At 65.8% G+C, this 112,307-nt stretch carries 105 protein-coding genes, 1 tRNA gene and 2 riboswitches (2 of these 108 running past the window's edge); of the genes, 40 read left to right on the top strand and 66 right to left on the bottom strand.

The genetic code is table 11. The features are described 5' to 3' along the window. Positions 1 to 205: the end of an FAD-dependent monooxygenase gene (locus QNO10_RS13460; protein WP_229946338.1), read on the top strand. 836 nt of this gene lie to the left of the window's left edge; 205 of the gene's 1,041 nt are visible here — the last part of the coding sequence; the start codon falls outside the window, past its left edge; it ends in the stop codon at positions 203 to 205. A 30-nt stretch (positions 206 to 235) separates the two neighbouring features. Here QNO10_RS13460 and QNO10_RS13465 read toward each other — a convergent pair whose 3' ends face one another. Then, positions 236 to 1,216 carry a hypothetical protein gene (locus tag QNO10_RS13465; protein ID WP_229946336.1) on the bottom strand — a complete coding sequence of 327 codons (981 nt, stop codon included), beginning with the start codon at positions 1,214 to 1,216 and terminating at the stop codon, positions 236 to 238. A gap of 346 nt (positions 1,217 to 1,562) precedes the next feature. Here QNO10_RS13465 and QNO10_RS13470 point away from each other — a divergent pair, with 346 nt between their 5' ends. Beyond that, positions 1,563 to 2,285 carry an NADPH-dependent F420 reductase gene (locus QNO10_RS13470; RefSeq protein WP_229946333.1) on the top strand — a complete coding sequence of 241 codons (723 nt, stop codon included), beginning with the start codon at positions 1,563 to 1,565 and terminating at the stop codon, positions 2,283 to 2,285. A 103-nt stretch (positions 2,286 to 2,388) separates the two neighbouring features. Here QNO10_RS13470 and QNO10_RS13475 read toward each other — a convergent pair whose 3' ends face one another. The 4 genes from QNO10_RS13475 to QNO10_RS13490 form a co-directional block, all read right to left on the bottom strand. Next, positions 2,389 to 2,940, bottom strand: coding sequence for a dihydrofolate reductase family protein (locus QNO10_RS13475; protein ID WP_229946330.1), 552 nt, complete (start codon positions 2,938 to 2,940; stop codon positions 2,389 to 2,391). 68 nt (positions 2,941 to 3,008) lie between these two features. After that, positions 3,009 to 4,559: a DUF6297 family protein gene (locus QNO10_RS13480; protein ID WP_229946327.1), complete on the bottom strand. Its 1,551-nt coding sequence runs from the start codon at positions 4,557 to 4,559 to the stop codon at positions 3,009 to 3,011. A gap of 3 nt (positions 4,560 to 4,562) precedes the next feature. Then, positions 4,563 to 5,249, bottom strand: coding sequence for an ABC transporter ATP-binding protein (locus QNO10_RS13485; protein ID WP_229946324.1), 687 nt, complete (start codon positions 5,247 to 5,249; stop codon positions 4,563 to 4,565). Positions 5,250 to 5,298: 49 nt separating this feature from the next. Next, complete coding sequence (locus QNO10_RS13490) at positions 5,299 to 5,613, bottom strand: DMT family transporter (RefSeq protein WP_229946320.1); 315 nt, start codon at positions 5,611 to 5,613, stop codon at positions 5,299 to 5,301. Positions 5,614 to 5,623: 10 nt separating this feature from the next. Further along, a riboswitch (guanidine-III (ykkC-III) riboswitch) is annotated at positions 5,624 to 5,690 on the bottom strand. A 242-nt stretch (positions 5,691 to 5,932) separates the two neighbouring features. Here QNO10_RS13490 and QNO10_RS13495 point away from each other — a divergent pair. Further along, positions 5,933 to 6,073 carry a hypothetical protein gene (locus tag QNO10_RS13495; protein WP_229946318.1) on the top strand — a complete coding sequence of 47 codons (141 nt, stop codon included), beginning with the start codon at positions 5,933 to 5,935 and terminating at the stop codon, positions 6,071 to 6,073. 84 nt (positions 6,074 to 6,157) lie between these two features. On the opposite strand, the gene QNO10_RS13500 is transcribed toward QNO10_RS13495, so the two are convergent. Together QNO10_RS13500 and QNO10_RS13505 are read right to left on the bottom strand one after the other, a co-directional pair. Beyond that, positions 6,158 to 6,691 (bottom strand): VanZ family protein, encoded by a 534-nt coding sequence (locus QNO10_RS13500; protein ID WP_229946315.1) that lies wholly within the window; start codon positions 6,689 to 6,691, stop codon positions 6,158 to 6,160. A 145-nt stretch (positions 6,692 to 6,836) separates the two neighbouring features. Then, positions 6,837 to 8,735, bottom strand: a complete 1,899-nt coding sequence (locus QNO10_RS13505; RefSeq protein ID WP_229946662.1) for an FAD-binding monooxygenase — start codon at positions 8,733 to 8,735, stop codon at positions 6,837 to 6,839. A gap of 328 nt (positions 8,736 to 9,063) precedes the next feature. Between QNO10_RS13505 and QNO10_RS13510 the strand changes: the two genes are divergently transcribed. From QNO10_RS13510 to QNO10_RS13520, 3 genes are all read left to right on the top strand, one after another. After that, positions 9,064 to 10,269 (top strand): low temperature requirement protein A, encoded by a 1,206-nt coding sequence (locus QNO10_RS13510; protein ID WP_229946312.1) that lies wholly within the window; start codon positions 9,064 to 9,066, stop codon positions 10,267 to 10,269. A 165-nt stretch (positions 10,270 to 10,434) separates the two neighbouring features. Continuing rightward, a complete protein-coding gene (locus QNO10_RS13515; protein WP_229946309.1) occupies positions 10,435 to 10,776 on the top strand; it encodes a YnfA family protein in 342 nt (113 codons plus the stop codon). 181 nt (positions 10,777 to 10,957) lie between these two features. Then, a complete protein-coding gene (locus tag QNO10_RS13520) occupies positions 10,958 to 12,394 on the top strand; it encodes a DUF2252 domain-containing protein (RefSeq protein WP_229946306.1) in 1,437 nt (478 codons plus the stop codon). A 15-nt stretch (positions 12,395 to 12,409) separates the two neighbouring features. On the opposite strand, the gene QNO10_RS13525 is transcribed toward QNO10_RS13520, so the two are convergent. Further along, the gene (locus tag QNO10_RS13525; protein WP_229946305.1) at positions 12,410 to 14,812 is read right to left on the bottom strand and encodes an ATP-binding cassette domain-containing protein; all 2,403 of its coding nucleotides are present in this window, start codon (positions 14,810 to 14,812) and stop codon (positions 12,410 to 12,412) included. A gap of 173 nt (positions 14,813 to 14,985) precedes the next feature. Between QNO10_RS13525 and QNO10_RS13530 the strand changes: the two genes are divergently transcribed. The 5 genes from QNO10_RS13530 to QNO10_RS13550 all read left to right on the top strand — a co-directional run bounded on the left by QNO10_RS13530 (position 14,986) and on the right by QNO10_RS13550 (position 17,814). Continuing rightward, positions 14,986 to 15,948 (top strand): alpha/beta hydrolase, encoded by a 963-nt coding sequence (locus tag QNO10_RS13530; RefSeq protein ID WP_229946304.1) that lies wholly within the window; start codon positions 14,986 to 14,988, stop codon positions 15,946 to 15,948. Between the two features lie 56 nt (positions 15,949 to 16,004). After that, on the top strand, positions 16,005 to 16,622 hold the full coding sequence (locus QNO10_RS13535) for a hypothetical protein (RefSeq protein WP_229946302.1): 618 nt from the start codon (positions 16,005 to 16,007) through the stop codon (positions 16,620 to 16,622). 42 nt (positions 16,623 to 16,664) lie between these two features. Further along, positions 16,665 to 16,949, top strand: a complete 285-nt coding sequence (locus QNO10_RS13540; RefSeq protein WP_229946300.1) for a hypothetical protein — start codon at positions 16,665 to 16,667, stop codon at positions 16,947 to 16,949. A 62-nt stretch (positions 16,950 to 17,011) separates the two neighbouring features. Further along, positions 17,012 to 17,257 carry a hypothetical protein gene (locus QNO10_RS13545; protein WP_229946298.1) on the top strand — a complete coding sequence of 82 codons (246 nt, stop codon included), beginning with the start codon at positions 17,012 to 17,014 and terminating at the stop codon, positions 17,255 to 17,257. Then, positions 17,257 to 17,814: a hypothetical protein gene (locus QNO10_RS13550; RefSeq protein WP_284162246.1), complete on the top strand. Its 558-nt coding sequence runs from the start codon at positions 17,257 to 17,259 to the stop codon at positions 17,812 to 17,814. Before QNO10_RS13545 ends, QNO10_RS13550 begins: the two co-directional genes overlap by 1 nt. A 25-nt stretch (positions 17,815 to 17,839) precedes the next feature. Here QNO10_RS13550 and QNO10_RS13555 read toward each other — a convergent pair whose 3' ends face one another. Both QNO10_RS13555 and QNO10_RS13560 read right to left on the bottom strand, forming a co-directional pair. Then, positions 17,840 to 18,685 carry an aldo/keto reductase gene (locus QNO10_RS13555; RefSeq protein ID WP_229946294.1) on the bottom strand — a complete coding sequence of 282 codons (846 nt, stop codon included), beginning with the start codon at positions 18,683 to 18,685 and terminating at the stop codon, positions 17,840 to 17,842. Between the two features lie 31 nt (positions 18,686 to 18,716). Further along, positions 18,717 to 19,118 (bottom strand): (R)-mandelonitrile lyase, encoded by a 402-nt coding sequence (locus QNO10_RS13560; RefSeq protein ID WP_229946291.1) that lies wholly within the window; start codon positions 19,116 to 19,118, stop codon positions 18,717 to 18,719. Positions 19,119 to 19,432: 314 nt separating this feature from the next. Between QNO10_RS13560 and QNO10_RS13565 the strand changes: the two genes are divergently transcribed. Further along, on the top strand, positions 19,433 to 20,185 hold the full coding sequence (locus QNO10_RS13565; RefSeq protein WP_229946289.1) for a glucose 1-dehydrogenase: 753 nt from the start codon (positions 19,433 to 19,435) through the stop codon (positions 20,183 to 20,185). A gap of 80 nt (positions 20,186 to 20,265) precedes the next feature. Here QNO10_RS13565 and QNO10_RS13570 read toward each other — a convergent pair whose 3' ends face one another. Then, positions 20,266 to 21,408: a serine hydrolase domain-containing protein gene (locus tag QNO10_RS13570; RefSeq protein ID WP_229946286.1), complete on the bottom strand. Its 1,143-nt coding sequence runs from the start codon at positions 21,406 to 21,408 to the stop codon at positions 20,266 to 20,268. Between the two features lie 398 nt (positions 21,409 to 21,806). Here QNO10_RS13570 and QNO10_RS13575 point away from each other — a divergent pair, with 398 nt between their 5' ends. Continuing rightward, positions 21,807 to 22,619: a GNAT family N-acetyltransferase gene (locus QNO10_RS13575; protein ID WP_229946284.1), complete on the top strand. Its 813-nt coding sequence runs from the start codon at positions 21,807 to 21,809 to the stop codon at positions 22,617 to 22,619. A 33-nt stretch (positions 22,620 to 22,652) separates the two neighbouring features. Here QNO10_RS13575 and QNO10_RS13580 read toward each other — a convergent pair whose 3' ends face one another. Both QNO10_RS13580 and QNO10_RS13585 read right to left on the bottom strand, forming a co-directional pair. Continuing rightward, entirely contained in the window at positions 22,653 to 23,219 is a 567-nt protein-coding gene (locus tag QNO10_RS13580; protein WP_229946282.1) for a GNAT family N-acetyltransferase, read from the bottom strand. 133 nt (positions 23,220 to 23,352) lie between these two features. Beyond that, entirely contained in the window at positions 23,353 to 24,735 is a 1,383-nt protein-coding gene (locus tag QNO10_RS13585; RefSeq protein WP_229946280.1) for a DUF2254 domain-containing protein, read from the bottom strand. A gap of 208 nt (positions 24,736 to 24,943) precedes the next feature. Here QNO10_RS13585 and QNO10_RS13590 point away from each other — a divergent pair, with 208 nt between their 5' ends. After that, on the top strand, positions 24,944 to 26,869 hold the full coding sequence (locus tag QNO10_RS13590) for an MDR family MFS transporter (protein WP_229946279.1): 1,926 nt from the start codon (positions 24,944 to 24,946) through the stop codon (positions 26,867 to 26,869). A 2-nt stretch (positions 26,870 to 26,871) separates the two neighbouring features. Continuing rightward, positions 26,872 to 27,336, top strand: coding sequence for a MarR family winged helix-turn-helix transcriptional regulator (locus tag QNO10_RS13595; RefSeq protein WP_229946277.1), 465 nt, complete (start codon positions 26,872 to 26,874; stop codon positions 27,334 to 27,336). On the opposite strand, the gene QNO10_RS13600 is transcribed toward QNO10_RS13595, so the two are convergent. The 3 genes from QNO10_RS13600 to QNO10_RS13610 all read right to left on the bottom strand — a co-directional run bounded on the left by QNO10_RS13600 (position 27,320) and on the right by QNO10_RS13610 (position 30,791). Then, complete coding sequence (locus QNO10_RS13600; protein WP_229946275.1) at positions 27,320 to 28,942, bottom strand: ATP-binding protein; 1,623 nt, start codon at positions 28,940 to 28,942, stop codon at positions 27,320 to 27,322. The genes QNO10_RS13595 and QNO10_RS13600 overlap by 17 nt on opposite strands. Next, entirely contained in the window at positions 28,935 to 29,750 is an 816-nt protein-coding gene (locus QNO10_RS13605) for an alpha/beta fold hydrolase (protein ID WP_229946273.1), read from the bottom strand. The genes QNO10_RS13600 and QNO10_RS13605 overlap by 8 nt, the downstream gene beginning before the upstream one ends. 543 nt (positions 29,751 to 30,293) lie before the next feature. Then, entirely contained in the window at positions 30,294 to 30,791 is a 498-nt protein-coding gene (locus QNO10_RS13610) for a MarR family winged helix-turn-helix transcriptional regulator (RefSeq protein WP_229946272.1), read from the bottom strand. Positions 30,792 to 30,886: 95 nt separating this feature from the next. Between QNO10_RS13610 and QNO10_RS13615 the strand changes: the two genes are divergently transcribed. Beyond that, positions 30,887 to 32,749 (top strand): ABC transporter ATP-binding protein, encoded by a 1,863-nt coding sequence (locus tag QNO10_RS13615; protein ID WP_229946270.1) that lies wholly within the window; start codon positions 30,887 to 30,889, stop codon positions 32,747 to 32,749. Positions 32,750 to 32,771: 22 nt separating this feature from the next. Here QNO10_RS13615 and QNO10_RS13620 read toward each other — a convergent pair whose 3' ends face one another. Further along, entirely contained in the window at positions 32,772 to 33,149 is a 378-nt protein-coding gene (locus QNO10_RS13620) for a VOC family protein (protein ID WP_229946267.1), read from the bottom strand. A 120-nt stretch (positions 33,150 to 33,269) separates the two neighbouring features. Continuing rightward, positions 33,270 to 33,725, bottom strand: coding sequence for a MarR family winged helix-turn-helix transcriptional regulator (locus tag QNO10_RS13625; protein ID WP_229946265.1), 456 nt, complete (start codon positions 33,723 to 33,725; stop codon positions 33,270 to 33,272). Between the two features lie 92 nt (positions 33,726 to 33,817). Here QNO10_RS13625 and QNO10_RS13630 point away from each other — a divergent pair, with 92 nt between their 5' ends. Next, a complete protein-coding gene (locus tag QNO10_RS13630) occupies positions 33,818 to 35,062 on the top strand; it encodes a multidrug effflux MFS transporter (RefSeq protein ID WP_229946263.1) in 1,245 nt (414 codons plus the stop codon). 104 nt (positions 35,063 to 35,166) lie between these two features. Here the strand turns inward: QNO10_RS13630 and QNO10_RS13635 are convergent, their stop codons facing one another. From QNO10_RS13635 to ctaD, 8 genes are all read right to left on the bottom strand, one after another. Further along, complete coding sequence (locus QNO10_RS13635) at positions 35,167 to 37,686, bottom strand: MMPL family transporter (protein ID WP_229946260.1); 2,520 nt, start codon at positions 37,684 to 37,686, stop codon at positions 35,167 to 35,169. 37 nt (positions 37,687 to 37,723) lie between these two features. Beyond that, positions 37,724 to 38,389: a TetR/AcrR family transcriptional regulator gene (locus QNO10_RS13640; protein WP_229946257.1), complete on the bottom strand. Its 666-nt coding sequence runs from the start codon at positions 38,387 to 38,389 to the stop codon at positions 37,724 to 37,726. Positions 38,390 to 38,448: 59 nt separating this feature from the next. After that, a complete protein-coding gene (locus tag QNO10_RS13645) occupies positions 38,449 to 39,426 on the bottom strand; it encodes an aldo/keto reductase (protein ID WP_229946254.1) in 978 nt (325 codons plus the stop codon). Between the two features lie 27 nt (positions 39,427 to 39,453). Next, the gene (locus QNO10_RS13650; protein WP_229946251.1) at positions 39,454 to 40,338 is read right to left on the bottom strand and encodes a Rieske (2Fe-2S) protein; all 885 of its coding nucleotides are present in this window, start codon (positions 40,336 to 40,338) and stop codon (positions 39,454 to 39,456) included. A 136-nt stretch (positions 40,339 to 40,474) separates the two neighbouring features. Beyond that, positions 40,475 to 41,845, bottom strand: a complete 1,371-nt coding sequence (locus QNO10_RS13655) for an FAD-binding oxidoreductase (RefSeq protein WP_229946250.1) — start codon at positions 41,843 to 41,845, stop codon at positions 40,475 to 40,477. A gap of 85 nt (positions 41,846 to 41,930) precedes the next feature. Beyond that, positions 41,931 to 43,769 carry an L-lactate permease gene (locus QNO10_RS13660; protein WP_229946247.1) on the bottom strand — a complete coding sequence of 613 codons (1,839 nt, stop codon included), beginning with the start codon at positions 43,767 to 43,769 and terminating at the stop codon, positions 41,931 to 41,933. A 287-nt stretch (positions 43,770 to 44,056) separates the two neighbouring features. Beyond that, positions 44,057 to 44,521: a DUF4383 domain-containing protein gene (locus QNO10_RS13665; protein ID WP_229946243.1), complete on the bottom strand. Its 465-nt coding sequence runs from the start codon at positions 44,519 to 44,521 to the stop codon at positions 44,057 to 44,059. 112 nt (positions 44,522 to 44,633) lie between these two features. Next, positions 44,634 to 46,388 (bottom strand): aa3-type cytochrome oxidase subunit I, encoded by a 1,755-nt coding sequence (gene ctaD / locus QNO10_RS13670; protein WP_229946241.1) that lies wholly within the window; start codon positions 46,386 to 46,388, stop codon positions 44,634 to 44,636. A gap of 196 nt (positions 46,389 to 46,584) precedes the next feature. Between ctaD and QNO10_RS13675 the strand changes: the two genes are divergently transcribed. Beyond that, positions 46,585 to 47,364: an SDR family oxidoreductase gene (locus tag QNO10_RS13675; RefSeq protein ID WP_229946238.1), complete on the top strand. Its 780-nt coding sequence runs from the start codon at positions 46,585 to 46,587 to the stop codon at positions 47,362 to 47,364. Positions 47,365 to 47,379: 15 nt separating this feature from the next. On the opposite strand, the gene QNO10_RS13680 is transcribed toward QNO10_RS13675, so the two are convergent. From QNO10_RS13680 to gcvP, 6 genes are all read right to left on the bottom strand, one after another. Beyond that, a complete protein-coding gene (locus tag QNO10_RS13680) occupies positions 47,380 to 48,954 on the bottom strand; it encodes an alanine/glycine:cation symporter family protein (RefSeq protein WP_229946236.1) in 1,575 nt (524 codons plus the stop codon). A 106-nt stretch (positions 48,955 to 49,060) separates the two neighbouring features. Next, positions 49,061 to 50,476, bottom strand: coding sequence for an L-serine ammonia-lyase (locus tag QNO10_RS13685; protein ID WP_229946234.1), 1,416 nt, complete (start codon positions 50,474 to 50,476; stop codon positions 49,061 to 49,063). 11 nt (positions 50,477 to 50,487) lie between these two features. After that, the gene (glyA, locus tag QNO10_RS13690) at positions 50,488 to 51,795 is read right to left on the bottom strand and encodes a serine hydroxymethyltransferase (RefSeq protein ID WP_229946232.1); all 1,308 of its coding nucleotides are present in this window, start codon (positions 51,793 to 51,795) and stop codon (positions 50,488 to 50,490) included. Beyond that, positions 51,792 to 52,169 carry a glycine cleavage system protein GcvH gene (gcvH, locus tag QNO10_RS13695; RefSeq protein ID WP_229946230.1) on the bottom strand — a complete coding sequence of 126 codons (378 nt, stop codon included), beginning with the start codon at positions 52,167 to 52,169 and terminating at the stop codon, positions 51,792 to 51,794. Before gcvH ends, glyA begins: the two co-directional genes overlap by 4 nt. Before the next feature lie 264 nt (positions 52,170 to 52,433). After that, positions 52,434 to 53,561, bottom strand: coding sequence for a glycine cleavage system aminomethyltransferase GcvT (gcvT, locus tag QNO10_RS13700; protein ID WP_229946228.1), 1,128 nt, complete (start codon positions 53,559 to 53,561; stop codon positions 52,434 to 52,436). Positions 53,562 to 53,574: 13 nt separating this feature from the next. Then, entirely contained in the window at positions 53,575 to 56,427 is a 2,853-nt protein-coding gene (gene gcvP, locus QNO10_RS13705; protein WP_229946226.1) for an aminomethyl-transferring glycine dehydrogenase, read from the bottom strand. A gap of 150 nt (positions 56,428 to 56,577) precedes the next feature. Then, a riboswitch (glycine riboswitch) is annotated at positions 56,578 to 56,684 on the bottom strand. A gap of 286 nt (positions 56,685 to 56,970) precedes the next feature. Between gcvP and cycA the strand changes: the two genes are divergently transcribed. Next, positions 56,971 to 58,458 carry a D-serine/D-alanine/glycine transporter gene (gene cycA, locus QNO10_RS13710; RefSeq protein ID WP_229946224.1) on the top strand — a complete coding sequence of 496 codons (1,488 nt, stop codon included), beginning with the start codon at positions 56,971 to 56,973 and terminating at the stop codon, positions 58,456 to 58,458. Between the two features lie 22 nt (positions 58,459 to 58,480). Here the strand turns inward: cycA and QNO10_RS13715 are convergent, their stop codons facing one another. From QNO10_RS13715 to QNO10_RS13735, 5 genes are read right to left on the bottom strand one after another with little or no spacing between them, the layout of a single operon-like run. Further along, entirely contained in the window at positions 58,481 to 59,104 is a 624-nt protein-coding gene (locus QNO10_RS13715; protein WP_229946222.1) for an Asp23/Gls24 family envelope stress response protein, read from the bottom strand. 48 nt (positions 59,105 to 59,152) lie between these two features. Further along, complete coding sequence (locus QNO10_RS13720; RefSeq protein ID WP_229946220.1) at positions 59,153 to 59,767, bottom strand: DUF6286 domain-containing protein; 615 nt, start codon at positions 59,765 to 59,767, stop codon at positions 59,153 to 59,155. Continuing rightward, a complete protein-coding gene (locus tag QNO10_RS13725; protein ID WP_229946218.1) occupies positions 59,764 to 60,165 on the bottom strand; it encodes an Asp23/Gls24 family envelope stress response protein in 402 nt (133 codons plus the stop codon). The genes QNO10_RS13720 and QNO10_RS13725 overlap by 4 nt, the downstream gene beginning before the upstream one ends. Beyond that, entirely contained in the window at positions 60,162 to 60,341 is a 180-nt protein-coding gene (locus tag QNO10_RS13730) for a hypothetical protein (protein ID WP_229946216.1), read from the bottom strand. The genes QNO10_RS13725 and QNO10_RS13730 overlap by 4 nt, the downstream gene beginning before the upstream one ends. A 30-nt stretch (positions 60,342 to 60,371) precedes the next feature. After that, positions 60,372 to 60,950 (bottom strand): Asp23/Gls24 family envelope stress response protein, encoded by a 579-nt coding sequence (locus QNO10_RS13735; protein ID WP_229946214.1) that lies wholly within the window; start codon positions 60,948 to 60,950, stop codon positions 60,372 to 60,374. Between the two features lie 229 nt (positions 60,951 to 61,179). Between QNO10_RS13735 and QNO10_RS13740 the strand changes: the two genes are divergently transcribed. After that, positions 61,180 to 61,821, top strand: a complete 642-nt coding sequence (locus QNO10_RS13740) for an RNA polymerase sigma factor (protein ID WP_229946211.1) — start codon at positions 61,180 to 61,182, stop codon at positions 61,819 to 61,821. A gap of 117 nt (positions 61,822 to 61,938) precedes the next feature. Further along, entirely contained in the window at positions 61,939 to 63,537 is a 1,599-nt protein-coding gene (aceB, locus tag QNO10_RS13745) for a malate synthase A (protein ID WP_229946209.1), read from the top strand. Here the strand turns inward: aceB and QNO10_RS13750 are convergent. Beyond that, entirely contained in the window at positions 63,527 to 64,669 is a 1,143-nt protein-coding gene (locus QNO10_RS13750) for an alcohol dehydrogenase catalytic domain-containing protein (protein ID WP_229946207.1), read from the bottom strand. The genes aceB and QNO10_RS13750 overlap by 11 nt on opposite strands. A 173-nt stretch (positions 64,670 to 64,842) precedes the next feature. On the opposite strand from QNO10_RS13750, the gene QNO10_RS13755 reads away from it, so the two are divergent. Together QNO10_RS13755 and ald are read left to right on the top strand one after the other, a co-directional pair. Continuing rightward, complete coding sequence (locus tag QNO10_RS13755; RefSeq protein ID WP_229946204.1) at positions 64,843 to 65,301, top strand: helix-turn-helix domain-containing protein; 459 nt, start codon at positions 64,843 to 64,845, stop codon at positions 65,299 to 65,301. A gap of 121 nt (positions 65,302 to 65,422) precedes the next feature. Further along, a complete protein-coding gene (gene ald / locus QNO10_RS13760) occupies positions 65,423 to 66,541 on the top strand; it encodes an alanine dehydrogenase (RefSeq protein WP_229946202.1) in 1,119 nt (372 codons plus the stop codon). Between the two features lie 68 nt (positions 66,542 to 66,609). Here ald and QNO10_RS13765 read toward each other — a convergent pair whose 3' ends face one another. Then, complete coding sequence (locus tag QNO10_RS13765) at positions 66,610 to 67,206, bottom strand: TetR/AcrR family transcriptional regulator (RefSeq protein WP_229946200.1); 597 nt, start codon at positions 67,204 to 67,206, stop codon at positions 66,610 to 66,612. 111 nt (positions 67,207 to 67,317) lie between these two features. On the opposite strand from QNO10_RS13765, the gene QNO10_RS13770 reads away from it, so the two are divergent. After that, positions 67,318 to 67,878 (top strand): NADPH-dependent FMN reductase, encoded by a 561-nt coding sequence (locus QNO10_RS13770; RefSeq protein ID WP_229946660.1) that lies wholly within the window; start codon positions 67,318 to 67,320, stop codon positions 67,876 to 67,878. Positions 67,879 to 68,023: 145 nt separating this feature from the next. Here QNO10_RS13770 and QNO10_RS13775 read toward each other — a convergent pair whose 3' ends face one another. Further along, positions 68,024 to 68,212 (bottom strand): hypothetical protein, encoded by a 189-nt coding sequence (locus tag QNO10_RS13775; protein WP_229946194.1) that lies wholly within the window; start codon positions 68,210 to 68,212, stop codon positions 68,024 to 68,026. Between the two features lie 30 nt (positions 68,213 to 68,242). Further along, positions 68,243 to 69,202, bottom strand: a complete 960-nt coding sequence (locus tag QNO10_RS13780; RefSeq protein ID WP_229946193.1) for a lantibiotic dehydratase C-terminal domain-containing protein — start codon at positions 69,200 to 69,202, stop codon at positions 68,243 to 68,245. 470 nt (positions 69,203 to 69,672) lie between these two features. On the opposite strand from QNO10_RS13780, the gene QNO10_RS13785 reads away from it, so the two are divergent. Then, complete coding sequence (locus QNO10_RS13785) at positions 69,673 to 70,641, top strand: helix-turn-helix transcriptional regulator (RefSeq protein ID WP_229946192.1); 969 nt, start codon at positions 69,673 to 69,675, stop codon at positions 70,639 to 70,641. Positions 70,642 to 70,704: 63 nt separating this feature from the next. Further along, positions 70,705 to 72,003, top strand: a complete 1,299-nt coding sequence (locus tag QNO10_RS13790) for an aminotransferase-like domain-containing protein (protein WP_229946190.1) — start codon at positions 70,705 to 70,707, stop codon at positions 72,001 to 72,003. Between the two features lie 7 nt (positions 72,004 to 72,010). Here the strand turns inward: QNO10_RS13790 and QNO10_RS13795 are convergent, their stop codons facing one another. The 4 genes from QNO10_RS13795 to QNO10_RS13810 form a co-directional block, all read right to left on the bottom strand. Further along, on the bottom strand, positions 72,011 to 73,462 hold the full coding sequence (locus tag QNO10_RS13795; protein WP_229946189.1) for a dihydrolipoamide acetyltransferase family protein: 1,452 nt from the start codon (positions 73,460 to 73,462) through the stop codon (positions 72,011 to 72,013). Positions 73,463 to 73,532: 70 nt separating this feature from the next. Continuing rightward, positions 73,533 to 74,510: an alpha-ketoacid dehydrogenase subunit beta gene (locus tag QNO10_RS13800; protein WP_229946187.1), complete on the bottom strand. Its 978-nt coding sequence runs from the start codon at positions 74,508 to 74,510 to the stop codon at positions 73,533 to 73,535. Next, a complete protein-coding gene (pdhA, locus tag QNO10_RS13805; protein WP_229946185.1) occupies positions 74,507 to 75,757 on the bottom strand; it encodes a pyruvate dehydrogenase (acetyl-transferring) E1 component subunit alpha in 1,251 nt (416 codons plus the stop codon). Before pdhA ends, QNO10_RS13800 begins: the two co-directional genes overlap by 4 nt. Positions 75,758 to 75,900: 143 nt before the next feature. Continuing rightward, positions 75,901 to 77,040: a histidinol-phosphate transaminase gene (locus QNO10_RS13810; protein ID WP_229946183.1), complete on the bottom strand. Its 1,140-nt coding sequence runs from the start codon at positions 77,038 to 77,040 to the stop codon at positions 75,901 to 75,903. Positions 77,041 to 77,081: 41 nt separating this feature from the next. Here QNO10_RS13810 and QNO10_RS13815 point away from each other — a divergent pair, with 41 nt between their 5' ends. Then, the gene (locus QNO10_RS13815) at positions 77,082 to 77,501 is read left to right on the top strand and encodes a phage holin family protein (protein ID WP_229946181.1); all 420 of its coding nucleotides are present in this window, start codon (positions 77,082 to 77,084) and stop codon (positions 77,499 to 77,501) included. A 108-nt stretch (positions 77,502 to 77,609) separates the two neighbouring features. On the opposite strand, the gene QNO10_RS13820 is transcribed toward QNO10_RS13815, so the two are convergent. From QNO10_RS13820 to QNO10_RS13830, 3 genes are all read right to left on the bottom strand, one after another. Next, complete coding sequence (locus QNO10_RS13820; RefSeq protein ID WP_229946178.1) at positions 77,610 to 79,196, bottom strand: HNH endonuclease signature motif containing protein; 1,587 nt, start codon at positions 79,194 to 79,196, stop codon at positions 77,610 to 77,612. 510 nt (positions 79,197 to 79,706) lie between these two features. Continuing rightward, positions 79,707 to 81,140 (bottom strand): WXG100 family type VII secretion target, encoded by a 1,434-nt coding sequence (locus QNO10_RS13825; protein ID WP_229946176.1) that lies wholly within the window; start codon positions 81,138 to 81,140, stop codon positions 79,707 to 79,709. A 6-nt stretch (positions 81,141 to 81,146) separates the two neighbouring features. Beyond that, a complete protein-coding gene (locus QNO10_RS13830; protein WP_229946174.1) occupies positions 81,147 to 81,398 on the bottom strand; it encodes a hypothetical protein in 252 nt (83 codons plus the stop codon). Positions 81,399 to 81,643: 245 nt separating this feature from the next. On the opposite strand from QNO10_RS13830, the gene purB reads away from it, so the two are divergent. Continuing rightward, positions 81,644 to 83,059: an adenylosuccinate lyase gene (purB, locus tag QNO10_RS13835; RefSeq protein WP_229946172.1), complete on the top strand. Its 1,416-nt coding sequence runs from the start codon at positions 81,644 to 81,646 to the stop codon at positions 83,057 to 83,059. A 107-nt stretch (positions 83,060 to 83,166) separates the two neighbouring features. Here the strand turns inward: purB and rlmN are convergent, their stop codons facing one another. Continuing rightward, positions 83,167 to 84,429: a dual-specificity RNA methyltransferase RlmN gene (gene rlmN, locus QNO10_RS13840; protein ID WP_229946170.1), complete on the bottom strand. Its 1,263-nt coding sequence runs from the start codon at positions 84,427 to 84,429 to the stop codon at positions 83,167 to 83,169. A gap of 126 nt (positions 84,430 to 84,555) precedes the next feature. On the opposite strand from rlmN, the gene QNO10_RS13845 reads away from it, so the two are divergent. Further along, the gene (locus QNO10_RS13845; protein ID WP_229946168.1) at positions 84,556 to 85,080 is read left to right on the top strand and encodes a GNAT family N-acetyltransferase; all 525 of its coding nucleotides are present in this window, start codon (positions 84,556 to 84,558) and stop codon (positions 85,078 to 85,080) included. A gap of 25 nt (positions 85,081 to 85,105) precedes the next feature. Here the strand turns inward: QNO10_RS13845 and QNO10_RS13850 are convergent, their stop codons facing one another. Further along, positions 85,106 to 85,588: a nucleoside deaminase gene (locus QNO10_RS13850; RefSeq protein WP_229946166.1), complete on the bottom strand. Its 483-nt coding sequence runs from the start codon at positions 85,586 to 85,588 to the stop codon at positions 85,106 to 85,108. Positions 85,589 to 85,823: 235 nt separating this feature from the next. On the opposite strand from QNO10_RS13850, the gene QNO10_RS13855 reads away from it, so the two are divergent. Further along, positions 85,824 to 86,297: a VOC family protein gene (locus QNO10_RS13855; RefSeq protein ID WP_229946164.1), complete on the top strand. Its 474-nt coding sequence runs from the start codon at positions 85,824 to 85,826 to the stop codon at positions 86,295 to 86,297. A 33-nt stretch (positions 86,298 to 86,330) separates the two neighbouring features. On the opposite strand, the gene QNO10_RS13860 is transcribed toward QNO10_RS13855, so the two are convergent. The 4 genes from QNO10_RS13860 to QNO10_RS13875 all read right to left on the bottom strand — a co-directional run bounded on the left by QNO10_RS13860 (position 86,331) and on the right by QNO10_RS13875 (position 90,642). Then, positions 86,331 to 87,224 carry a carbohydrate ABC transporter permease gene (locus QNO10_RS13860; RefSeq protein ID WP_229946162.1) on the bottom strand — a complete coding sequence of 298 codons (894 nt, stop codon included), beginning with the start codon at positions 87,222 to 87,224 and terminating at the stop codon, positions 86,331 to 86,333. Positions 87,225 to 87,228: 4 nt separating this feature from the next. Beyond that, complete coding sequence (locus tag QNO10_RS13865) at positions 87,229 to 88,173, bottom strand: carbohydrate ABC transporter permease (protein WP_229946160.1); 945 nt, start codon at positions 88,171 to 88,173, stop codon at positions 87,229 to 87,231. Continuing rightward, positions 88,173 to 89,393 (bottom strand): ABC transporter substrate-binding protein, encoded by a 1,221-nt coding sequence (locus tag QNO10_RS13870; protein ID WP_229946158.1) that lies wholly within the window; start codon positions 89,391 to 89,393, stop codon positions 88,173 to 88,175. Before QNO10_RS13870 ends, QNO10_RS13865 begins: the two co-directional genes overlap by 1 nt. A 361-nt stretch (positions 89,394 to 89,754) precedes the next feature. Next, positions 89,755 to 90,642, bottom strand: a complete 888-nt coding sequence (locus QNO10_RS13875; RefSeq protein ID WP_229946156.1) for an alanyl-tRNA editing protein — start codon at positions 90,640 to 90,642, stop codon at positions 89,755 to 89,757. Positions 90,643 to 90,735: 93 nt separating this feature from the next. Here QNO10_RS13875 and QNO10_RS13880 point away from each other — a divergent pair. The 3 genes from QNO10_RS13880 (at position 90,736) to QNO10_RS13890 (ending at position 92,745) form a co-directional block, all read left to right on the top strand. Beyond that, positions 90,736 to 90,812, top strand: a tRNA-Met gene (locus QNO10_RS13880). A gap of 76 nt (positions 90,813 to 90,888) precedes the next feature. After that, entirely contained in the window at positions 90,889 to 91,530 is a 642-nt protein-coding gene (locus QNO10_RS13885) for a GNAT family N-acetyltransferase (protein ID WP_229946154.1), read from the top strand. A gap of 57 nt (positions 91,531 to 91,587) precedes the next feature. Beyond that, positions 91,588 to 92,745, top strand: coding sequence for an alpha-hydroxy-acid oxidizing protein (locus tag QNO10_RS13890; RefSeq protein WP_229946151.1), 1,158 nt, complete (start codon positions 91,588 to 91,590; stop codon positions 92,743 to 92,745). 42 nt (positions 92,746 to 92,787) lie between these two features. Here QNO10_RS13890 and QNO10_RS13895 read toward each other — a convergent pair whose 3' ends face one another. The 4 genes from QNO10_RS13895 to QNO10_RS13910 form a co-directional block, all read right to left on the bottom strand. Continuing rightward, positions 92,788 to 93,414 (bottom strand): TetR/AcrR family transcriptional regulator, encoded by a 627-nt coding sequence (locus QNO10_RS13895; protein WP_229946149.1) that lies wholly within the window; start codon positions 93,412 to 93,414, stop codon positions 92,788 to 92,790. A gap of 231 nt (positions 93,415 to 93,645) precedes the next feature. Then, positions 93,646 to 94,461, bottom strand: coding sequence for a DUF1295 domain-containing protein (locus tag QNO10_RS13900; RefSeq protein WP_229946147.1), 816 nt, complete (start codon positions 94,459 to 94,461; stop codon positions 93,646 to 93,648). Positions 94,462 to 94,501: 40 nt separating this feature from the next. Further along, positions 94,502 to 95,191: a response regulator gene (locus QNO10_RS13905; RefSeq protein WP_229946139.1), complete on the bottom strand. Its 690-nt coding sequence runs from the start codon at positions 95,189 to 95,191 to the stop codon at positions 94,502 to 94,504. Next, positions 95,184 to 96,452, bottom strand: a complete 1,269-nt coding sequence (locus tag QNO10_RS13910) for a sensor histidine kinase (protein WP_229946137.1) — start codon at positions 96,450 to 96,452, stop codon at positions 95,184 to 95,186. Before QNO10_RS13910 ends, QNO10_RS13905 begins: the two co-directional genes overlap by 8 nt. 143 nt (positions 96,453 to 96,595) lie before the next feature. Here QNO10_RS13910 and QNO10_RS13915 point away from each other — a divergent pair, with 143 nt between their 5' ends. Next, a complete protein-coding gene (locus tag QNO10_RS13915; RefSeq protein WP_229946135.1) occupies positions 96,596 to 97,129 on the top strand; it encodes a GNAT family N-acetyltransferase in 534 nt (177 codons plus the stop codon). A 1-nt stretch (position 97,130) separates the two neighbouring features. On the opposite strand, the gene QNO10_RS13920 is transcribed toward QNO10_RS13915, so the two are convergent. Both QNO10_RS13920 and QNO10_RS13925 read right to left on the bottom strand, forming a co-directional pair. Beyond that, positions 97,131 to 98,666 (bottom strand): HAMP domain-containing sensor histidine kinase, encoded by a 1,536-nt coding sequence (locus tag QNO10_RS13920; RefSeq protein WP_229946133.1) that lies wholly within the window; start codon positions 98,664 to 98,666, stop codon positions 97,131 to 97,133. Continuing rightward, entirely contained in the window at positions 98,663 to 99,412 is a 750-nt protein-coding gene (locus QNO10_RS13925) for a response regulator transcription factor (RefSeq protein WP_229946130.1), read from the bottom strand. The genes QNO10_RS13920 and QNO10_RS13925 overlap by 4 nt, the downstream gene beginning before the upstream one ends. A gap of 192 nt (positions 99,413 to 99,604) precedes the next feature. On the opposite strand from QNO10_RS13925, the gene QNO10_RS13930 reads away from it, so the two are divergent. Beyond that, complete coding sequence (locus tag QNO10_RS13930) at positions 99,605 to 100,444, top strand: formate/nitrite transporter family protein (protein WP_229946128.1); 840 nt, start codon at positions 99,605 to 99,607, stop codon at positions 100,442 to 100,444. A gap of 18 nt (positions 100,445 to 100,462) precedes the next feature. Here QNO10_RS13930 and QNO10_RS13935 read toward each other — a convergent pair whose 3' ends face one another. Continuing rightward, entirely contained in the window at positions 100,463 to 100,957 is a 495-nt protein-coding gene (locus QNO10_RS13935; protein ID WP_229946126.1) for an FBP domain-containing protein, read from the bottom strand. Positions 100,958 to 101,456: 499 nt separating this feature from the next. Between QNO10_RS13935 and QNO10_RS13940 the strand changes: the two genes are divergently transcribed. The 3 genes from QNO10_RS13940 to QNO10_RS13950 all read left to right on the top strand — a co-directional run bounded on the left by QNO10_RS13940 (position 101,457) and on the right by QNO10_RS13950 (position 104,908). Then, entirely contained in the window at positions 101,457 to 101,975 is a 519-nt protein-coding gene (locus QNO10_RS13940; protein ID WP_229946124.1) for a CarD family transcriptional regulator, read from the top strand. Positions 101,976 to 102,513: 538 nt separating this feature from the next. After that, complete coding sequence (locus QNO10_RS13945; RefSeq protein ID WP_229946122.1) at positions 102,514 to 103,875, top strand: hemolysin family protein; 1,362 nt, start codon at positions 102,514 to 102,516, stop codon at positions 103,873 to 103,875. Next, entirely contained in the window at positions 103,868 to 104,908 is a 1,041-nt protein-coding gene (locus tag QNO10_RS13950) for a hemolysin family protein (protein WP_229946120.1), read from the top strand. Before QNO10_RS13945 ends, QNO10_RS13950 begins: the two co-directional genes overlap by 8 nt. Before the next feature lie 3 nt (positions 104,909 to 104,911). Here QNO10_RS13950 and QNO10_RS13955 read toward each other — a convergent pair whose 3' ends face one another. From QNO10_RS13955 to QNO10_RS13970, 4 genes are all read right to left on the bottom strand, one after another. Next, positions 104,912 to 105,505, bottom strand: coding sequence for a DnaJ family domain-containing protein (locus QNO10_RS13955; RefSeq protein ID WP_229946117.1), 594 nt, complete (start codon positions 105,503 to 105,505; stop codon positions 104,912 to 104,914). Positions 105,506 to 105,620: 115 nt separating this feature from the next. Further along, positions 105,621 to 106,196, bottom strand: coding sequence for a hypothetical protein (locus QNO10_RS13960; protein ID WP_229946115.1), 576 nt, complete (start codon positions 106,194 to 106,196; stop codon positions 105,621 to 105,623). A gap of 16 nt (positions 106,197 to 106,212) precedes the next feature. Continuing rightward, entirely contained in the window at positions 106,213 to 107,358 is a 1,146-nt protein-coding gene (locus QNO10_RS13965; protein WP_229946113.1) for a zinc-dependent alcohol dehydrogenase, read from the bottom strand. Between the two features lie 51 nt (positions 107,359 to 107,409). Beyond that, the gene (locus tag QNO10_RS13970) at positions 107,410 to 109,032 is read right to left on the bottom strand and encodes an ATP-binding protein (protein WP_349665745.1); all 1,623 of its coding nucleotides are present in this window, start codon (positions 109,030 to 109,032) and stop codon (positions 107,410 to 107,412) included. A gap of 315 nt (positions 109,033 to 109,347) precedes the next feature. Between QNO10_RS13970 and QNO10_RS13975 the strand changes: the two genes are divergently transcribed. Beyond that, the gene (locus tag QNO10_RS13975) at positions 109,348 to 110,298 is read left to right on the top strand and encodes a lantibiotic dehydratase C-terminal domain-containing protein (RefSeq protein WP_229946108.1); all 951 of its coding nucleotides are present in this window, start codon (positions 109,348 to 109,350) and stop codon (positions 110,296 to 110,298) included. A gap of 57 nt (positions 110,299 to 110,355) precedes the next feature. Beyond that, positions 110,356 to 111,087, top strand: coding sequence for a GAF and ANTAR domain-containing protein (locus QNO10_RS13980; RefSeq protein ID WP_229946106.1), 732 nt, complete (start codon positions 110,356 to 110,358; stop codon positions 111,085 to 111,087). 30 nt (positions 111,088 to 111,117) lie between these two features. Here the strand turns inward: QNO10_RS13980 and QNO10_RS13985 are convergent, their stop codons facing one another. Next, positions 111,118 to 112,307 carry the 3' portion of a mannitol dehydrogenase family protein gene (locus QNO10_RS13985; protein WP_229946103.1) on the bottom strand. It continues 283 nt past the right edge of the window, so only the last 1,190 of its 1,473 coding nucleotides appear in the window; its start codon lies beyond the right edge, outside the window; its stop codon occupies positions 111,118 to 111,120.

Here is a 112,307-nt window from a genome sequence, read left to right on the forward strand (position 1 = left end):
GGCACTCCTGGACGCGGTTGCCCTGGTCGACGCCCTAAGCGTGGCTCCCGACGTTCCCGCAGCTCTGCAGCGCTACGACGCCGGCCGGCGTCGGCGGGGAAACGGAATGGTCCGCGCGGCACGGCTGCTGAACGGTATCGGCACGGCCAAGCGTTTCACCGGCATCCGGAACCTCGCGGTGTCCGCCGCGGCACGGTTCAGCTAGTCCTGCGCCGTCATTTCTGACTCGACTGATTCACCGGGTGCGAGCGAGCTCCTCACTGGAGTACTGCGCTTCAATCTCTTTACTCCAAGCACGCGCATATAGGCCAAGGGCCCCCTGTTCCCGCAGCGGAAAACCCAGCCCGTTGAGTGCGTGCTGGGTAGCCCCCATAGCCAGCTGGTGTGCACTGCGACTGATGCGTTGTTTGTCTGCCCGGTACAAATACTCATCCATAGACCTTGCCCAGCGCTTCCGCCAGATATCCACTGCCGGCTCTGAGGCAAGGGCGGCCATCATCCTGTGTGCGGGTGCAATCCGGGGTGCAATCCGGGCCCTCATTGCCCTCCGCGCCTGCGAAGCGTGCGATCCAAAAGAACCTGTACACGCGTGCAGATGAGCGTTCCAGTAGTAGTCCCAGCTGGTGGTTCTGCGGTCGGGCCACACAGCGGACCGGGGCCCGTGCATCATGGCGTGGCCGGTGTCGAAGAGAAGCAGGGCAGCCAGCATCGAGCGTGTGTTGAGGCTGGGAAAGCGATTGACCGCCCACAAGGTCAAATCCAAGGAGATCTCGCCAATCTCAGCTACCAGTTCCAAGCCCTTTGGCCCACCGAACCGTGCAAGTGCCGCTTCCACCACCTCAGGTACCGGCCCACCCGGCGCTGGCGGATAAACGAGCCCCGGCGAGTGGGAGGTCTTCACGGTACCCAGCGTGGCAACGTTTTCGTCCGCCAGCGCGTCCGCAAACTTCCATAAGCGCTTAGCGACGTCGTCGGGGGCAAGCAAATGCAGGAGCACGGCCTGATGGTCGGATTCCAGAATGCGTGACAACCGAAACCGGTTCCCCTGCTGAGCCCTCAGTTGGGAAGACAGTGGGGCCACAATGCGGCGGATTATTTCATCACCTGCTTCCTTACGCTCCGGCTCTATGGTCAGGATGGACCACAGGGTGGTTGTGCTGGCGTGCTGCTGCACCGGACGGGTAGCTGCTTCTCGATGAACAATGTTCGATTGCATTAGGCCGCTCTTTTCATCCCCAAAAATGATTTTTTCTTGGCGTCGCTAGGTGTGTTCCCAACACTGTGTTCCCAACACTGTAAATGTCCATACGGGCTCTCAGAAATTGCCAATTTGTGTCAGAGACTCTTTTCCTGCGCAGGCGGAGCGACTATGGGTTTTGCGAACCAGCGACGCACAGTACCAGACCTTTCTGTTACCAAGGCCTAGGCGTTCGTGACCGAAGCGGCTTGAAGCCGCTGCTGTTCCAGGGGGAATTCCTGTGCAGCAGGGGCGGTTTCCTCCCATAGGGACAGACGCGGGACACCGCGGCCGGCCCAGCTGAACACTATCGAAGGAATATGCAATGCCAACATTGGGAATTATCGGCAGCGGGAACATCGGATCGGCCGTCGCGCGGCTCGCGGTTGCCGCGGGCATGAACGTCGTTATCGCCAACTCGCGGGGACCTGAAACACTCTCGGACCTGGTCGCCGAGCTCGGGCCGCTGGCCCAGGCCGGGACGGTGGAAGACGCCGCGAAACTCGGCGACGCCGTCGTGCTTTCCATTCCGCTGAACGCGGTTTCCGCTCTTCCGGACGGACTTCTGGCCGGCAAAATCGTCCTGGACACCAGCAATTACTACCCGTCCCGGGACGGGCGCATCGCCGCACTCGATGACAGCACCGTGACCACCAGTGAACTGGTGCAGAGTTGGCTTCCCGGAGCGCAGTACGTCAAGGCGTTCAATAACATCCTGGCGCACCACATTCCGCTTCTCGCCCGCCCCAGCGGTGCCGCGGACCGCTCCGCGCTGCCCATCGCCGCCGACGACGAGTCGGCCAAGGCTGAGGCGGCGGCACTCCTCGACGGGCTGGGCTACGACGCCGTCGACGCCGGCGCCGTCGCCGTCGCCGAGAGCTGGACGTTTGAGCCGGACTCCGTGGGCTACACCCGTCTGTACCTCGCGGACGAGAGCACACCCGATGACCAGCTGATGAGCTCGGTTCCCGGCACAACGCCTAAGGCGAAGGTCGAGTCCGCCCTGGCCTCGGCCACCCGCGTGAACGTGGCGGAACGGCTCTTCTAATCCTTCGCCATCGAGTCTGCACAATTTACCGATTTCGGGCTGATAAACGGTAAATCGTGCAGACTCGATCCGGGGGCGGGCCGCGTATCCAGGAAGCCCAGCCTCACTTCACGGCGTAGGTCACCCGGACTCCCCCGTTGTCGAGGCGTTGTTCCCGCAGGAGGCGAAGTTTCAGCGACAGTCCGTCGGGCAGCGCCCGCGTGCCGCCGCCGGCAATTACCGGGCAGATCACCAGTGACACGACGTCGACCAGCCCCATCCGCATAGCGCTCTTGGCCAGCTCCGGACCCCCGATCATGACGTTTCCCGCAGCTTTGGCCCGTTCCACGGCTTCCGGGGTCAGGGCGGGTTCCAGGGTCGTCCGCCCGGTGAACACCTCCGGGAGCGTGGAGGAAAACACCACCTTAGGCACCGCCGTCCAGGCCGCCGCAAACCGGTTCGCCCCCGGCGGTCCCACGGCCAGGGCTGGATCGGTTTCCCACACGGCCATGGTTTCGTACATACCCCGCCCGTAGAGCACGGCGGCCGCGTCCTCCAGGTCCTCTGAATGTGAGGCAAGAAAATCCTCGGTCGGCTCCAACCAGGCGAAGTTGCCGTCAGCGTCGGCGCTGTAGCCGTCCAGTGAGCAGTTCATGGAGTAGGTAAGCAATCCCATCCGCACACTCAACCCTCCGGACTTCACCCAGCACAAGGGTGCTGGCACGCGTCGCCGAGCCGTCGACCCTACTTCGGACGGGAGTACATCACCAGCAGAACGCAGACCACAGAAAAGCCCGCCTGCGCCAGCAGCAGAACCGCCGGTACGTATCCGAGAAACAGGCCCAGCAGCAACGGCACCGCTGCCAGCAGGATGGTGTCCAGCCCCTGCGCCAGCGATCCGGTCTGGGCCGTGGGCACCGGACCGAAGACGGTCTCTACAGGCGGTGCGCTCCAGTCGGGCAGCGGCCGATAGGCGCCCCGAACCGCCGCCGCACCAAACCCCACCCCGGCGAGCGCGCCAAGCCCGATCAGCTCCGGGGTGCCTGCACCCAGCAGCACCAGGGCGGCGCAGAACACCGCGGACCAGAGTGCCAGGGCGGCGGCCGGCAGGGCCGTCCGGCTCAGCCGGACCAGTGCCGGGGACAGCGGCAGCAAGGCGTCCAGCCCCGGCGTGATCGCGGTCTGACGGGCGAGCGTTCCCAAAGCCGGAACCGCCGCGAAGATGCTGAGCAGGATGATGCCCAGCTGCAGCAGCGCCGGCTGCTGCCCGGCGGACAGCAGAACCGTGGCACACAGCAGCAGCACCAGCACCGGCCTCCCCCAGATCCCCGGGGTGCGCAGGAACGCGGTGGTATCCGCCCTCAGCAGCGCGCCGAACGGAGTGCGGGCGCCCCTGGCGTACCAGCGCCGGGCGTGGGAGGTCTTCCCGCGGCGCGGAGTGCCGGCGAACGCCCGGCCCAGCTCATTGGTGTCCATTAAGTACAGTGCGGCACCGGCATGGCCCGACACTCCACCGCCGCGGATCAGTTCCCGGCCCGGGACTGCGCCCATCCGCGCAAACACCACGAGCCAGAGCCCGACGGCGGCGGCCAGCGCCACGGGGCCGGGCCAGAGTTCCCCGGCGGCGGCCAGCCGGGGGAGGAGACTCAGCAGGGCCAGCAGCACCAATCCGCCGGCAACACCCAACGCTTCGTCCGGAAAGCCGTTTCCCGCCGACTGCCGCAGGGCGGCCATGAGCAGTGCGCAGACCGCGGCCAGCCCGAAGACGACGGCACCGGCGAGCTGGCCCTCAAACGTTGCCTGCAGGTCGGTGATGAATCCGACCGGGAGGTACAGGACCGCACCCGCTGCCCAGACGAGGCCCACCCGGCGGAGCAGCCCTCCGGCCAGGAACTGGCGCCGGTCCACAGGCAGGCTCAGCCACCAGTACCCCTCGGCCGAGGACACGGCCACCGGCCCGAGCTTCCGGGCCCCAGCCATCACCGAGGCCAAAGCGGCGAAGAGCAGAACGGTCACCGCCACGCCGTCGGGCAGGGCGGTCAAGTCCGCGGTGATAACGGTGCGGCGGCCCCCGGTTCCGGACCCCAGAGCCCTCGCCACCTCATTCCGCATTGCCAGCACCAATCCTCCGGCCAGGGCTCCGATGGTTCCGACTCCCAGCACAGTGGCATAGGCATCCAGCAGCACATCCCGGACCCGGACACTGCCGCGGCGGTGTTCCCGCGAGACTGCATGGGTGTAGCGGGCCGGGTTGAATTCCGTGGGCAGCGGGTCGGCTGCTTCGGTACGGGGCACGGGTTACCGGCCCGCGATCTCGGCGGCGGCCCGGGCTGGTTCGATCTCCCGCACTTGGTCATCGATCAGCAGGCAGCGTCCGGCCGTCGCGAGGAGCAGCGCGGGATCGTGGGTCACGAGCAGCACCGTGCCGCCGTCGTCGGCGTATTGGCGGATCCGCTCCCCCACCCGTTCGCGCATCACCGGGTCCAGCCGCTGCTCGGGTTCGTCGAGGATGAGCAGCGAGGACGGCCGGATCAGGGCCGAGGCGAGCAGCAGCCGCCGGCGCTGGCCGGAGGAAACGGACTCTGGGACGGCGTCGGCGCGGTCCTGCAGACCAAAGAAATCCAGTTCCGCGTCGACGGCTGAGTCCGGGTCGGCGACACCGTGGCCGCGGGCGACGAGCTGCAGATGTTCCCGCAGCGACAGGGAAGGGAAGAACGCGTCCTCGTCGAAGAGTGCGGCCACCTGCCGGCGGAACGGGATCGCATCCTCGTTGGCAGGCAGTCCGTGGACCCGCACCTCGCCGTCAAGCATCAGCTGCTTACCGGCGATGGTGCGGGCGGCGGTGGATTTGCCCGCGCCGTTGAAACCCACGACGCCGAGAATCTCCCCTCGGTTTGCACGGGCAGTGATGGCGCCGCAGACCGGCGCACCGGCGTAGCCCACCAGTAGGTTGGAAATCTCGAGCACGGCCCCCGCAGCAGTCATGCCGTCCAATCTAGCGGGTGGGACCCTGCGGCGGCGGCCAGGAACATGCCTAGTGCAGCGTCTTTAGCCCGATCACGCCGCCAACGATCATGGCCAGGAACAGGATCTTCAGCAGGGACACCGATTCGGCACCGGTGGCCATGGCGTAGATGACGGTCAGGGTGGCGCCGATCCCCACCCAGACGGCATACGACGTGCCCAGCGGCAACTCCCGCATCGCATACGCAAGCCCGGCCATGCTGGCCAGCAGTGCGGTAACGAAGATGGCCGACGGCCAGAACCGGCTGAATCCCTGCGACTTATCCAGGGCGGTGGCCCACACCGCTTCCAGGACGCCGGACAGCACCAAAACAATCCATGACATTTGAGTCTCCCTCGGGCCGTCTTGTCGCACACCGGGTACGGCACCCCTCGTCCGGGAGACCGTGTCGCGGCCTCCCGTCCACGGTCGCACGTCCGGTTATCCGGGGCAACTCCGCTTCGCGGCGGGTGAACTCGGCGGGTGAACCGGCGGGGAAGCCAGTGCCAAGTCTGCGCAGACCGTCGACCGGCGCGCACGAAAGTGCCAGAGTTTAGCCATGACCGATGAACAGTTTGAACGCGATGACCTGGGCATCGCCGGGTGGTGGCCGAAGCTCACGTCCGAGTCCCGCTAGTGGCTGACCGCCAACAACGGCGACGCGGTGGAGCCGTGGGTCGTGGAGGACATCTCCCGCACCCGCGACATGGCTTCCGACGGCAGCGGCTCCTATTTCCTGCCGGACGCCGCCGTGGACTGGATTGAGGAAGCAGCCAACGGGGAGCAGCCGGGGCCGTTCGCCTGAAATCCGGAGACACATCCCTGCCCGCCATGATTCGCTAGGGCTGCGGATCGATCCAGCTGACGGGCTGCTTACATAACAAACCGGTCAGGCAGCGGCCCTAACGGCCCGGCGAAGGGAAGGCAGGAGCAGCGCTGCCCGGAAAAGGCCGTATCCAAGCGGAGCTCCGGCGGTGTTGGCGAGTAGGTCGTTGATGTCCGCGATATGCCCGCCGTTGGCCAGGACGGCGTTGACGAGCTGAAGCACCTCCATCGCAAGGCTGACGAGTAACCCCACGAGGAGGACCCGCCCCACCGAACGGATGCGGGAGATGAGCGGCAGCAGGATGCCCAGAGGAATAAAGACCAGCACATTCATCAACAGGTCCCCCGGTTCCGCGTGCACCAGGGGTACCAGGTTGAGGCGGATCCACCATGGCTCGTTGTAACGGGGCCCGCCGATATGGATCGGCAGGACGGTGTTCCCAACAACGCCGGCGCCGTACACGCACATCACCGCACTGACGACGACCCGCGGGAGGGTCTGCTCCCCTCGGCGGTGCAGCCGCCACAGCAGAATTGCGAAGACCACCACCGCCAGCGGCACGACGACGGGCAGCGCGGTGATCTCGTAGCGTGGCACTGGGGCTCCTGCCAGACGGGGGATGTGGTTTGACCTTACTGTCCTGCGGGCCAAACCACCTCGAAGCGGGCTCTGCCCGCCCCCGCCGTTAAAGCGGGACGACGGCGGCACCCGGGTGCCGCCGTCGTCGTACGTTGAGAACCCGTTAGACCTGCGGCAGACGGGCCGGCAGCAGCGGTGCGAAGAACGCCGCGAGGTCCGCGGTGGCCGTCAGCGGGAGCACATTGGCCACGTACTGGTCCGGGCGGACCACCACCACGGCGCCGTTCCGTGAAATCCCGCGCTGCTCGAAGATGTCCGCGGACGGGTCCGCGCCGTAAACCTTGGCCAGGTCGTTGAGCTGGAACGGGCCGATCTGCGGCTTGAACACCGGCGGGACGGCGATGAGGTCAATGCCGGTGTGGTCCTGCTGGTAAATGACTTTCACGTCGAACCAGGCGTCGCGGTCGGCGCCCTCCGGCGTGGCCGCCAGCGGAGAATCCGGCGCGGTGTCCAGCCATTCGGCCAGGTCGGCCACCCGTGAAGGGGTGCCGGCCGCCGCGGCGTCGGCGAAGACGTAGATCCGCCATTTGCCGTCCGCCCGCGCCTGGTGGCCGAGGTGCACCGGGTTGGTGTCGCAGACGCGCTGCACGGGCGCCGACTTGAAGCGCTTACCGAGGGGGAACCCGGCGGCCAGGTCCTGGTGCTTGGGCTCGGCAATGAGCATAGAGGGGGTGTACTCGGTCATAAACCCGGCCGGGAATTCGGCGGTCCGGACGTAGAAGTCCTCCAGGTCCGAGGGGTTCTCGAACTCCTCCGGCCGCTTCGCCATGAGCGATGACCACTCCTTGTCGAAGTCAATGAGGTTCTTCGCCACCACCTGGCGTTCGGCCGAATACGTGGAGAGCAGGCTTTCCGGGCTGCGGCCGTCCAGCACGTGGCCGAGCTTCCAGCCCAGGTTGAAGCCGTCCTGCATGGAGACGTTCATCCCCTGGCCGGCCTTGGCGCTGTGCGTGTGGCAGGCATCGCCGGTGATGAAGACGCGCGGGGTGCGGGCGCCGAGGTCCTCGGGCACGACGTCGTCGAACCGGTCGGTGAGCCGGTGGCCCACCTCGTAGACGCTGTGCCAGGCGACGTTGCGGACATCCAGGGTGTAGGGGCTCAGGATGGCGTTGGCCTTGCCGATGATTTCCTCGATGGTGGTCCTGCGGACGGCACCGTTGTCGTCGTCGGGCACGACGCCGAGGTCCACGTACATACGGAACAGGTGCCCGCCCTCGCGCGGGATAAGCAGGATGCTGCCGCCGTTGGAGGACTGGATGGCGCATTTGGTGCGGATGTCGGGGAAGTCGGTGTTGGCGAGGACGTCCATCACGCCCCAGGCGTGGTTGGCCTTGTCGCCGGCCATGGTGCAGCCGATGGCGTCGCGGACCTTGCTGCGTGCACCGTCGGAGCCCACCACGTACTTGGCTTTTACGGTGCGCTCGGTGCCCTCGAGCGGGCCGGCGGTGTGCAGGAGGGTGACGGTGACCGGGTACTCGGCGTCGTCGTCGACCTCAAGGCTGCGGAACTCGAACCCGTAGTCGGGGGTCATGCGGGTGGGCGAGTTGGCCATGAACCGGGCGAAGTAATCCAGCACGCGGGCCTGGTTGACGATCAGGTGCGGGAATTCGCTGATCCCGGCGGGGTCATCCAGCGCGCGGCCGGAGCGGACAATGTTCTGCGGGTTTTCCGGGTCCGGGCGCCAGAAGCACATTTCCGTGATGCGGTAGGCCTCGGCGGTGATTTCCTCCGCGAAGCCGAACGCCTGGAAGGCTTCCACGCTGCGGGCCTGGATGCCGTCCGCCTGGCCGATGACCAGACGGCTGTCCCGGCGCTCCACGATCCGGGTGGTGACACCGGGGAACTGCGACAGCTGCGCGGCGGTGAGCATCCCGGCGGGCCCCGACCCCACGATCAGTACGTCGACTTTGTCGGGCAGATCGGCGGGACGGTCGACGCCGGTGCCGGCCGCCGGCTGGACGCGGGGGTCGCCGGATACGTAGCCGTGGTGGTGGAACTGCACGGGGGTCCTCACTTCGTTGTGCTGTTTATGCCCGCCGCGGTGGCCTGAACACGGGGTCCGGTACTCGAAGCGCAGAGGGTCCAGCCACCGTACCGGAGGTATGACAGGCGTCACAAGCTGGGCTGTTCCCCGTGGCTATCCCGCAATCCCGGCCCAGCCAACAAATCGCGCGGTTTGCGATTCTGCTGCCGTTTCCGGGTTTTACTGCCGGTTTAAACCGGCAGCAGCTGGGCAAAGTGGCAGTAGATTCCCAAACGGGCAGCAGATGCTGAGGGCGATGCAGCGGCCAACCTTCAGACTCGGGCAGCGGCCTCCTATTCTTTGTGCCATGCCGCATCTGCCGCGCCCGCCCCTTCCCGCTGCCCGCATCTCGGACGAAACCCACCGGGTCACCACCTTTGAGCTGTTCTTCGACCTCGTGTTCGTGTTCGCCTTCACGCAGGTCACGGGATTCATGGTGCATGAGTATTCATTCCTGGGGGTCCTGCAGGGGATGGTCGTCCTGGTCCTGCTCTGGTGGTCCTGGGCGCCCTTCTCCTGGCTCGCCAACCAGGCCCACGCCGACGAAGGACTCATGCGGTTCGGCCTGTCCGCCGTCATGGTGGCGATTTTCATTGCCGCACTCGCCATCCCGGAAGCCTTCGAAGACCTCGACGGCGGCCTCCACGGCCCGCTGGTACTTGCCTTTGCATACACGGCGGTCCGGGTCCTGCACCTGGGCCTGTACGTATATGCGGCCGGGAACGATCAGCCGCTGCGGCGCCAGATAGCCAAGCTGACCTTCACCGCTGTTCTGGGAGCCGCGCTGGTCATCACCGGGGCGTTGCTGGGCGGAACCGCGCAGACCTGGTTCTGGCTGGCCGGCATGGCGCTGGACACCGGCATCACCTTCCTCATCTCGTGGCACGGGAACTGGCGGGTCCACTCGGCGGTGCACTGGACCGAGAGGTACGGGCTCGTGATCATCCTCGCGCTCGGCGAATCCATCGTGTCTATCGGTGTGGGGGCATCCGAGGTGCCCGTGAGCGTGCCGGTGCTTGTTGGTGCGGCGGCCGGCATCTGCCTGTCCATCGGACTCTGGTGGCTCTACTTCGACGTGACGGCAGTGGCCGCCGAACACCGCTTCGCCGCACTGCGCGGGTCCACCCGGTCTTCTGCCGCCGTCGTCGCGTACACCTACCTGCACCTGCCCCTCGTTGCCGGCGTTATCCTGACCGCTTTGGGCGTGGAGGACGCGCTGGCGCATCTCGAGGAGGGGAAGGGCCTGGGCCGCGTCGGTGCTTTCGCGTTGTTCGTCGGCCCGGCGATGTATCTCCTGGCCAGTGCCGCCTTCGCGTGGAGGATGGGCAGCGGCTGGAAGAAGTGGCGGCTGGGAACGGCTGCACTGCTGCTGGTTCTGATGGTGATTGGCCTGCCGTTGACCTCTTTGGCGGCACTTCTCCTCGTTACCGCACTGATCGTGGGGCTGGTTGCCGTGGAGAGCCTGCTTCACCGCGAGGCCCGGGGGCGGATACGGGGTTCACAAGCGGCGTGACTTGCGGGCTGGCATAGGTCCCTCCGCACTTGCACTTCTGCTGCCACTTTGAGGTTTTGCTGCCGCTTTGAACCGGCAGCAGCTTCCCAAAGTGGCAGCAGATTCCCAAAACGGCAGCAGAAAACCGGGCCAGGCATGCCCCGAACCTGCGGCAGGATGGATGCCATGACCATTGCAAAAACCATCCTGCTCTTCCTGCTCGCAGCCGCTGCGGAAATCGGCGGCGCCTGGCTGGTGTGGCAGTCCGTGCGGGAGGACCGGGCGTGGTGGTGGGCCGGCCTGGGCGTGATGGCCCTGGGCGTCTATGGGTTTGTGGCCACGCTCCAGCCGGATGCGCATTTCGGCCGGATCCTGGCCGCCTACGGTGGAGTGTTCGTGGCCGGATCCCTGGTGTGGGGCATGGTGTTCGACGGCTTCCGGCCCGACCGCTGGGACATCCTCGGCTCGCTGATCTGCCTCGTGGGGGTCGCCGTGATCATGTTCGCTCCCCGCAGCCCGGTGTCGTAATTGATTCCGGGAGCCGGAGGTTTGGCCCGGGAAGACGGCGGAGTCCAATGTTCCGGACTCCGGACCCATCCCCTCTCGGAGGCCAATCCGCTATTCTTTGGACGTCGGCCGCCGTACAGAGTCTGACCCCCGCGAGGCCTGCCGGACGGCGCAACAAGCCGCTGCAGAGAGGTCGCCGATCATGGCCAGTATCCAGGTCAAGCACCCGAGCGTTACAGAACGCGTGGCAGCAGGCAAGGACTGCCGAGAGACAACACCCGTCTCCGCCCATCAGGGCTGGGTTCCCAACCCCGATCGCCCGGACCCCGTCGCGCTCATCGAAGAACAGAACCTCACACGGGATCCGGACCTCGTGCCGGTGCGTCACGGCCGGATGCTTGACTCGCCGTTGACGTTCTACCGCGGTGCAGCCAAGATCATGGCCGCCGACCTCAAGGACACACCTAGGTCCGGCCTGACCACCCAGCTTTGCGGCGACGCTCATTTGTCGAACTTCGGGGTTTTCGCCTCACCCGAACGGACCCTGCTGTTCGACCTGAATGACTTCGATGAAACACTTCCGGGACCATTCGAGTACGACGTACTGCGGATGTCCGCCAGTTTCACCATTGCGGCCAGGAACAACTCCTTCACCAGCGAAGAAGCGCGCTCGACAACCCTTGCCGCGGTCCGGGCGTACCGCGAAGCAATGCGCGAGTTCGCACAAATGGGAACCATGGACATCTGGTACGCACGCCTGACGGAGCAGGATATTTTGTCAGCGGTCCAGCTGGGGGCGGACACCAGCAAGGGTAAGGGGAAGAAAAAGGCAGCGAAACGGATCGAAAAGAGGGCAGAAAAGACCGCCAGGAAGGCGCGTTCCCGGGACAGCCTACAAGCACTCTCCAAGCTGGCTGAGCGCGTGGACGGGGAGTACCGAATCGTCAGCCAGCCGCCGATTGTCATCCCCCTCAGGGAGTTCGGTGATTCGTTCGGCTTATCCGCGGACCAGATCTGGGAGGAATCCCGCGAACAGCTCCGGTCCTACCGGGCCACGCTGCAGGACGACAGACGCTATCTCCTCGAGCGCTTCGAAATCGTCGACATCGCCCGCAAGGTGGTGGGTGTGGGCAGCGTCGGCACCCGGGGCTTTATCGCGTTGCTTCAGGGCCGCGATTCAGACGACCCCCTGTTCCTGCAGGTCAAGGAGGCAACCCGGTCAGTCCTTGAGGACCACCTGCCCAAAAGCAGATACCGGCAGCCGGGCCAGCGCGTGGTGCAGGGCCAGCGAAGGATGCAGGCCGCCAGCGACATTTTCCTTGGCTGGACAAAGGGAGTGCAGGAAAACCGGTACCTGTACTGGCGCCAGCTGCGGGATATGAAAGGCTCAGCGGTCGTGGAAACGATGAAACCCCTCGGGATGCAGTTTTACGCCCGCACCTGCGGCTGGACACTGGCCCGGGCGCACGCCAGATCAGGAGACCCGGTCGCGATCGCCGCCTATCTTGGCAAAAGCGAGAAATTCGATAACTCGGTCACCGACTTCTGCGAGCGCTACGCAGATCAAAACGAGCAGGACTATCAAGCCTTCGCCGACGCGGTACGTTCCGGGCGCCTGCCCGCGGTCGAAGGGGTCTAGCCCCGGCAGCGCGCCTCACCCCGCCACGTACGCCGCCAGATGCTCCCCGGTCAGTGTCGACTCCCCCGCCACCAGCTCCGCCGGCGTCCCCTCGAACACGATGGTCCCGCCGTCGCGCCCGGCACCCGGCCCCAGGTCGATGATCCAGTCCGCATGCGCCATCACCGCCTGGTGGTGCTCAATGACGATGACCGACTTCCCCGAGTCGACCAGCCGGTCCAGCAGGGCCAGCAGCTGTTCGACGTCAGCCAGGTGCAGCCCGGTGGTGGGTTCGTCCAGCACGTAGATCCCGTCCTTGCCGCCCATTTTCGTAGCCAGCTTCAGCCGCTGCCGCTCCCCGCCGGACAGGGTGGTCAGCGGCTGGCCCAGATGCAGGTACCCCAGCCCGACGTCGGCCAGCTGGCCCAGGATCTTGTGCGCGGCCGGGGTGCGGGCCTCCCCCTCGGAGAAGAAGGTTTCGGCATCGGTGACGGACAGCGCCAGAACCTCGGCAATGTCCTTCCCACCCAGCGTGTACTCCAGCACCGAGGCCTGGAACCGGCGTCCCCCGCAGTCCTCGCAGACGGATTCCACCGTGGCCATCACGCCCAGCTCCGTGTAAATGACGCCGGCGCCGTTGCAGGCCGGGCAGGCACCCTCGGAGTTGGAGGAGAACAGGGCCGGCTTCACCCCGTTGGCCTTCGCGAATGCCTTCCGGATCGGTTCCAGCAGCCCGGTGTAGGTCGCGGGGTTGCTGCGCCGGGAGCCACGGATCGGGCTCTGGTCCACCGTCACCACGCCGTCCCGGCCGGACACGGACCCGGTGATCAGCGAACTCTTGCCCGAGCCGGCCACCCCCGTGAGCACCACCAGCACACCCAGCGGAATGTCGACGTCGACGTCGCGCAGGTTGTTGGTCGCGGCACCGCGCACCTGCAGGGACGACGACGGCGGGCGCACCGAGTCCTTGAGCCGCGCCCGGTCCCCGAGGTGACGGCCGGTCAGGGTGCCGCTGTCCCGCAGCCCGTCCAGCGGACCCTCGAAGGTGACCGTGCCGCCGTCGGTCCCCGCGCCCGGCCCCAGATCCACCACATGGTCGGCAATCGCGATGGTTTCCGGCTTGTGCTCCACCACCAGCACGGTGTTGCCCTTGTCCCGCAGCTGCAGCAGCAGCTGGTTCATCCGGGCAATGTCATGCGGGTGCAGGCCGATGGTCGGCTCGTCAAAAACATAGGTCACATCGGTGAGCGACGAGCCCAGGTGCCGGATCATCTTGGTCCGCTGCGATTCGCCGCCGGACAGGGTTCCGGAGGGCCGGTCCAGGGACAGGTAGCCCAGCCCGATGTCCGCGAACGCGTCCAGCAGATGCTGCAACCCGGTCAGCAGCGGGGCCACGGAGGGTTCCTTCAACCCGCGGACCCAGCCGGCCAGGTCGCTGATCTGCATGGCGCACACGTCGGCAATGTTGAGTCCGCCGATCTTGGAGGACCGTGCTTCCGGGGCCAGCCGGGTGCCGTCGCAGTCGGGACAGGTGCTGAAGGTGATGGCCCGGTCCACGAAGGCCCGGATGTGCGGCTGCATCGCCTCGGGGTCCTTCGAGAGCATGGACTTCTGTATCTTCGGGATCAGGCCCTCATAGGTGATGTTGATGCCTTCCACCTTGATCTTGGTGGGCTCCTTGTAGAGCAGATCCTGCATCTCCCGTTTGGAGAACTCGCCGATGGGCTTGTCCATATTAAAGAAGCCGGAGCCGGAGTAGATCCGCCCGAACCAGCCGTCCATGCTGTAGCCGGGCACGGTGAGGGCCCCATCGGCCAGCGACTTCGCGCTGTCGAACAGGGCGGTGAGGTCGAAGTCGGTGACCGCTCCCGTTCCCTCGCAGCGCGGACACATTCCGCCCAGCCGGTTGTAGGTGGCCTTCTCCGCCCGGGTCTTGCCGTCGCCGCGCTCGATGGTGATGGCGCCGGAGGCCTTCACGGAGGGAACGTTAAAGGAGAACGCGTTGGGCGGGCCAATCTGCGGCTGCCCCAGCCGGCTGAACAGGATACGCAGCATCGCGTTGGCGTCGGTGGCGGTGCCGACCGTGGACCGCGGATTCGCTCCCATCCGTTCCTGGTCCACGATGATCGCCGTCGTCAGCCCCTCCAGCAGATCGACTTCGGGACGGGCGAGCGCGGGCATAAAGCCCTGCACAAACGCACTGTAGGTCTCATTGATCAGCCGCTGGGACTCTGCGGCCACGGTGCCGAACACCAGCGAACTCTTGCCGGAGCCGGACACCCCGGTAAACACCGTCAACCGCCGTTTCGGGATCTCGATGCTGATGTCCCGCAGGTTGTTCACCCGTGCACCCTGCACCCGGATCACGTCGTGGCTGTCCGCTGTGTGCGCCGCCCGCCCGGTGCCGGTGCCTGTCCCAGTGGTGGTGTCCGTGCTCATTGCCGCTCCATCCGCCTGCGGACCGTCCGCCGTACCGTCCGATTCTGCCCGGCCACCCCGCGCGGAGCAACGGTCTGCCGGAACGACGGCGGGGCGCGCCTGCCCGCGTCGGGTGGGGCAGGCTGTGGAGGACTATATTCAGGCCTAGCGGACCGGATGAAAGAAGGCACACCATGGCAAAGCTTGATCTTCGCGTGCGGCTGGTAGGGAAAGTGCTGGCCCGGACCTCCGTGGCGCGCAAGAGCGAGGAACAGATCCTCGCGGACCAGCAGCGCACCATCAAGCACAACCCGGTGTTGGATTGGGTGCTGGGCGGGCTCGCCAAGGGAGTGACAACCCTGGATGACACCGCTGCCGGAGCGGAAGGCAGAATCCCGATCCGGGTCTACCGGCCGGCCGACGCCGCCGGAACGTTGCCGCTGGTGGTCCTGATCCACGGCGGCGGCTGGACCGTCGGCAATTTGGACATCTATGACTCGCTGGCCAGCACCATCGCGCGGGACGCTCACGCCGTCGTCGTGTCCCTGGAATACCGGCTGGCGCCCACGCATCCCTGGCCCGCCGCCGCTGAGGACTGCTATGCCGCGCTGCTCGAGGTGGCCGACCGCGCCGCGGAATGGGAGGCCGACGCCGGCCGGCTCGCCGTCGTGGGCGACAGCGCCGGCGGGAACCTGGCAGCGGTGCTAACCCTGATGACCCGGGACCGGTCGGGCCCCGCCATTTCCTTCCAGGGGCTGATTTATCCGGCCACCGACATGACCCTGGGCAGCGCATCGATCGGCGAGAATGCCCATGCGCCCATCCTCACCGAGGAGGACATCCACCGCTACGGCAGCCTCTACGTTCCGGATCCGGAGGACCGGCGTAACCCCTATGCCTCGCCGCTGCTGGCGCTGGACCACTCCGGGCTCCCGCCGGCGCTGATCCAGGTGGCCGAGCATGATCCGATCCGCGACGACGGCCTGCGGTACGCCGATGCCCTCCGCGCGGCAGGCGTGCCGGTCCGGGTCACCACCTATGTCGGGATGCCGCACGGCTATCTGGCGTTCCCCCGGCTCTGCCGCAGCGCTCCCCAGGCGCTGGCCGAACTCACCGCGGAACTGCGGCGGCAGCTGGTCCCTGCGGGCGTGAGGTAACTTCCGCAGGCGCCCCTGCCGGATTCGCCTTGAGGACGGCGGGGTAACCTCACTGCATGGGGACCTCTGCCGCAAGATTGAAACCACTGCTTCTACCCGCCGCCGTCGCCGCCCTCTGGCTGCTGTCCGGGTTGGGATACACGGTACTGGTGAATGACGGCCGGCTACCGGCCGCCTTCACCGCTTTGGTATTCCCGGACACGCTGCCGATCCGCGCCCAGGTGCTGCTGGACAATCCGGGACGGGTGCTGGTCGCCGGGCTTACCTCACTGGCCATAGCGGCCGCTGCGCTGGCGCTCATGCCGACACCGGAAAGGGCCGGCGCCACGCCGCGTCACACCAGGTTCCTGGCAGCATGGATGGCCGTCGCCCTGGCGGCCGTGGCGGGGTCCGCGGCACTGGGCACGGCACTGGTGCTGGCCGATTGGCCGACTGGGCACGAGGCCTGGGTTTTCAATACGGTCACTCCGGTTCTGCTCACCGGGGCGTACTGGGGCATCTCGTGGGGATGGCTCCCCGCCCTTGTGTCGCTGGTCTCCCGCGCTGACGACGTTGCCATGCCGCCGGAGCGCAGCGAGGCCCCGCGGCGCGGGTGGACCCTGGGCGCATTCGTTCTGTTCTCGGCAGCCGTTCTGGTGGCACTGCCCCTCACCGCCCGGACGCCCGGCGGCTAGGCGTTTCCGGCTGCCATGATCCGGGCCCTTGATTGTGCGGACATGATCGACCCGACCGACAGCCAGGACATCACCGCCACAGCGGACAGCGCCGATCCGATGGACAGCACTGAGCCGAAGGACCCGATCGAGCCGATGGAGCACGCGGATCCCACGCTGCCGATCGACAGCACCGAATTCTTCGATCCAATGGACAGCACCGACCCCGTTGACCACAACGACAGCCTTGAAGGTTCCATGTCCGCTCCCCTATCTTTTGCAGGTGCGCCGCTGATGGTGCATCTGTCCCTGCACGGTAGCCGCCGCGAACCCGGAACACGCGAGTAGCCGAAGGCAGAAAGTGTCAATAAATGCTTGACGTCTCGTTCATGTCAAGCTTTACTTGACACATGAGAACTTTCCGCGTCTTCATCGCCGTTTACGCCACCGTGATGTTTCTGGGCGGAGTGGCGCTGTTGGCCGCCTGGCTGCTGCTCGATCTGCACGGGTTCCCCAAGGGGCTCTGCCAGGGCGGCGGCTTCACCCTGATCGTGGGCAGCGTGTACCTTGCGGTCACCTTTGTCTGGCGCGGGAACACCGACAGCAGGGGCACCGAGTACTGGCTGCCCAGCCGGGACCGGACGGATAAGCAATGATGGCCCGGAACGGAACCCAGCCCGGCCAGCCCGGCCCAGACCTGCAGGAGCAGATCGGGTCACTGATCCTCGGCGACTACGACGACGCCGGGACCCTCACCGAGGCGGACCACCTCGCCCTGGTGGCCCGGACGGGCGCCGCCGAGCAGGCCAGCCAGCAGCTGCAGCACCGGGCCGTCGCGGCGGCACGGAGCGCGGGAATCAGCTGGGCCGCGCTGGGCCGCGAGCTGGGGATGACTCGGCAGGCGGTGCAGCAGCGTTTCGGCGCGCGGCCGGAGGAGCCGGCCACCGGTTCCCGCGAGCGCTGGCTCGGCCCGGTCACGGCCTTCGACGAAATGCCCGAGCTGGAACTGGCCGGGCGGCTGGGCTGGCGCACCATCGGCGTCGACATGCTCCGGCACCGCATGCTGCAGACCGACACCCAGTGGGAACACCGCCGCGTGCTGTGGACCCGGCCTGCACACCACTACGAAACGGATGGCTGGCAGGTGGGCAGCCGGTCCTTCCCCTGGCTGTACCTGGTGCGGGACCTGCACCGAACCCCCGAAACAACCTAGGTCCGCCGCCCCCTACTCCGCCCGCCTAGTCCAGCGTGACCCCGCCCAACCGGGCGACGGCGGCCGGGTCCCGGTGGTCGAAGAACAAGGACTTTCCGGTATCGAGGTCGGCGATGGAGGCCATTTCCTGCGGGCTGAGCTCGAAGTCGAACACGTCGAAGTTCTCCGCCATCCGCTCCGGCCGAACGGACTTCGGGATCACCACCACCCCGCGCTGGATCAGCCAGCGAAGCACCACCTGGGCAATGGACTTGCCGTGCACGTTCCCGATGTCCGACAGTGTTGGATCCGAGAAGAGGTTGTGCTTCCCTTCGGCGAACGGCGCCCAGGACTCGTGCCGGACGCCGCGTTCGGTCATCAGCTGGTTCTCCACCGCCCGCTGGTAGAACGGGTTGGTTTCGATCTGGTTCACCGCGGGAACCACGTCGTTGTGCAGGATCAGGTCCAGCAGCCGGTCCGGCATGAAGTTCGAGACCCCGATGGCCCGGGCGGCGCCGTCGTTGTAGAGCTGTTCCATTACCCGCCACTCGCCGTAGACATCGCCGAAGGGCTGATGGATCAGGTACAGGTCCACGTAGTCCATGCCCAGGTTCTGCAGCGAGGTCTCAAACGCCCGGCTGGTGGTGGCTTCGCCGTTGTCCTGGATCCAGAGTTTGGTGGTGATAAACAGGTCGCTGCGGGCAATACCGCTCGCCTGCACTGCACGGCCCACGGCGGCTTCGTTCTGGTAGGCCGCGGCGGTGTCCAGCGAGCGGTACCCGGCGGCCAGGGCGTTGGTGACGGCTTCCTCGGTCTGGTCCGGCGGAACCTGGTACACGCCGAAGCCAAGGATCGGCATTTCGACGCCGGTGTTCAGGGTGACGTGCTCCATCGGTTTTCCTCTCGCAGGTGTCTTTCGTGACTCACGCCCCGTATTCCTGGTCGGTGACCAGATCACCCCAGTCGGATTCCGGGGTGTCGTCGGGCGGCGCCTCCCACATGGCCAGGTGGGTCATGAGGTTGTCCGGGGCGGCGCCGTGCCAGTGCCACTCCCCCGGCGGGGTGTACACGGTGTCGCCGGGCCGCATCGTCAGGATCTCCCCGCCGCGGGCCTGGACCAGGCCGTAGCCTTCGGTGACGTGCAGGGTCTGCCCGACGGCGTGGACGTGCCAGGCGGTACGGGCGCCGGGGGCAAAGTGGACAGCATTGACCCGCATCCGGGACGGTGTGGGATGCGGTGCGGCAATGACTTCGAACCAGACATCGCCGGTGAACATATCTGCCGGCCCCTTGATACTGGGACTGCGCGGTTCCAGTTGCATCATGGCTCCCTGAGGGCTTACAGGTTCGGCACGGACCCGCGTCGATACCGGGGTCGGCGGACGTTCGGTGCCGTCGGCCTTTTCGAGACTACAAGCGGAAAACGCCGACGGGGAGGGTCTGCGCCGATTCCACCCGGCCGCGCCCCGCATCCGGAACGGCGCCCCGCTCATGGCCCCACGGATATGACACTGCCCACAACGGGGCCCCTACCGCGGATTCTGCCGGATTCCGCCACCGTACGATCGAAAATGGGCCCCGCCCCACCCAGCGGGAACGGGCCGGGAAACCCGGCCATCTACAACAGGAGAATGTAAACGTGAGCGAACGACTCAAAGACAAAGTAGCCCTTATTACCGGAGCTGCCAGTGGAATGGGCGCATCGCATGCGCGGGCCTTCGTACGCGAAGGCGCCAAGGTCATGATCGCGGACATCAACGACGACGCCGGTGCCGCGCTGGCTGAGGAGCTGGGCGACGCCGCCCGCTACGTACACCTGAACGTCACCAGCGCCGAGGACTGGGCCGCCGCCGTGGCGGCCACCCTGGAAACCTTCGGTTCCCTGAATGTCCTGGTGAACAATGCCGGCATCCTCGACGGCGGCCCGCTCGGCCAGTACCCGGCGGAGCGCTGGCAGCGGGCACTGGATATCAACCTGACCGGTCCCTTCCTGGGCATGACGGCTGCAGTGGACGCACTGAAGGCCTCCGCGCCGTCGTCCGTCATTAACATTTCCTCCACCGCCGGGCTCGAAGGCATCGCCGGAATGCACGGCTACACGGCGTCGAAGTTCGGCCTGCGCGGGCTGACGAAGTCCACCGCACTGGAGCTCGCGGCGTCCCACGTCCGGGTCAACTCGGTGCACCCCGGGTCCATCCAGACCCCGATGACCGCCGTGATGGGCCGGCAGAAGCCGATCGACTTCACCGAAACCACCCTCACCCGGCCGGCTGCACCAGAAGAGGTCACCAGTGTTGTCCTGTTCCTGGCGAGCGACGAGTCCAGCTTCTCCACCGGCGCCGAGTTCGTCGTCGACGGCGGCATCACCGCCGGGAAGATCTACAACGTCTAAGACGGCGCAGTCCGGGGGCGGGGAAGGCTGCCGGAGCGCGGGTAATCCACCCCGCGCTCCGGCGAGCATCCCGGGAATCCCTATCGCTGATTCGCCTGGCCGCTACCCCGCAGCTCTCCGAACGGCTTCCAAAAGAAGTCGAAGTGGCCCTGCGGGCTGCTCATAAACCGCTGGGTGAACACGACGCCGATATCCCCGTTCGGGTAAACGGCGGCACTGGTCCCGGACCCGCCGGCCCAGCCCCACATACCCGGCTCGGACCATACGGCGCCGAGGCCTGTCTGCACGGCGGTCATAAAGCCCCAGGACTCGTCGGGTCCGGCTACTTCGGCCACGCCGGCCTGCTGCAGGGAGGTCAGCTGGTCCACGGTCATCTGGTGCCGCAGTTCAGCCGGCAGCACGTTGTCATCGGCCAGTCCGGCGAGGAACTGGACGAAGTCCGGCACGGTGGACACCATGCCGCCGGCCAGGGACGCGAACTTCGGCGGACCTGCCAGTGCGTCCCGGTAGGACTCCGCCTCGAAGAGCCCGCCGTCGTCGTTGGCGGCATACACTCCGGGGAAATGCTCTTCGCCGGTCGGAAACCCGGTCCCGGTCAGCCCAAACGGTTCGCTGATCCGTTCCTGCACCAACTGACCCAGGGGCGTGAGGGCGGCGGCGGCGAGCAGCACCGAGAGCACGTCCGCGCTCGAGTGGTACATCCAGCGCTCCCCGGGCTGGTAGGCCAGCGGGAGGCTGCCGAGCCGGGCCAGATACTCCTCGGGTGTCATGTCCGGTGGATTGGGACCCCAGAGGAAATCCTGCGTCGCCGCCACATACGGGGTCGGGTCAAAGTCGACACCCAGTCCCGCGGTGAAGGTCAGCAGGTGGCGCACCGTGAGGGGGCCGCGGGAAGGTACCGTCAGGGTCAGCGGGGCATCCGGAGTCACCAGCACGCGGGGGTTCGCGAGGGCAGGGAGCCAGCGGGCAACCTCGTCGTCCAGGCTCAGCGTGCCGTCGGCTACGAGGCTGAGGGCCAGGGCGCCGCCAAACAGCTTGCTCAGCGAGGAGATCCGGAACGGGGTGTCCTCGGCCATCGGCCCGGACTGCTCCAGGTCCAGGGAACCGACGGCGAACACTTCGGTCCGCCCGTTGATCCGCACACCGGCCACTAGCCCCGGGCACCAACCGGATTGAACGGTCTCGGTCAGCCTGTCCCAAAGGGGTGCGGCAATGCCTGGCATGGCTCTACTGTCCGCTTGCCCCGGGGAGGGAGTCAACGGGTTAAAGCCACGGGGCAGGAACGAGGGGAATGATTCAGCTGAGCAGACCACCACGATGGATTAGGTCCATCTCCGATGTTCCTGCCTATGATCAACGAATGTTTACCGCAGAGTCACTAATCTCAGACGTCTTCGTTGGCCTATTAGGCGCTGTCGTTATTGGGCTCGGATCCCTGGCACTCCGATTGATACGGGACTTTGTCATAAACCGGAAGCATCCCATAGCCGGCGAATATGCATCGACGTTTGAGGATTACGTAGATGGGCAGCGGATTGTCACCAAGGCGACAGCACGGCTCTCCCAACGGGGACGCAGGATATACGGACCAACCACCATGGCCGCGGGGGGACGTACGTGGATGCTCGAAGGCCGCCTGACCAAGAACGGCCGGGTTTACGGAAACTACGAATCGCAGGATCTCCATGACGATGGCTCCGGTGGTTTTTTCCTTGAGACGAAACCGGGCAAGAGGCTGGAAGGATTCTGGGCCGGTTATGACAGTGCAAATAACAGTGTCACCGCAGGGAAATACAAGTTTTGGCCCCTCGAGAAAATTCCCGCCGCTGCCTTGGGGCCCAACGAGTTGGACCAAGCGCTTTCAGTATTGGGCAGCGAGCTCGGCTATAAGTACGTCAGCCGCGAAGAATTGGCTTCCTATTCGCAGGATACGGACAAAATTGCCCTCATCTCGAAGGACGCCCAAGGTGTTATAGGAGCGGTAACGGGCAGGATTTTCGAAACCGTGGACGCCTTCTTAGCGTCGCTTCCACAGGACATGACCAATCCGCTTCGTGAGTGCCTTCCCGGCCTGGACTTCAACAAAATCGGCTTTATCAAATCAGTTGCGGTGGACAGGAGTATGCAGGGCCGCGGTATCGCCAGCGGGCTCGTGGATGCGGCAACCAGCAAACTCTGGTCCCTCGGTGCCACGCTGATCGTTTCCATCGGCTGGACTGACGAGGAAGGCTGCCACATTCAGGGAGTGTTCGACGCCGCGCACTTCAGTACCAAGGGAGATATCCCGGATTTTTGGCTCCAGGATTCCCTGGACAAGGGCTATTCCTGTCCAACGTGCGGCACTCCTTGCCGGTGCGTAGCAAGAATCTTCTCCAAACACCGTCGGGACTCAGCTGCTGTTGCAGAGACCGAGCCCACCAATATGTCAGCCTAGTACCCTTCGAAACGTGGATCCGCAGTCGGCGGGCTACGCCTTGCGTTCCCGCAGCGCCGAATAAATCAGCAGGTCCCGGCGCTGCCCGGAAATTTCCATGTAGCTACGCAGCAGACCCTCCCGCTCGAAGCCCGCGAGTTCGGCCGTGCGGGTCGAGGCGGTATTCCACGGTTCGATGTGCAGCTCCACCCGGTGCAGTTCCGGAAGAGTCCAGGCGAACTCCAGCGCGGCCAGCAGCGCGGACGCAGCGAACCGGTGGCCGCGGGCCGACGGCGTAATCCCGTACCCGGCCTGGGCGCGGCCCTTCTCCAACTCCCGGATCCACAGTCCCAGCTGGCCCACGCAACGGTCGGTGCCGGCGTCGGCCACCGCAAAGGAAAACCCGGCGCCCTCCCGGTACCGGTTCCGCTGCCGTTCCACCCACTCCATAGCCTGCTCGGGGCTCGCGTTCCCGGGAAGACTGCCGATGGCGGGGAAATACTCGTCCCGGGACATCTCGATGACCGTTGCCACATCCTCATCCCGGAAGGCTCGGAGCCGCACGTTTCCGTGCTGCGGATCGGTGGACGGCCAGGCTGGCATGCCGGTGCTGGTTTCCATGGCCACAGCCTGCCACAGCCGCACGCCCGGCGGCACGAGGAGCGGCTGCTGCGGCGGGTTTGCTGCGGCTAGTCCAACACGGCGGTGGTGCGGCGTTTGACGAGAGCCTGTAGTTTTTAGCCCCTGAACACCGTTAAACCGACCGGGTCTCCCCCGCCCGGTCCGTGAAGGCGGACCGCAGGTCCCCGGCCAGCGCTTCCTCGACCCGGCGGGCCATGTCCCGGACCTCCTGCTCATCGGCGACGGCCAGATCCCGGGAGGTGCTCCCCAATACCAGCGAGGACTGCCGGCGGATCTCCTCACGCTGGTCGTCGTTGACGGCGTTGGCAGCGCAGTCACGCAGCAGCCGCAGGATTGCGGACAGCACAATCGGCTCGGAGTGGGCATAGCGGCGCACCGGCCCGCAGACCAGGTCCATGAAGTACCGGTAGTCCCGGCCGACGGTCACCAGACGCAGCACGCCGTCGACGTCGGTTTCCCCCTCCGGTCCGAGCCGGCGGCGGGAGAGATCCACCAGCAGGTCCGCGCAGTAGCCCAGCGCGTGCGCTGCGGTTATCGGGTCATTGATGCTCGGTGACAGGGCCTTGACCGTGATGTCGGTCAACTGGCGCAGGCCCAGCGCCGCGTCCTGCTCCGGCGTCCGCTCGTAACCGATCTCCAGGGCAGCAGCCAGAGCCTCGCGCACCGCCTCCTCCGGAACCGGTCCGCCGTCGTCGCTCCACGCCCGGGCCACAGGTGTCCCAACGGTGACATGGTCCCCGGGCTGCACCTCGATCCGCATGGTCAGCCCGTACTCGTGCAGCATCTGCACCAGCGGTTTCGCCTGCACCGCCTGGATGATGCCGCTGCGGCGTACCGGGACGGGAGTGCCGCCGTCGGGCTCCGGGAAGTCCTGCACCTCGCCGCTCCCGGACTCCGGATAGGTTTCACGCAGCACGGCCAGGCAGCCCTGGTGCGCATTGAGCATCATGGTGTCCACGCGCAGGGACCGGGTGATGTGCCCGATAAACAGCAGCAGCACCACACCGCAGGCGATCCCGAGGATGTAGACGAGCCCCACCACCAGCACGGGGACGGGCCGGTCAGCATCCATGCCGTGCAGGCCGGTAATGGAGACCATGAAGGTGCCCATCAGCACGCCCAGGATCGTCTGCGTGCGGGCATCGCGGGCGAACTCGCGCAGCAGCCGGGGCGAAAACTGCTGCGAGGCCAGCTGCAGGGCCACCACGGTCAGCGAGAAGGTCACGGTGGCGGCGGTCATCACGCTGGTGGCCACCGTCTGCAGCAGGCTGCTTGCCGTATCGACGCCGGTGGGCCAGATCCAGCGAGCCCAGGCGGCGTCGGCTTCCGGGCGGACCTGCAGCAGCACGAGGGTCAGCAGCACCGCGGCGAGGGAAGCGCAGGTGGGCCAGAACCAGAGGGACGTCCGCAGCGCGTCCCGTGATAGGTGGAACCGTGGCTCCGGACCCGGGTGGCGCGGCGGGAAGGTGGACGGACCATGCGTGGTGTTGCTCAACGGCGCCCCTTGGAAGGTGGAATCTCGGCCACTTTCATTGTGCCCGGTTCTCCCTTGTGCGGCCCAAAATCGGTGCGGAGTGACGACGCCGTCACGTACCCCCATGAGATCGCTCACGGACAGGCACATATCGGCAGGGCAGGGGAAAACCCGGACGTACCGTTGATTTAAATCAACCTTTGACCTTCGTCAGCTTTTTGGAGTGCGCATGTCCATTTCCCCTGCCCCGCAGGGCGCTGCCCCCACCACCCGCGCCGAGGCCAGGGCAGAAGCAAAGCGCAAGCACCGCGCCATCCTGCAGGCCCTGACCGGCCTGCTGCTGGGCATGTTCGTCTCGATGCTGGCCAACACCGTGGTGAGCACCTCGCTGCCGGTCATCATTTCGGACCTCGACGGCGACCAGGCCGCCTTCACCTGGGTGGTCACCGCCACCCTGCTGGCCACGGCGGTCTCCACCCCGGTCTGGGGCAAGCTTGCGGATCTGCTCAACCGCAAGGTCCTGGTCCAGCTGGCCTTGATCATCTTCATCGTCGCCAGTGCGGCCGCAGGTTTCGCCCACAACACCGACTGGCTGATCGCCATGCGCGTGATCCAGGGCATCGGCGCCGGCGGCCTCGGTGCGCTGACCCAGATTGTTATGGCGGACATCGTTTCCCCGCGGGAACGCGGCCGCTACATGGGCCTGTTCGGTGCCGTCATGGCCCTGTCCACCGTCGGCGGACCGCTGATCGGCGGCGTCATCACGGATACCGTCAACTGGCGGTGGAACTTCTACGTGGCGGTGCCGCTCGCCGTCGTCGCGCTGGTGATAATCCAGAAGACCCTGCACCTGCCGCCGCTGAAGAAGCGGAAGGTGCAGATCGACTACGCCGGCATCATCCTGCTCTCGGCCTCCGTGTCGTGCCTGCTCATCTGGGTGTCCCTGGTGGGCACCGACTTCGGCTGGGCCAGTGCCGCCACCGCGTGGATGGTGGGCGGTTCGCTGCTGGGCCTGGCCGCGTTTGTTGCCGTGGAGCTGAAGGCGTCGGAACCGCTGATCCCGCTGAGCCTGTTCCGCAACCGGACCTTCACCTTCTCGGTGATCGGATCCCTCGCCGTCGGCGTCGCCATGTTCGGCACTACGGTGTTCCTGTCCCAGTACATGCAGCTGGCCCGCGGCGCCTCCGCGACCATGTCAGGGCTGATGACCATCCCGATGATGGCAGGACTGCTGATCATCTCCACGCTCGTGGGCCGGATGATCACCAAAACCGGCAAGTGGAAGGCCTACGTGGTGGTCGGATCGGTGCTGCTCACCGCAGGCCTGGTCCTGATGGGCACCATTGAATACGACACCAATTTCTGGCTGGTCTCGCTGTACATGTTCCTGCTCGGTGCCGGCGTGGGCATGGTGATGCAGAACCTGGTGCTCGTGGTGCAGAACGACGTTTCCACCCGGGACCTCGGCGTCGCCAGTTCCAGCATCAACTTCTTCCGCACGATCGGCGGCACCGTGGGCGTGTCCGCGCTCGGCGCGGTGCTGGCCACCCAGGTCACCGACCGGCTGGCGCAGAAGCAGGGCGAGCTGATGTCCGCCATCACTGCGCTCGGTGAAGAGGGCAAGGAAGTCGCCGCATCACTGGCCTCCGGCAGCATCCCGGATGTGAACGCCCTGCCCGAATCCGTGCGTTTCATTGTCGAATCCGTCTATGGCTCCTCCGTGGCGCACATCTTCATGATCGCTGCACCGCTGGGGCTCCTGACGCTGCTGGCCGTGCTGTTCCTGCCGAACCTGCCGCTGGGCAGCATGACCCGGCACGAGAAGATGCAGGCCGAAGAATCTGCCGCGGCGTCCGGCAAAGCGTCCGCGACAACTTCCGCTACGACCTCTGAGACCGTAGCGGCCGTGTCCGAAGGTGCCGCCGGCCATACCCCGGAGTCGCCCGCAAAGGGCGCGCCGGCAAAGGATGCGTCATCCGGAAAGGGCTCGCCCGCCGTAAAGAACGCAGCCGCGAAGCGCGCGCCCGCAGGAAAGGGCGCGCCGGCTGCAAAGGGTGCGCCGACTGCAAAGGGTGCACCCTCCGGAAAGGGCGCACCCGCAGGAAAGGGTTCGTCATCGGGAAAGGGAAAGTCATCCGGAAAGGGTAAGAACTAGCCGTGACGGCGCCGGTAGCGGGGGACGCTGGCGATGGGACCTTCGAGTCCTCTGTGCTGGAGGTGGAACGCGAGTTCTCGGTGACACTTGCGGCAGCCCGCCGGATCTTCAAGGATTGCGCCACAGCCGTCCATCCGGCCCTGCAGCCCTTGGGGTTCTCGGTGCTGATGACCCTGTACCGCACCGGGGAGTGCCAGCAGGGCGCCGTGGCCGAAGCACTTCAGGTGGACAAGGCCCTGCTGAGCCGGACAGTTACCCAGCTGGAAACCCTGGGCCTTGCGGCCCGGCGGGCGGACCCCTCCGACGGACGGGCCCAGCTGCTCGACCTGACGCCTGAGGGCCGGGTCCGCTTCGAAGGTGTACACAGTGCGAAGCGGTCCCGGCTGCGGGAGCAGCTGGGAAGCTGGACTCCCGCCGAGCTCAGAAACCTTTCCAAGCTGCTGAACAAGCTCAACGAGCGGGACTGATCCCGCCCGCAGTCTCCACACCGGGCAGGGATACCGTGAACTCGCTTCCCTCCCCCGGGCTGCTGACGAAGCTCAGCTCGCCGCCATGGGCCGCCACGATGTTCCTGGTGATCACCAGTCCCAGGCCGACGCCGGGAATGGCAGAGGCAATGGCGCGGCGGGCGCGGAAGAATTTTGTGAAGACCTTTTCCTGTTCGGCTTCGCTCATCCCGATCCCGGTGTCCGCCACGCAAAGCCGGACCGCCTCCGCGTCCTGCCACAGCCGCACCGTCACCGTCCCACCGCCGGGTGAGTACTTCACCGCATTGGACAGCAGATTATCGACCACCTGGGCCAGGCGCTGCGGATCCACGTCCGCAATCAGCGATTCCGGAATGTCGGTTACCAGCGCAACCCGGCTCGCAGCGGCCTTCGGGGCTGCCGACACCACACCCGCCCGCACAATTTCGGCAAGGTTCATCGGGCGGCGGTCCATTTTCGTGGCGCCCGACGCCACGGACAGCAGATCGGAGACCAGTGCCAGCAAGCGTTCCGAGTTGCGCAGCGCAATCTCGATGGCTGATTTCACCTGCGGAGACAGCCCCTCCTCGTCCAGGGCGAGGTCCAGGTAGCCCATGATGGAGGTCAGCGGAGTCCGCAACTCGTGCGACACGCTGGCTACGAACTCCTCCTGCGCCGCCACGGCACGGACCAGCCGGCTGACGTCGCTGAAGGCAATCACGGATCCGGAGAAGGATCCCTCGCCTTTAATGGGCCGGGCCGAAACGTTAAGGGCCATCTCATGCTCGCCGGCACCGAACCATACCAATTGGTCGGAGAAGGCCTCTCCGGCGGCGGCCCGCCTAGCGGGGTTATCGGCATCGCCGATGGGCGTCACCCGGTCCGGACCGAACATCGTTTGTTCCTTCGCGGTGATGGGAATATCCCCCATGACCCGGCGCCAGCTGGAGAGCAGGTGGGTGTTGGTAAGCAGCGTGTTGCCCTTCGGATCCACCACCAGCAGGCCGACGTCGGCGGCGTCCAGAACCGATTCCAGCAGGGCCTCGCGTTCCCGGCTTTCCAACAGGTTCGCCTGCAGGATGCGGTCCTTTTCCTCCAGGGCCTTCTGCTTTTGTCGGATTTCCTCCTCTGCTGCGGCCCGGGCCGCTTCCGCCGCCTCTGCTTTCCGCAGGGCCGCCACGAGATCCTGCTCGTAGAGCCGGCGTTCGGAGGCGTTAAAAACGGCAATCCGGTCAATCTCGGCACCGTTCCCACCGTCTTCGGAGCGCACACCTGAGAGGAGGACCGGGACACACTCCCCGTCCGCAGACACCAGGTCCGCCGCCATTTCATTGAAGCACCCGGATACTGCGAGCTGCGGCACGGCATAGGAGGAGAAGAGCACTTGGTCCGCCCGCGGCATCAGGTCAAGGATGTTGCCGCCGAGCAGTCCGTCCCTGGAGCGCCCGGTCCAGGAGGCCAGTGTCTGGTTGACATCCAGGATCGTACCGTCGGTGGTGAGGACGAGATATCCGGAGGCCGCAGCATGGAAGTGTTTCTCGTAATCCATGCCCGGGTCGGTGTTTTCAGGGTTCTTGTGCCGGGGGTGGCCGTCAATGCTAGGCACGGGTGCTCGCCTCCAGGTACTCCAGAATGGCCCCTGCAGTTTCCCGGGGAGAACTAAGGTGCGGCATGTTCCCGCGTGCTAACAGGTCCACACGCGTGCTTTGGGAAAGATGGCTGTGCAGGAACAACGACGCCGGTTCCGGGGTCAGCGGGTCGCCCGGGGACTGCAGGATCAGGGCCGGGACAGACACCTGGGGCAGTAGTTGCCGGACGTCCGCGGCGAAAGACATCTCCAGGAAGTCACGCACATACTCCGGACGCAACCGGCACATGTTCTCCGCCAGTTCGCCGCTCACCTCGGAGCCGGGTTCCGCGCCTGCTATTTCCGGCGCCATCGCCCGTGCCCACAGGGGGTAGTTGACTTCCACCATCTGCAGGACAGCCTCGATGTCCTCCGGCTGAAGCCCACCGGAGTACCCCTCGTCGTTCACATAGCAGGGCGAGGCGCAGAGTAGGACAAGACGCGCGATCCTCGGGCTCCGCGTCGCCGCCGCCAGTGCCATCGTGCCGGCGATGCTGTGCCCGACGACCGTAGCGTCGTCCAGCTCCAGCACATCAATGATTTCGATCAGGTCTGCCAGGTAACCCTCGAAGGCAGCATATTTAGCGTCGCCGTAGGCATCCGGATCAGCACCTCCGGTTCCAACATGGTCGAACAACACCACTTTGTAGGTGTCCGTAAAGAACGGCAGAATCCGGTCCCAGATGACTTGGTCACAGCCAAAACCCTGCGCCAAAAGCAGCGCGGGACCGTCCGTACGTCCGAGGACCCGGACATTGTTGCGGTGGATCACTGCGTCCGCATTCATCCTGTACCTTTCGTTGGTCTTGTTCACGCCTCGCTGGCAGCGCAATTGGCTGTGCACCGGGAATCCGGTGCGGAGCAGGCTGGTGGACGGGCCTCTGGCCTGTCAAAGGGGAAGAATCAACGTCCGCCCAACTGGTTTTCAGCGGCAGGAAAGCCGGAGAACCAACATTGTCATCCGGCCATTTGGCCGACACGCTGCCGGGTTCCGGCCCCTGCCCTACAAGGGGCGGGCAGGTTTTTCAGCGGGTGAAGGGGAACTGACTGCGGGCCCTGCTGTGGCCGGAGCGGCACACGGAGCAAAGGACTTACCGGTCGTATTGCGCATGAAATGGAAACCTTATAACGAGACTGTTTCAATCACCGGCGAGTTCGCCGGAGCGGAAGGCGCGAAAAGCGCTGGATTCCTCTTCGAAACCTAACAGAACGACCACCACAGGAGAAAATCAGGTGGCTTAGTTTCGCCGGAATGGACATCCAAACGAAGCCCTCATAAGTCTCGATGCGGAACTGCGTCGATGTGAGCTTCTAAATCGAAGACTCAGCGTTAGCCTTTCAAGCCGTCCCCGCTCCCGCTGAGCTCCCCGAGGATCCGTGCGAGCTCTACCCGGTCGCCCGGTTCCAGGACGGAAAAGAACTCATCTGCCTCACGCTTCCGGTCCGCCAGCACCGTGCCACGCAGCTTTTCCCCCGCGTCGGTCAGCCTCAGCAGAGTAGCCCGACGGTCGGTCGGGTGCGCCCGGCGCTCCATGAGCCCCTTCGCGGTCAATTGATCCACCACCTCGGTGGCTGACCGCGGGGCAATACGCAGCCGCTCCGCCAGTTCCTTCAACCGCAGCCCCGGCTCACCGGCTTCGTGTGCGCCGACGGGCGCATCGGCGGGCCCACCCCCCTCCGGCTCAGCCGCCCGGGCCACCGCATTCATCGCCCGGAACTGATGCGGGGTCAGCTCATACGGTGCGAGCTGGTGCATCCACCGCTTCCGCAGCCTGCGGAACGCCGCGTGCATCAGTTCTCCCAGAGCGGCCGGGTCCGTGTTATCCATGAAGACGAGTCTACCCACATTTGCCGGTAACCACATAATGAGGTAACCTCTGCATTAGCTGCCGCCTCGCACCTCACGGCAGCACAGGAGGAATCATGGCTATTCCCGAAGCGGCCCCTGCGGCCCCCGGAAGCGGTAGAGGATCAGGTGGCGGGCCCGGCCCCGCGAAACTGAATCCCGCCGATCAAAAACAGCTGAACCGGCATCCGGTTTCCCTGCGGCGCATCGCCGCACTCTTCGCCCCGCACAAGGGGACCATCGCCGTCGTCGTACTGCTGATCACCGCCTCCTCGGTGGTCGGACTCGCCCAGCCGTTCCTGGTCCGGGCTGTAATCGATGACGCACTCCCGCACGGCAACACCCGCCTGCTGCTGTTCCTCACCGCATCCATGGTGGGCGTGGCGGCACTGACCGCCGCGATCGGCGTGGTGCAGACCTGGCTGGCCACGAGCATGGGCCAGCGCGTGATGCATACCCTGCGCGTGAAGCTCTTTACCCACCTGCAGGCCCAGTCGCTCGGCTTCTTCACCCGCACCCGCGGCGGGGAGGTGCAGTCCCGGCTCACGCACGATATTTCCGGCATGCAGTCGGTCGTCACCACAACCGCCACAGGCGTAGCCTCCAACCTCACGACCGCGGTTGCGACCGCCGTCGCGATGGTGGCCCTCTCCCCCGGGCTGAGCCTGATCTCGCTCGTGGTGCTGCCGCCCGCGATCTGGCTCTCCCGGCGCGTAGCAATGATCCGCCGCGACGTCACCGATGAACGCCAGCGCGAACTCGCCGCCCTGCACACCCAGGTGGAGGAGGGCCTCTCGGTCTCGGGCGTGCGGCTGGCCAAAACCCTGGGCACCGTACCGCGCGACGCCGACCGGTTCCGCGCGCGCTCGGAGACCCTCGTGGGCCTGGAGCTGCGCAGCCAGCTCGCCGGGCGCTGGCGGATGGCGACCATGCAGATTGTCTTCGCGGCCATTCCGGCCGTCATCTACCTCGCCGCGGGTTTCCCTGCCACCAACGGCGGAATGACCATCGGCACCCTGGTGGCGTTCACCGGGCTGCAAGCGGGCATCTTCCGGCCGGTGATGGGCCTGCTGAACATCGGCGTGCAGTGGGTAACCGCCCTGGCGTTCTTCAGCCGGATCTTCGAATACCTGGATCTTGAGCCACAGATCCGCCCAGCCGCCGCTCCCGTCCGGCTGGATCCGGCCGCGGTCCACGGTGACGTGCGGTTCCAGGACGTGCATTTCACCTACGACGACGGCACAGAAGTCCTGCACGGCATCGACCTGACACTGCCCGCCGGGACCACCACCGCAGTCGTTGGATCCACCGGCTCCGGCAAGAGCACCCTGGCGTCCCTGCTGCCGCGGCTGAACGACACCAGCTCGGGCCGCGTCAGCATCGATGGCGTGGACGTGCGCGATCTGGCCCCCGAGGATCTGGCCCGGATTGTCGGTGTCGTCTCCCAGGAGACCTATCTGATCCACGCTTCCATCCGCGAGAACCTGCTGCTCGCCGATCCGGACGCCAGCGACGACCAGCTATGGTCCGCCCTGGCCGCGGCGCAGATGGCCGACACCGTCGGCGCCCTGCCCGAGGGCATGGACACCCTGGTGGGGGCGCGCGGCCACCGTTTCTCCGGCGGCGAGCAGCAGCGCCTGGCCATTGCCCGCACCATCCTGCGCAATCCGCCGGTCCTGGTCCTGGACGAGGCCACCTCGGCGCTGGACAACACCACCGAGGCGCAGGTGCAGCTGGCCCTGGAGCACCTCTCCGCCGGGCGCACCACGCTGACCATCGCCCACCGGCTCTCAACCGTGGAGAACGCGGACCAGGTGGTGGTGCTCGACGCCGGCCGGGTCATCGAGACGGGGTCACCGGCCGAACTCCGGGCAGCCGACGGTGCGTTTGCCCGGCTTGCCGCGCACACAGCCACGCTGGAGGACAACCTCTCCCGCTAGCCGGAAGCCAGGGCGCCGGGATTCAGTCGTCCTTCCAGCCAACACAGAGGCAGAAGGGGTGGCCTGCCGGATCCAGGAACACGCGGAAGGTCCTCCCCAGCTGGTGCTCGTGTTTGGTTGCCCCCAGCGCGAGGACAGCAGCCTCGGCCTCGTCCAGGTCGTCAACATCCACGTCGATATGCATCTGCTGGGGCATGTCCTGGCCTGGCCAGGCCGGTGGCGCGTAGTTCTCCACCTTCTGGAAGGAGTAGCGCTGACCGGTGACGTCGGAGATTTCGGTCCAGTCGCCGTCGTACCCGTTCAAGTCCACCTTCCAATCCAGGAGGGTGCCGTAGAAGGTGGCGAGTGCCACGGGATCCGGGCAGTCGATAACAGTGATGGGAGCGCGTGCGATAGCCATGGGAGGAAGCCTAGGACCAATTGCGGACAACCACTGTCCGCATGGAAACTTTTTCGCGCCGTGGCGTTTCTGCTGCCGGTTTAAACCGGCAGTAGAAACGCAAAGTGGCAGTAGACGTTCCTAGCCGCGCGCCTGCAGGGCCCGGTTCAGGGCAACTAGCGCCTCCGCTGCCGCCTCCAGCGCCTCCCGCTGCTCATCATCCAGGCGGGCGATTCCGGCGCGGATAGGCCCCGCCCAGGCATGGGCAATAACCTCATTCTGCGCCCGGGCCTCCTCGGTGGGCTCCAGGAGGCTGACCCGCCGGTCCGTGGGGCTGCTTGCCCGGGCCACCAGCCCACGCTCGGTCAGCGTACGGACGGCCGCGCTGGCATTGCTCTGCTTGAGCCCCATCAGCCGGGCCAGCTCGGTGACCGTCAGGCCCGGAGTGTCCAGCACATGCTTGAGCACAGCCAACTCGGTGCTGGGCAGCGGTTCGATCCCGGTGATCTCCGGCGGCTTCCGATGGATGTTCCAGGAAAGATCGCGCAGCAGGTCCGCAATTTCGCGCGGTGCCGCGGGCACGCCGTCGTTGGTCATGCCAACGATCCTAGCGCATATCTTAGAATATATATGTCCACATATGCTATGCTCGCTCGGCACTTATACGGTTTGAGAAGAAGGTTTTTTCCATGACGAGCACCCCGCTCCCAGCACCGCCTGCCCGGCGGCCCAAGGCCGGCATGCTGACCGGCATCCTGGCCCTGCTCACCGCAGCGGCCCCGCTGTCCATCGACATGTACCTGCCGGCTTTCCCCCACATGGCGGAGGACCTGAACACCAGCGCCACCGGCATCCAGCTGACCATGACGGCGTTCCTGGTGGGCCTCGCCATCGGCCAGCTGGTCATCGGCCCGCTCTCGGACGGCATCGGCCGGCGTAAGCCGCTGCTGATCGGCTCCTTCGTGGCCCTGCTGGCCACCCTGCTGTGCGCCGTGGCACCGAACGTCGAAATCCTGACCACCGCCCGCTTCCTGCAGGGCCTCGGCGGCGCCGCCGGCATTGTGCTGGCCCGCGCCATCGTCTCCGACACGTCCCGCGGTGCGGCTGCTGCCAAGCTGCTGGGCGTACTGACCATGATCAGCGTCATTGCCCCCGTGGTCGGCCCGCTGGCCGGCGGTGCCATCATTGCCGCCGGCGGCTGGCGCATGGTGTTCTGGGTCCTCGCGACCCTTGTCCTGCTGATGTTCCTGGGCGCCCTGTTCGGCGTGAAGGAAACCCTGGCCGAGGCCGACCGCAACCGCGGCGGACTCAAGACCACCTTCCGGGTGGCCGGCGAAGTGCTGCGCAACCGCAACTACACCGGCTACCTGCTGACCTTCTGCTTCTCCTTCGCGGGTCTCTTCGCGTACATCGCCGCGTCCCCGTTCGTGATCCAGAACATCCTCGGCATGTCCGAGACCCGGTTCTCGCTGGTGTTTGCCATGAACGCCGTGGCCATCACCATTGTCAGCGCCGTGGCCGCCGCCCTGGCCGGCAAGGCACCGTACCGCCTGATGATTGCCATCGGCCTGGCGGTAGCCGTGCTGGCAGCTGCCGGCATGCTCATCGCGATGTCCAACGGCACTCCGATGGTCCCCACCCTGGTGCTGTTCGCCGTCTTCCAGGGGTCCCTGGGCCTGATCTTCGGCAATGCCACGGCGTTGGCCCTTGAAGAAGCCGGGCACCACGCCGGCACCGGGTCCGCGTTCCTGGGCTCCCTGCAGTTCCTGCTGGCTGCCCTGGTGTCCCCGCTGGTTGGCCTCTGGGGCGAAGAAACCGGCGTGCCGATGGCCGTGGCCATGCTTGGCTTCCTGGTCCTCGCCGCCGCGTCCTTCCTGCTGCTCACGCGCAGGAGCACGTCCGTGGAGGCACCGGCCGAGTCAGCTGCCGTCTAGAAGCACCGGATGCTCCCCGGGATGATTGTCCCGGCAACAAAAAAACGTGCCGCCCTTCCCGAAGGAAGGACGGCACGTTTTTGTGTGGTCAAGACCGGCGGGAGCTAGCTCCGGGCCGGTTCCTCCACCTCGGAGTGCGACTCATCCACATGCGGATGGCGGCGTTCCAGGGAGGCACCCTCGACGTCGACGTCCGGCAGGATCTTGTCCACCCACTTCGGCAGCCACCAGGCCTTGTCGCCTGCCAGGTGCATCAGGGCGGGGATCAGCAGCATCCGCACCACGAACGCATCCACCAGGACACCGAAGGCCAGGGCGAAGCCGATGGGCCGGATCATCGTGCTGTGCGAGAAGATGAAGCCGCCGAACACGGACGCCATGATGATTGCCGCAGCGGCGACCACCGAACGCCCGGCCCGGAAGCCCTGGGCGACGGCGAGGCGTGCCGGCGCGCCGTGGACGAAGGCCTCACGCATGCCCGAGCCCAGGAAGAGCATGTAGTCCATGGCCAGGCCGAAGAGGATGCCCGCCAGGATGGTTGGCAGGAAGCTCAGGATCGGGCCGGGGGTCTCCACCCCGAAGATGCCGGACAGCCAGCCCCACTGGTAGATGGCCACCACGCCGCCGAGGGCGGCGAAGTAGGACAGGATGAAGCCGAGGGTCGCGATGATCGGCACGAAGATCGACCGGAACACCAGGATCAGGATCAGCAGGGACAGTCCCACGACCACACCGAGGTAGAGCGGCAGGGCCTCGCCCAGCTTCTCGGAAATGTCGATGTTGCCGCTGGCGGAGCCGGCCACACCGATCTCATAGTCGCCGTTTTCGCCCTCAACCGGGGACATGCCACGCAGCGAGTTCACGAGGTTCTCGGTGGATTCGCTCGTGGGGCCTTCTTCCGGAATGACCTGGAAGGCAGCCACGCTCCGGTCTTCGGAGGTGCCGATGGGGGCAACTGCCGCCACATCGTCCTGGTCGAAGATCGCGGTGGCAATCTCGTTCTGGGCTACCAGCGCTTCCTCTTCGCTGGGCTCGCCCGGCAGTTCCGCCACCAGCAGCAGCGGGCCGTTCTGCCCTTCGCCGAACTTCTCGGAGACGGCGGCATAGGCCCGGTACTGGGTGGTGTCGTGCGCTTCGGCGGATCCGTCGGGCAGGTTCAGCCGCAGGTCCATTGACGGCACCGCCAGCAGCAGCAGTGCGGCAATGGAGGCCACCACCGTCACCACGGCGCGGATGGAGGACATGGGCTTGGCTTCAGCGAGCTGCGGGCGGCCCTCCTTGGCGGCAGCGCTTTCGGACGGGTGAATTGCGGCCCGTTCCTTGCGGCTGAGGATGCGCATACCGACAAGCTTCAGCAGTGCCGGCGTCAGGGTGACCGCAACCAGCACGGCGATGGCGACACAGGCTGCGCCCACGGTACCCATCAGGCCCAGGAACGGAATTCCCGTGACGTTCAGGGCGAGCAGGGCAATGAACACGGTTGCACCGGCAAACACCACGGCGTTGCCCGAGGTGCCGTTGGCCAGCGCGATGGATTCCTGCAGGGGAAGGCCGGTCTTGAGCTGGCGGCGGTGCCGGTTCACGATGAACAGTGCGTAATCGATGCCCACGGCGAGGCCGAGCATCAGGCCGAGCACCGGGGTTACCGACGCCATCTCGACGACGCCGGAGAACGCCAGCCCACCCAGGGCACCGATGCCGACGCCGATCAGCGCGGTCAGAAGCGGCAGCCCGGCAGCGATCAGGGTGCCCAGCATAACGAACAGGACCACACCGGCGATGACGAGGCCAACCACCTCGCCGATGCCGAAGAGCGCCGGAGCAGCGGCCGAAATTTCAGCGGAGTAATCCACCTTGACCCCGTCGACGGGCTCGTCCTCAAAGAGGGCCACCACTGCATCCTTGGTTTCCTGCGTGATCTCCATCTGCGACTCACTGAAGGTCACGTTCAGGATGGCGGCGCTTCGATCCTCGGAAACAGTGCGGATTTCCTCGGCCATATCCAGCAGGGCTGCGCCCTGCTCGGCCTGCACGGCGCCGGCTTCCAGCTCTTCACTGCCTGCGTCCAGCTCCGCCCGCTTGGCATCCAGCTCGGTCTGCTGAGCATCCAGCTGGGCCATCATTTCAGCGGGTGCACCCGCCGCTTCTGCCTGCTGCCGTGCGGCGTCGAGCTGGCTCTGACCTGCCTCCAGCTGCGCGCGGCCGTCCTCAATCTGGGCGCGGCCTGACTCAACCTGCGCCAGGCCCGCCTGCAGCTCCTGTGCCTGGGCCTCCCGGTCGGCCTCGGTGGCGAACGGGTCGATGACGTTTTCCACACCGTCGATGTCGGAGGCCTTGCCGACCAGCTCGGTGATTTCCTGCTGCTGCTCACCGGTGAAGCTGGATCCGTCCTCAGTCTGGATCATCACTGACCCGGATCCGCCCGACGCCTGCGGGAGCTTCTCCTGCAGGCGCTCTGTGACCTTGGTGGTGGGCGTGTCGGGAATGGAGAACGCGGTGGTGAGGGTGCCGCCGAAGAGCGTGTAGGCAACACCGGCCACCACGAGCACTGCGAACCACGCCGCCAGCACGGAACGCGCACGGCGTGCGGCCGCCGATCCGAGGCGGTAGAGGAATTCAGCCATTGAGAGTCTGTCCTTTAGAGGGATGGTTGGAGGGAAACTACGGATTGGGGGAACTAGGGCGGGCCTGGCCGGCCGGCCCGGCAGCGTGGCCGGCCCGGACGGTCTCGAGGAGCTGGTTCAGCATCCGCTCCCAGCTGACCCTGGACGCGGGGGTGTCAACAGCGCCGGTGGCGCAGTGCCAGTGGTGGTACAGCACCCCCAACCCGCTGGTGAGTGCGCCCACGAGCAGATCCACACTGAGCTTGTCCGCCTCCGGGTGGCGCCGGAGCATCACGGCTGAAAGCCGCTCGCTGAGCTCGGTAAACGCACGAAGCGCCATGGGATGCGCGGCCACTGCCGGTCCCCCGTCGCCGAGTACGCGGTTCAGGTAGGCCATGGGCGCCACTAGGTCCGCCTTGCGGAATGCCTCGGCAATCTCATCGAGCATCCCCATGCCCACGGCGTCGGACGCCGGAACAGCGGTCAGGCTCGCGACGGCGGAACTGAGTACGTCGCTGCACACCTCGGAGACGATGTCGTGGATGGAGGCGAAGTGATTAAAGACCGTCCGCCGCGAAACATCGGCGCGCCGGGCCAGCTCGTCCACGCTGAAATCCGTGGCCTGGCGCTCGTCGATAAGCGCCGCCGCGGCAGCCACAATGGCCTGGCGATGGCGGCTTTTGAGCGCCTTGCGGCGGTCTTCGACCGGGAGGGTGGATAACACGTTTCTACACTACGTGCATCTTTGCACTCGGTGCAAAGCGTTCCCGGCACTAGTGAGGGTCAGTACCGGGCACCCTCCGGCTGCGGTGCGTTGTTGAGCATTACCAGATCCTCGCCGCTGAGGACCAAGTCCCCGGCGGCTACGTTTTCCCGCAGATATTTCGGTGTTTTGGTGCCCGGGATCGGAATGACCCGGCGGCCCTGGGCCACCACCCATGCGAGTGCCACCTGCGCCGGCGTCGCACCCACCCGTTCCGCGACGTCGTGCACCCGCTGCACAATCGCCAGGTTTGCCCGCAGGTTCTCCTGCTGGAACCGCGGGAGCCTCCGGCGCATGTCGTCGGGCGGAAGGTCATCGAATGACGTGAACCGGCCGGTGAGGAAGCCGCGGCCCAGCGGCGAAAAGGCCAGGAACGCCAGACCCTGTTCCTCGCAGTAGGGGACGACGTCGGCGAGCCGGTCCCGGGTCCAGAGCGAGAGTTCGGACTGCACGGCAGCCACCGGATGCACCGTCTGCGCCAGCTGGATCTGTTCCACGCTGGCTTCCGACAGGCCGATCGCCCGGGCCTTGCCATCCGTGACGGCCTGCGCCATGGCGCCCCAGGATTCCTCCAGCGGCACCTGCGGATCCACCCGGTGCAGGATGTACAGGTCAACGTGGTCGGTGCCGAGCCGGCGCAGGCTGCCGTCGATGGACTCCCGGATGTGCTCGGGCCGGCCGTCCTTCTTCAGCCCGGGCATGGTCCCGGCGGCCGGGGCCTCGTTGCTGACCTCCAGCCCCACTTTCGTGGAGAGCACTACCCGCTCCCGGTAGCCGTCCCTCAATGCCCGGCCCACCAGTTCCTCATTGGTATAGGGTCCGTACACATCAGCGGTGTCGACCAGGGTGACCCCGAGCTCGACACCTCCGCGTATCACCGAGATGGACGTTTCATCGTCGCGTTCCGCGTCCATGTCATAGGCGTAGCTCATCCCCATGCAGCCCAGGCCGATAACTCCGACCTCCGGTCCATTGGTTCCCAGATTTGTCGTGCGCACAGCAGCCTCCTTGATTGGCGGGCAGGTTCAGGGTTTAACGCTCACCTCCAGCAAACCGTCCCGGATCCGGGTGGAAAAGGACGGCTGCGGAGCAGTCGCCGGCCCGTGCACCACGTTCCCCGACTGCACGGAGAAGGTGCTGCCGTGCCAGGGACAGACAATGCACAGCTCGTTTTTCACTTCCCGCAGTTCCCCCTCGTGCAGCGGACCGCCGAGGTGGCTGCAGGTGTCCGCGAGGACGGCCACCGCACCGTCCGCGGCGCCGTCGGTCCGCTTGAGCACCATCAGACTCACCGGTCCGAGCCTCGCCGGCTGCGGAACGCCGGATGCGAACGCATCCACCGGCCCCAGTGAGTGCCAGCCTTCCGGCACCTTCGCCGGGAAGTCCTCATTGCGGTTTACTCCGGCACCCTGCCGGTAGGACAGGTGCCCGCCCAGGAACCCGCTTACGCCGGTGACCGCCAGGCCGGCGAAGGCGAGGACGCGGCCCAGCCCCGTCCGGCCCTTCCCGCGTACCAGCCAGGACACGGAATAGAGGCCGACGGCGATCGCGTTGGAACCCTGGTGCACAATCCCGGTGCGTTGCTGCTCGGTATTCAGCTGCGAGAAGTCCGTAACGCCCGCGAGCGCGGTGGGAGCGGCCGCCACTACTCCCACGCCAACCAGTGTCCGGGCGGCCCGCTCATTGCCGGGCAGCACGTCCAGCACCGCGGCGGATACCCAGGCTCCCAGCGGCACCACGATCATCAGCGGGTGCAGGGGATGCCCGAGGGGAACACCGTGCAGGACGTCCCGCACGGCAGGCCACGGCAGTACCGACTTCGCGGTCCTCGCCACCCATCCGGCGGCCGGGTCCAGCCACCCCGCGTTTTCCAGCTTGTCGGCAACAGTAACTAAGGGCAGTCGGCGCATGGCTTCTCCTCACGGGGTAAACACCTGGTGGACTGCACAGGGTAAGGGCGGGGCGGGGCGGGCGCCACCGAAGCCGCGGCAGCGTGCCGCGCCCGGCACAGTTGCGCAGGCCCATGCGACCGGGAACCACCCCGGCCTAAAGCGCCTTGCCCGGATTGAGGATGCCCAGCGGATCCAGGGCGGTGCGGATCGTGTGCATAACCTCCAGGGAGACCCCGCCCAGTTCCTCCTCCAGCCAGTCCCGCTTGAGCAGTCCGATCCCGTGCTCCCCGGTCAGTGTGCCGCCCAGCCGGTGCGCGAGGTAGAACATCTCCCCCAGGGCCGCCTTGGCCGGTCCCGTGGTCACCGAGTCCTCCGGATCCAGCACGATCATGGGATGCAGGTTGCCGTCGGAGGCATGCGCAATGGTGAAGATCCGGACCCCGGTGCGGGCGGAGATCTCTTCAAGCCCGCTCACCACTTCGGCCAGCCGTCCCCGGGGGACACCGATATCGCCGATGGACACCCTGCCCAGCTGTTCCAGTGAGGGAATGGCCTCCCGGCGGGCGGTGATCAGCGCGGCGGCGTGTTCGTCGTCGACCGCCCGCTCACAGCTGCCCAACGTCGTGAGGACGTCCATCACCACATCCTGCTCCAGGAACGCCCCGTACCCGTCTGTCTGTACCAGCAGGAACGCGCCGCCCTTGGACCGGTAATCGGTGCCCATGGCCATGTCCACCGCTTCAAGCGTGGGTCCGTCCATCAGCTCCATCACCGAGGGCTGGATCCGGGCGGCGACGACGGCGGACGCCGCCTGGGCCGCGGTGGTGACATCCGGGAAGAAGGCGGCCACCGTGGCGGTGTGCACCGGCAGCGGACGCAGCCGCAGCGTGGCTTCGACCACCACCCCGAGGGTTCCCTCCGAACCGATCATCAGGGCATTGAGGTCATACCCGCTGACGCCTTTGATCGTCTCGCGGCCGGTGCGCAGTTCCCGTCCGTCCGAGAGGATCACGCGCAGGGCCAGCACCGACTCCCTGGTCACGCCGTACTTGGCGCAGCGCATGCCGCCGGCGTTGGTGGCAATGTTTCCGCCGATGCTGCAGATGGCGGTGCTCGCCGGGTCCGGAGCGTAGAACAGGCCGTATTCCGCCGCGGCGGCATTCAGGTCGGCGTTCAGGACACCGGGCTCCACCACCGCCAGCTGCTCCTGGGGGTCGATGCGCAGGATCCTGTTCATGCCCGAAACATCGAGTACCAGCTCACCCGCCCGTGAGGACGACGCTGCCGCGAGCCCGGTGCCGGCGCCCCGGGGGACCACCGGAACGCGGTGTTTGGTGGCTCGCTGGAGGGTGGCGACGACGTCGTCGGCGGAGCGGGCGAAGACCACCCCGTCCGGCAGGGATTCGGGGACAAAGCCGGAGCGGTCGGTGCTCACCCGTTGCCGGTCCGCTTCAAGGAAGGAGACGGACGGGAAGCCGCTTAGGACGGTACTGCCGGAAACCGGGTCAAGTGAATGCGTGGTCACGGGTTTCTCCTTTGGAGTTCGGCGCGGGGTGCCGGTCAGGATGCCGGAACGCAGGACGTCGGATTTCTGGGGGGTTTATTTGGGCTCAAGGGACCATCCAGCCAAGAATCGACGTCGACTGCAGCCAGATCAGCAGGGTGATGAACGCCAGCAGGCCGAGGCTCCAGCCGATGAGCTTGCGCAGCAGTGTTCCCTCCGCCCCTTCCAGCCCGACGGCGGCCGAGGCGATGGCGAGGTTCTGCAGCGAGAGCATCTTGCCCATGACCCCGGCGGAGGAATTCGCCGCGGCCATCAACGTCGGTGACAGCCCGGTCTCATTGGCAGCGGCCACCTGGAGGGCCCCGAAGAGGGAGTTCGAGGAGGTGTCGGATCCGGTGAGGGCCACCCCGATCCAGCCCAGCAGCGGGGAGAGCAGGGCGAAGAACCCACCCGCGGATGCCAGGGCAACCCCGAGGGTGGTGGTTTGGCCGGACAGGTTCATCACGAAGGACAGGGCCAATACGGAACAGACCGTCAGGATGGTCCAGCGCAGCTGCTTCAGGGTTTCCCCGTAGACGCGTACCCCGCGGGACGGTGCAATCCGGTACAGCACCATGGTGATGATGCCGGAGAACAGCAGCAGGGTGCCGGTGGCACGGATATGGTCGAAACGCAGGGTCTGCGCGGCCACAGGCTTGCCGTTGGAGCCGGTGACATCCAGGCCCGGCCACAGGAAGGTGGTGCTGCCGATACTGGTCAGCCAGGTCTTGACCGCTGGGATCTGGGCGAGGGAGAACACCACGATGATGATCAGATACGGAGCGATGGCCATCCACACGTCGTGGCCCGAAGGCCGGCCGGTGTGCGAGGTGGCGCCGCTGGCGGCGCCGCCTCCATCCCCACCACTCCCGGACTTAACACCGTCAGCCCCGGTGCCGGCGCCGGCACCCACGGCGGTGGCTCCCCCGGTGGCTCCCCCGGCGGTTCCCCCGGCTCCGGCCCCGGGACCCGCGCCCCGGCCGGAGCCGGTGAGGGTGTCGGTTCCGGCAGTTTCATCTAGGGACTCGGCTTCGCCCGCGTTCTCGGCCTCCCGGGTTTCCCCGGTCATGCCGATAATCTCGGCCGGCTGCCAGACCCGGAGCATCAACAGCACGGCCACCACCGTCACCACGGCGGCAACGACGTCGGTCAGTTCCACGATGAAGAAGTTCGAAGCCACAAACTGCGCCAGCCCGAAGGCCGCTCCGGCCACCAAGGCAACCGGCCAGGTCTGCCGCAGCCCGCGCTTTCCGTCGACAAGGAAGACCAGGATCAGCGGAACCACCAAGGCAATGAACGGCGTCTGCCGTCCGGTCATGGAGGACAGTTCCTGCAGCGGAATGCCCGTGACGCCGTTCAGCGCAATAATCGGTGCTGCCATGGCGCCGAAGGCCACCGGTGCCGTATTGGCCAGCAGGGCAACGACGGCGGACTTCAGGGGCTGCATGCCTGCTGCCATCAGCATGGCGGCCGCAATGGCCACCGGTGCGCCGAAGCCGGCCAGGGATTCCAGCAGTGCGCCGAAACAGAAGGCGATGAGGATGGACAGGATGCGCAGATCGTCGGAGATGGACCGGATGGTGCGCCCCAGGACCTCGAACCACGGCGTTGCCACGGTCAGCTTGTAGATCCACAGGGCATTGATCAGAATCCAGAGGATGGGAAAGATGGCATAAAAGGCACCGAGGCCCGTGGCCGAGGCGACCTGGCCCACCGGCATCTGCCAACCCACGATGGCCAGGATGATGGAAAGCCCCAGGCTGATCAGGGCCGCCTGATAGGCCTTCATCCGGAACACGCCCAGCAGGATGAACAGGATCAGCAGCGGCAGCGCCGCAAGGATTGCGGACAGGGCAAGGGAACCGGCAATCGGGTCGAGCGGTTGTTGGAATGCAGCAGTCGTCACAAAAACTCCTTTGTTTTTGTTTCCACATCCACGTGATGATGCGTTCGACCCTAGGCCCGCCCTACTGCAGGGTCAACGGTCTGCGCGGAAGCACCGCCCGCCTGCCCGCCAGTCCGCTGCTGCGCCGAGACCCGTCCTGCATCCGGTCTTCTATTTGCCCCGGATAAACAACCGGTTAAACACAGCCGCCGCCGTGTTCCCGGCGGTGAGGCCAGGAACCGCGGCGGCGGCTGGGTGGGGGTATGGGGCGGGCAGGCAGACGATATCTGCCTACCCGGTGCGTTCAATTAGACGCGGGCGGCCGGGGCGTCCCGGCGATCGCGGGTCAGGGCAAAGCCCGAACCAATCATGGCAACCGCGAGGAAGCCGTGCAGCCAGTTGTCCGCGGTGTTCAGCGGAACGAAGTTGGCCGCGGAGTCATGGCCGATGAACAGGCCGTAAACCAGCAGCAGTGCGTAGACCGCGCCGCCGCCGATGAGGTAATTGCGGGCGCCCGTTATCGTGCGGGAGAACATCAGGCCGGCGATGCCGAACAGGAGGTGGACGATGTTATGCAGAGCGGAAACCTGGAAGATGCCCAGCAGCTTCGCTTCGGAGTGGTGGCCAGCGAAGGTGAGTTCGCTGTAGTTGGTGGTTACGCCCGGAATGAAGCCCAGGACGCCGACCAGCAGGAAGACGACGCCGAAGGCCAGCGCGGCCTTCTGGACATTGGTGCGCCCGGAGGCTGCGACAGTATTGCCATGGTTCGACATTGCCAGTACCTAACTTTAGTTTCTAACCCCTGAGTGAATTCCTAGGGGACTACTTAGAAACATACTAAGCATACTTAGCTCAATGTCCTAATTGCTCGGGATGGCATAAGAGTTATTGCCGGGGATCGGGATTGCGGGGTTCCTCGCTGCCCATATCCGCGGCGCCAAAGAGTTTTTCGGCAGGTGAATCGGTGTCGGAATTTGCCCGCGCCATTAGTTCCGGATGGTGCAGGTCCAATGCCGGACGCTCCGAGCGGATCTTCGGCAGCGAGGTGAAGTTGTGCCGCGGCGGCGGGCAGGATGTTGCCCATTCCAGGGAGCCCCCGAAGCCCCACGGATCATCCACCTCCACCTTCTTTCCGTGCCGCCAGGTGGCGTAGACATTCCAGATGAAGGGAATCATGGACAGCGCCAGAATTGCCGAGCCAATGGTGGAGAGCTGGTTCATCCCGGTGAAATTATCCTCCACCAGGTAGTCCGCATACCGCCGGGGCATACCCAGCACGCCCAGCCAATGCTGGATCAGGAACGTCGTGTGGAAACCCAGGAACAGCAGCCAGAAGTGAATTTTACCGAGTCGTTCGTTGAGCATTTTTCCCGTGAATTTGGGCCACCAGAAATAAAAGCCGGCAAACATTGCGAATACGACGGTGCCGAACACCACGTAGTGGAAATGTGCCACCACGAAGTACGTGTCAGAGACGTGGAAGTCCAGCGGCGGGGAGGAGAGGATGATCCCGGTCAGGCCGCCGAAGAGGAACGTGATCAGGAAGCCGATGCTCCACAGCATGGGGGTTTCAAACGTGATGGATCCCCGCCACAGGGTGCCGATCCAGTTGAAGAACTTCACCCCGGTGGGCACTGCAATCAGCATGGTCATGAAGGAGAAGAACGGCAGCATCACGGCGCCGGTTACGTACATGTGGTGTGCCCAGACCGTGACGGAGAGCGCGGCAATGGAAATCGTGGCGAAGACCAGGCCCTTGTAGCCAAAGATCGACTTCCGGCTGAAGACGGGGAAGATTTCGGACACGATGCCGAAGAACGGCAGGGCAATGATGTAGACCTCGGGATGACCGAAGAACCAGAACAGGTGCTGCCAGAGGATGGAGCCGCCGCGTTCGGGGTTGTAGATGTCGGCCCCGAAGCGGCGGTCCGCGCCCAGGGCGAAGAGTGCTGCCGCCAGGGGCGGGAAGGCCATCAAGACCAGAATCGCCGTCACCAGGGTGTTCCAGGTGAAGATCGGCATCCGCCACATGGTCATGCCCGGAGCCCGCAGGCAAATGATGGTGGTGATGAAGTTGACCGACCCCAGAATGGTGCCGAAACCGGACAGTGCCAGTCCGAAGACCCACAGATCACCGCCCAGGCCGGGGCTGAATGCAACGTTGGACAACGGTGTGTAGGCGGTCCAGCCAAAGGACGCGGTGCCCTGCGGGGTGATGAACCCGGACAGTGCTATCAGCGAGCCGAACAGGAAGAACCAGAACGCGAGGGCATTCAGGCGCGGGAATGCGACGTCGGGCGCCCCGATCTGCAGCGGCATAATCACGTTCGCGAAGCCGGCGAAGAGCGGGGTGGCGAACATCAGCAGCATGGCCGTGCCGTGCATGGTGAAGAGCTGGTTGTACTGCTCCCGGGTCTGCAGGATCTGCATGCCGGGCTCAAACAGTTCGGCACGGATGAGCAGTGCCATCACGCCAGCCAGGGAGAAAAAGACAAAGGATGCAATCAGGTACATGTACCCGATGGTTTTGTGGTCCGTGGACGTGAGCCAGTTGACGACGATGCGTCCCCTGGATACGGGGACGACCCGGGGTGCGACGAAGGTTCCGTCCGGTTCCGCGGTGTATTTCATTGTCGACATGGAACTATCCCGATCCGCCGAAGGGTACTGCCCTGCCAGAACGACCTGTGCTTGGTATCGTAGGGCGGCGGCGGACGGCCCGCCAGAGGTCTCGGACAATCCGCGGGCGGGGCCTGGCGATGGCGCGGAATCCGCGTAGGCGGACCTGTTCGGGAAACCCGTGCCACAGGTGCAGGCGGCAAGGCAGAATCGGGTCATGGATACCCACACCCAATCGGCCGACCCATTTGCGCCCCGCGTCGCAGTCATCACCGGAGCCGGCTCGGGGATCGGCCGGGCGACGGCGCGGGCGTTCCTGGCCGCCGGCTTCCGGGTGGTCCTGGCCGGACGGCGGGAGGCGGAACTGCGGGACACCGCCGCCGGAGCCGGAGAAGAGGCGCTCGTACTGCCTTCGGATGTCACGGTGCCCGACGACGTCGAGCGGCTCTTCGCAGCCACCGCGGGCTCGTTTGGGCGGGTGGATGTTTTGTTCAACAATGCCGGCACCCTCGGCCCCACCGGCAGCGTCGACGAGCTGAGCCTCGAGGACTGGGACAGGACGCTGGCGGTCAACATCACCGGCACCATGCTGTGTTCCGCGGCGGCCGTACGGCACATGAAGGCTCAATCCCCGCAGGGCGGGAGGATCATCAACAACGGTTCCGTCTCGGCGCACACGCCGCGGCCGCTGTCGGCCGCGTATACGGCCACCAAGCACGCCGTGACCGGCCTGTCCAAGGCCATTGACCTGGACGGCCGGCCGTTCGGCATCACGTGCGGCCAGATCGACATCGGCAATGCCGGCACCGAACTGCTCAGCGGGATCGGGGGCGGCCAGGGCGCCCTGCAGGCGAACGGCACCCGGGCCGTGGAACCCGTGTTCCCGGTGGAGGAGGCCGCGGCCGCCGTGCTGTTTATGGCTCAGGCCCCGGCTTCGGCGAACGTCCGCTCGCTCGTGGTCACGGCATCCGGCATGCCCTTCGGCGGCCGCGGCTGAGGGCGTTCCGGGGTGTTACGCCGTGGCGGCGGCTTCCTTGATGTCGTCGTTGTCAATGCCGAGCATTTCCAGCTTGCCGCTCTTGCGGTCCGCCAGGTACTCCTTCATTTCCTTCTTGATGACGGGCAGCAGCATGTACACGCCGAGCAGGTTCACGAACGCGCAGACGAACAGTGCCGCGTCAGCGAAGCTGATGACCTGGCTGAAGGACAGGACACAGCCGGCCACGGTGAAGACCAGGAAGATGACCTTGTAGACGATCTCCCGGCGCTTGCCACGGCCGAAGAGGTATTCCCAGGACTTCAGGCCGTAGTAGGACCAGGTGATCAGGGTGGAGTAGGCGAAGAGTGCCACGGCGATGGCGAGCACGATCGGGAACCACGGGAGCACGGTGGCGAAGGCGTCGGAGGTGAGGATGACGCCGTCGGGCGCGGCTCCGCCGCCCTGGACCTGGTCGATACCGGCCTGCAGGCTGGGGGTGGACGCCATGATGATGGCCAGGGCGGTCATGGTGCAGATAAGCACGGTGTCCACGAGCGGTTCGAAGAGCGCCACGAAGCCTTCGCTGACCGGCCGGCGGGTCTTGACGGCCGAGTGGGCGATGGCCGCGGAGCCGACGCCTGCCTCGTTCGAGAAGGACGCACGCTGGAAACCGACGATCATGACACCGATGATGCCGCCGGCGAAGCCCTCGGGGCGGAAGGCGCCCTCGATGATGGCGCCGAAGGCTGCCGGTACGTTCTGGAAGTTGACGATGATGACGAACAGGCAGGCCACGACGTAGATGCCGGCCATGGCGGGCACCAGCTTGGAGGTGGTGGCACCGATCGACTTGATGCCGCCCAGGATCACCACGGCCACCAGGGCAGCCAGGACCAGGCCGAAGATCAGGGCCGCGCCGGCGCTGCCGAGAAGGCCGTCGTCGCCGCCGGTGACATTCTGGATCTGCGCGAAGGTCTGGTTGGCCTGGAACATGCTGCCGCCGGCAATGCCGAAGATCAGGATCGCCACGGCGAAGATGCCCGTGAGGATTTTGGCCGGCCAGGTGCCGAAGCGGGCGAAGGCGACCGGCAGGTACTTGAACGGACCGCCGCTGATGGAACCATCTTCATGAACTTCGCGGTACTTCACGCCGAGCGTGCATTCGGCGAACTTCGAGGCCATACCGAGCAGCCCGGCCAGGATCATCCAGAAGGTCGCACCGGGGCCGCCGAGGGCCATGGCCGCACCGACGCCGGCAATGTTGCCCAGGCCGACGGTGCCGGACAGGGCGGAGGTGAGCGCTTGGAAGTGCGGCACTTCACCCGGATCATCCTTGGAGGAGAATTTGCCGCGGACCACCTGCACGGCGACCTTGAGCCCGCGCAGCTGGATGAAGCCGAAGTAGAACGTAAAAACAATGCCGGCGAGAATCAGCCAGGCGACGACGATCGGGAAACTGAAGTCGCCGATGGTGACCGGAAAGAACACGATTCCGGAGAACACGGTGGTAATCGGTTCGAAAAAGGAGTTGACCGCGGAGTCAATGGTGCCCAGCAACCCACCGTCCTCCGATGCCGGTGCCATGGAAACTGCCCGTGCTGCGTTCATTGTTTCTAACCCCTGTTTTCGATAAGGCTGCTGTCAAAAGCGACAACAAAGCTTTACCCAAAACAGGGGTATTGCACAAATCACATGCCGTACGTGAGACGGATCGTCAGCACTCCACCACATTGACGGCCAGGCCGCCGAGTGCGGTTTCCTTGTACTTGGAACTCATATCGCGTCCGGTTTCCCGCATTGTCACAATCACTTCATCCAGTGAAACCCGGTGCTCGCCGTCGCCCCAGAGCGCCATCTTGGCTGCGTTCACTGCCTTCGCGGCGCCGATGGCGTTGCGCTCGATGCAGGGCACCTGCACCAGCCCGCCGATCGGATCGCAGGTCAGCCCCAAGTTGTGTTCCATAGCGATCTCGGCGGCGTTTTCCACCTGCTCCGGGGTGCCGCCCAGGATTTCCGCCAGTCCGGCGGCGGCCATGGACGACGCCGATCCCACCTCGCCCTGGCAGCCCACCTCCGCGCCGGAAATGGAGGCCTGCTCCTTGTAGAGCACGCCCACGGCGCCGGCGGCAAGCAGGAAACGGACCACGACGTCGTCGCGCTGTTCGGGGGTGGCGTTCTCCATCCCGGGGCCGTAATGCGTGGCGTAGAACATCACGGCGGGAATGATGCCCGCCGCGCCGTTGGTGGGCGCGGTGACCACGCGTCCGCCGGAAGCGTTTTCCTCGTTGACAGCCAGGGCCACCAGGTTCACCCATTCCTGCCAGAATTTCGGGTCCCGGTCCGGATCCTCGGCACGCAGCCGGGTGTGCCAGGCCGGTGCCCGGCGGCGGACCTTCAGCCCGCCGGGCAGCAGGCCAGTGCGGCGGATGGCGGAATTCTTGCATTCCTCCATAACGTCGCGGATGTGCAGCAGGCCGGAGCGGATGTCCGCCTCTGACCGGGATACCAGCTCGTTAGCCAGCATCACTTCGCTGATGCTCAGTCCGCTGCGGGTGCAGTGCTGCAGCAGCTCGACGGCGGTGCGGAAGGGATACGGCAGGTCGGACTTGCTGGCCTCCAGTTCCAGGGCATCCGCCCGTTCTTCACCGTCTCGGACAATGAAGCCGCCGCCTACGGAGAAGAAGGTCGCTTCGTGCAGCACGGAACCATCGGCGGACATCGCGGCGAACTTCATGCCGTTGGTGTGCCGCGGCAGCACGGTGAGCGGGTGCAGCACGATGTCCGCCTCGCCGTATTCCAGCGGGCAGGCCACGGCGCCCGGCACCTCGGCGCACAGCTGCAGTTTCCGCGAAGCCTCAATGTCGGCCAGCCGCTGCTCCACCTGTTCGGGCAGGATCAGCTCGGGCGCGAACCCCTCCAGGCCCAGCAGCACCGCGGTCATGGTGCCGTGGCCGCGGCCCGTTGCCGCGAGGGAACCGTACAGGTCAACCCGGAGGCCTGCGACGTCGGGCAGGCTGCCGGCGTCGACCAATTCAGCCGCGAAGACCGCAGCGGCACGCATCGGGCCCACCGTATGGGAGCTCGAAGGGCCGATGCCCACGGTAAAGAGGTCAAAAACGCCGACAGCCAAGGTAGTGCTTCCTAACGGTGTGCCGCAGCGGGGGCAGCGGAGAGGTCCGCCACCTCCGGGTACAGCGGATGGGCCTGCGCGAGGGCGGTGACGCGCCCGCGCAGGGGTGCCAGGTCGGAGTCCTCATCGGCGATGAGTGCCTGGGCAATGATGTCTGCGACTTCCCGGAACGCGGCTTCGCCGAAGCCACGCGTGGCCAGGGCCGGGGTGCCGATCCGCAGGCCAGACGTCACCATGGGCGGACGGGGATCGAACGGGACCGCATTGCGGTTCACCGTGATGTCGATCTTCGCCAGCCGGTCTTCGGCTTCCTGGCCGTTGAGGGCCGCATTGCGCAGGTCAACGAGCACCAGGTGCACGTCGGTGCCGCCGGAGACCACCGAGATACCGGCCGCGGCGACGTCGTCGGCCAGCAGGCGTTCGGCGAGGATCCGCGCGCCCGCAAGCGTCCGTTCCTGGCGCTCCCGGAACTCGGGGGTGGCAGCGATCTTGAACGCGGTCGCCTTGCCGGCGATCACGTGTTCCAGCGGACCGCCCTGCTGGCCCGGGAACACTGCCGAGTTGATCTTCTTGGCAATGTCGGCGTCGTTGGAGAGGATGATGCCGCCGCGCGGACCCGCGAGGGTCTTGTGCGTGGTGGTGGTGACCACGTGGGCGTGCGGGACCGGGCTGGGGTGCAGCCCGGCGGCCACCAGGCCGGCGAAGTGGGCCATGTCGACCATCAGGTAGGCACCCACTTCATCGGCGATGCGGCGGAATTCAGCGAAGTCCAGCTGCCGGGCGTAGGCGGACCAGCCGGCCACGATCAGTTTCGGCTGGTGCTCCTTGGCCAGGGCTTCCACTTCGGCCATGTCCACGCGGTGGTCCGCTTCGGACACGCTGTAGGGCACCACGTTGTAGAGCCGGCCGGAGAAGTTGATCTTCATGCCGTGGGTCAGGTGTCCGCCGTGTGCCAGGGACAGTCCGAGGATGGTGTCTCCGGGCCGGATCAGGGCATGCATGACGGAGGCGTTGGCCTGCGCGCCGGAGTGCGGCTGTACGTTGGCGAAATTCGCGCCGAAGAGGGACTTGGCCCGGTCAATCGCCAGCTGCTCAATCACATCCACGAATTCGCAGCCGCCGTAGTAGCGGCGTCCCGGGTAGCCTTCGGCGTACTTGTTGGTCAGTACCGACCCCTGGGCTTCCATGACGGAAACCGCAGTGTGGTTCTCCGAGGCGATCATCTCCAGGCCCTGCTGCTGCCGGCGGAGCTCGTTGTCGATCTGCTCCGCGACCTCCGGGTCAACTACCGCCAGGGGATCGTTGAGGTAATCGCTCACAAGTCGCCGCCGTTCTTTTCGGCGTATTCCTCGGCGCTGAGGAGTTCGCCTTCGGCCGTGGCGTTGACGGTGAAGAGCCAGCCGGCGCCGTACGGGTCCTCGTTCAGCAGGGCCGGGTTGTCGATGGCCTCCTGGTTGATTTCCACGATTTCCCCCGACACCGGAGCGTAGAGATCCGAGACCGACTTCGTGGACTCGACCTCGCCGCAGGTTTCGCCTGCCGTGATCGTGTCGCCGACGGCGGGCAGGTCAACGTAGACGACGTCGCCAAGAGCGTCCGCTGCGACGGCGGAAATGCCGACGCGGACGGGGCTCGAAGAGTCTACCCACTCGTGTTCGGCGGAATAACGGAGTCCTGCGTTTACTTTGCTCATCTTGGGCCTCTCGGAAGCTGTTCGTCGGGTTCGTTCACTAATTCAAAGTCTAGGTTCCGAGTGCCCGCGGGGCGGCATTCGCCGCCCCTTAGACACCTCGCTCGTTCCTCGCTCGGCGATGCGGGGCTACACGAACGCCGCGCCGCACGCACCGTTCGCGGCCTCAGAAAGGTGCTCACCTACACACGTGAGCCGCTCTCTGCGCCCGGCCACGGCGTCACCCCGCGCCGCCGTCACAAGAATCTTTGGTCTTTCGTTTACTACTTACTGCTTACTGCGCCGATAGAACGGAAGTTCCACAACCGTGAACTGCTCCTGCTTGCCGCGGAGGTCGACAGAGAGTTCCGTGCCGGGGGCCGCGAATCCCGTATCTACGTAGGCGAGGGCGATGGGATAGCCGAGGGTGGGGCTGGGAGCGCCGGAGGTGACTTCGCCGATGACTGTTTCGCTGTCGCTGAGCACCGGGTAGTGGGAGCGGGCGGAACGGCGGCCGGAACCCTTCAGGCCCACCAGCTTCCGGGCCGGACCGGCTTCCTTAAGGGCTTCGAGAGCGGAACGGCCCACAAAGTTGCCCTCCTTGGAAAGCGCGACGACGGGTCCCAGACCTGCGGCGTACGGGTCCGTATCCAAGGTGAGTTCGTTGCCGTACAGGGGCATGCCCGCTTCCAGGCGGAGCGAATCACGGCAGGCCAGACCAGCGGGAATCAACCCCCGGCCCTCCCCCGCAGCGAGCAGCGCGGTCCAGAGGGCCGCTGCACCGTCGTTGGGAACGTAGATCTCGAAACCGTCCTCGCCGGTGTACCCGGTGCGGGCCACGAGCAGGTCCAGCGTCCGCTCCCCCGCCCGGACGCCAACGGTGGCGGCCGCGTAGTACTTCATGCCCGTGACCACCTCCTGCTGGCCGGCGGCGACCAGATCCAGGAGAATCGCTTCGGCCACAGGTCCCTGCACGGCCACCAGCGAGGTTTCCGCTGAAATGTTGTTAACCGTGACGTCAAAACCCTCGGCGCGGGCCGCCAGTTCGGCCGCCACAGTATCCGCGTTGCCCGCGTTGGGCACCACCAGGTAGGCATCGTCGGCGAGGCGGTAGCTGATCAGGTCATCGATGATCCCGCCGTCGTTGTTGGTGATCAGCGAATACTTCGCACGTCCCTCCTTCACTGCGGAGAGCTTCCCGACCAGGGCGTAGTCCAGGAACGCTGCGGCGTGGGGTCCGGCGACCTCCACTTCGCCCATGTGGGAGAGGTCGAACAGTCCGGCGGCACTGCGGACGGCCTTATGCTCGGCCAGTTCGGAGCTGTATTTGAGGGGCATCTGCCAGCCGCCGAAGTCGGTGAAGGAGGCGCCCAGCTGTTTATGTGCCTCGTAGAGGGCGGTGTACTTCTCAGTCATAGGAATGGTCCCTCTAGTTTTCGAAGTCTTCGATGGGCGGGCAGGAGCAAATCAGGTTCCGGTCGCCGGCTGCACCGTCAATGCGGCCGACCGGCGGGAAGTACTTGTCCTGGCGCAGGCTGCGCAGCGGGAACGCGGCCTGTTCACGGGGGTAGGCGCGGTCCCACTCGTTGGCGGCCACGACGACGGCGGTGTGCGGGGCGTTGCGCAGCGGGCTGCCCTCGAGGGAAAAGTCCCCGGCCGCAACCTGGTCGATTTCTGCGCGGATGGCGATCATCGCATCAATGAACCGGTCGATCTCGCCCAGGTCCTCGGACTCAGTGGGTTCCACCATCAGGGTGCCGGCCACCGGGAAGGACAGCGTGGGCGCGTGGAAGCCGTAATCCACCAGGCGCTTGGCCACGTCCTCGGCGGTGACGCCGGTCTTCGCGGTGAGCCCGCGCAGGTCCAGGATGCACTCGTGAGCCACCAGTCCGCCCTTGCCCGTGTACAGCACCGGGAAGTATTCGTTCAGGCGGGCAGCCACGTAGTTCGCGGCCAGCAGGGCGTGCTTGGTGGCGCTGGTCATCCCCTCGCCGCCCATCAGGCTGACATAGGCCCAGGAGATGGGCAGCACGCCGGCGGAACCGAAGCGGGACGCGGAGACCGGAATGTCCTCGCCGTCGGTCCAGGTGGCGGCGTCGCCGGGCATAAACGGTGCCAGGTGTGCCTTGGCCGCCACGGGGCCAACGCCGGGACCGCCGCCGCCGTGCGGGATGCAGAAGGTCTTGTGCAGGTTCAGGTGGGACACGTCGCCGCCGAATTCGCCCGGCTGGGCCAGTCCGACCAGGGCGTTGAGGTTGGCGCCGTCAATGTAGACCTGGCCGCCGGCCTCGTGGATGGCGTCGCAGACGTCGCGGACGTCGTCGTCGAACACGCCGTGGGTGGAGGGGTAGGTGATCATGATCGCGGCGAGGTTGTCGCGGTGCGCGTCGATCTTGGCGCGCAGGTCCGCGTGGTCGATGGCGCCGTCGTCGGCGGTGGCCACGACCACCACCTTCATGCCGGCCAGGACAGCGGAGGCAGCGTTGGTGCCGTGCGCCGACGCCGGGATCAGGCAGACGGTGCGCTGCTCATCCCCGCGGGAGTGGTGGTAGCCGCGGATCGCCAGCAGGCCGGCCAGTTCGCCCTGGGAGCCGGCGTTGGGCTGGATGGACACGGTGTCGTAGCCGGTGATGACCGCCAGCTTCTCTTCCAGGTCCGCGATCAGTTCCCGCCAGCCCTCGGTCTGGGAATCCGGGGCGAAGGGGTGGATGGAGGCGAACTCGGGCCAGGTCATGGCCTGCATTTCGGCGGTCGCGTTGAGCTTCATGGTGCAGGAGCCCAGCGGGATCATGGTGCGGTCCAGGGCCAGGTCGCGGTCGGAGAGGCGGCGCAGGTAACGCAGCATCTGGGTTTCGGAGCGGTAGGAGGAGAACACGGGGTGCGTCATGAACTCCGAGGTGCGCAGCAAACCGGCCGGCAGGTCGAATCCATCCGCAGCTTCCGCCGGGGCGGCACCGAACGCGGCGGCGACGTCGGCGATCACTGCCGGCGTCGTTGTTTCATCGGCGGAGATCCCCACGGTGTCGGCGTCGATCCGGCGCAGGTTGATGCCCTTCGCCTCCGCGGCGGCAATGACCTCCGCGGCGCGGCCGGGCACGCGGGCGGTCACGGTGTCGAAGAAGGCGTCGTGCAGCAGGTCGACGCCGGCGCCCCGCAGCGCGGTGGCCAGCGTCCGGGCGGAGTCGTGGGCGCGGCGGGCAATCGCCGTCAGGCCTTCGGGGCCGTGGTAGACGGCGTACATAGAGGCCACGATGGCCAGCAGCGCCTGGGCGGTGCAGATGTTGGAGGTCGCCTTTTCCCGGCGGATGTGCTGCTCGCGGGTCTGTAGGGCCAGGCGGTACGCAGGGGTGCCGGCCGAATCCTTGGAGACGCCCACGAGGCGACCGGGCAGCGACCGTTCCAGGCCCTTGCGGACCGCCATGTACGCGGCATGCGGGCCGCCGTAGAACAGCGGAACCCCGAAGCGCTGCACGGAGCCAACGGCGATGTCCGCGCCCTGCTCGCCCGGAGGGGTGATGAGCGTGAGGGCCAGCAGATCGGCAGCCACGGTGACCAGCGCGCCGCGTTCCTTGGCGTCGGCAATGAGCTGCGTCTGGTCGCGGACCACACCGGAGGCGCCGGGCTGCTGCAGGACGACGCCGGCCAGCTCGCCGTCCGGGAGACCCCCGGCAAGGTCGGCCGTGATGACCTCAAAACCGAGCGCCTTCGCGCGGCCCTTCACGACGGCGATGGTCTGCGGGAACAGTTCGGCGTCCAGCACAATGGCGCCATTGCCTTTGGACTTATTAGACCGGCGCATCAGCAGCACCGCTTCGGCCACCGCGGTGGCTTCGTCGAGCAGCGAGGCGTTGGCGATGGGCAGGGCGGTGAGGTCCTGGACCATGGTCTGGAAGTTCAGCAGCGCTTCCAGCCTGCCCTGGGAAATCTCGGGCTGGTACGGGGTGTAGGCGGTATACCAGGCCGGATCCTCCACGACATTGCGCAGGATCACGGGCGGGGTATGCGTGCCGTAGTAGCCCTGGCCGATCATCTGCACGGCCGTCTTGTTTTTTCCGGCAATCCTGCGGAGGGCGGCGAGGGTTTCTTCTTCGCTCTTCGCCGGGTCCAGGACCAGCGGGAAGTTCTGGCGGATGGCGGCGGGGACGGCCATGTCCACCAGTCCATCGAGGGAGTCGTAGCCGACGGCCTTGAGCATGGTCTCGGCGGCATTGGCGCGGGCACCAATGTGCCGGTCCACGAAGGATGCTGCGGCGGAGGCGGCGGAGGACGGTTCTACAGGCATGAGGGGCTCCAGGAAAGGCAGACGGGGGTACGCCCACAAATGGACGGCTCCTCCCCGCTCTGTATTGGACCTGAGAGTTTCCGCGGGTGTACTTCCGCTTGCACCGTCGGTGAGTTCCGGGCGCCGCCCGGCACTGCTTTCCAGAGTTGCCTCGCTGTGGCGGTACGGGGGCCTGAGAGATTCCCGGGGAGGGTTTGCTCCTACGGCGCCCGGCGGATGCTGATGCGCATCCGGCGGGACTCTCCCGCCACGGCTGATAAAGGCATATTCAATTGGGCACTGCTGGTGTGACAGGGCCAACTTTAGCCTGCACCCGGTACCGCCTCAACCCCCTGACACGCCCGGCCGCGGGGCTCCCTCGGGGCGGAAGAAGGAAAGCCCTGTGGCGGGTGTGACGTGCAACGTCACACCGGTGAAATTTGACGGCGCCCGTCGGCGGCTTCCAAACTGAAATGTCGGCGGCAGCGCCAACGGTACTGCCTTCCGGGGCGGAATAGGCGGGTGCGGCGGAGCTGCCGGCAGGTGCCTATATGAAGGAATTCGATGTCTGAGCGCAGAACCCGTCCACCAGGCGGCACTGCTCCCGCGCCGCAAAACGCCGCGGAGGAACCCCACCTCGCCCGCTCCCTCTCCAGCCGGCACATCCAGCTGCTGGCCATTGGCGGCGCCATCGGCACCGGACTGTTCATGGGGTCCGGCAAGACCATCTCCGCGGCCGGACCGTCGGTGATCTTCGTCTACGCGATCATCGGCTTTATGCTCTTCTTCGTTATGCGGGCCATGGGCGAACTGCTGCTCTCCAACCTCAGCTACAAGTCCTTTACCGACTTTTCGGCGGACCTGCTGGGCCCGTGGGCCGGTTTCTTCACCGGCTGGACCTATTGGTTCTGCTGGGTGGTCACGGGTATTGCGGATGTGGTGGCGATTGCCCACTACGTCACCTTCTGGTGGCCCAACGCGCCCCTCTGGATACCGGCACTCGCCTGCATCCTGCTCCTGCTGGCGCTGAACCTGCCCACCGTCAAGGCCTTCGGCGAAACCGAATTCTGGTTCGCCCTGATCAAGATCGTCGCCATCCTGACCCTCATCGTGGTGGGCCTGGTGATGGTCCTGACCGGCTTCACGCACGGCGATGGGGTCACGGCCGGCTTCAGCAACCTCTGGGAACACGGCGGCTTCTTCCCCACCGGTCCCATGGGCTTTGTGGCCGGATTCCAGATTGCCGTGTTCGCCTTCGTTGGCATTGAACTGGTGGGCACCGCTGCAGCCGAGACCAAGGACCCGGAAAAGAACCTCCCCCGGGCGGTGAACTCGATTCCCATCCGCGTCCTGCTCTTCTACGTAGGCGCACTGGTGGTGCTTATGGCCGTTATCCCCTGGGACGAATTCAGCGCCGATGAGAGTCCCTTCGTTGGCATGTTCACCCTGGCCGGGCTCGGCACCGCCGCGGCAATCGTGAACTTCGTGGTGCTGACCTCCGCCGCTTCATCGGCCAACTCCGGGATATATTCCACGTCGCGTATGGTTTTCGGCCTGGCGCACGACGGCGATGCCCCCCGCCCGTTCGGCCGCCTTTCCCGGCGGAAGGTTCCACAGAACGCCCTGTTCTTCTCCTGCACCTTCCTGCTGGCCGGCGTCGTGCTGTTGTACGCCGGCGAGTCCGTCAGCGCCGCCTTCACCCTCGTGAGCACCATTTCCGCGCTGTGCTTCATGTTCGTCTGGTCCATCATCCTGGTCAGTTACCTGGTGTACCGGAAGCGCCGTCCGCAGCTGCACGAGGCTTCGACCTTCAGGCTGCCCGGCGGCGTCGTTATGGCCTACGTGGTTCTGGCATTCTTCGCGTTCATCCTGTGGACGCTGACCACCAATGCGGACACCCTGCAGGCGCTGCTGGTAACCCCCATCTGGTTCGCCCTGCTCGGCATCGTCTATGCCGTCCTGCGGCGCACCCCGCTGCATCAGGCCCGGGTTGCGGCGTACCGGGCCGAGACCGCCCGCGAGCGTGCCGAGCTGGCGGCAGGGCAACCGTAACGGCTGCCCTGATAGACAACCGTTAATAGACAACCGTTCCCCGGGAGCTGACCGCAGCGCCTCCACCCGGAGCGCCTGCCTTGCTGCTGGCATCGATTTCCAGGCCGAAGGTATTCAGGGGCACCTCCAGGGTGGACACCAGGTGCGGCACCACATCCTGCTGGATCCGGGCAATCACCCCCTGCACGTCGGCGTCGGAATTGACCGTCACCTTCATGGCCAGGTCCGGATCGTCAGCGGTGCCGCGCAGCCGCACGGATGAGCCCACTACTCCGGGCAGCCTTTCCGTCTCATGGCTGACGGCCGCCGCCAGCACCTGGGGATCGCACACGGTGATGCCGTGCACCGGGTCTTCCTGCAGCCGGAACACTCCTGCCGCCCGGGTCCACGGGATCTGGACCACGAGCCACCAGAGTCCCAGGATGCCGAGGATCACCCCCGCCAGCAGCACCGCCCACGGCGCGTAGTCCCCAGCCAAAAGGCCCGAAGAATCGGACAACACCCGGTCCGACTGTGCGGGGCTGCCGCTGATCAAACGGCCCAGCCACCCGGCGGCAATGAGCAGCGCCAGCGCCCCGGCGGCAAGGAAAAGGAGCCCGAGGATAATCAGCCAGGTCCGGTTGGCTCTTCCTGAATAGTGCCTCATTGCCGCTCCGTTTCCTGTTCATCGCCCGCTGCCGGCCGTCCGGCGTCGTCAATCCCGCATCCGGATCGTGGCGGTGACTACCGGCACCGGATCCAGCCCGGTGGCTGCGAGGCGCGAGCGCACCCCGTCCACCACCCAGTGCTCAAGGTCCGAGGTGCCATGCAGGGCCGTGGACACCTCCAGATGGACCTTACGTGCGGAAGCCGTCGCCGAGGCCGACGCCACCCCGTCAATGTGGTTACAGGTGGATGCCGCCAGCCGGGCAACCGCACGCCGGCTCATCACCACGGTTTCCCCGCCCCGGACCGACGGGACACCGCCGGATTCCCCTGCCCCGGGCAGCCCCGGCATATTCACCGGCTTCGCCCGCAGCGGCAGCGTGGAGAACTCACCCGGGATCATGGCGCACAACAGCAACACCAGCCCAATCAGCAGCAGCACCACGGCGCCGGTCCAGCCCCGGGTACTGTTCCAGCCGGTCTCACCGAGCCAACGCAGCGGTTCGGTGACGAACGGGGGCCAGCTTCCCTGCACCAGGCGCGCGATGGCGCCCCACACCAGCCCGACACCCAGGGCGAGCAGAAGGACTGCGGAAATGGCCGCGGGAACGGACCGGCTGGGCCGGCGCCGCATGGACACCGGCGGCGGGGTTTTCGCTGTCATTGCAGCTTCCTCCGGCCGCGTTTCTCCCGCTGCGGCGGCTTCAGCCAGGACACGGTAATGTCCACCTGCTTCACCTGCACCCCGGTCAGGGCCGTCACCCGCTCGGTGATGCGCCGGCGCAGCTGTTCGGTGGCCTGCCGCAGCGGCATCGGATAGGGAAGGCCGACGGTGACCTTGAGGCTTGCGGCGTTGCCGGCCAGTTCCACTGTGGCATCCGGGCGTGCCGAGAGGTCGGCCCGCGTGCCGATGCCCAGGAATCCTCCCGAGCTCCCGCCCGCAAACGTTTCGTCCCGGGCCACCTGGCTTGCTGTTTTCTCCAGCACCCGGCGGGCCAGGACCGTTTCGCCTCGGTCATTAACATCGGCCGCCGGATGCAGCGGTGCCGGGGAAATGCTCATCGGCTTGACGCTTTACCGAGCATTCCCTGAACGTCCACCTTCCCGTCCGCCACCAGCCCCACCAGCAGGCCGATCAGGCCGAACAGGACCGTGATGAGGAAAGCCAGCCACCCACCAAAGGCCAGTACGATTCCCAGCGCCAGCCCGATTACCAGACACCACCGCGTTGCGGACATGGAGTCCTCCTTTTGGTTCTAGAAGTGCCTTTACTCCAGGGACTTGGACGGCCTGGAGTCCGACTGGTCGTCCTGGTCATCGCTCTCATCCGGCAGATGGACGTCGGTGACATTCACATTCACTTCCAGCACTTCCAGCCCGGTGGCGTTCTCCACCGACCGGATGACGTTACGCCGGATGCCCTGGCTCACCTCCACCACGGAATAGCCGTACTCCACCACGATGCTCACGTCGATGGCGGCCTGCCGTTCACCCTTTTCCACCGTGACGCCGTTGCTGACATTGGTCTGCGAACCCGGAATCCGTTCAGTCATGGAGCTGAACGCCCGTCTGGCCGCATTGCCCATCGCGTGCACGCCCGGAACCTCCCGGGTGGCCATTCCGGCCAGCTTCTGCACCACGGTTTCCTCAATGGTGGTATCGCCCCTGGGCGTCTGCAGCGGCCCGCCCCTTTGCCGGGTGTCGGCCGACGGCGACCCCTGGCCCGAGCCCTCTACGCTCTGCTTGCTCGGGCCGCCCTGCATGCTTTGGCCACCCTGCATACTCTGGCCGCCCTGCGAACGGGCCGTAGCGGACGTAGCCCCCGCTGTCTCTGATGGATCTGCCATGGGAAATCATCTCCTGCATTCATTGCGGCTTCACCGCGCACGTCCCTTACAGACTTAAAGACGGACGCTGCCCGGAATCGTCACGGTGAAACCATAAGTTCGGGCATCTTCCCCCTGGACCGGGGCCGGGTTATTCCGCCGGGTCTGCGGCTCTGGGAAAATATGCCGAAGGAAAATGCGGCGAAGGAGTGCTCTAGGTCCGGTCGCTTCCGGACGGGACAGGGACACCATGGCAGGGCTTGCACCGGCGGCACCGAACGGCAGCGATCCCCAGCGCAGCTGTTCCGCAGACAGGCAGTCCCCTGAGGCTGCGCTGGTTGCACTCGCCCGGGAAGGGGACCTGCCCGCCTTCGAGTACCTCGTGGCCATGTACCAGCGGCGGCTGTTCCGGCTGGCGTACCGCATGCTTCGGGACCGCGGGGAGGCCGAGGACGTCGTCCAGGACACGCTTACCGCCGGATGGCGGCAGCTCCCGGACCTGAAGCGGGAGGACGCCTTCGGCAGCTGGGTGTACCGGACGGCCACCAACCGCTGCCTGGATGTGCTGCGGCACCGTTCCGCCCACCCCCAGGACCTCCCCGGAGCCGATCCCCTGGCCGACGCGGCCGCCGGCACGGACGGACCGGACCGGCAGCCGGTCCAGGGATCGGATCCGCACCACACGGCAGAGGTCGCGGCGGAACTGGACGCCCTCCGGCGGGCCCTCGCCCTGCTCCCCGCGGACCAGCGCGCCTGCTGGCTGCTGCGCGAAGTGCATGGCCAAAGCTATGCGGAGATCGGTGCCGCCCTACGCATCACTCCGCAGGCGGTGCGGGGCCGGCTGGCCCGTGCCCGCGAGCGCCTGTCGGCAGCTATGACGGAGTGGCGCTAACGCCCTTGTTGTTCCACTGGGCTGACAATAATATCTCCGATACGGAAAAGGTTTCGGGGATCACTTTTGGGGATCACCCTTGACTGTCCACCCGGATTGCCCACAGGGAGAATCATTATGGCCATTGAAGTAACAGACCTCTCGCCCGCCGAAGGATCGGAGCACATCCTGACGCCGGCGGCGCTGGAATTCATCGAGGAACTCCACCGCCGCTTCCGGAGCGTCCGGGACGAACGCCTTGCTGCCCGTTCCATCCGCCGGCAGGAGGCCGCATCCACCGGCCGGCTGGATTTCCTCCCCGAGACCACCGATATCCGCAACGGGGACTGGAAGGTGGCCGAAGCGCCCTCCGCCCTGCAGGACCGCCGGGTGGAAATGACCGGCCCTGCCTCGCCCGCCAAGATGGCCATCAACGCGCTCAACTCCGGCGCCAAGGTCTGGTTGGCGGACCTTGAGGATGCCTGCACCCCCACCTGGCACAACGTGGTGGATTCACAGGTGAACCTTTACCGTGCGGCACGCAGCGAGCTGTCCTTCACCTCCCCCGAGGGCAAGGAATACTCACTGCGCACGGATACGCCGCTCGCCGTCGTCGTGATGCGTCCGCGCGGCTGGCACCTGCCGGAAAAGCACGTGGTGATCGACGGCGAACCTGCCGTGGGCGCACTAGTGGACTTCGGCCTGCACTTCTTCGCCAACGCCCGGCAACTGCTGGACAACGGGCAGGGACCGTATTACTACCTGCCCAAGATGGAAAGCCATCTGGAAGCCCGCCTCTGGAACGATGTCTTCACCTTCGCCGAGGACTACGTGGGTGTGCCCCAGGGTTCCGTCCGTGCCACCGTCCTGATCGAGACCATTCCGGCCGCGTTCGAAATGGAGGAAATCCTCTACGAACTGCGGGACCATGCCTCGGGGCTGAACGCCGGGCGCTGGGATTACCTGTTCAGCATGATCAAGGTCTTCCGCGACGCCGGGAAGGACTACCTGCTGCCGGACCGGGCCGATGTCTCCATGACCGCACCCTTCATGCGCGCCTACACCGAACTGCTCGTGAAGACCTGCCACCGGCGCGGGGCCTTTGCCATGGGCGGCATGGCGGCCTTCATCCCCAACCGGCGCGAGCCCGAGGTGACGGCAGCCGCCCTGGCGAAAGTGAAGGATGACAAAACCCGTGAGGCCGGCGACGGTTTTGACGGTTCCTGGGTGGCCCACCCCGATCTGGTGCCCGTCTGCCGGGAGGTCTTCGACGACGTCCTGGGCGACAAGCCGAACCAGGTGGACCGGCAGCGTGAAGACGTCTCCGTCACTGCCACCGACCTGCTCGATGTCAGCACTGCCGAAGGGTCCATCACGGAGGCCGGGCTGCGGTCCAACCTGTACGTGGCCATCTACTACGTGGCCATCTGGCTCTCCGGCAACGGTGCCGTGGCCATCCGGAACCTGATGGAGGACGCCGCCACGGCGGAGATTTCCCGGTCGCAGGTCTGGCAGCAGGTGCGGAACAACGTGGTGCTCGAAGACACCGGCGAGACCGTCACGGAAGAGCTGGTCAGCCGGATCCTGGCCGAGGAAACGGAGCGGCTGCGCGGGGAGGTGTCCGCGGATATGTTCACCGGCTACTTCGAGCCGGCCAGCCGCATCATCGGGGAGATCTGCCTCTCCAAGGACTACACCGATTTCCTGACGTTGCCGGCGTACGAACTCATTGACTAGCGGGACTGTCGAAGCGGATCACCTGGCGGATGGCCTGGCCGTCCGCCAGGGTGTCCATGGCCGCATTGATGTCTTCCAGTGCGATGGTGGCGGACACTAATTCCTCCACCGGCAGCTTCCCCTCCCGCCACAACTGGGCGTAGACGGGAATGTCCCGGTCAGGGACGGCCGATCCCAGGTAGCTGCCGATGATGGTGCGTGCCTCCGCGGTGAGCGTCAGCGGCGCAATTTCGGCGGTCTGGTCCGGTGCTGGCAGTCCAACAGTGACCGTGGTGCCGCCCGGGGCGGTAATCCGCACGGCGGTTTCGAACGCGCGGGGATGCCCTGCCGCTTCGATCACGAGCGCGGGCCGGATGCCGGCGTCGAGCGCCTCCTGCGGGGTGTAGACCGCGTCGGCGCCGAGTTCGCGTGCACGGGCCAGCTTCTCCGGCAGCGCATCGATGCCGATCACGCTGCGCACGTCCAGGGACAGGGCCGTCAGCAACGCGGCCATCCCGACGCCGCCCAACCCAACAATGGCGACGTCGTCATCCTTGCCGGGGCGTGCAGGGTTCAGCACCGCGCCGCCTCCGGTCAGCACGGCGCAGCCCAGCAGGGCGGCCACGTGCGGGGGTATGTCGTCATCCACCGGCACCACGGATCTGCGGTTGACGACGGCGTGCGTGGCGAAGCCGGAGACCCCCAGATGGTGCCGCACTTCTTCGCCGTCGGCACCGTGCAGGCGTATCCCGCCCCCGAGCAGCGTCCCGGCATTGTTGGCAGCGGATCCGGGGATGCAGGGCATCTTGCCCCCGGTGCGGCAGCCGGCACATTCCCCGCAGCGGGGCAGGAAAGCCATCACCACGCGCTGGCCGACGGCGAGGTCCGCCACGCCCTCACCCAGTTCCTCCACCTTTCCCGCAGCCTCATGCCCAAGCAGCATGGGCAGCGGCCGGACCCGGCTGCCGTTCACCACCGACAGGTCAGAATGGCACAGGCTCGCGGCCTCGATGCGCACCAGGATTTCGCCCGGCCCCGGCGGGTCCAGCTGGAGATCCTGGACCACCACCGGCCGGGAATCCGCATATGGCCGCGGGGCGCCAATGGTCTGCAGGACCGCGCCTCTGATCGACCTGGTGCTGTGGGTACCCATGAACTCTCCCTCGAGTAACGTCGAACCGTTTCCGGTCCGGGCCGGCTTTTCTCCACGACAGCCCTATTCCACCATGCCTGTGCTGCACCGTTCCGGCGGTGGCCCAGGCATCTTTACCCGTGCCGCCCCGCGTTTCCGTGCGCCATGGCCGATTACTTTGGCAAGATGAGGGCATGAGTGAGAGTTCCAGGACCGTACCGGCACTGCCGGACAAAGACACCCTTGCATTGAAGCGTGCGCTGGCCGCCGGTGACGTCACCGTCTTCGTGGACGGCACGGCTCTGCGCCTGCCCGAGGGCGCCCGGGACGCGGTGCTGGACCTGCTCTCCCGCCTCGCGGAGGGCAACCCGGTGACGGTCTCCTCGGCGGCGCCCGCGCCGATGGACCCGCCGCTTCCCGCCGGGCCCGTGCCGCTGCTGACCACTTCCCAGGCGGCTGCCGCCGCCGGCATCTCCCACACCTACCTGCGGAACCTGACGGATGCCGGGATCATCCCGGTTCAATACCGGGGTTCGCACCGCCGCATCCGGATGGAAGACGTGCAGTCCTGGCTTGAATCCCAGCAGGCCGCCAGGGCTGCCAAGGCGGCAGGCGACGCCGGCGGGAACTCCGCGGACTCCCCGGGCGCCTGACACCCGCCAGCCCGCCGGGAAAGTTGCTCCGACGGGGCCTGCCAGCCGGTGTGGCTGGCATCTATGCTGGGGCTGTGTCGGCGGAAACCCCGCCGTCTGAACCTACTGACGGAGCACTACTGTGATCATCGGTATCCCCAAGGAAATCAAGAACAATGAATTCCGAGTAGCAATAACCGCTTCGGGTGTGCATGAACTGCGTACCCACGGCCATCAGGTGCTGGTACAAAGTGGTGCCGGCACCGGATCGAACATCACGGACGCGGAATACGCCGCGGCCGGCGCGCAGATCCTGAACTCAGCCGACGACGTCTGGTCCCAGGCCGCCATGATCCTCAAGGTGAAGGAACCCGTTGCCGCTGAATACCGGCATTTCCGTCCGGGCCTGATCCTTTTCACTTACCTGCACCTGGCCGCAGAGCCGGAACTGACCTCAGCACTGCTGGAACGCGGCGTCACCGCCATTGCCTATGAAACCGTTCAGCGCGGCCGCACCCTCCCCCTGCTGGCACCCATGTCCGAGGTTGCCGGCCGGCTGTCGGTCCAGGTGGGGGCTCAGTCTCTGATGGCGCCCGCCGGCGGACCCGGCCTACTGCTCGGCGGCGTCCCGGGCGTTCGGCCTGCCAAGGTGGTGGTGCTGGGCGCCGGTGTCGCCGGGACCAACGCGGCGGCTGCCGCCGTCGGCGCCCATGCCGACGTCACGGTCATGGACATCAACATTGACCGGCTGAGGGAACTCGACGAGCTGTACGCCGGCCGGATCAAGACAGTGGCTTCCAACGCGTTCGAGATTGACCGGGCCATCGTGGATGCGGACCTCGTGATCGGCTCGGTGCTGGTTCCAGGCGCCCGCGCACCGAAGCTCGTCACCAATGACATGGTCTCGCGGATGAAACCGGGAAGCGTGCTGGTGGACATTGCGGTGGACCAGGGCGGCTGCTTTGAAGACAGCCATCCGACCACGCACGAAGATCCCACTTTCCGTGTGCACGGTTCGCTGTTCTACTGCGTGGCCAACATGCCCGGGGCGGTCCCCAATACGTCCACTTACGCCTTGACCAATGTGACGCTGCCCTACGCGGTGGCGCTGGCCAATCTGGGTGTGGCCGATGCCTTTGAGAAATACCCGGATCTGGCGCAAGGGCTCAATATTGCCGGCGGCCGTGTCACCCATTCCTCCGTGTCAGCCGCGCACGGACTCGAACTGGCCACGGATTGGCCGGACCTGGTGACCTTGTAGCCATTACAGAGCTGCCGCGTCTGCCCGGCCCGCCCGCAAGCGGGCCGGGCAGTTCCTTTTCCGCATGCTCAGGTGCCCTGAACCCGCATCACCCCGTCCACCAGTTCCTCCCAGCCCTTCCTCAAGCGCGGCAGGCTCATGCCTTCGGCTCCGTGCAGGTGGAGGAGCAGGCCGGCATCCAGGAAGGCCGTCAGCTGGTAGGCGGCGAGTTCCGGATCGGGGACGGAACCGGGCTGGCGGAGCAGCCCGGCCAGGTGTTGGCGGGTAAGGATGTGCGACGGGTGCTGGTAGCGGCTCCGGGGGTCGACGTCGGCCGCCCGGGCCAGTTCGCCGTTTACCTCCAGCGATGCGAGCCGGGCCATGCCGAAGGCCTGCAGCCGGTCCCTAGGCGGGGCTCCCGGTCCCAGCGGGGGCGGCCCGGAAAGGTAGGCCTTCCGGAAATCCTGCTCCGCGTGGTCCAGGAGCTCCTGCATCAGCCCGGCGCGCGATCCGAAGCGGCGGAAAACTGTTCCCTTGCCCACCCGGGCACGGCCGGCAAGGGCATCCATCGTCAGGGCATCGGCACCACCGGCGGCCACGAGTTCCATGGCGGCTTCCATCAGGCGGCGGTGGTTCCGGGCGGCGTCGTCCCGCAGGCCCGTCTGTGATGGTCCTCTCCCGGTCATGCCGGAAAGTCTAGCCCCGCGGGGAATAAAATCGGACTGTAGTCCGCTTAAGCCACTAAGAAGAATCCGTGCTCGTGCCCTTCAAGCGGCACGACCAAGACAGGAGTTCCAATTTTGAGCACCACCATCCTGACCCTCGTCGGCAGCCTCCGCGCCGGTTCCATTAACCGCCAGCTCGCCGAAGCCGCCGCAGCTGGAGCTCCGGAGGGCGTCGAGGTGAAGGTCTTTGACGGGTTGGGCGACATTCCGTTCTACAACGAGGACATTGATGTGGAAGGGCAGGTCCCCGAGGCCGCCCAGACACTGCGCGACGCGGCCGCTGCCTCAGACGGCCTGCTGCTGATCAGCCCCGAATACAACGGCACCATGCCGGCCGTCCTCAAGAACGCCATCGACTGGCTGTCCCGCCCCTTCGGCGCCGGTGCCATTTCCGGGATGCCGACCGCCGTGATCGGTTCCGCCTTCGGCCAGTACGGCGGCGTCTGGGCGCAGGACGATGCGCGTAAGTCGGTCGGCATTGCCGGTGCCCGCGTGGTTGAGGAAGTCCGCTTGGCCATCGGCGGTTCCGTCACGCGCTACGCCGGTATCCACCCGCAGGAGGATCCCGATACCGTTGCCCAGCTCGGCGAAGCAGTCCGCGTCCTTGCGGAAGCCTCGGTCTCCGTAGCCTAGGCAACCGCCGGCAGGAGTGCCGGCATCAGTGCCGGCAGAAAAGAGGGGCGGACCGTTACCGGTCCGTCCCTCTTCTGCGTTTCGTGGCTTTGCGTTTCGTGGCTTTACGTCTCTCGTCTTCGCGTTCCCGCCTTTGCGTTCCCCGCTAGTACCAAACCTCGTCCGCCCAGGCTGCGTCCCGCAGGTACTCGCGGGCGGGTCCTACGTTCCAAGCTTCGCCGTAGGGTGCCAGGACGCCGCTGGTTTTCAGGTCGGCCAGGACGTCTTCCGAACAGCCCAGGACCGAGCCGAGTTCCAACGCGTCGGTTACGACTACTTCTTCGTGATCGGCCACCGGATGGGCCCCCTTCCCATTAGTGCGCCGTCAGCGCTTATCGAGCAGAACCGATTCCCGTTCCGGACTCCAGGTCCGTGCATACAGTCCCATGGCCGCTTCCTCGCGAAGGCTCAGACCCAGGCGGTTCAAAAGCATATGCGCCTGATAGACCGTCAAATGCTGGGCGCTTCGGCTGAGCCGCGCCTTGTCGGCCCGGTACAGATAGGTATCGATTCCGCGGAACCAACGGCGCCGCCAGTTTTCCACGGCAGATTCTGCTGCGGTCGCCGCCATTAGCCGGTGGGTGGGCATCACCTTGGCGCCCACCTGGACTGTCATGGCCTGCCGCACCCCGGCCGCCCGCGGCCCGAACCCTGCCGTGCAGCTGCGCAGGTGGCTGTCCCAGTAGTAGTCCCAGGAGAGTCGGCGGCGGTCCGGCCAGGCCGAGGCGCGCGGTCCCTTCATCATGCTCCTGGCCGCATCGAACAGCAGGAGCGAGCCAAGCGCCCAGCGGTTCTGGACCTTGGGGAAACGTGCAGTGGCCCAAGTGGCCAAATCGGAGGAGAGTTCAAAAACCTCTTCAGCGAGGGAAAGTCCTTCCACCCCGCCGTACTTGGCGAGATCCGCCTCGACCCGGGGGTCCTGGGGTTCCGCGCCACCGGGGCTGAGCCGGTCCGTGGCGGGTTCGGTGATCTGTTGGCTGGTCTCAAGGTGCCCGATGACACCGCTCGACTGGTCCTGCAGGGCCACCAACAGTGACTGCAGCCGGTCCAGGGTGTTCGTCGTGGCCAGCACCCGCAGTTTCACGTGTGCGTGGGCGGGGTCCGAGCAGCGGGTGTAGTACCAGCGCTGCGCCCCCAGGACCTGTGCCTGAGCTGCCAGCGGGGTAACCAGTTCTCCGACGATGCCGTCCGCTACATCGAAGCCCCCTGTATGAATGGAGAGCGACCACCAATGAGTGCCCGGTTGCGTCCGTGAGGCTGGTCGAACTGCAGCTAGCTGGCTCATATGCGTCTTTCCCCTCGGGGTATGGTTACCGCCGCCGGCGGCCTTGCATTGTTTTGTCTACGTATCTTTGGCCCCTTGGGGGCCCTCAGTTAGAACCAATCCCAGCTCTTCATGATTGCTATCCCCCTTGGGTCTCAGGCTGTTGCTCAGCCGGCGCCTTGATTTGACTCCGAAAGCTTCCCCCGCCGTCGCAGGGCCTGTAAATAGCCTCCGGTGCCCGGTTCCTGACATGTCCGGATGTGGACCCGGAGGTACCGGGCTGTGGCCGGAGCCGAGGTGAAATCGGCCCGGCGCAGGAGATTTGCGCGGGAGCGGTGCCCTACCGGCGAAGTTGGCATTAACCTGTCATGACCTGCAATCCAAAGTGTGTTGCAGACACAAAACACATTTGCCACACGCGGACCGGAAACAGGACCCGCTGGGTAGTGTAGCGGTGGGTGCTTCAGCTGATGCTTTTGAAAGGATTCGCCGTGCTGTCTCAGGTTTCGCTCGACGTTTACCGTTTTGCCGTAAGCCGTCCGGGGTGGACGGCCGGAGAGGCTTCCGAGGCGCTGGGGTACACGAGCCGGGCCATCGATACCGCAATTGGGGAATTGACTACGCGCTGCCTCCTGCTCAAGCAGTCCGACGACTGCCCGAGCTACATCGCGGTGTCCCCGGATGTGGCCCTCGCCGAACTGGTTGATCCGGATGAACGTGCCCTCCTGGAGCTGCGGGGCAGGATCTATGCCCGCCGGAGGGAGATGGCCGCATTGACGCCGGCCTACACCGAAGCACGTAAGCGTCTGGCCGCCGATGCCTCGGTGGAAGTGGTGGAGGACCAGGAAAAGGTCCAGCGGGTGCTGATCGAGTACGGGCGAAGCGCCACCGACCGGGTCCTCATCGCGCGTCCGGGGCATGGCGCCAATGCCGACATCCATGAGGAAAGCGTGCAGAAGGACCTTGACCTCCTGCGCAGCGGCGTCCGGCGGCAGACCCTGTACCACGCCAGCACCCGGGACCACGTGCCCACCCGCAAGGCTGTCGAGACCATCACCGCGGCCGGGGGGCAGTTCCGCACCCTTCCGTACATGCCGCTGCGGACCCTGATTTTTGATGAAAAAGTGGCAGTGGTTGCCCGCGAGCTGTATCCCGGCGATGTGGCGGGCCTGGTGGTCCGGGATCCGAACCTGATCCGGATCTTCGGGCTCCTTTTCGAGTTCGCCTGGGGCCTTGCGGAACCATACCTGTCCGACAATCCCGGCGGCGAAGGCCTCACGAGCACACAGCGCTCTGTCCTCACGGCACTGGCGTCCGGCTATTCGGACGAGGCCATTGCCCGCCGGGTGGGAATCAGCGTCCGGACGTGCCGCCGCCATATTGCCTGGATGCTGGAGGAACTGGGCGCCGAGAGCCGGTTCCAGGCGGGAATCAAGGCGCATAAGGCCGGGTGGATCTAGGAACCGGTACTGCCCTCAGATGTACTGGACAGCCGGTGCCTGCCGGGGAAGGTGCGGGCTAGCATGGCTGCCATGACCCCCGAGGAATTCGCCGTCGAACTACCCGTGAACACCATGGCCGCGCTGGAGCGTGCTGCGGGTTCACACCGTCATGAAGTCCTGTTCTCCAACCGCGCCTTCCACATCAAACAGTCCGCCGTGCGGGACGTCTTCGATATTTCCATCCGTCCCGGCCTGATTTCCCTGGCCGGAGGCAGCCCCGACCTGCGTTCACTCCCCCTGGCGGAACTGGGCCGCACGGCCCAGCAGATCATTGCGGAACACGGACTGGAGGCACTGCAGTACGGCGGCGGGCAGGGCATGGAAGAGCTGCGGAGACAGGCATGCGAGGTCATGGCTGCGGAGGGAATCCTCGACGCCGATCCCGCGGACATCGTCATCACCACCGGGTCGCAGTCCGCGCAGGATGTTGCCGCCAAAGTTTTCTGCGATCCCGGCGATGTCATCCTCTGCGAGGACCCTACCTATGTGGGTGCACTGAATGCCTTCGAGGCCTACGAGGTGGACGTGCGCACCGTCCCCATGGACGACGGCGGCCTGGTTCCGGAGGCGCTCGAGCGGCGGATCCGCGAAGTGCGTGCCGAAGGCAAAACCATCAAGCTGCTCTACACCATTCCAAGTTTCAACAATCCAAGCGGTATTACGCTCACCGCCGGACGGCGCCAGGAAGTTGTCGGGATCTGCCGGCGGAACAACATCCTGGTCCTCGAGGACAATCCCTACGGGCTGCTGCGGTTCGACGGCGAACCGCTGGCACCGATGCGGGCGGAAAACCCGCACGACGTGCTGTATCTGGGCTCGTTTTCCAAGATTTTCGCCCCCGGTGTCCGGCTGGGCTGGGCGCTGGTTCCCCGCCACCTGTACCGGCGTTTCTACCTCGCCTGCGAGGCCGTTGTCCTCTGCCCCTCGCCGTTGACCCAGATGCTGGTTTCGGCCTATCTGCGGGACTACGACTGGAGGGGCCACATCCGCACTTCCCGCAGCCGCTATGCCGAGCGGTGCGCCGCGATGCTGGCAGCACTGCAGGAACACCTGCCGGAGGGCGTCACCTGGACCCGGCCGGACGGCGGATTCTTCGTCTGGGTGACGCTCCCCGAGGGTGTGGACACCTATCCCCTGCTGTATGAAGCCATCAATGCCGGCACGGTGTTCATCCCGGGTGCGGCCTTCACCCCCGGCGAGCAGCAGTCAAACAAACTGCGCCTGGCTTTCAGCTCCGTCTCCCCGGAGGACATTTCCGAAGGCGTGCGCCGGCTCGCACCGGTCCTGCGTGCCGCCGTCGGCGCCGTCAAGGTGCGCTGAGCAGGCGTCAGTCCAGCAGCAGCGCCGGTTCTTCCAGGATGGCGGCAACGTCGGCCATGAAGCGTGCCGACAGGTCGCCGTCGACCACGCGGTGGTCGAAGGAACCACCGAGCGTCGTGATCCAGCGCGGCACAACCTCGCCGTTGACCACCCAGGGCTTCTGCTTAATGGTGCCAAACGCGACGATGGCCACTTCGCCGGGATTGATGATCGGGGTGCCCGTGTCGATGCCGAGCGAACCGATATTCGTGACCGTCAGCGTGCCGCCCCGCATGTCAGCCGGGGGCGTCCGGCCCTCCCGTGCGGTTGCCGCCAGGGTGTTGAGGGCGATCGCCAGTTCCTTCAGCGAGAGCTCGTGGGCGTCCTTGATGTTGGGCACCATCAACCCGCGCGGGGTGGCTGCCGCAATGCCGAGGTTCATGAAGTGCTTGACCAGGATCTCCTCCCCGGCCCAGGTGGCGTTGACGGACGGGTTCCGTGCCGCCGCCCAGATAACGGCCTTCGCAAGGATCAGCAGCGGGGAGACCTTAATGCCGTCAAAGTCCTTCGACGTCTTCAGCCGCTTCACGAACTCCATGGTCCGGGAAGCATCCACGTCCACGAAGATGCTGACGTGCGGTGCGCTGAAGGCGCTTTCAACCATGGCCTTTGCCGTGGCTCGGCGCACTCCCCTGACCGGGATGCGTTCAATGCGCGAGTCCTCCGCTCCGGCGCCCGGCGCCCAGAATTCCCCGGCCGAATCGCGCTCGGCCTCGCGCTGCGCCTGGTAGCTGATCAGGTCCTGCTTGGTCACTTCGCCGCTGGCTCCGGTGGCGGTGACGTCCGCGAGGTTGATGCCCAGGTCCTTTGCGGCCTTCCGCACCGGGGGCTTGGCCAGCACGCGCTGGATCAGCCGGTTGACCCGGTCGGAGACAGCGGCGGTTCCGGACGACGCCGGGGCGGGCGCGGTTTCCGGGGTAGTGGGCCGGACGGGTTCCGGGGCTGGTTCTGCCGCAGGTGCCGGGACGGGTGCCGGTTTGACGATGCGTTCCGGTTTCGCGGACACCTGGGCATCGGCCGCGGCGGGCCGGCGCAGGCGGCGGCGCACTGCATCCGGTTTGGGACCGGTACCGGTCAACGAAGCTGCCGGAGCTTCCGTTTCCGCGGCGGGCGCCGAGGCTTCTTCCGCTTCCGCGGCGGGCGCCTTGGCTTCTTCCGCCTTCGGCGCGCCGGCGCCGCCGTCGACCGTCACGCTGATGATGGCCGTCCCGACGTCGACCGTTTCCCCTTCGGCAACCAGCAGCGAAGACACCGTGCCGGCATACGGCGAAGGAAGCTCGACCAGCGATTTCGCCGTTTCGATTTCCACGATCACGTCGTTGACGGCAACCGTGTCGCCCGGCTGAACCTTCCACTGCACAATGTCGGCTTCGGTCAGGCCTTCGCCCACGTCCGGCAGGCGGAATGTCTTTTCAGTCATGGCTTCTCTTCTTTAGGTACTGGGGCGCTTTAGATACATGGGCGGGCGAACAGGCTCAGGAGGAGGAGCGTCAGTAGGCGAAGGAGCGGTCCAGGGCTTCGAGCAGCCGGTCGATATCCGGCAGATAGTGCTCTTCGACCTTCGCTACCGGATACGGCATGTGGAATCCGCCCACACGCAGCACCGGTGCCTCCAGGGAGAGGAAGGCACGTTCGGCCACGCGGGCAGCAATTTCGCCGCCGATGCCGCCAAACGTGGGCGCCTCATGGGTGACGATCAGGCGTCCGGTTTTCCGGACGGAGTCGGTGACGGTGTCGAAATCGATCGGCGAAATGGACCGCAGGTCCACCACTTCCACTGACCGTCCGTCCTCTTCCGCAGCTGCGGCCGCTGCCAACGCCACCGGGACCAGGGGCCCGTAGGCCACGATGGTTGCGTCGGTTCCCTCGCGGACCACATGGGCAGAGAACGGATCGGACGTTGGTGCGGTGGTATCGACGTCGCCCTTGAGCCAGTAGCGGCGCTTGGGTTCGAAGACAATCACGGGATCCTTGCACGCCACTGCCTGCTGGATCATCCAGTAGGCGTCCTGAGGGTTCGACGGCGTGATGATGCGCAGTCCCGCGGTGTGGGCAAAGAGGGCCTCGGGCGATTCGGAGTGGTGCTCAATCGAGCCGATGCCGCCGCCGTAGGGGATCCGGATAACCACGGGAGCGCTCAACGCACCGTCGCTGCGGGAGTGCATCTTGGCCAGCTGGGTGGTGATCTGATTGAAGCCCGGGAAGACGAAGCCGTCGAACTGGATCTCGCAGACGGGCAGGTAGCCCCGCAGGGCCAGGCCGATGGCAGTGCCGATAATCCCGGATTCCGCCAACGGCGTGTCCATAACGCGGTCCGCGCCGAAGTCGGCCTTCAAGCCTTCCGTGACCCGGTAGACGCCGCCGAGGGAGCCGATGTCCTCGCCCATCAGGAGGGAATTCGGGTGGGATTCCAGGGCCGCGCGCAGGCCAGCGTTAATGGCCTTGGCCATGGTCATGGTGGTGCTCATGCGGTGTGCTCCCGGGAAGGGGTCGAGGAGGTGGCGGTGTCGTGCGGAGCTACAGCGTCGGCGTTCGCGTCGGCGTCGGCGTCGGCGAAACCGGCTTCGTACCGGCGGTGGGCGTCCAGTTCCTCGCGGATCAGCGGGTGCGCTTCGGCGTACACATCGGCAAAGGCGTCCTCGAAGCCCGGCGCCTCCATCTGCTGCACGTTGTCCCGGAGCCGGACGGCCATGGTGCGGCCTTCCTCGCGGAGCTCCTCAAAGAACGCATCATCCGCCAGTCCCTGGCCACGCAGGTATTTTTCCATCCGGAGCAGCGGATCCCGGTCCAGCCAGGCTTCCTCGTCAGCGCTCAGCCGGTATTTGGTGGGGTCGTCCGCCGTCGTATGCGCGCTCATCCGGTAGGTGAATGCCTCGATCAGCACGGGGCCGCCGCCCGAACGGGCGTGTTCGAGCGCCCAGCGCGTCACGGCATGGACAGCGAGGACGTCATTGCCGTCCACGCGGACGCCGGGGAAGCCGTAGCCCTGGGCGCGGTTGGCCAGCGGGATCCGGGACTGCACTTCGGTGGGGACGGAGATGGCCCAGTGGTTGTTCTGGCAGAAGAACACCACCGGAGCGTTATAGGACGCAGCGAATACCATGCCTTCATGGACGTCGCCTTCAGAGCTTGCACCGTCGCCGAAGTAGGCAACCGTGGCGGCTTCGGGAAGCTTGGGATCCACCAGCCGGTCGCGGGCCATGCCCATGGCATAGCCGACGGCGTGCGGCACCTGCGCGGCCAGTACCAGGGTGTAGAGATGGAAATTCACCTCGCGGGGATCCCAGCCGCCGTGTGAGATGCCGCGGAAGCGGCGCAGCAGCTGGGCAAGTTCCAGGCCGCGGGTATAGGCGACCCCGTGCTCGCGGTAGGTGGGGAAAACGTAGTCCTGTGGGAGCAGGGCCCGGCCCGAGCCGATCTGGGCGCCTTCCTGGCCGGTGAGGGGAACCCACATCACGAGTTCGCCCTGGCGCTGAAGGGCGGTGGCTTCTTCATCGAACCGGCGGACCAGGAACATGTCCCGGTAGAATCCGCGGAGTTCCTCGGGGCTCAGGTCCTTGACGTAGCTGCTGTACTCGTCATCCTGCAGAAGCTCACCGTCGATGGTGAGCAGCTGGACCATGTCCGGGACAGGGTTGTCTTCGGGAGCACCCATGAGGGAGTGCTCCAGTCCGGCCGCGTCGAACTCGCTGGCCGGCAGGTTTCCTACGTCCATGCCTACTCCTCGCCTGGACAGCCGAAAGCCGCACCGCGCTAGAAATATGCCTCATCAGGAATACATTCCCGGGTTTGCATATATGTGGAAGTTACTTCCCACAGCCTAACGATGGCACGGCTTTCGGCCCTACCTAAGACACGCTAGGAAACCCGTGGGCCTTTTGTATAAGTCGCACATAGAGCCAGGAACCGGGTGTTTGCTTCCTCCTCGCCAATGGTCACTCTCACACCCTCGTTTCCGAAGGCCCGTACCGCCAGGGCCTGTTCCTCCGCCAAGGCCGCAAACTCGCGGGTATTCTCTCCAAGCGCGAGCCATACGAAGTTGCCCTGCGCCGCGGGAATGGACCATCCCAGCGCCTTCAGGCCGTCGACCACCCGGGTCCGTTCCGCCACGAGTCCTTGTATTCTCTCCACAAGTTGGTCGTGGTGGCGCAGCGACGCAACCGCCGCCTGTTCGGCGATGGTCGAGACCGCGAAGGGGACTGCTGACACGCGGAGGTGCTGGGTAATGGGAGCGTGCGAGACCGAATAGCCGACGCGCAGTCCGGCCAGGCCGGCGCCCTTGGAGAAGGTCCGCAGCACCACGACGTTGGCGTGGCTGCGGTACATGTCGATGCCGTTGACGGCGTCGTCGTCCCGGACGAAGTCCTCATATGCCTCATCGATTACCACGATGACGTTTTCCGGGACCTGCCGGAGGAAGTTTTCCACCTGCAGGGTGGTGAGCACCGGACCGGTCGGGTTGTTCGGGGTGCACAGCAGAATTACTTTGGTCCGCTCGGTGATGGCCGCGGCCATGGCGTCCAGGTCGTGGGTGCCGTCCGACTTAAGCGGCACCTGGACACTCTCGGCACCCGCGAGGCCCACACTGATGGGGTACGCCTCAAAGGACCGCCAGGGGTAGATGACCTCGTCGGCGGTTCCGTCCGGGTTCTGGCCGGCAAAGGTGCTGAGCAGCTGGTTCAACGCACCTAGGCTGCCGCCGCCCGTCACGATGTCTTCAGCGGGCACGTCCAGGAACATGGAGAGCTCGTTGCGGAGGGCCGTGGAAAGCGGGTCCGGGTACCGGTTGACCGTTGCGTGCTCGTTTATCGCTTCCAGCACGGCCGGCAGCGGAGGGAACGGGTTCTCGTTGGAGGAGAGCTTGTAACTTTGAAGTCCTTCTACAACCACCGGCGGCTTGCCTGCCGTGTACTTGGGCAGCTTCCCAATGACGGGCCTGGGGACAATGCCGGATGCGGGAACTTCAGCTGCGTCGGTGTCATTCTCGGTAGTGGTCATGGCGTTAACAGTAACGGCCGCTTTTCTGTCAGCATGAGGGCATGATTTTCCTCCTGCTGCGGATAGTCCTGAATGCTGTGGCCCTCTGGGTTGCCAGTTGGCTTTTGCCCGGGCTCACGGTGAGTGCACCCACGGGGAGCCTCAGCGGAGATCCGATGATCGATACTGGGCTCGCCTATCTCTTCATCGGCCTGATTTTCGGTGCAGTGAATGCGCTGGTCCGGCCGATTGCCCAGGGCATCACCCTTCCTTTGGCCATCCTGACGCTGGGGTTGTTCCGCATTGTCATCAATGCCGCCATGCTCGAACTCACCTCGTGGCTCAGCAGCTACACCCCCATCCGTTTCGAGGTCGATTCCTTCTTCTGGACTGCCATTCTGGGCGCTGTTGTCATCAGCCTCATTTCCCTCGTGCTGGAGACCGTGACCGGAAGTCGTCGGCGGAGCAAAGGCCTGCGGTAAGGGTCTGGCGGGGGATGTGCCGACGCAGACGGCACAGCGTCAAAACTAAGGAGCAAAGGCCTGCAGTCAGTGTCTCGCGGGGCATCTGCCGAACCAGACGGCACAGCGTCAAAACGGCGGTAAGGCCTCCGTTGGTTCCGCAGACACTCCCATAGTCCCCGGCTGGCCACTTCCTGGCTGGCTACTTCGTGGCTCGCTTATTCCCGGCTGGTTACTTCCTGGCTCGCTTATTCCCGGTTGGTTACTTCCTGGTTGACCAGACCTGGCCACGGCATAAGTCGTGGGGTCTGTTCCAGTGAAGTCGCGGCCGTGCAGCAGTGCGTGGGTGCGGTAGACCCGTCCCATCGGGGAGGTCCACTCGACCACGCCGGGCACCGGCTGCCGGGCTTTCCACAGCCCGACTGTCTTGAACCGGTGATGCTTCTTGCACAGGTGAGCCAGGTTCCCGTGGTCGGTCCGTCCACCATCACCCCATGCCCGGGTATGGTCGATTTCGCAGTTCCCTGCCGCTACGCTGCATCCCGGAAACCGGCAGGTTCCGTCGCGTGCCTGCAGCCAGCGCTTGAGATCCGGCGGAATCCGACGCTGCCGTCCGACAGACAGGATTTCTCCGTCCGCATCCTGCAACAATCCCGTCCAGCGACCTGTGTTCAGCAGCAGCTCACGGGCTGCATCGGCACTGACCGGACCGTAACCGTTCAACTCCGCCGGTGTGTCCGAAAGGCCCAGTAAGGATTCGGCCGACACCAGCACCATCACCTCCGCCCGCACCCCTCGCCCCGTCGGCGGATCCTGCGGCGAGTTGCCCAAGCGGCCCGGACTCCCGCCCGGTTCAGTATCCGTTTCCGCCATGGAGCGGGTTGGCTGACCGGTCAGGGCCGAGACGAAGACGTCCGCACGCAGTTGATCCAGGGTCCGTGGATCCCCCGCCTTCTGTTCCCCGCGGGCACAGAAGGCGGTCAATCCGTTGAAAATCCCGTGCGCGGCAGCGGCAGGAAGGAACCCGGAAAGGACACTGATCCCGTCCGGCAGGTCCTCCAGCCAAACCCGGCGCTCCCCCTCAGCAGCGCGGTGACGTTCGGGAATGGTTGCCGGGAACATACGCTCACGCATCCTGCGGGCCGCCCGGTCGAACTGCGGCCCGGTCTTCCCGGGCGCCAACGGCAGCAGCACCGCTTCCAGCCGCTTCGAGTCCTCAAGCCGCAGCCCGGCGGTCTGCTCCACAACCGTCCGAGCCCTACGGTAATCAAGAACACCGTGTTCCAGCTCCGCGAGCGTGTCTGGGCACCTGCTGCAAAGCAGATCGGCATCCGAAACCAGCCGCTGAGCGGCAAGACCCGTCATGCTCAACAGCGCCCCGACCTCGGCGGCAGTGGTGCGGAGCACCCAGTTCCCATCCTGGTTCCAGTTCCGGTCGGTGGCCGGGGCGTCCGCGTCTGCCGCAGCCGTGCTCTGTGCCGCGAGATCCGGATGCGGACACCGGCTTAGGTTCCCGGCGGTAAGTTCCTGCAGCCGGAACAGCGTGAGGGCCTGCTGCGCCTGCGCCCAGCAGACCAGTGCGTGAAGACGTTCCAGGGTCTGCAGGACCGCTTCCTGATCCAACTCCTCGGGCGCCTGGAGGGAGAGCATGCCCATAAGCCCGGCCGGCAGAACGGTACCGGCAGCCGGGGCGTCGCTGGCCGCAACACAGAACACACCCTGCAACACCAAAGGCGTGTCCGGATTCGGCTCCGCTGTCCGTGCGCCGGACGGCTGATTAGGGCTCTCAGTGTTTCCCGTAGCTGCTCGGTCAGTGTTTCCGGTAACTGCTCGATCAGTGTTTCCGGGAACTGCTTGGTGGGCTGTACGGGTAGTGGTGGCCTGTTCCATGGGCTCATTCCAGCAGCCTGCACGACGCCCCAAACCGGTGGTCCGCGGCTGTGTGTAAAACGTCAGGGAGACATACCAGCGGGGTGTGTTGTGGAGGAATTCTCATTCTCTCTAAGCCCTTGGGCGGACGTCAGGAGCACAGACAAGCTCCGATACTGGCAACGCAAGGAAGCAGCTGCTGAACCCGCATGGTCCGGTATTGCCACCTTTGCGACCCGCATCGTCCGGCTTCGCTACCCTTGCGGCCCGCATCGTCGGGTTTTCCACCCTTGCGGCCCGGCCCACCCGAGCGGGCCCGGCACTGTTCGGGCGGGGCACCGGCACCGGCACCGGACCTTACGACCCGCCCCGCGGAGGTGCCGGCGGCACTGTCGGTACAGGCGCAGGTTGCACTGTCGGTACAGGCGCAGGTGGCAGTGTCGGTACAGGCACCCGCACTGGCGCCCTCGAAACGGCCCGCGAAGACGTCGGCGAAGACGTTCGAACTGAACCCACCGGCGACTGCTCCCGCTCCAAACGGTACAAGAATCTGGTCGCCACACTTCCAGCACCAACAGCAGCAGCCAGCGATCCCAGCGAACTCTCCAGCGAAGCGTCATCGCTGACATCCGCGAGCGCAGCACCAGCAAGATAATTGTCCAACCGGTGCGCGGGACCCAGCCCTGCATCCTCCCCCTCGGGCGTGGCCACCGGATTGGTCAGCGTCATGGTGACCCGGTCCGGAGTATCGGGGTTCGCAGAAGCATCGATTCCTGGCACCCAGTCCTGCACATGCTCCAGATGCAGTGCCGGCAGTCCGGGCGGCAAGTCGGCCGAGCCTGTGGCGCTGCCCGCCGTCAGTACGAACGCGGGTTCGTACTCCCCCTCCTCTGTCAGATTGGCAGCAACATGCGCAGCGTGTTCCCCGCCCTGGCTGTAACCGGACAAGATCACCGAAGCTCCTGCTTCCGCTCCTGCACGCCGCAGCGCCTCCGCCACAGCAGCGGAGATGAATCTGCTCTCCTCGACCCGCCCTTCCAGATTGCCCGCAGAATCGAACGGATTCCGGCCTCCCATACCGGTTCCCTGCGTACCGGGAAGGGTGACGACAAACGTCCCGTTGGCACCCCCATCCAGCGCGAGCACCTCAATCACGCCTGGATCGTTCTCCCGCTTCAGGACCTCCGAACGTTTCAAAATACCGGCAGCAGTTCCATCGAGTGGGACCTCCTCCGGCTCCCCGGGAAGAGGCGTGACAACGATTGGCCGCAGCACCCCCTGCGTTGGACCTCCCAGAAGAAACAGGCCTCCCCGCGCCACCAGCTCAATAGCCGGAGTGATGGCCAGACCCTGTTCCACCTGGGCAAGGGTGGGAAATCCTTCAGCCCGGGGCAACAACCCTGATGTGATCCAGGGAATCAGGGGAAAGAGACCCCCAGAAGGCAGCCGCGCCTGGATCCGCCCCTCGGCTTCGGCGTAGGCACGTGCGCTTTCCCGCACGCCGTCCGCGACTTTATCCACTCCCGCCGCACAGTTCCTCAGTACATGGGCTGCTTCCTGCAGCGTCAGTCTGACCCGGTCAGCGGTCGGAGAACCGCCGCCCCACGCACTGGCCGCCAGCCAAAGGTCAGCGACCCGCTGCTCAAGGTTCCGCAGGCGGGCGGTGGTCCCGGCCAGCCGGTCCGCTGCCCGGGCCAAGTCCTCGTACTGAACCAACAGTCCTGCAGATCCTCCCCTGACACCGTACGGCTGCCGGTCCGTACCGCGGTCGAATCCACCTATGGCTGCCACTTTCGATCAGCTCCCTGCGGCCAAGGCGAGCGGGTCCTGCCGCAGTTCCCCGGCGGCAGCACGCAACTGGTGAGCTATCCCGGGCAGGGGCCGCACTGTTCCCGCCAAGCCATGCCGGAAAGCGTCTGCAGCCTGCGACTCCCACCGGACGTTGGCGGACTCGGCAACCTCGTACTCCAATTCATCGATTTCCACCGAAAACTCCAGAAGCAGCCGTTCCATCTCCGCCGCCAATGCGGCCGAAGCCACTTGGTCCATCGATTCCTCCTTCCGCGACGTATGCCCCGGCCCCGCCCCCGCCGTCCCGGCCCCGCCCCCGCCGTCCCGGCCCCGCTCCCGCGGCCCCGGTCCCGCCGGCCCGCTCAAACTAGCCGGACAACCGTCCCCAATCGAGCGCCGCCGGAGCCCATCAGGAGAAACAATCCTGCCCTTCCCTGACGTAACCCCCTGTGGAGGGGAAGTCACTCACCGGTTGCCACCCGCAGGCATGAAAGAATTGCCGCATGGCCGAATCCGAACCCCGTGTCTCCCTTGCCTCCGTGACCCCCGCTATTGCCTTGGGCCCGCTGGACGGCCGCTACCGCAGCGCCACCGCCCCGTTGGTGGATTACCTTTCCGAAGCGGCCCTGAACCGGGACCGGACCCACGTCGAGGTGGAATGGCTGATCCACCTGACCTCCAACGCGGTCCTGCCCGGCACCGCCCCGCTCAGCGAAACCCAGCAGAACCAGCTGCGGGAAATCGTCACGGGCTTCGACGGCAACGCCGTGGCCGAGCTGGGCGAGATCGAAAAGCGCACCGTGCACGATGTGAAGGCCGTCGAGTACTACATTGCCGACCGGCTGCCGGCCATCGGCGTTGAAAACCTGACCAGCCTCGTGCATTTCGGCTGCACTTCCGAGGACATCAACAACCTGTCCTACGCGCTCGGCATCAAGGGCGCAGTGGAAAACGTCTGGCTTCCGGCGGCACAGGACCTGGTGCAGCAGATCGCCGCCATGGCCGAGGACACCCGCGCGGTCCCGATGCTCTCCCGGACACACGGCCAGCCGGCCACCCCGACCACCCTGGGCAAGGAACTGGCCGTCACCGTCCATCGCCTCGGCCGCCAGCTGCGCCGCATCCGCAACACGGAATTCCTGGGCAAGATCAACGGCGCCACCGGCACCTACGCCGCCCACTACGCCGCAGCCCCGCAGGCCGACTGGCAGCAGGTGGCACGCAGCTTCGTGGAGGGCCTCGGCCTGACCTGGAACCCGCTGACCACGCAGATCGAATCCCATGACTGGCAGGCCGAGCTGTACGCCGACATTGCCCGCTTCAACCGCATCCTGCACAACTTCTGCACGGATGTGTGGAGCTACATCTCCATCGGCTACTTCGCCCAGGTTCCGGTGGAAGGTGCCACCGGCTCCTCCACCATGCCGCACAAGGTCAACCCCATCCGCTTCGAGAACGCCGAAGCCAACCTGGAGATTTCCAACGGACTGCTGGACACCCTGGCCTCCACCCTGGTGACCTCCCGCTGGCAGCGCGACCTCACCGATTCCTCCTCGCAGCGGAACATCGGCGTCGCTTTCGGGCACTCCATCCTGGCCATCTCCAACGTGGCCAAGGGCCTCGAGCGCCTGCACGTCGCCGAGAAGGTCCTCGCGCAGGACCTGGACTCCAACTGGGAGGTGCTTGGCGAAGCCATCCAGATGGTCATGCGGGCCGAAGCTGTTGCCGGCACGGAAGGCATGGAGAACCCGTACGAACGGCTCAAGGACCTTACCCGCGGCCACCGCGTGGACGCGGACCGGATGAAGGAATTCATTGCCGGCCTCGGTCTCCCCGCGGATGCGGAAGCGCGCCTGCAGGCGCTGACCCCTGCCCGGTACACGGGCATCGCGGACACCCTGGTGGACCACCTGAAGTAGGAAGACCTTAAACGACGACGACGGCGGGAGCCGGGCACGCAGCCCGGCCTCCCGCCGTCGTGGTTAACGCTTCGGTGCTGTCCGCCGCAGGGGCGGGCACAAAACGGTTAGTCCGCCGCAGCGAGCTGGCCGCAGGCGCCGTCGATTTCCTTGCCGCGGGTGTCGCGGATGGTGGTGGGGATGCCGGCGTCGATCAGGTGGTTAATGAACTCCTGCATAACCTCCGGCTCCGGCGACGTCCAGATGGACCCCGGGGTCGGGTTCAACGGGATCGGGTTCACGTGCACCCAGCCCCGGCCGCGGGCATTGAGCTTCTTGGCCAGCAGATCCGCGCGCCAGGCGTGGTCGTTCATGTCCTTGATCAGCGCGTACTCGATGGAGACGCGGCGGCCGGTGACGCGGTAGTAGTTGTACGCGGCGTCCAGGGCCTCGTCCACCTTCCAGCGGCTGTTGACCGGGATCAGTTCGTCGCGCAGCTCGTCGTCCGGGGCATGCAGGCTCAGCGCGAAGGTCACCGGGATGTTCTCCTCGGCAAGCTTCTTGATGGCCGGCACCAGGCCGACGGTGGAGACAGTGATGTTACGGGCGCTCATGCCCAGGCCCTCGGGAACCTCGGCGGCCATCCGGTGGACGGCGTTCATCACGCGCTTGTAGTTGGCCAGCGGCTCGCCCATGCCCATAAAGACAATGTTGGTGACGCGCTCGGCGTCGTGGCCGCCGTCGCTCCGTTTGCCGCCGAGCCCGCCTTCCTTGATCACCCGGTTGGCCTGGACAATCTGGTCCAGGATTTCCGCGGTGGACATGTTGCGGGTCAGGCCGGCCTGGCCGGTGGCGCAGAACGGGCAGTTCATGCCGCAGCCACACTGGCTGGAGACACACAGGGTGATCCGGCCGGGGTAGCGCATCAGCACGGACTCCACGAGGGAGCCGTCGAAGAGGCGCCACAGGAATTTGATGGTGTCGCCGTTGTCCGTGGTCAGGCGCTTGATCTCGGTGAGCAGCGTGGGGAACATCTCGCCCACCAGCTCCCCGCGGCGCTCCTTGGGGAGGTCGCTCATGGCTTCCGGATCAGTGGTGTAGTGCTGGAAATAGTGCACGGAGAGCTGCTTCGCGCGGAACGCGGGAAGGCCCAGCGACTTCACTTTCTCCTGGCGTTCGGCCAGCGTCATATCGGCCAGATGGGCCGGCGGCTGGGACACGCGGGGCGACTTGAACTGCAGCAGCGGGCGGCCGTCGGGCTCCTTGGCCTGTTCCCAGCCCTCCGTGGCGGGGCGGACCTGGGGCCCGGTGGCGGTGGGAACCGAGCGGACACGGCGCAGCTCGGACTTTTTGGCGGGGTTCTTGGCGGGGGAAGAATCGACAGTTGACATCGCCACTATTCTCGCACGGTTCGCATGTCCGGAACATTCCTTTTGCCAGGTGGGCACACAGTCGAAACACAGCCGAAACCCCGGCCTCCTAGCGTGGAAGGCATACCCCTGGCCGCTGGAGGCAGCATGTCGGATTTGAGACCCTTTTCCGGATTCCGTCCCTACTCAACACCGCACCTGCGGATCCGCGAAGTGCCGTGGAGCAATCCCGTAGGTGCCGACCTCCGTGAAGCCCAGCAGGCCGAACTCGACGCCCGCTACGGCACCGTGGAGCACGATCCCAGTCCACCCCGGGCCGCCGACGCGGCCGTCTTCCTCATCGCCTACGAGCGCAGCACCGGCCAACCGCTGGGTTGCGGCGGGCTGCGGCGGCTGGATACGACGACGGCGGAAATCAAGCGGGTGTATGTCCTGCCGTACGCACGCGGTTCCGGGGTGGCGACGGCAATCCTCGGGGCGCTCGAGGCACGGGCCAAGCAGATGGGATTCGCCGTTCTCACGGCGGAGGCCGGGTCCGCCCAACCCGATGGACAACGCTTTTATGAGAACGGCGGCTACCGGGTGGTGCCGAACTTCGGCCCGTACATCATGTCCGACGGGTCCACCTGCTATTCCAAGACCATCGGCGCCGCTTTGGAACGCCGGTTCTAGGAACCGGTCAGGGAGCCCACCGCCCCTAGTAGTCGACCCGCTCCGCAGCCGCAGTCCAGGCATTAAACGGAGCCATGGCGGGTGCGCCGTCCACGGCCAGCTGCGAGACCTGCATGGACCGTTGCTCCCGCGGCGTTTCGAAGTACTCGTAGAAGGCCGCGTCGTCGAACCCCGCGCTGGCGGCGTCGTGCCGGTCAGCAGCGAAGACCACGCGGTCCACCCTCGCCCACAGCGAAGACGCCAGGCACATGGGGCACGGTTCGCAGCTGGTGTAGAGCACCGCACCGGTGAGGTCGAAGGTGCCCAGGGTGGCGCACGCGTTGCGGATGGCCGTGACCTCGGCGTGCGCGGTGGGGTCATTGTTTGCGGTTACACGGTTGACGCCTTCAAACGCGGCGCCTTCTGCCGTGACGATGACGGCGCCGAACGGGCCGCCGCCGTTGGCCACGTTCCCGGTGGCCAGGGCGATGGCCTGGGCCAGGTAAATGTCGTCCGGATTGGTGCTCATTGGCTTCTCCCTAGGTTTGGTGATGCCAGGTAGATAGCCGGTGATACCGGCCCGCCTTCGCAGCTGGAAGATTAGCAGTTATTGCTGCGCGGCCGGGCATGGAGAGGGCATCATGACGGCGACCCGTTGCCAGCAGGGGCGAGCGGTGGCAACGTGAAGGCACAGCGCGTTACCCGTATCCTCCATGGGTTCTCCGCCATGAAGCGCACCCATGGGCCTCCTGGAAGGAGCAGTCATGGAACGCATGATTTTCCCCAATCTCCCGGTTGCGGACCTGCCGGCAGCTGAGAACTTCTACCTCGGCCTCGGCTTCACCAAGAACCCGCAGTTCAGCGACGAACGCACCACCGCCATTGTCGTCTCGGACAGCATTGTGGTGATGCTGCTGCAGCAGGACTATTACCAGGAGTTCCTGCCCGAAGGGGACACCCCGCATCTCGCATCAGCGGGCAAGGAAGTCCTGAACGGCATCAGCTGCGACAGCAGGGACGAAGTCGACCGTTTCCTGGCCGCCTGCACGGCGGGAGGAGGCGCAGTCTATGCACCGGCCGAGGAAAGGATGCCGGGGATGTACAGCGGTTCGGCCACCGACCCGGACGGACATGTCTGGGAGTTTATGTGGATGGATCCCGCCAACGTCGAGCCGCCCGAGCGGACCTTCGAAGTCTCCTCCAACGCCACAGTGCAGGAGCAGAACTCCGCGCTGTGACCGGGCCGGCGCGGCCCGGTCACAGCGTGCCGTTTACTTGACCGCCCCCATGGACAGTCCGCGGACGAGTTGCTTCTGCGCCACCCAGCCGGCGATCACCACCGGCAGCGAGGCCAGTACGGACGCCGCTGAGAGCTGCGCCAGGAACAGGCCTTCGCTGGTCATCTGCGCGACGAGGAAAACCGGCACCGTGGCCGATTGCCCGGCCGTGAGGATCAGGGCGAAGAAAAACTCGTTCCAGGCAAAAATTACGCAGATCAGAGCAGTCGCGGCCAGCCCGGGTGCCACCATGGGCATCAGGACCCGCCAGAGGGTCTTCATCAATCCGGCTCCGTCCATCTGCGCCGCCTCCAGCACCTCGCCGGGCACCTCCAGGAAAAACGAGCGCATCATCCACACCGCGATGGGCAGGTTCATGGAGGTGTACAACACCACCAGGGTCCACACGTTGTCCAGGACCTTCAGCTGCCCGGCAATCACGTAGATCGGCATGATCACCGCGACCACGGGCAGCATGCGGGTGGAGATAAAGAAGAACAGCACATCGGAGGTTTTCTTCACCGGGCGGATGCTCAGGGCATAGGACGCCGGAACGGCCAGGAGGATCACGAGGATGGTGGAGACGCCCGTGGCAATCGCGGAGTTGGCGAAGTAGCTTCCGGCACCGCTGTCCAGCACCGCCCGGTATTGATCCAGCGTGGGGGCGAAAAAGAACACCGGCGGATCGGATGCCGCAGCGGATTCCTGCTTGAAGGACGTGAGCACCATCCAGAGCACCGGCGAGAAGAAAACCAGTGCGAGCACCCAGGTGACTGTGGTGAGGAGAGGACCGGCGTTGAACCGGCGGGCAGGTTTCCGGACCGGGTCTGCGCCGGCGCGGGTCTCCTTCCCAGCGGGAGGAGTAGGTGCAGCGGTTTGGGTAGCCACGTCGTTATTCCTTTACGTCGAAGCTCTTGAAGATCAGGCGAAGGGCCAGGGTGGCCACAATGATGGTCGCGATGACGACCACTACGCCCATGGCGGCGGCCTGGCCGATATCGAAGCCCAGGAAAGCCCGCTGGTAGATGTAGAACGGCAGGTTCGCGCTGGCCGTCCCAGGTCCGCCGGCGGTCATGAGGTAAATCTGGTCGAAGGTGTTGACCACGTAGATCGCGCCGAGCAGGATGCCGAGTTCGATGTAACGGCGCAGCTGCGGAAGCGTGACCGAGATGAAGGTCCGCCACCAGCCGGCGCCGTCCACCTGGGCCGCCTCCAGCACGTCCTTGGACTGGGCCTGCAGTCCGGACAGGACCAGCAGCATCATGAACGGGGTCCACTGCCACACCAGGGCCATCACGATGGAGACGATGGGATGCTGCGACGTCCAGTCCACCGGGGGGATCCCCACCAGGCCGATGACCCAGTTAAGCAGGCCATAGCTGGGATTCAGGATGGAAATGGACCACAGCAGGGAGCTGGCCACCGGCATGATCAGGAATGGTGTGATCAGCAGGGTCCGCACCACTCCCCGCCCCGCGAAGCTTCGGTCCAGCAAGAGGGCGAAGATGATCCCCAGCAGCATCGCAATGAACACACAGGCCACGGTGAAGAGGACACTGTTCAGCGCCGCCCCGCGGAACGTGGAGTCGGAGAAGATGTCGATGTAGTTCTCCAGCCCCACAAACTGGTTTCCCTCCGTCCGCAGCAGGTTCCAGTTCTGCAGGGAGTACCAGATAGTGAAGAGGAAGGGCACCTGCGTCACGATCAGGGTGAAAATGAGGGCCGGCAGCAGCGGCAGGCGCCGCCGCCATCCCTCAGCGGAGGACATTCCCCCGCCCTCCCTTTCCGTCGCGGCCTTCCTGGCGCGGACCTGTTGCCGCTCAACCAAGGTGGACATTAACCCGCTCCGTCCTGGTAGCTTTCCGCCACCGTTTCGGCGTAGCCCTGGGATTGCTCCAGCGCTTCTTGGACTGTCTGCTGTCCGGCGATGGCCGCCGAAATCTGCTGCGCCACGCGCGTGCCCAGGTCCTGGAACTCCGGGATACCCACAAATTGGAGTCCGGTGTAGGGCACACCGCGGACCATGCTGCTTTCCTGGGACGCCCCGGCCATGGCTTCCAGAGTGGGCTCGGCATAGGCCTCGGCCACCTCGGCGTAGTCAGGGATCTCATATGTGGAGAGCCGGCTGCCCGGCGGCACCCGTTCCCAGCCGATCTCTTCGCCGACCAGTTGGATGTATTCCTTGTTGGTCATCCACGAGACGAAGTCCCAGGCGGCGTCCTTGGAGTCGCTGGTGGAGGGGATGGCCAGGGACCAGCTGTAGAGCCAGCCGGAGGACTCCGTCTCCTTGACCGGGGCCGGCGCATACCCGCTTTTGCCGACTACGAGGGACGATGCCGGGTCCTCAATGGCGGAAACCATGGCCGTGGCGTCGTACCACATGGCCGTGTTGCCCTGGCTGTAGAGGGTCAGGCAGTCCCCGTATCCGCTGGTGGCGGCACCGGCCTGCCCGTAGCTCTGCACCAGGTCCACATAATCGGTGACGGCTTCTTCGACTACCGGCTCGTCCAGGCGGGCGTTCCAGTCCTCATCGAACCAGCGGCCGCCGTAGGTATTGATCATGGTGCCCAGCGGTGCCATGACCTCACCCCAGCCTGCCAGGCCCCGCAGGCAGACTCCGGACATGTTGTTTTCCGGATCGTTGAGCGCTTCGGCGAAGCCGCGGATGTCCTCCCAGGTGGGGGCTTCCGGCATAGTCAGGCCGGCTTGATCAAACAGGTCCTGACGGTAGACAAGGAAGGAGGATTCGCCGTAGAACGGAACGGAGTAGAGATCCCCCTCGTAACTCAATGCGTCCCGGATAGTAGGAACGAAATCGTCGGGGTCGTACCCTTCGGTCGAATCGGCGTAATCCTGCAGATTAGTGATCCATCCGTTTTCCGCCCACATCGGCGTTTCGTAATTGGAGATCATCACGACGTCGAATTCCCCGCCCTGCGTGGCAACAGAGGCAGTGATCTTCGCCCGTGCCTCGTTTTCGGGGAGGGAAACAAAGCTGACGTCAATATCCGGATACTGTGCCTTGAATTCATCCTGAAGCGAGATTGCATCCTGCATCTGCGGATTGGAGACAATGGCTACGACAATCTCGTCCCTGCCCTCCGCCTCGGACCCGCTGCAGCCGGTCAGCGCCAAGGCGGCGGCTGCGGCCGACGCCAGCCCCGTTCGAAGCCGGGAATGACGGTTGCAGTGATTCCCCCTGCTGTGTCGAAATCTCATCTGGTCACCTTTGCTCATTTGAGACAGCGGTTTCGTTCACGTGCGCGGAACACTACGTTCATCCATTCCAGTGGACAAGGGCTGTCCCCGGGTACTGGATCAATTGGCGTAAAAGCACTCCTCGGGCAGGGTGGGAGGCGAATGCTCCGGAATAGGGAAATGCCAATGCCCGCGCTGCGGACCTGCAATCATTTGCAGATTAAGCCTCCGCGGCGCGGGTGCAAATGGTATCCATGACCACTTCCGCGGCTGCCTCGCCGGGTTCGCAGCTCAACCGCACTTCAATTTCCGAAACCGAGGCCAGCGAGGTCAGATGGGTGCCGCCGCAGGGAATACTGACCGGGCCGCCCGGCAGGTCGCAGACCCAGCGGCGCATACCGGTGAGGAGGTCCGATTCGCGTTCGATGCGGACCTCCGCGTCGGATGCCACCCACTCAGCCAACGTTGCATTCACGCCTTTTTCCACGGCTGCCAGATCCGTCAGCAGCGCATCCGGCAGGAAGCCCTTGCGCCGCAGAGACTTCCCCAACCGGTACACGTCCCGGGATCCGCCGGGCAGAATCGTTGTTGCCTCAACCGCCAGGGCGTCGAAGTTCGGGTTCCCCGCTGCGTCTGCCTGCACCTCTTTTTTCCAGGCCCCGGCCAGCTGCCGGTTCAGGGCCAACGACGCCAGGTGGCAGGCAGTGTGCCCGGCCGAAAGCCCGGCGCGGTATTCGCCGTCCACCCGAAGCCCTACACGATCTCCTTGGGTAATGCCGGTGTCCCCCGGCACCACATGAACCACCACGAAGACCCAGCCCTCGGTGCCCTTCCGGACCGGGATGTCCCGGCCCAGGAACAGGATGGACCCGTCCGTGGCGCCCACGACGCAGTCAAGCAGGGGCACCTCGGTGCCGGCCGGCGTCGTCAGGGTTGCCCGGTCCGGCCCCTGGTCGGGCCAGGCCGCATCGACAGGGTGTACGGGGGTGGAATCCAGCAGGACGGCCAGCCGTCCGTCGGGCCGGGTTTCGATATGGAGAACGGTTCCGGTTCCGGTGAGGACTCCGGCTGGATAAGTGACGGCGGTATCAGTTTTCGGCAGGCTCACCCGGCCCAGCGTACCGAAGCCCGCAGTCTGCAGTGTGAGCGGGGCCACTGGATTACGCCGCACGCCCGATCTGCGGTAAAGTCGTAACCACGCCGCGGGGTGGAGCAGTTCGGTAGCTCGCTGGGCTCATAACCCAGAGGTCGCAAGTTCAAATCTTGCCCCCGCAACCAAGTAAAAGATCCCGATCCGGAAAACCGGATCGGGATCTTTTTTTGCTGCCCGGGCAGGTATGCCAGACTGGCGGGCATGAGCGCCCTACGGCCCCTTCCCACGGTTCTTTCCGGCCGGTATGTCCGGCTCGAGCCGCTGACCCCCGGACTGCTGCCGGACCTGCACCGGGCCATCGCGGTGCCCGAGGTCTTCGCCGGCGGATACGGCGGCGGTCCGGCCGGGCTGCACCCTGATCTTGAGGGCTTCACGGCGTGGGCGCAGGCCTACTACCGATGGGATGAGCTGCCGTTCGCGGTGCGCCTGCTGAACGGGAACGGTGCCGGCCCTGTAGTGGGAACCAGCAGCCTGGCCGATCTGGACCTGCCCGGGGAAGCGGCCCAGCTGGGCTGGACCGCGTACGCTCCCGCCGTTTGGGGCTCAGCAGTGAATGCAGAAACAAAGCTGCTCCTGCTTGGCTACGCCTTCGCGGCCGGCTTTGGAAGGATCACCCTCCAGGCGGACTCCCGAAACGACCGTTCCCGCGCGGCGATCAGTGGAATCGGTGCGGTATTCGAGGGGATCCGCCGCCGGGACAAGCTCCGCGCAGACGGCAGTTGGCGGGACACTGCGGTGTACTCAATCCTGTCCCGGGAATGGCCCGCCGTCCGGGCCGGACTGGAACGGCGGCTGGACCGGTTGGCAGCGGGTCGGCATGGTGTACCGCCCCTGCGGGAGTAGCATCCGGGACACAGCAGAAACCCGGCAAAGCGGCCGGAAAGAGAAGGTGGAGCCTCAATGAGCACGAACTACGGCGATTATCAGCTGGGCATTTATCTGAACGGTGCCGGCGGCGTCCAACCCGAACTGCCTATGGACTTCGCTTCCATGGAGGCACTGGCGGAGAGCCGGATGGACCCGCGGATCCTCGGCTACGTGGCCGGAGGTGCCGGAAACGAGCACACCCAACGCGCCAACGTAGTCGCCTTTGAGCGGCTCGGCATTATGCCGCGCATGCTGGTGGGTGCGGCACAGCGCAGCATGGGCATCGATTTGCTGGGCCACCAGCTGCCTTCGCCGCTGTTCTTCGCGCCGGTGGGGGTATTGGGCGCCGTGGCCGACGACGGCGACCTGGCCACCGCCGCCTCCTCCGCGGAACTGGGCATTCCCATGGTGGCCTCCACCCTTTCCGCTGCACCGCTGGAACAGGTGCGGACCGCAGCAGGCGAAACGCCGGGCTTCTTCCAGCTCTACCCGCCGGCGGACCGGGAACTGGCGGAGTCCCTGGTGCACCGCGCCGAAGCCGCAGGTTACTCCGGCATCGTCATCACCCTGGACACCTGGGTAAACGGCTGGCGCCCCCGGGACCTCAGTGCCGCCTATCTGCCGATGCTGTCCGGTCAGTGCCTGGCTAACTACCTTTCCGATGACCGGTTCCGCAAGCTCCTGGCCGAGCAGGGGTCCACCGACCCCGCCGCCGTCGTGATGCTCTGGGCCTCCCTGTTCGGCAACCCCACCATGACCTGGGAGGACCTGGCCTGGTTCCGTTCCCTGACGTCCCTGCCGATTGTGCTCAAGGGCATCTGTTCTCCGGAGGACACGCGGCGGGCGCTCGACGGCGGCATGGACGGGATTTACTGCTCGAACCACGGCGGGCGGCAGGCCAACGGAGGAATCCCCGCGATTGATTGCCTGCCCGGCGTGGTGGAAGCCGCCAACGGCGCACCGGTGCTCTTTGACTCCGGCGTGCGGTCGGGTGTGGACGCCCTGCGCGCGCTGGCACTGGGCGCGACGGCGGTGGGCATCGGCCGGCCCTATGTATACGGACTGGCCGTGGGCGGGCAGGCGGGGATCACCCACGTGATGCGCAGCCTGCTGGCGGAGGCTGACCTGACCATGGCCGTTAACGGATATCCGGACCTGGAGTCGCTCCGGGGCAGCCTGCACCGGCTCTAGCTCCGCCCGCGACAGCGCAGGGCAGACAGGGCTGCCCCGAGGTCAGGCCTCCGGGAAGCCGTCCCGCGGCCACCACGCAGGCAACAGGTAGCGCAGCGACGCCAGCCGCGCCTCGACGTCGTCATAGTCGCTGACCACCCACTGTTCGAACCAGGAGGCGTAGGCACCGCCGAGGAAGGCGGCTGTCGCATCCAGATCCGGGACGGGGTGCACTTCGTGCGCCCGCCAGACGTGCAGGGCCAGGAGGATGCGCACGGTCAACTGGTCGGCCAGGATCCCCAGGAAGGTCTCGGTGTGGAACAGCGCCCGGTACACCCGCTGCTCGGCCTTGGTGTGCTGCAGGATCTGCCGGATGGACTCGACATACAGGTCCCCGATCTCCGCGATCGTTCTTCCCGTTCCGCGCTGGTCCAGTTCCACCGTGCCCAGACGGTCCACAACCCCGGCATACACGGATCCGGCAAAGTCGAAAATGTTGCGGTGGTGTCCGTAGAAGGTGGTGCGGTGAACTCCGGCCTGGCGGCAGAGTGCGGCCACGCTGATCTCCGCCAGCTCGTGGTCCCGCAGCAGCTCCCACAGGCCGGCCTCGAGCGCTTCCCGGGTGCGGGCCGTCCGCGGTTCGGCCGATGGTGCGCGCCGTGGCGGCTTGGGAAGGTGCAGTCCGGGCATGGGTCTTATCTTCTCAGATACACGGAAGGGCCCCGCCGAAGCGAAGCCCTTCCGTGCCGCGGCGCTGGGGGACGCCGCAAGCTTTTAGTTGGTGCCTAGTGGTTGGCCAGGCCCGCGGTCTCGCCGCCGGCTTCAGGTTACTTACTATCCTGCCCTATTCAACACCTGTAGAAGAACCTTCCATTCCCGAAACCCGCCGAATGTGACGGAGGAGACAGGACGGCGGTGGCCTCACCCGGCGTGCTGCGGACGCAGCCGCGGGGGAAGCGGGATGATCCGGGACGTCCGCCTGCGGTAGTCCGCGTAGTCGGGGTAGCGGGTGAGGGAAATGCTCTCGGTGAAGACGGTGGAGCCGGCGAAGAGCAGCGTCACCAGGATGGGCCCGGCCAGGGTCCAGTGCAGCACGGCGCCCGTCGCGGCAACGGCAAAACCGTAGAAGAGCCACCACTGGGCCTGTTCGAAGAAGAAGTTCGGATGGCGCGAGTAGCGGAACAACCCAGTCTGCAGGAAGCCGGTGGCCGGGCTCCGCCCCGCGGTGCGCAGGGTCTTTTTCCACTGCTGGAAGTTCCACTGCTGCTGGTCTGCCAGCGTCTCCCCCGCCAGCGCAAGCACAAACAAGGTGGCCAGCAGCCAGTCCCAGCCCGTAAGCGGGCCGGGGTGCCGGTAAACCGTCAGGACCGGAAGCGTCATCACCCAGATGACGATGTTCTGGTAGATGCTGATGAACAGCAGGTTGAAGACCTGGAACTGCCACGGCTTCAGGCGTCGACGCAGGATGCCCCAGCGGTAGTCCTCGCCGCCGGGTGCGTACCCGCCCTTGCGGGCAAAGTTAAAGGTCAGCCGGGCACCCCACAACGTCACCAGCACCGCCATCAGCGTTACCCGCGGGTCGCCGTCGGACGCTGCGGCGAAAACCCACAGGTAGGCCAACGGAACTACGGACCAGATGCGGTCCGTCCAGGAGTACTCCCGCGTGAGCAATGACAGCAGCCAGGTGCCGGCGCAGGTGCCGGCAAAGATCTCCAAGCAGACGCGGACCGGGTCCATGCTTGGAGGATACGGGCGCGTTCCTTCCTACGGGAACCCTTCAGCCCAGCAGCCGGTGTTCGTAGGCGAAGGCCACCATGGCTATCCGGGTGGCCAGCCCCAGCCGATCCTGGATCCTGCGGATGTGGGTCTTGACCGTGGCCTCTGAAAGGAACACGCTGCCTGCGATCTCCGCGTTGCTCAGGCCCTTGGCCACCAGGAGAAACACGTCCTTTTCCCGTGCGGTCAGCTCGGCAATGGCCGCAGTATCCGGTTCCGGTGGATCGGCGCTGCGGGTCAGGTGCGCAAAGAGATCGTGGGCCGAGCCGGGGGCCACCACGGAATAGCCGGCATAGACGGTCCGGATGGCGGAAAGCAGGAACTCGGGTTCGGCGCTCTTGAGCAGGTAGCCGCTGGCTCCGGCACGGATGGCTTCCACCACCGCCTGGTCCCGGTTGAAGGTGGTCAGGGCTATCACCTTGGGGCGCTCCCGGCCGGCTTCGTCCGCTGCCGCCATGATCCGGCGGGTGGCCGTGATGCCGTCCACCACGGGCATGCGCAGGTCCATCAGCATCACGTCCGGGGACGCGGCGTCCGCCAGCTCCACGGCCTCCAGTCCATTGCCTGCGCTGCCGCAGTAAGCCAGGTCCTGCTGCGAACGGATGAGCATCTGGATACCGGTCCGGAACAGCGGCTGGTCATCCACCAGGGCCACGGTGATCGGTGCGGCGTCGGCCGCCGGGTCACTCATCTGCGCCAACCAGCTCCGCGGCATAGATCTCCGCACCCGGGGCGTTCAACATCAGGCCGTAGGGCAGGAATGCGGTGACCCGGAAGCTGTCCCCGTCCGGACCCGCCGTGAGCCATCCGCCGGCAAGGTGGGCCCGCTCGCGCATCCCGGGGATGCCGCGGCCGGTGCGGGCCGTGGTGGCTGCTTCGGCAACCAGTTCTCTTCGGGCCGCGTAGGACGCTATCTGCAGCGAAAGCCCGGGACCGCTCCAGTCCAGGTGGACGGTGACCCGGGTCCCTGTTCCGCCGTGGCGCAGGGCATTGGTCAGGGATTCCTGCACAATCCGGAAGACGGCCATTTGCTGACCCTCCGGCAGGTCCACGGGTACCCCGGATTCCGTGCGTTCCACCTGCAGGCTGTTGCCCTGCTGCTCCACAAGTTCCCCGATATCCTCCAGCCGCGGCTGCGGGAGGGAGGAGCCGTCGTCGCCCACCCCCTCGATCACCCGCTGGGCGTCCGTCAGGGCGCGCCGGGCAGCCGAAGCGATGTTCTCCAGCGCGTCGAGCACCGGCTGTGGCTGGTCCTTGCCCAGATACCGGGACCCGTCCGCCTGGGCTGCAATCACGGCCAGCGAGTGGGCCAGGACATCGTGCAGGTCCCGGGAGATGCGGGTGCGTTCCTGTTCCACGATCAAATCCACTTCGGCTGCCCGCAGATCTTCGACGGCAACTGTGCGCTGGTCGGACAACGTCCGGCGGTCTTCCCAGCTGCGCAGTGCAAAACCGGCCAGCCATCCGACGGCCAAGATGACCAGCAGGAAAGATGAGTAGAGGAACCAGTAATCCCGCATAGTCACCCGTGAGACATTATCGATCGGAAGCCACCCGAGACCGGAGGAGTGGCTGCGCGAAAGCATGAGGAAAGCCATGGCAGCGGAAAAGAAGGGGGCAGCGGCTACCGCGGCCGCCTGCTTCCATCTGTCCCCTGTGAGCGCAGCAAAGAACAGGACGACGGCCGCACCGATGTAGATAGGCCAGGTATGGGAATCGGGAGCGGGGACTATACGGAGGATCTGCGCGCCAAGCAGGGCAAAAAGCACCAGCAGGGCGGCGTAGGCATGCCTGGCGGACACGCCGATGGCCAACGTCAAAGCGAGCAACGGAAGGGCCGGGGGCCAGGCCAGGAAACCGGTACCGTACATGCGGTGCCCCTGCCCCAGGAGCCAAAGCGCCAGGAAGACGGCCGCGGCGGTTGGAGCACCCCAGGTTTTTGTATATTTCAAGACTTTGTTCATGGCACCGAAGCTATCCCGCCCCCAACGACTTTCGGATGAAATGGCATTCTTTCATCCCTGGGGCTGGGAATCCTGACCATTTGGCTGATTTCCCGTGAACCGACCGAAACAAATAGCCATAGAATTCCCCAATGGCAACCCTGATTACCCCCGATGCCCGTTTCCGGAACAGTTGGCTGGCCGCGGCCGAAGAATTCGACGGCGAACGGATGGACGGTTCCGGCGTGTACGGGGACACCTCGCTAAAGCGCATTCGCACGGAAATTGCCGGGCACTTCCCCGGTTTCGTCGACGGCCTGGTGGCGTACCGGCTTCCGGATACACCGCTGCCGGAGGGCTATGTGCACTGCACGCATCTATGGCTGGTCGACGGTGACGAGTTCCTCGGCTCGCTTGCCATCAGGCACACCCTGAATGATTTCCTGTTCGAGCAGGGCGGCCACATTGGTTACAGCATCCGGCCTTCCGCACGCCGGCAGGGGCATGCCGCGCGTGCGCTGCAGGACGCACTGCCGATTGCCCGCGAGCTGGGCATTGCACGGGTACTGGTCACCTGCGCTGAGGATAACGCCGGTTCGCGGGCAGTGATCGAGAAAAACGGCGGAGTCTACGAGGACAGCCGGAAAGGAGCCCGCCGGTACTGGATCGACCCGACCGGGCAGTGATTCAGCGGGTCCCCGCCAGCGGCAGCACCACCGTGAAACAAGTTCGGCCGGGTTTACTTTCGACGTCGACCGTCCCCCTGTTGGCTGTGACGAGGGCGGAGACAATGGCGAGGCCAAGTCCCGTGCTGCTGCCCGAACCGCGTGTTCGGGCGAAGTCGGCCTTGCTGAACCGGGAGAATAGTGAATCGATGAAGTCCGGGTCGATGCCCGGGCCGTCATCCGTCACCGTCAGCGTCACCCACGCGGACCCCGACTGAAGTCCGACGTCCACCCGGGTACCCGGGGGTGTGTGACGGTGGGCGTTGGACAGCAGGTTAATCAGGATTTGCCGGAGTTCCGAGTCAACGGCGGACACAGTCACCGGCTCCTCGGGCAGAGTCAGTGTCCATTGATCCTCCGGGGCGGAGACCTGCGCATCGCTCACCGACTCAATAATCAGCTCGGTGAGGTCAACCTCTGCCGGCTCACCGCGCTGGCCCTCGTCCAGGCGGGCAAGCAGCAGCAGGTCTTCGACCAGGGCGGACATCCGCCTTGATTCACTGTCCACCCGTTCCAGCGCAGCACGGCCCGGCGGACTGACGTGTTCGCTGAGCAGGACCAACTCCGTATAGCCGCGGATGGCGGTCAGCGGAGTACGCAGTTCGTGGCTGGCATCCGCCACGAACTGCCGCACCTTTGTTTCGCTCGCCTGCCGGGCACGCAGCGCATTGGTGACGTGGTCGATCATTCCGTTCAGGGCTGACCCCACGGTTCCCACTTCCGACCCCGGCCGGGCGGCCGCTTCGGGGACCCGGACGGGAATTTCCACCTCCCCGGAAGCCAGCGGGAGCTTCGACACCGACGTTGCGACGGCAGCAAGTTTGTCCAGCGGCCGCAGCGACCGGCGGATGATCACCGTGCCCGTGAACCCGGTGACAAGCAGTCCCGCGAGGGACAGGACAACCATGGTGATATCCAGCGACGCAAGGGTGCGGTCCCGCGGCCCAGTCGAGAGTCCGGTGACGAACATCCCCTCCGCCGTGCCGGGAGGCGACGCGAAGGCATCCACCCGGTAACGCCCGCTGGACAGGTCGATATTGCCGGGGCTGCTGCCGGGGTCGGCGGCAGCCAGCAATTCCAGGTCTGCCGCAGTCAGGGACTCCGCGCTTCCGTCCTCAAGCACCAGACTGGATCGACGAGGCAATCCGTCCTCAACAACGACACTGAACGAACCCGGGCGCCGTCCGTACTGGGTCCCGTTTCCCTTTGCTCCCGTTCCGTTGTCCGCACCGGCTGGGTCCTGTGCCCTACCCGTCCCGGAGGCCTGGTTCTGTTCACCGGCCTGGCCCGGGCTGAACCCTGCCCTCCCCGCGGCACGTTCCAGGCTGTCGTCGAGCACTCCGGTGAGATACCGGCTCATGGCGACATGGCTGAACAGCCCCAGTGCCGCGCAGGTGGCCGTCAGGAGGGCCAAAGTGGCGAGGATCAGCTTGGTACGCAGGGGATGGCTGCGCAGTTCGGCTGTCCCCCCAGCTGCGTGCCGTGCCTTCCCGCTCATGGGGCCACCGGTTTGAGTACGTAACCGACACCCCGGACCGTGTGGATCATGGGCGGGCGTCCGGCGTCGATCTTCTTGCGCAGGTAGGAAATGTACAGTTCCACGATGTTCGCCTGGCCGCCGAAATCGTAGTTCCAGACGTGGCTCAGGATCTGGGCCTTGCTCAGCACCCGCCGGGGGTTTTCCATGAGGTACCGAAGCAGCTCCCACTGAGTGTTGGAGAGGGCAATCTCCTCCCCGCCTCTGGTGACTTCATGGCTTTCCAGGTTCATCACCAGGTCATCAACCACCAGTTCCGCGGAGTTTGACGCCGTAACGCCGGAACGCTGCACCAGCCGGTGCAGCCGGAGCCGCAGCTCTTCCATGCTGAACGGCTTGGTTACGTAGTCATCCCCTCCGGCGGCCAGACCCAGGATGCGGTCCTCCACCGCGTCCTTGGCGGTCAGGAACAAAGCGGGAACCTGCGGAGAAAACGACCGGATCTTCTGCAGGGCCTCCAGACCGTCAGCGCCCGGCATCGTCACGTCCAACACAACGACGTCGGGGCAGAACTCCCGCGCCGCAGCAACCGCACCCGGTCCATCACCGGCGGTAATGACGTTCCAGCCCAACGTCCGCAGACCTATGCCCACCAGCTCGGCGAGGGCCGCCTCGTCGTCCACCACCAACGCCCGGATGGGACTGCCGTCCGGGTGCGCCAGGCGCGGAAGAGCTCCGGCGGGGAACCGGGACAGTACGTCTGCCATGGGTACGTCCTTTGGCTCTGGTGGCTCTCGTGGCTGGCACAAGCGTAAGCGCAAAGGGCGGTTTTGCCTCCGGTATTTTCGGCCGGCGGGAGTCAGGGGGTGAAGCCGGGGCCGCAGCGGACCCTGCGGCATCATCAGCAGGCTTATGGTTGCATAGGTAGGCGCACAGCATTTCCGCACTGAAAGGACGTCATGAGCGAGGAACGCCGCAGGGAAATCGGAGAATCCTCGGCACCGGTGGAGGACGAACTCAAGCAGTCATTTGATAACACCGTGACGGAAGGTGCCGAACGGCTGCACCGTACCCTCCGGACGATCCTGGTGACCGGAGTATTCGGCGGCATGGAGGTTGGCCTGGGCGTGATGGCGTATCTGGCCGTTATGCATGAGACCGGCGACCACCTGCTGGCGGGCCTGGCGTTCAGCGTCGGCCTGATTGCCCTCTTCCTGGCACACAGCGAGCTGTTTACCGAGAACTTCCTGATGCCGGTCGCCGCCGTCGCGGCCAAGGAAGGCAGCATCAAAGCCCTGGCGAAGCTCTGGGGTGGAACCCTGCTGGCCAACCTGGCCGGCGGCTGGATCTTCATGTGGATTGTGATGCAGGCCTTCCCCCAGTGGTCTCCGACAGTGGCAACGTCGGCACTCCACTTCACGGAGGCTCCCTTTTCGCTCCAGACCGTCGCGCTGGCGGTCCTGGGCGGCAGCACCATCACCCTCATGAGCCGGATGCAGCAGGGCACCTCCTCGGATCCGGCCAAGATCGTGGCAACGGTAATCGGCGGTTTCCTGCTGGCCGGCCTCCAGCTCTTCCACTCAATCCTGGATTCACTGCTGATCTTCGGCGCCATCGTCTCCGGCGCCGAAATCACGTATCTGGAATGGCTCGGCTGGTTCGGCTACACCCTGCTCTTCAACATGCTCGGCGGGCTGGTGCTGGTCACGGCACTGCGGCTGGTGCGGACCAAGGAGCTGGTGGCGCAGAGACGCAGGGAGGCGCCCGGGGACCCCGACGCCGCCCGCAGCGACGCCTGAGCTCCCCGGGCAGGCGCCTTACCGGGCCATGACGTTTCGCATAAACTGCCCGCTGCGCTCACGCAGGCCCGAGATCCGCTCGGCAATCACCAGTTCCGGATCGGGATGGATGGGATTAGGCAGAACCGCCGCACGGACGTTTGCGGAGCAGGTGAAGTCCGCGTGGATGAGTGTTCCCACCGTGTTGCCGTCGCGGCCGCGCTGCCCCGCCCGGCGGGCTACATAGAGGAAGACCGGCTCTTCGGAATAGACGTCCTGGCAGAGGGCGCACATGACCCGGCGGTTCTTGGGCGCACTCAACTCCGGAGCGCGCAGCAGCACACCGACAGCTTTCCCGTCCACCGGCAGGACCAGATAGGCGCGCTGGGGCATTTTGTGGTCCCGCCAGCCCAGCTGGTCCAGGTGTTCCCACTCCAGGTCGGCGAAACCGGCGGGGAGGTTCATCGCGGCCACCTCCGAGCGGCTGGCGTTAACGAAGGATTTGCGGATGGTTGATTCAGTCAGGGGTTCCATGATGTCTTTCAAGGCTTTCGTCAGCAGGAAGGAGCGCACCGTTCCGGGCGCGTAAGGGCGGAGGCAGCAAAGGCCGCGGTGCAGGCCGCACGGCCCACCTGCCCTTCCGCTGCGGCGGTCCGCGCGCACATCATGTTGACCCTGTTAGACACCGCGCCATCCTAGCAACTGCGCCCCGCCCCCTGGGCAGTACCGCGCCTGGAAGACTCCTCCCGCGGCGCTGACCACCGGTGGAATGCTTCATTGTTTTTACGCCTCGAAAAAGGCACTTGCGCAGGGAGGATAAGCTAGCTGAACAGCGTGGGCACCGCGGGCGGACAGTTAATGACTTAATCCGTCAATCATCCGAGCAGTATCCGCACCCCTCGCCTGGAAATTGACTCCTTCTCTATTGCCCGCCCGTCCAGCCGCCACCTCACCCGTGACCGGCCTGGACAGGTCCAAGCGGTCTTGGGAGCCGCTTCCGAAGCAATTCCGGAACCAACAGAGGAACGTCATTTTGAATTTCACCGTCGGGCAGACCCTGGTGTACCCGCACCACGGCGCCGTTACCGTTACCGACATTTCGCCCATGACCGTCAAGGGAGTCGAGCGTGAAACGCTGACCTTCCGCGTGCATGCCACCGAACTGACCATCAAGCTTCCGGCGGACAACGCCGAAGACGTGGGCGTCCGCCGTGTCATCGACGAAGACGGCGTGGAGGCCGTGTTTGCAGTGCTGCGCGGTCCGGTGGGGATGGAACCGGATAACTGGTCCCGCCGCTTCAAAGCCAATGAAGGCAAGATGTCCACCGGTGAGCTTCACCTGATCGCTGAAGTTGTCCGCGACCTGTGGTGCCGCGAGCGTACCCACCCGCTGTCCACCGGGGAGAAGCGGATGCTGCTCAAGGCCCGCCAACTGCTCGTCTCCGAACTTGCCCTGGCCCGCTCCTCGTCCGGTGAGGAAGCCGGCGACCTGCTCGATTCCGTCCTGCTGGAAACCGTCTCGGAGCCGGAGCCGGAGCTGGCCACCAGCTAGTCCTCTCCCCCGCCCCGCCCGCCCGGCGCAGTGCCTGCCGGGAGGTCGGGGGCGCACCCGCAGGCCCGTTTTGAATCCGGGTGGGGTGGCGTTGTATCAAGGAAAGTAGGACGGCTTCCGCCTCCCGGCAGGCCGTCCGCTGCGGATTAAGAGAACTTCGAGGGCCTTGATGCCGTGGGCCCGGAAAGGCGCCCGTGAATTTTCCCTGTACGTGTTTTTACCGGCCCGTGCCCGGCACCGGCCGCCTGGGAATTGAAATCTATGACCCGTTTTGTCTGGTGCGCCAGCACCGGGTGGCGGCCTCCACCAACCATGAACCGACGTACAGGCACGACCAGGGCAGCTGGTAGCCGGTTCGTCGCGGATACCGGCTGCTTCCAGGGACGCACCTTGGAATGGGTCGCAGGTCCGTCCTGTATTATTTCTTGGACTATGGATGACCCTCCCTCACATAAACCCATGCCCCTCCCCGTCCTGACCGTGTTGCAGACTGTGTTCACCCCGGCTGCACCGGCTATCGCGAGAGAGGGGCAGCCCCATGTATGAATGGCTCATGGTCGGCGTGGGTTTGCTCCTCACCGTCGGTACCGGACTGTTTGTCGCCTCCGAGTTTTCCCTCGTCAACCTGGACCGCGCAGAGCTTGAAGCCCGCCGCGACCAGGGCGAGAAGCGCCTTAATCCCACCATCAACGCGCTGAAGATCACCTCCACCCATCTTTCCAGCGCCCAGCTCGGCATTACGCTGACCACACTGCTGACCGGGTACACCTTTGAGCCGGCAATCAGTTCCCTGCTGCGCTCCCCGCTCACCACCCTGGGCCTCCCCGAGGGGATGGTGCCGGGAATCGGCGCCGTCGCCGGCATTTTCCTCGCCACCATCTTCTCGATGATTATCGGTGAGCTGGTTCCCAAGAACTTTGCCATGACCCTGCCCCTGGCCACCGCGAAGCTGGTGGTGCCGTTCCAGACCGTCTTCACCACGGTATTCAAGCCAGTGATCCTGCTGTTCAACAACACCGCGAACGCGATCATCCGGTCCTTCGGCATCGAACCCAAGGAAGAACTGTCGGGCGCCCGAAGCGCCGAAGAACTCAGCTCCCTGGTCCGCCGCTCCGCCCTGGAAGGCGTGCTGGACCTGGACCACGCCGTGCTCCTGAACCGGACGCTGCGCTTTGCGGACCACTCCGCTGCGGACGTTATGACCCCCCGGGTCCGCATGCGGACCGTACACGAGTCCGATACTGCCGAGCAGATTGTCGCCGTTGCTACGGCAACCGGCTATTCCCGCTTCCCCGTGATCGGACGGGACTCGGATGATGTCCTCGGCGTCCTCCACCTCAAGCAGGCCTTCGCGGTTCCGCTGGCTGCACGGACGTCGGTCACCGCTGCAGAGCTCATGGTGGAACCGCTGCATGTACCCGAGTCCATGGGCGTCGATACCCTGCTGGGACTGCTGCGGGCCCAAGGCCTGCAGGTAGCGATCGTTTCCGACGAGCACGGCGGTACCGCCGGCATTGCCACCCTCGAAGACCTCGTGGAGGAAATCGTCGGCGAACTCGAGGACGAACACGACCGGGCACGAATCGGCGTCGTCCGCACGGGCCGCGCCATCACGTTCGACGCCTCACTGCGGCCCGACGAACTCCTGGACCGCACCGGCGTCGAGGTTCCCGACGGCGAGGAATACGACACCATCGCCGGGTTTGTCACGGACGAACTGGACCGTCTGCCGGAACTGGGCGACGAGGTGGAGATCGAGGGTGGCACCCTCCGCGTGGAGCGGGTGGTCCGAAACCACATCGAACGCCTGCGCTTCACACCGTCCGGCTCACTGGAAACTCCGGTGAGTGCGCATGACCGCATTGTCGACTCGCTGACCAAGGAACTGACCCATGAGTGAATACCTGCCCGGAATCATCTGGCTCGTAGTGCTGCTGGTGGTCAACGCCTTCTTCGTGGGCGCTGAATTCGCGGTCATCTCGGCCCGCCGGTCGCAGATTGAGCCCAAGGCCGAAGCTGGAAGCAAGGCCGCGAAAACCACGCTGTGGGCGATGGAACACGCCACCCTGATGCTGGCCACCAGCCAGCTAGGCATCACCGTCTGCTCCCTGGTCATCCTGAACGTCTCGGAACCGGCCATCCACCACCTGCTGGAGATCCCGCTGGGCCTGACGCCGCTGTCCGCGGACGCCATCGGCATCATTGCCTTTGTGGTGGCGCTGCTCGTGGTGACGTTCCTGCACGTGGTGGTGGGCGAAATGGTGCCGAAGAACATCTCGTTCTCCGTCCCCACCCGCGCCGCACTCCTGCTCGCTCCGCCCCTGGTGATGGTGTCCCGCATTGTCCGTCCGGTCATCTGGACCCTGAACGGCATTGCCAACGGGGTCCTGCGCCTGTTCAAGGTAGAGCCCAAGGATGAAGCAACCAGCGCCTACACCCTGGACGAGGTTGCGAACATCGTGGAGCAGTCCACCCGCGACGGGGTCCTCTCGGACCGCAGCGGCACCCTGACCGCGGCGTTCGAGTTCACGGAAAAAACCGTGGCCGACGTCGAGGTTCCGATCAGCCAAATGGTGCTGCTGCCCGAGACCGCCACCCCGGCGGACCTGCAGCAGGCCGTGGACGTCCACGGGTACTCGCGCTACATCCTCACCAACGACGACGGCGACCCCGACGGCTACCTTCACCTGAAGGACGTTATGGACCTCACCACGCCGGACGAATTCGCCGCACCGGTGCCGGCCAAGCGGATCCGCCGGCTGGCCTCGGCTTACCGGGGCAGCGAGCTGGAAGATGCCCTGGCCACCATGCGCCGTACCGGCGCGCATGTGGCGAGGGTCTTCGATGCCAAGGGCACCACCACCGGCGTGCTCTTCCTCGAGGACATCATTGAAGAGCTGGTGGGCGAAGTGCACGACGCCACCACGGTCTAACGCCTAGCGCCTGCGTTTCCACCACGGCCGCCGCTGCTCCGGTTCCGGAGCGGCGGCGGATTCAGTTTCGGCGGCCGCCGCCTTCCGGTCCCGCCAGCGCTGCACTTCCCGTTCGACGTCGCGGGGCTGGGTGATGACGGGCGGCCCGCCTTCGAGCTGGCGGCGGGCGTCGATGACCCGCGCATTGAAATCCTCGACGATTTCCCGGACCTGCCTTTCGGTCCACCGCGTGTCCAGCCGGGCGTCCAGTTCGGCGTCTTCGGTGCGGAGCAGGATGGCCTGAGGTCCCAGCCCGGTCACGTTCTCCCGCTGCATCAGCCCCTTGATCCACCAGTCCGGGTCGTGGCCGTCACCGAGGTTCGGAATGGGCTTGCCTGCATATTTGAGGTTGTCGAAGTCGCCCCGCGCCATGGCGTCGCGGACCAGGTAATCCGCCTTCGCGGCGTCGTCGACCTTCCGGCGTTTGTGCTGCAGCTCGTCCTCAGCGGCCGCCTGCTCAACGTCCGCTTCGTCGAGCCCGCCGCCGGCAGCTGCCGCCCTCATCCGCGCGGCCCGCTCCATCCTGCGCCGGTACTGCTCCGCACCCCTGCCGTCCATGATCTCCCGTCACCATCGATTCACCTGTTTAGTGTTTCAACCGGTCCGGACCTTTCCAGTATTCCTCCGGGCTGGAACCCGGTCCACTGTTGAACGGAGTCACTTCTGAACGGAGTCACTTCCGCAGCCGCCGCACCACTGCACCGACGGCGGTGGCCGCCCCGGCACCGGCCAGCAGCCACGGACCGCCGACGAGGATCGGATCAATCCACTGGTGGTTTACGTCCGCCCGCTTCCGGCCAACCCGGGAGGAGTAGCCGTGGCGGGAGAACTCGCTGAGGATGCCGGTCTCCGTGACCGGGTTGTCCGGGTGCAGGGTGGCGAAGGACGCCAGGTGGCTTTCCACCGCGTCCACCCGGTCAGCTGCCAGCAGGATCAACCAGTGCGCCGCACGGGCCTCACTGAACCGGCGGTAGGCGTACCGGCGCATCACCCCGGAGAGCCCCTTGGGCGGGCAGGAAGTCCCGAACACGGGAGTGAGGAACTTGTGCTCGATCGACCGTTCCCGGGGATACTTTTCCTCCTGCCGCACCGGGAATTCCCAGTGCGCACCGCTGAGGGTCGGGTCGAACTGCAGTTTGGGGACGGCGGGGCGGTCCTTGGGATCAAGATCCGCGCCCCACCCCGGGATCCGGGCGCGCAGTTCCTCGCTGGTGGGGGTCAGGGCGGGCTTTTGCGGCGTGTACGGCATGGCGGCGTCCTTCCTTTCAGGATCCGGGGATGATGACGGGCTTAATGCAGTTATCCAGCTTGGCTGAGAACATGTGATAGCCCTCGGCAATGTGTTCCAGCGGAATCCGGTGCGTGATGATCTCGCTGGGCTTGAGGTAGCCGGCCTGGATGTGCTCGAACAGGCGCGGCCACTGCCGCTTCATCGGAGTCTGGTTCATGTTCAGTGTCAGGCCCTTGTTCATGGCGTCGCCGAACTTCACCGCACTGAACATCGGCCCGTAGGCACCCATAACGGAAATGGTGCCGGCTTTGCGCACCGAATCGATGGCCCAATTGAGCGCCACGGGCGAGCCGCCCTGCAGTTTGAGCTTGGTAGCGGTGACGTGCTGCAGGAAATTGCCGTCCGCCTCCGCCCCCACCGCATCGATCGCGACATCGGCACCGAGGTGATCGGTGATTTTCTTCATCTGCACCACAATGTCGTCATACTCGGTGAAGTTGTAGGTCTCGGCATGGGCGAAGGTCCTGGCCTTTTCCAGCCGGTAGTCCAGGTGGTCAATGACAATGACCCGGCCGGCCCCCATCAGCCAGGCGGACTTCGCGGCGTACAGTCCCACCGGTCCGGCGCCGAAGACAGTCACCGTGTCGCCCTCGACAATGTCGCCCAGCTGGGCGCCGAAGTAGCCGGTGGCCAGTGCGTCAGTGCACATGAGTGCGTCTTCTTCGTCCATCCAGTCAGGAATGATGGAGGGTCCGACGTCGGCGAACGGGACCCGCACGAATTCCGCCTGGCCGCCGTCGTACCCTCCGGTGGTGTGCGAATATCCGTACAGGCTGCCGACGGCGGTGGCGTTCGGGTTTACGTTGTGGCAGTTCGAATACAGTCCCCGCGCGCAGAAGTAGCAGGACCCGCAGTAGATGTTGGCGGGAACCATCACGCGGTCGCCGGCCTTGAGGTTCCGCACCGACGGCCCAACCTCTTCGACCACACCGATGAACTCGTGCCCAAAGGTGTGCCCGACCCGGGTGTCGGGCATCAGGCCGTGGTAAAGGTGCAGGTCGGAGCCGCAGATTGCCGCCCGGGTGACCCGCACGATCGCATCGTTGGGATGTTCTATCGGCGGGATGTCCTTCTCTTCGACCCTCACCTTGTATGGTCCTCGGTACACCATTGCTCGCACTGGGCGTCTCCTCGTCAGAAGCCGGATCTGGCCCCTTAACAATAAGCAGACTTAGTAAGTTTGCAAGCCCCGTTCGGGCCCATCGGCCGGAAGCTCCACGGTGAACACGGTTCCCTGGCCGGCTTCACTGCTGAAGCCGATGCTTCCCCCGTGTTCTTCCACAATCCGTCGGGTAATCACCAGCCCGAGTCCAGCCCCGGGGATGGCGGCAGTCAGTGCCCCGCCGGACCGGAAGAACCGGGTAAAGACCTGCTCCTGCTCCTCCACTGTCATGCCGATGCCCGGGTCGGCCACCTCGATGACGACGGAGTCGTCCTGCCGCCGGGCGCGCACCCGCACCGTGCCGCCGTCGGGCGAATACTTGACCGCGTTGGAAACGAGGTTTTCCAGCACCTCCCTGATCCGGCCGCTGTCCACCACCGCCCGCAGGTCTGCGGGGACCTCAACACTGAATTCCACCCCGTTGACGCTGGCCCGGGCGCCGAAGGAATCGACGGCGGCGTGGACCAGGGGGGCGAGTCCGGTTTCCTGCAGGTCCAGCGCAGCGCTGCCGGACGCTACTGAAAGCAGGTCCGTGACCAGCTGCAGCAGCCGTTCGGCGTTCCGGACTGCCGTCTGCAGGGCCGATTCGACGGTGTTTGGCAGCTGCACCTCCGCCTCCAGGGCCATGTCGAGGTAGCCGAGAATGGAGGTGAGCGGCGTCCGGAGTTCATGGGAAACGTTCCCGACAAATTCGGCCTGGGCCGCCAGTGCACGCACCAGCTGGGTGACGTCGCTGAAGGCCAGGACCGATCCCCTGAAGCCGCTGCCGTCCCGGACCGTCCGCGCACTTACGCTGACGGCCATCTGGCCCTGCCCGGTGCCGATCCAGACGATCTGCTCCGAGAAGGACTCCCCGGCAATCGCCCGGCTGATGGGACGCTGCTCGTCCGGTATCAGGGTTTTCCGGTCCCGCCCATAGATGGGCCACGTGCCGCCTCCGAAGGTGGGGGACCCATCCGACGGGATTAATGACCGGGCGTTTTCCATCATGGCGTTGGCGAGGATTTCCCTGCCCTCGTCATCAACCACGAGCACCCCCACATCCACCGTGTCCAGGATGGTCTGCAGCAGGGATTCCCGCTGCAGTGCCCGCTGTTCGGCAGCACCCCTGGCGGCTTCGGCGGCCTCCGCCTGCTGGAGTGCCTCCACCAGGTCGCGTTCATACCGGCGCCGCCCGGGCACGGGGAATACGGTGACCAAATCAAGGGTGCCGGTGCGGGAGGGGATCCGGGCCGCCGAAATATAGGCCGGCAGCCTGGTGTTGCCGGGTCCCTGGAAGTCGACACTGAGGTTCACCGCAGGTCCGGAAGTCAATGCTGCACTCCAGCGCTGGTATTCCAGCAGGTCCTCGGGTGACAGAAGGTCGACGAAAAGGGTTCCCTCCAACGCCCGCCGGTCCCTTCCAGCCCACGCGGCAAATGTGGAGTTTGTTTCGAGAATGACGCCTTGGGGAGATATAAGAACGTGCCCGGACGGGGCAAGGTGGAAAAGGGTCGACAAGTCGGGAATGGACGTCCGCTGCCAGGGGATGCGCGGAAAACGGCGGGAATGAGGGGGCATGCCGACCTTTAGAAAGAACAAGTTATGCAGGGACTTTTCCCGGGACCCGCAGTTATTAATACGATTGCGCATTGTGCCCGGCAAATGAATTTATCAGCCAACTTGCAAAAGGCGGGAATGTGACACGGCATGGCGCCCGGGTGGTTCCGTGTGCTCCGCCAGCGGCGGCGGCCGGTACCGCCTCACCTCCACGGGGGGGGGTGTGCGGACGGCAGGAGATACTACTACGAATCGGGCACTTCGGCATGGGTTCCGACCGTCTTCGCGGAGAGGATTTCCGGCTGGTGGACATGGCCATCCAAGTGGGAAAGACTTCCATCCCGGGAGTCGCTCCAAAAGGCGTTCCGGGTGGGGTGGCCCTGCACGAACAGTACCGAAAGGATGGCCATGAGCCAGCCAGCCACACTTCGCCCGGCTTCTCCCCCTTCTACCCACCTCCTCTGGTGGAACCTGACCGTTGATGCCGGCACCTTCGATCTGGCCGACCGGATCATTAGTGACCTTGTCACCCCCCTGGTTGCGCAGGCGAGGCTGTGGGGAACCAAGCGGTGGTTCTACACCCGGAGAATGCAGCCGTCGAATGCGCAGCTCCGGCTGCGGATACTGGCCCCCTCGGAAACCCTGGACCGGTTGAAGTCCCTGTTGGGAGCCCTGCAGGAACAGTCCGGGGATCCGGTCCGCAGCCTAGCGGCAGTGCACGAGTTTAACGAACCGGTCCTGGACCGGACAGTGGGGACGGACGCCCTGCTGCCTTCGGCGGAGGCTGACCTGGCCCGCTACGGCGGAGTGGAAGGGCTGGCCCTCGCAGAGGAGGTCTTCGAGCTTTCTTCGGATCTCTGCCTCTGGGCCACCGCACGGTTCGGGAAGGCACAGAACCGCTCCGCACTGGCTTCGCTGCTGCTCTTTGATTCCGCGTACGCCATGATGAAGGGGCCGCGGGCGTCCACCTGGCCGGACCGCCGTCGGGTCTCCTGGGAGTACTACTGGGACAGCCACCTCCACAGCTGCACAGCCTCGGATCCCCGGGCCGCCGGAGTCCAGAAGGCAACGGGTGCGCAGGCGCAGGCACAGCTGATGCCCGTGCACCGGCTGATGATGGCCACGGCATCCGAATCCGCCGTGATGAACTGGCGCCGCCGCTGGCTGCGGACCATCGACACATACCTGTACCGGGCAGACAAGGCCGGAGCCAGCCGCAGCGCGCAGCACCTTACGGTCTACCAGGCGCACGGCCTGCTCAACCGGCTCGGATTCACGCTTCGCCAGGAGGCACTCATCGGGGTCTACGCGAGGAACTGGAGCAGGGAGAAGGAGGCCGGTCTGACGGACACCACGTGATGCCGGCGCAGGGAACGGCATTGGCGGGACGCTCACGGGCGGCGATAGAGTCGACCCATGAACTTATCCTCCGAGCAGCACTCCGTTGCCGCTGAACTGCAGCAGCTTCTACTGCAGACCGAATCGGTGGAGTTCTTCCTCGAAGGCTTTGTCTCCCATGCCGCGGAGCTTTTCAGCAGCGACGTCGAAGTCCTGGCCGGCGTGACCCTGCTGCGGAATAAGCAGGGTGCCACCGTAGCCAGCAGCAGTGAGGCCGCCCGTGCACTGGACGAAGTCCAGTACGGCTTCGGGGACGGTCCGTGCATGCGGGCCTCGCGAACGGGAAAAACCGTGCTGGTCGAAGATGTCCGCACCGACTCGCGGTGGCCGGACTATACCGACGCCATCCGTGACCGCGGGTTCTATTCCATCCTCGGCGTCCCGCTTCTCCTCGGCAGCGACGGGGGCGCCGGGTTGAACCTCTACGCCCGGGAGCCGGGGTACTTCACTCCGGAGGTCATCCGGACAGCAGATGCATTTGCCGCAGAGGCTGCGGTGACCCTGCGGATAGCCGTTCAGATCGCCCGGCACAGGAGCACCGCCAACCACCTCCGGACGGCCATGCAGGCCCGGACCACCATCGACCTCGCCGTTGGAATCGTGATGGCCCAGAACAAGTGCGGCCAGGACGAAGCCTTCGAGATCCTGAGCCGTGCCTCCGGCAACCGAAACGTGAAACTCCGGGAGCTCGCTGAGCGCGTAGTGCAGTCCGTAACCTCCCAGACAGTGACAACGCACTTCGTCGACTAGGTGTCATCAGGCTGCAGGGCGGTGTACCGGTTAATCCACCCGTTCCGCGATGGCTGCCTTGGCCCCGCTCCTGTGCAGGGTATCCAGTGCGGCAAGGTATGGGTCTGTGAAGCGCGGCTCCCGGGCCAGGTTTGCGAAGAAATGCTGCTGTGAGACAAAGGCCAGCGGGTCTTCCCGGTTCCGGGCGGCCACAGCCATCACTTCGTCGCGGTGGTTGTCCACCACGCGGATAGGAACACCGGCCTCATCCACTCCCTCGGCGTACCGCGCCCAGGCGGCAATGATGGTGGCGGAACGGGAAACCTCGCCGCCGGCCGCAATGTTGTCCCGGACTACCGGCACCAGCCACTTCGGAATCCGGTCCGAACTTTCGGCGCACAGGCGGGCGAGGGTATCCCGGACATGTTCGTTGCCGAAGCGCTGCAGCAGGCGCAGCTTGTAGGCGTCCAGGTCCACGCCCGGTACGGGAAGCAGCGTGGGGGTGGCTTCGCGGTCCATGTACTCCAGCAGGAACTGCGCCAACTGCGGGTCCCGGACTGCTTCATGCACGTACCGGTAGCCGGCCAGGTAGCCCAGATAGGCCAACCCCTGGTGGCCGCAGTTCAGCAGGCGCAGTTTCATCCGCTCATACGGCTCCACATCGGCCGCCATGCTCACGCCGGCGTCCTCCCACGGGGGGCGGCCCTGCGGAAAATCATCCTCCAGTGCCCACTGGGCAAAGTCTTCGGCGACGACCGGCCAGGCATCTTCCACGCCGAATTCCGCGGCAATCGAGGTACGGTCCGCATCGGTTGTTGCGGGAGTGATCCGGTCCACCATCGAGGAGGGGAACGGTACGGACTCCTGCACCCACTCCCCCAGTTCCGGGTCCAGTAACCGTGCAAATTCGCCGAATGCCTTCCTGGCCACTTCGCCGTTGCCCGGTAGGTTGTCGCAGGACATGACCGTGAACGGTTCAAGTCCGCGGCTGCGGCGGCGCCGGAGAGCCTCGGTGACGAGGCCGAAAACCGTAGCGGGAACAGCGCCGGGCAGCAGATCCGCCGCGATTTCCGGGGCTCCGGCGTCGAACTCGCCCGTCGTGTCGCTGATGTTGTAGCCGCCCTCGGTAATGGTCAGGGAGACGATTCGGGTGGCCGGAGCAGCCATTTTTTCAATGACCGCCTCGGGGTCCTCGGGTGCGTACAGGTACTGGGCAATGGACCCGATCACCCGCGCTTCCC

The organism is Arthrobacter sp. zg-Y919 (genome assembly GCF_030142045.1).
Classification (GTDB): Bacteria; Actinomycetota; Actinomycetes; order Actinomycetales; family Micrococcaceae; genus Arthrobacter_B.

What these genes read in the sequence shown, in the direction of transcription:
- QNO10_RS13465 (WP_229946336.1), bottom strand. Translation starts at nt 1,216, where the DNA reads ATGCAATCGAACATTGTTCATCGAGAAGCAGCTACCCGTCCGGTGCAG.
- QNO10_RS13470 (WP_229946333.1), top strand. Translation starts at nt 1,563, where the DNA reads ATGCCAACATTGGGAATTATCGGCAGCGGGAACATCGGATCGGCCGTC.
- QNO10_RS13475 (WP_229946330.1), bottom strand. Translation starts at nt 2,940, where the DNA reads ATGGGATTGCTTACCTACTCCATGAACTGCTCACTGGACGGCTACAGC.
- QNO10_RS13485 (WP_229946324.1), bottom strand. Translation starts at nt 5,249, where the DNA reads ATGACTGCTGCGGGGGCCGTGCTCGAGATTTCCAACCTACTGGTGGGC.
- QNO10_RS13490 (WP_229946320.1), bottom strand. Translation starts at nt 5,613, where the DNA reads ATGTCATGGATTGTTTTGGTGCTGTCCGGCGTCCTGGAAGCGGTGTGG.
- QNO10_RS13510 (WP_229946312.1), top strand. Translation starts at nt 9,064, where the DNA reads ATGCCGCATCTGCCGCGCCCGCCCCTTCCCGCTGCCCGCATCTCGGAC.
- QNO10_RS13515 (WP_229946309.1), top strand. Translation starts at nt 10,435, where the DNA reads ATGACCATTGCAAAAACCATCCTGCTCTTCCTGCTCGCAGCCGCTGCG.
- QNO10_RS13520 (WP_229946306.1), top strand. Translation starts at nt 10,958, where the DNA reads ATGGCCAGTATCCAGGTCAAGCACCCGAGCGTTACAGAACGCGTGGCA.
- QNO10_RS13525 (WP_229946305.1), bottom strand. Translation starts at nt 14,812, where the DNA reads ATGAGCACGGACACCACCACTGGGACAGGCACCGGCACCGGGCGGGCG.
- QNO10_RS13530 (WP_229946304.1), top strand. Translation starts at nt 14,986, where the DNA reads ATGGCAAAGCTTGATCTTCGCGTGCGGCTGGTAGGGAAAGTGCTGGCC.
- QNO10_RS13535 (WP_229946302.1), top strand. Translation starts at nt 16,005, where the DNA reads ATGGGGACCTCTGCCGCAAGATTGAAACCACTGCTTCTACCCGCCGCC.
- QNO10_RS13540 (WP_229946300.1), top strand. Translation starts at nt 16,665, where the DNA reads ATGATCGACCCGACCGACAGCCAGGACATCACCGCCACAGCGGACAGC.
- QNO10_RS13545 (WP_229946298.1), top strand. Translation starts at nt 17,012, where the DNA reads ATGAGAACTTTCCGCGTCTTCATCGCCGTTTACGCCACCGTGATGTTT.
- QNO10_RS13550 (WP_284162246.1), top strand. Translation starts at nt 17,257, where the DNA reads ATGGCCCGGAACGGAACCCAGCCCGGCCAGCCCGGCCCAGACCTGCAG.
- QNO10_RS13555 (WP_229946294.1), bottom strand. Translation starts at nt 18,685, where the DNA reads ATGGAGCACGTCACCCTGAACACCGGCGTCGAAATGCCGATCCTTGGC.
- QNO10_RS13560 (WP_229946291.1), bottom strand. Translation starts at nt 19,118, where the DNA reads ATGATGCAACTGGAACCGCGCAGTCCCAGTATCAAGGGGCCGGCAGAT.
- QNO10_RS13570 (WP_229946286.1), bottom strand. Translation starts at nt 21,408, where the DNA reads ATGCCAGGCATTGCCGCACCCCTTTGGGACAGGCTGACCGAGACCGTT.
- QNO10_RS13575 (WP_229946284.1), top strand. Translation starts at nt 21,807, where the DNA reads ATGCTCGAAGGCCGCCTGACCAAGAACGGCCGGGTTTACGGAAACTAC.
- QNO10_RS13580 (WP_229946282.1), bottom strand. Translation starts at nt 23,219, where the DNA reads ATGGAAACCAGCACCGGCATGCCAGCCTGGCCGTCCACCGATCCGCAG.
- QNO10_RS13590 (WP_229946279.1), top strand. Translation starts at nt 24,944, where the DNA reads ATGTCCATTTCCCCTGCCCCGCAGGGCGCTGCCCCCACCACCCGCGCC.
- QNO10_RS13605 (WP_229946273.1), bottom strand. Translation starts at nt 29,750, where the DNA reads ATGAATGCGGACGCAGTGATCCACCGCAACAATGTCCGGGTCCTCGGA.
- QNO10_RS13610 (WP_229946272.1), bottom strand. Translation starts at nt 30,791, where the DNA reads ATGGATAACACGGACCCGGCCGCTCTGGGAGAACTGATGCACGCGGCG.
- QNO10_RS13615 (WP_229946270.1), top strand. Translation starts at nt 30,887, where the DNA reads ATGGCTATTCCCGAAGCGGCCCCTGCGGCCCCCGGAAGCGGTAGAGGA.
- QNO10_RS13620 (WP_229946267.1), bottom strand. Translation starts at nt 33,149, where the DNA reads ATGGCTATCGCACGCGCTCCCATCACTGTTATCGACTGCCCGGATCCC.
- QNO10_RS13625 (WP_229946265.1), bottom strand. Translation starts at nt 33,725, where the DNA reads ATGACCAACGACGGCGTGCCCGCGGCACCGCGCGAAATTGCGGACCTG.
- QNO10_RS13630 (WP_229946263.1), top strand. Translation starts at nt 33,818, where the DNA reads ATGACGAGCACCCCGCTCCCAGCACCGCCTGCCCGGCGGCCCAAGGCC.
- QNO10_RS13635 (WP_229946260.1), bottom strand. Translation starts at nt 37,686, where the DNA reads ATGGCTGAATTCCTCTACCGCCTCGGATCGGCGGCCGCACGCCGTGCG.
- QNO10_RS13650 (WP_229946251.1), bottom strand. Translation starts at nt 40,338, where the DNA reads ATGCGCCGACTGCCCTTAGTTACTGTTGCCGACAAGCTGGAAAACGCG.
- QNO10_RS13665 (WP_229946243.1), bottom strand. Translation starts at nt 44,521, where the DNA reads ATGTCGAACCATGGCAATACTGTCGCAGCCTCCGGGCGCACCAATGTC.
- ctaD (WP_229946241.1), bottom strand. Translation starts at nt 46,388, where the DNA reads ATGTCGACAATGAAATACACCGCGGAACCGGACGGAACCTTCGTCGCA.
- QNO10_RS13675 (WP_229946238.1), top strand. Translation starts at nt 46,585, where the DNA reads ATGGATACCCACACCCAATCGGCCGACCCATTTGCGCCCCGCGTCGCA.
- QNO10_RS13680 (WP_229946236.1), bottom strand. Translation starts at nt 48,954, where the DNA reads ATGAACGCAGCACGGGCAGTTTCCATGGCACCGGCATCGGAGGACGGT.
- gcvH (WP_229946230.1), bottom strand. Translation starts at nt 52,169, where the DNA reads ATGAGCAAAGTAAACGCAGGACTCCGTTATTCCGCCGAACACGAGTGG.
- gcvT (WP_229946228.1), bottom strand. Translation starts at nt 53,561, where the DNA reads ATGACTGAGAAGTACACCGCCCTCTACGAGGCACATAAACAGCTGGGC.
- gcvP (WP_229946226.1), bottom strand. Translation starts at nt 56,427, where the DNA reads ATGCCTGTAGAACCGTCCTCCGCCGCCTCCGCCGCAGCATCCTTCGTG.
- cycA (WP_229946224.1), top strand. Translation starts at nt 56,971, where the DNA reads ATGTCTGAGCGCAGAACCCGTCCACCAGGCGGCACTGCTCCCGCGCCG.
- QNO10_RS13715 (WP_229946222.1), bottom strand. Translation starts at nt 59,104, where the DNA reads ATGAGGCACTATTCAGGAAGAGCCAACCGGACCTGGCTGATTATCCTC.
- QNO10_RS13720 (WP_229946220.1), bottom strand. Translation starts at nt 59,767, where the DNA reads ATGACAGCGAAAACCCCGCCGCCGGTGTCCATGCGGCGCCGGCCCAGC.
- QNO10_RS13725 (WP_229946218.1), bottom strand. Translation starts at nt 60,165, where the DNA reads ATGAGCATTTCCCCGGCACCGCTGCATCCGGCGGCCGATGTTAATGAC.
- QNO10_RS13730 (WP_229946216.1), bottom strand. Translation starts at nt 60,341, where the DNA reads ATGTCCGCAACGCGGTGGTGTCTGGTAATCGGGCTGGCGCTGGGAATC.
- QNO10_RS13735 (WP_229946214.1), bottom strand. Translation starts at nt 60,950, where the DNA reads ATGGCAGATCCATCAGAGACAGCGGGGGCTACGTCCGCTACGGCCCGT.
- QNO10_RS13740 (WP_229946211.1), top strand. Translation starts at nt 61,180, where the DNA reads ATGGCAGGGCTTGCACCGGCGGCACCGAACGGCAGCGATCCCCAGCGC.
- aceB (WP_229946209.1), top strand. Translation starts at nt 61,939, where the DNA reads ATGGCCATTGAAGTAACAGACCTCTCGCCCGCCGAAGGATCGGAGCAC.
- QNO10_RS13750 (WP_229946207.1), bottom strand. Translation starts at nt 64,669, where the DNA reads ATGGGTACCCACAGCACCAGGTCGATCAGAGGCGCGGTCCTGCAGACC.
- QNO10_RS13755 (WP_229946204.1), top strand. Translation starts at nt 64,843, where the DNA reads ATGAGTGAGAGTTCCAGGACCGTACCGGCACTGCCGGACAAAGACACC.
- QNO10_RS13765 (WP_229946200.1), bottom strand. Translation starts at nt 67,206, where the DNA reads ATGACCGGGAGAGGACCATCACAGACGGGCCTGCGGGACGACGCCGCC.
- QNO10_RS13780 (WP_229946193.1), bottom strand. Translation starts at nt 69,202, where the DNA reads ATGAGCCAGCTAGCTGCAGTTCGACCAGCCTCACGGACGCAACCGGGC.
- QNO10_RS13790 (WP_229946190.1), top strand. Translation starts at nt 70,705, where the DNA reads ATGGCTGCCATGACCCCCGAGGAATTCGCCGTCGAACTACCCGTGAAC.
- QNO10_RS13795 (WP_229946189.1), bottom strand. Translation starts at nt 73,462, where the DNA reads ATGACTGAAAAGACATTCCGCCTGCCGGACGTGGGCGAAGGCCTGACC.
- QNO10_RS13800 (WP_229946187.1), bottom strand. Translation starts at nt 74,510, where the DNA reads ATGAGCACCACCATGACCATGGCCAAGGCCATTAACGCTGGCCTGCGC.
- pdhA (WP_229946185.1), bottom strand. Translation starts at nt 75,757, where the DNA reads ATGGACGTAGGAAACCTGCCGGCCAGCGAGTTCGACGCGGCCGGACTG.
- QNO10_RS13810 (WP_229946183.1), bottom strand. Translation starts at nt 77,040, where the DNA reads ATGACCACTACCGAGAATGACACCGACGCAGCTGAAGTTCCCGCATCC.
- QNO10_RS13815 (WP_229946181.1), top strand. Translation starts at nt 77,082, where the DNA reads ATGATTTTCCTCCTGCTGCGGATAGTCCTGAATGCTGTGGCCCTCTGG.
- QNO10_RS13830 (WP_229946174.1), bottom strand. Translation starts at nt 81,398, where the DNA reads ATGGACCAAGTGGCTTCGGCCGCATTGGCGGCGGAGATGGAACGGCTG.
- purB (WP_229946172.1), top strand. Translation starts at nt 81,644, where the DNA reads ATGGCCGAATCCGAACCCCGTGTCTCCCTTGCCTCCGTGACCCCCGCT.
- rlmN (WP_229946170.1), bottom strand. Translation starts at nt 84,429, where the DNA reads ATGTCAACTGTCGATTCTTCCCCCGCCAAGAACCCCGCCAAAAAGTCC.
- QNO10_RS13845 (WP_229946168.1), top strand. Translation starts at nt 84,556, where the DNA reads ATGTCGGATTTGAGACCCTTTTCCGGATTCCGTCCCTACTCAACACCG.
- QNO10_RS13850 (WP_229946166.1), bottom strand. Translation starts at nt 85,588, where the DNA reads ATGAGCACCAATCCGGACGACATTTACCTGGCCCAGGCCATCGCCCTG.
- QNO10_RS13855 (WP_229946164.1), top strand. Translation starts at nt 85,824, where the DNA reads ATGGAACGCATGATTTTCCCCAATCTCCCGGTTGCGGACCTGCCGGCA.
- QNO10_RS13865 (WP_229946160.1), bottom strand. Translation starts at nt 88,173, where the DNA reads ATGTCCACCTTGGTTGAGCGGCAACAGGTCCGCGCCAGGAAGGCCGCG.
- QNO10_RS13870 (WP_229946158.1), bottom strand. Translation starts at nt 89,393, where the DNA reads ATGCAGGATGCAATCTCGCTTCAGGATGAATTCAAGGCACAGTATCCG.
- QNO10_RS13885 (WP_229946154.1), top strand. Translation starts at nt 90,889, where the DNA reads ATGAGCGCCCTACGGCCCCTTCCCACGGTTCTTTCCGGCCGGTATGTC.
- QNO10_RS13890 (WP_229946151.1), top strand. Translation starts at nt 91,588, where the DNA reads ATGAGCACGAACTACGGCGATTATCAGCTGGGCATTTATCTGAACGGT.
- QNO10_RS13895 (WP_229946149.1), bottom strand. Translation starts at nt 93,414, where the DNA reads ATGCCCGGACTGCACCTTCCCAAGCCGCCACGGCGCGCACCATCGGCC.
- QNO10_RS13900 (WP_229946147.1), bottom strand. Translation starts at nt 94,461, where the DNA reads ATGGACCCGGTCCGCGTCTGCTTGGAGATCTTTGCCGGCACCTGCGCC.
- QNO10_RS13905 (WP_229946139.1), bottom strand. Translation starts at nt 95,191, where the DNA reads ATGAGTGACCCGGCGGCCGACGCCGCACCGATCACCGTGGCCCTGGTG.
- QNO10_RS13915 (WP_229946135.1), top strand. Translation starts at nt 96,596, where the DNA reads ATGGCAACCCTGATTACCCCCGATGCCCGTTTCCGGAACAGTTGGCTG.
- QNO10_RS13920 (WP_229946133.1), bottom strand. Translation starts at nt 98,666, where the DNA reads ATGAGCGGGAAGGCACGGCACGCAGCTGGGGGGACAGCCGAACTGCGC.
- QNO10_RS13925 (WP_229946130.1), bottom strand. Translation starts at nt 99,412, where the DNA reads ATGGCAGACGTACTGTCCCGGTTCCCCGCCGGAGCTCTTCCGCGCCTG.
- QNO10_RS13930 (WP_229946128.1), top strand. Translation starts at nt 99,605, where the DNA reads ATGAGCGAGGAACGCCGCAGGGAAATCGGAGAATCCTCGGCACCGGTG.
- QNO10_RS13935 (WP_229946126.1), bottom strand. Translation starts at nt 100,957, where the DNA reads ATGGAACCCCTGACTGAATCAACCATCCGCAAATCCTTCGTTAACGCC.
- QNO10_RS13945 (WP_229946122.1), top strand. Translation starts at nt 102,514, where the DNA reads ATGTATGAATGGCTCATGGTCGGCGTGGGTTTGCTCCTCACCGTCGGT.
- QNO10_RS13950 (WP_229946120.1), top strand. Translation starts at nt 103,868, where the DNA reads ATGAGTGAATACCTGCCCGGAATCATCTGGCTCGTAGTGCTGCTGGTG.
- QNO10_RS13955 (WP_229946117.1), bottom strand. Translation starts at nt 105,505, where the DNA reads ATGGACGGCAGGGGTGCGGAGCAGTACCGGCGCAGGATGGAGCGGGCC.
- QNO10_RS13960 (WP_229946115.1), bottom strand. Translation starts at nt 106,196, where the DNA reads ATGCCGTACACGCCGCAAAAGCCCGCCCTGACCCCCACCAGCGAGGAA.
- QNO10_RS13970 (WP_349665745.1), bottom strand. Translation starts at nt 109,032, where the DNA reads ATGCGCAATCGTATTAATAACTGCGGGTCCCGGGAAAAGTCCCTGCAT.
- QNO10_RS13975 (WP_229946108.1), top strand. Translation starts at nt 109,348, where the DNA reads ATGAGCCAGCCAGCCACACTTCGCCCGGCTTCTCCCCCTTCTACCCAC.
- QNO10_RS13980 (WP_229946106.1), top strand. Translation starts at nt 110,356, where the DNA reads ATGAACTTATCCTCCGAGCAGCACTCCGTTGCCGCTGAACTGCAGCAG.